This is a genomic window from Rhodanobacter denitrificans, assembly GCF_003335105.1.
In the GTDB taxonomy this organism is placed as follows: domain Bacteria; phylum Pseudomonadota; class Gammaproteobacteria; order Xanthomonadales; family Rhodanobacteraceae; genus Rhodanobacter; species Rhodanobacter denitrificans_A.
Genome location: NZ_QFWQ01000002.1, coordinates 55922 through 171264, shown reverse-complemented (window position 1 = coordinate 171264; position 115343 = coordinate 55922). Strand labels below are relative to the sequence as shown.

The 115343-nt window shown below is 68.6% G+C and carries 85 protein-coding genes and 1 tRNA gene (1 of these 86 cut by a window edge); 45 read left to right on the top strand and 41 right to left on the bottom strand.

Annotated features, from left to right (window positions below; all coding sequences use genetic code 11):
- The 3 genes from DEO45_RS01685 to pgmB all read right to left on the bottom strand — a co-directional run.
- On the bottom strand, window positions 1-23 hold the 5' portion of the coding sequence (locus DEO45_RS01685) for an MFS transporter (protein ID WP_223250743.1). Its footprint begins 1246 nt before the window's first position; only the first 23 of its 1269 coding nucleotides appear in the window; the start codon lies at window positions 21-23; the stop codon falls past the left edge of the window.
- 208 nt (window positions 24-231) lie between these two features.
- Window positions 232-2772, bottom strand: coding sequence for a TonB-dependent receptor (locus DEO45_RS01680; RefSeq protein ID WP_114340595.1), 2541 nt, complete (start codon window positions 2770-2772; stop codon window positions 232-234).
- Between the two features lie 76 nt (window positions 2773-2848).
- Window positions 2849-5830, bottom strand: a complete 2982-nt coding sequence (gene pgmB / locus DEO45_RS01675) for a beta-phosphoglucomutase (RefSeq protein ID WP_223250741.1) — start codon at window positions 5828-5830, stop codon at window positions 2849-2851.
- A gap of 351 nt (window positions 5831-6181) precedes the next feature.
- On the opposite strand from pgmB, the gene DEO45_RS01670 reads away from it, so the two are divergent.
- Window positions 6182-7186: a LacI family DNA-binding transcriptional regulator gene (locus tag DEO45_RS01670; RefSeq protein ID WP_114340593.1), complete on the top strand. Its 1005-nt coding sequence runs from the start codon at window positions 6182-6184 to the stop codon at window positions 7184-7186.
- Window positions 7187-7196: 10 nt separating this feature from the next.
- Here DEO45_RS01670 and DEO45_RS01665 read toward each other — a convergent pair whose 3' ends face one another.
- On the bottom strand, window positions 7197-8846 hold the full coding sequence (locus DEO45_RS01665; RefSeq protein ID WP_114340715.1) for a sensor histidine kinase: 1650 nt from the start codon (window positions 8844-8846) through the stop codon (window positions 7197-7199).
- Between the two features lie 306 nt (window positions 8847-9152).
- Between DEO45_RS01665 and sucC the strand changes: the two genes are divergently transcribed.
- The 3 genes from sucC to DEO45_RS01645 all read left to right on the top strand — a co-directional run bounded on the left by sucC (window position 9153) and on the right by DEO45_RS01645 (window position 13129).
- The gene (sucC, locus tag DEO45_RS01660) at window positions 9153-10313 is read left to right on the top strand and encodes an ADP-forming succinate--CoA ligase subunit beta (RefSeq protein ID WP_114340592.1); all 1161 of its coding nucleotides are present in this window, start codon (window positions 9153-9155) and stop codon (window positions 10311-10313) included.
- 14 nt (window positions 10314-10327) lie between these two features.
- Complete coding sequence (sucD, locus tag DEO45_RS01655; protein ID WP_114340591.1) at window positions 10328-11203, top strand: succinate--CoA ligase subunit alpha; 876 nt, start codon at window positions 10328-10330, stop codon at window positions 11201-11203.
- Between the two features lie 282 nt (window positions 11204-11485).
- Window positions 11486-13129 carry an NAD+ synthase gene (locus DEO45_RS01645; protein WP_114340589.1) on the top strand — a complete coding sequence of 548 codons (1644 nt, stop codon included), beginning with the start codon at window positions 11486-11488 and terminating at the stop codon, window positions 13127-13129.
- A gap of 157 nt (window positions 13130-13286) precedes the next feature.
- On the opposite strand, the gene DEO45_RS01640 is transcribed toward DEO45_RS01645, so the two are convergent.
- Window positions 13287-14153 (bottom strand): outer membrane protein assembly factor BamD, encoded by an 867-nt coding sequence (locus DEO45_RS01640; protein ID WP_114340588.1) that lies wholly within the window; start codon window positions 14151-14153, stop codon window positions 13287-13289.
- A gap of 71 nt (window positions 14154-14224) precedes the next feature.
- Here DEO45_RS01640 and rluD point away from each other — a divergent pair, with 71 nt between their 5' ends.
- The 3 genes from rluD (at window position 14225) to clpB (ending at window position 18734) form a co-directional block, all read left to right on the top strand.
- Window positions 14225-15199 (top strand): 23S rRNA pseudouridine(1911/1915/1917) synthase RluD, encoded by a 975-nt coding sequence (gene rluD, locus DEO45_RS01635; protein ID WP_114340587.1) that lies wholly within the window; start codon window positions 14225-14227, stop codon window positions 15197-15199.
- A 67-nt stretch (window positions 15200-15266) separates the two neighbouring features.
- Window positions 15267-16016, top strand: coding sequence for a peptidoglycan editing factor PgeF (gene pgeF / locus DEO45_RS01630; protein WP_114340586.1), 750 nt, complete (start codon window positions 15267-15269; stop codon window positions 16014-16016).
- Between the two features lie 126 nt (window positions 16017-16142).
- Window positions 16143-18734: an ATP-dependent chaperone ClpB gene (gene clpB, locus DEO45_RS01625; protein ID WP_114340585.1), complete on the top strand. Its 2592-nt coding sequence runs from the start codon at window positions 16143-16145 to the stop codon at window positions 18732-18734.
- 145 nt (window positions 18735-18879) lie between these two features.
- Here the strand turns inward: clpB and DEO45_RS01620 are convergent, their stop codons facing one another.
- Window positions 18880-21357, bottom strand: a complete 2478-nt coding sequence (locus tag DEO45_RS01620) for a TonB-dependent receptor plug domain-containing protein (protein WP_114340584.1) — start codon at window positions 21355-21357, stop codon at window positions 18880-18882.
- A 296-nt stretch (window positions 21358-21653) separates the two neighbouring features.
- On the opposite strand from DEO45_RS01620, the gene DEO45_RS01615 reads away from it, so the two are divergent.
- From DEO45_RS01615 to DEO45_RS01525, 19 genes are all read left to right on the top strand, one after another.
- Window positions 21654-21959: an FmdB family zinc ribbon protein gene (locus DEO45_RS01615; RefSeq protein ID WP_114340583.1), complete on the top strand. Its 306-nt coding sequence runs from the start codon at window positions 21654-21656 to the stop codon at window positions 21957-21959.
- A 141-nt stretch (window positions 21960-22100) separates the two neighbouring features.
- Window positions 22101-22676, top strand: coding sequence for a DUF3011 domain-containing protein (locus DEO45_RS01610; protein WP_223250740.1), 576 nt, complete (start codon window positions 22101-22103; stop codon window positions 22674-22676).
- A 120-nt stretch (window positions 22677-22796) separates the two neighbouring features.
- Window positions 22797-24569, top strand: coding sequence for an aspartate--tRNA ligase (aspS, locus tag DEO45_RS01605; protein ID WP_114340581.1), 1773 nt, complete (start codon window positions 22797-22799; stop codon window positions 24567-24569).
- Window positions 24570-24646: 77 nt separating this feature from the next.
- Entirely contained in the window at window positions 24647-25282 is a 636-nt protein-coding gene (locus DEO45_RS01600) for an alpha/beta hydrolase (RefSeq protein ID WP_114340580.1), read from the top strand.
- A gap of 98 nt (window positions 25283-25380) precedes the next feature.
- Entirely contained in the window at window positions 25381-26115 is a 735-nt protein-coding gene (locus DEO45_RS01595) for a YebC/PmpR family DNA-binding transcriptional regulator (RefSeq protein ID WP_114340579.1), read from the top strand.
- 34 nt (window positions 26116-26149) lie between these two features.
- Window positions 26150-26671, top strand: coding sequence for a crossover junction endodeoxyribonuclease RuvC (gene ruvC, locus DEO45_RS01590; RefSeq protein ID WP_114340578.1), 522 nt, complete (start codon window positions 26150-26152; stop codon window positions 26669-26671).
- Between the two features lie 25 nt (window positions 26672-26696).
- Window positions 26697-27293, top strand: coding sequence for a Holliday junction branch migration protein RuvA (gene ruvA, locus DEO45_RS01585; RefSeq protein ID WP_114340577.1), 597 nt, complete (start codon window positions 26697-26699; stop codon window positions 27291-27293).
- A gap of 2 nt (window positions 27294-27295) precedes the next feature.
- Window positions 27296-29197: a potassium transporter Kup gene (locus DEO45_RS01580; RefSeq protein WP_114340714.1), complete on the top strand. Its 1902-nt coding sequence runs from the start codon at window positions 27296-27298 to the stop codon at window positions 29195-29197.
- 213 nt (window positions 29198-29410) lie between these two features.
- Entirely contained in the window at window positions 29411-30460 is a 1050-nt protein-coding gene (gene ruvB / locus DEO45_RS01575; RefSeq protein ID WP_114340576.1) for a Holliday junction branch migration DNA helicase RuvB, read from the top strand.
- On the top strand, window positions 30453-30872 hold the full coding sequence (gene ybgC, locus DEO45_RS01570; protein ID WP_114340575.1) for a tol-pal system-associated acyl-CoA thioesterase: 420 nt from the start codon (window positions 30453-30455) through the stop codon (window positions 30870-30872). Before ruvB ends, ybgC begins: the two co-directional genes overlap by 8 nt.
- Before the next feature lie 36 nt (window positions 30873-30908).
- Entirely contained in the window at window positions 30909-31595 is a 687-nt protein-coding gene (gene tolQ / locus DEO45_RS01565; protein ID WP_114340574.1) for a protein TolQ, read from the top strand.
- Window positions 31596-31608: 13 nt separating this feature from the next.
- Entirely contained in the window at window positions 31609-32073 is a 465-nt protein-coding gene (gene tolR / locus DEO45_RS01560; RefSeq protein ID WP_114340573.1) for a protein TolR, read from the top strand.
- Window positions 32060-33004: a cell envelope integrity protein TolA gene (gene tolA / locus DEO45_RS01555; RefSeq protein WP_114340572.1), complete on the top strand. Its 945-nt coding sequence runs from the start codon at window positions 32060-32062 to the stop codon at window positions 33002-33004. Before tolR ends, tolA begins: the two co-directional genes overlap by 14 nt.
- Window positions 33004-34332, top strand: coding sequence for a Tol-Pal system beta propeller repeat protein TolB (gene tolB / locus DEO45_RS01550; RefSeq protein WP_189339657.1), 1329 nt, complete (start codon window positions 33004-33006; stop codon window positions 34330-34332). The genes tolA and tolB overlap by 1 nt, the downstream gene beginning before the upstream one ends.
- Window positions 34333-34582: 250 nt before the next feature.
- Complete coding sequence (gene pal, locus DEO45_RS01545; protein ID WP_068095267.1) at window positions 34583-35089, top strand: peptidoglycan-associated lipoprotein Pal; 507 nt, start codon at window positions 34583-34585, stop codon at window positions 35087-35089.
- Window positions 35089-35955 (top strand): tol-pal system protein YbgF, encoded by an 867-nt coding sequence (ybgF, locus tag DEO45_RS01540; RefSeq protein ID WP_223250739.1) that lies wholly within the window; start codon window positions 35089-35091, stop codon window positions 35953-35955. The genes pal and ybgF overlap by 1 nt, the downstream gene beginning before the upstream one ends.
- A gap of 12 nt (window positions 35956-35967) precedes the next feature.
- The gene (queE, locus tag DEO45_RS01535; protein ID WP_114340570.1) at window positions 35968-36660 is read left to right on the top strand and encodes a 7-carboxy-7-deazaguanine synthase QueE; all 693 of its coding nucleotides are present in this window, start codon (window positions 35968-35970) and stop codon (window positions 36658-36660) included.
- Window positions 36661-36819: 159 nt separating this feature from the next.
- The gene (gene queC, locus DEO45_RS01530; protein WP_114340569.1) at window positions 36820-37506 is read left to right on the top strand and encodes a 7-cyano-7-deazaguanine synthase QueC; all 687 of its coding nucleotides are present in this window, start codon (window positions 36820-36822) and stop codon (window positions 37504-37506) included.
- Between the two features lie 70 nt (window positions 37507-37576).
- Window positions 37577-37652 (top strand) — tRNA-Lys (locus tag DEO45_RS01525).
- Window positions 37653-37774: 122 nt separating this feature from the next.
- On the opposite strand, the gene DEO45_RS16770 is transcribed toward DEO45_RS01525, so the two are convergent.
- The 9 genes from DEO45_RS16770 to DEO45_RS01480 all read right to left on the bottom strand — a co-directional run bounded on the left by DEO45_RS16770 (window position 37775) and on the right by DEO45_RS01480 (window position 47726).
- Window positions 37775-41110 (bottom strand): pilus assembly protein, encoded by a 3336-nt coding sequence (locus DEO45_RS16770; RefSeq protein WP_114340568.1) that lies wholly within the window; start codon window positions 41108-41110, stop codon window positions 37775-37777.
- A gap of 30 nt (window positions 41111-41140) precedes the next feature.
- On the bottom strand, window positions 41141-41698 hold the full coding sequence (locus DEO45_RS01515; RefSeq protein WP_114340567.1) for a type IV pilus modification PilV family protein: 558 nt from the start codon (window positions 41696-41698) through the stop codon (window positions 41141-41143).
- Window positions 41698-42780, bottom strand: coding sequence for a PilW family protein (locus DEO45_RS01510; protein ID WP_114340566.1), 1083 nt, complete (start codon window positions 42778-42780; stop codon window positions 41698-41700). The genes DEO45_RS01515 and DEO45_RS01510 overlap by 1 nt, the downstream gene beginning before the upstream one ends.
- 26 nt (window positions 42781-42806) lie before the next feature.
- On the bottom strand, window positions 42807-43367 hold the full coding sequence (gene pilV, locus DEO45_RS01505) for a type IV pilus modification protein PilV (RefSeq protein ID WP_114340565.1): 561 nt from the start codon (window positions 43365-43367) through the stop codon (window positions 42807-42809).
- A complete protein-coding gene (locus DEO45_RS01500; protein WP_114340564.1) occupies window positions 43364-43837 on the bottom strand; it encodes a GspH/FimT family pseudopilin in 474 nt (157 codons plus the stop codon). The genes pilV and DEO45_RS01500 overlap by 4 nt, the downstream gene beginning before the upstream one ends.
- 3 nt (window positions 43838-43840) lie before the next feature.
- Entirely contained in the window at window positions 43841-44332 is a 492-nt protein-coding gene (locus DEO45_RS01495) for a type IV pilin protein (RefSeq protein ID WP_114340563.1), read from the bottom strand.
- Between the two features lie 334 nt (window positions 44333-44666).
- A complete protein-coding gene (locus DEO45_RS01490; protein ID WP_114340562.1) occupies window positions 44667-45383 on the bottom strand; it encodes a TVP38/TMEM64 family protein in 717 nt (238 codons plus the stop codon).
- A complete protein-coding gene (locus DEO45_RS01485; protein ID WP_114340561.1) occupies window positions 45380-45940 on the bottom strand; it encodes a nucleoside deaminase in 561 nt (186 codons plus the stop codon). The genes DEO45_RS01490 and DEO45_RS01485 overlap by 4 nt, the downstream gene beginning before the upstream one ends.
- Before the next feature lie 13 nt (window positions 45941-45953).
- Complete coding sequence (locus DEO45_RS01480) at window positions 45954-47726, bottom strand: glutamine--tRNA ligase/YqeY domain fusion protein (RefSeq protein WP_114340560.1); 1773 nt, start codon at window positions 47724-47726, stop codon at window positions 45954-45956.
- Window positions 47727-47834: 108 nt separating this feature from the next.
- Here DEO45_RS01480 and DEO45_RS01475 point away from each other — a divergent pair, with 108 nt between their 5' ends.
- Together DEO45_RS01475 and DEO45_RS01470 are read left to right on the top strand one after the other, a co-directional pair.
- The gene (locus tag DEO45_RS01475; RefSeq protein ID WP_114340559.1) at window positions 47835-48098 is read left to right on the top strand and encodes a DUF2007 domain-containing protein; all 264 of its coding nucleotides are present in this window, start codon (window positions 47835-47837) and stop codon (window positions 48096-48098) included.
- Window positions 48099-48139: 41 nt separating this feature from the next.
- The gene (locus tag DEO45_RS01470) at window positions 48140-48658 is read left to right on the top strand and encodes an adenine phosphoribosyltransferase (protein ID WP_114340558.1); all 519 of its coding nucleotides are present in this window, start codon (window positions 48140-48142) and stop codon (window positions 48656-48658) included.
- 22 nt (window positions 48659-48680) lie between these two features.
- Here DEO45_RS01470 and DEO45_RS01465 read toward each other — a convergent pair whose 3' ends face one another.
- The 5 genes from DEO45_RS01465 to DEO45_RS01445 all read right to left on the bottom strand — a co-directional run bounded on the left by DEO45_RS01465 (window position 48681) and on the right by DEO45_RS01445 (window position 53015).
- A complete protein-coding gene (locus tag DEO45_RS01465; RefSeq protein ID WP_223250737.1) occupies window positions 48681-49187 on the bottom strand; it encodes a hypothetical protein in 507 nt (168 codons plus the stop codon).
- Between the two features lie 95 nt (window positions 49188-49282).
- Entirely contained in the window at window positions 49283-49864 is a 582-nt protein-coding gene (locus tag DEO45_RS01460) for a DUF3501 family protein (RefSeq protein ID WP_114340556.1), read from the bottom strand.
- A gap of 156 nt (window positions 49865-50020) precedes the next feature.
- The gene (locus DEO45_RS01455; RefSeq protein ID WP_114340555.1) at window positions 50021-51364 is read right to left on the bottom strand and encodes a (Fe-S)-binding protein; all 1344 of its coding nucleotides are present in this window, start codon (window positions 51362-51364) and stop codon (window positions 50021-50023) included.
- A 137-nt stretch (window positions 51365-51501) separates the two neighbouring features.
- A complete protein-coding gene (locus tag DEO45_RS01450) occupies window positions 51502-51921 on the bottom strand; it encodes a rubrerythrin family protein (protein WP_114340554.1) in 420 nt (139 codons plus the stop codon).
- 128 nt (window positions 51922-52049) lie between these two features.
- On the bottom strand, window positions 52050-53015 hold the full coding sequence (locus tag DEO45_RS01445; protein WP_114340553.1) for a LysR substrate-binding domain-containing protein: 966 nt from the start codon (window positions 53013-53015) through the stop codon (window positions 52050-52052).
- Between the two features lie 319 nt (window positions 53016-53334).
- Between DEO45_RS01445 and DEO45_RS01440 the strand changes: the two genes are divergently transcribed.
- The 4 genes from DEO45_RS01440 to prmC all read left to right on the top strand — a co-directional run bounded on the left by DEO45_RS01440 (window position 53335) and on the right by prmC (window position 62542).
- Window positions 53335-56016 (top strand): M1 family metallopeptidase, encoded by a 2682-nt coding sequence (locus DEO45_RS01440; RefSeq protein WP_114340552.1) that lies wholly within the window; start codon window positions 53335-53337, stop codon window positions 56014-56016.
- A 184-nt stretch (window positions 56017-56200) separates the two neighbouring features.
- Window positions 56201-57388 (top strand): hypothetical protein, encoded by a 1188-nt coding sequence (locus DEO45_RS16415; protein ID WP_223250736.1) that lies wholly within the window; start codon window positions 56201-56203, stop codon window positions 57386-57388.
- A 191-nt stretch (window positions 57389-57579) separates the two neighbouring features.
- Window positions 57580-61722, top strand: coding sequence for a hypothetical protein (locus DEO45_RS01425; protein ID WP_114340549.1), 4143 nt, complete (start codon window positions 57580-57582; stop codon window positions 61720-61722).
- Window positions 61715-62542 carry a peptide chain release factor N(5)-glutamine methyltransferase gene (prmC, locus tag DEO45_RS01420; protein ID WP_114340548.1) on the top strand — a complete coding sequence of 276 codons (828 nt, stop codon included), beginning with the start codon at window positions 61715-61717 and terminating at the stop codon, window positions 62540-62542. The genes DEO45_RS01425 and prmC overlap by 8 nt, the downstream gene beginning before the upstream one ends.
- Before the next feature lie 24 nt (window positions 62543-62566).
- On the opposite strand, the gene dxs is transcribed toward prmC, so the two are convergent.
- The gene (gene dxs / locus DEO45_RS01415) at window positions 62567-64456 is read right to left on the bottom strand and encodes a 1-deoxy-D-xylulose-5-phosphate synthase (protein ID WP_114340547.1); all 1890 of its coding nucleotides are present in this window, start codon (window positions 64454-64456) and stop codon (window positions 62567-62569) included.
- Between the two features lie 103 nt (window positions 64457-64559).
- Window positions 64560-65171, bottom strand: coding sequence for an HNH endonuclease (locus DEO45_RS01410; protein WP_114340546.1), 612 nt, complete (start codon window positions 65169-65171; stop codon window positions 64560-64562).
- 240 nt (window positions 65172-65411) lie between these two features.
- Between DEO45_RS01410 and DEO45_RS01405 the strand changes: the two genes are divergently transcribed.
- A complete protein-coding gene (locus DEO45_RS01405; RefSeq protein ID WP_114340545.1) occupies window positions 65412-66191 on the top strand; it encodes a SapC family protein in 780 nt (259 codons plus the stop codon).
- 63 nt (window positions 66192-66254) lie between these two features.
- Here DEO45_RS01405 and DEO45_RS01400 read toward each other — a convergent pair whose 3' ends face one another.
- On the bottom strand, window positions 66255-66728 hold the full coding sequence (locus tag DEO45_RS01400) for a GNAT family N-acetyltransferase (RefSeq protein ID WP_114340544.1): 474 nt from the start codon (window positions 66726-66728) through the stop codon (window positions 66255-66257).
- Between the two features lie 145 nt (window positions 66729-66873).
- Here DEO45_RS01400 and DEO45_RS01395 point away from each other — a divergent pair, with 145 nt between their 5' ends.
- The gene (locus DEO45_RS01395; protein ID WP_114340543.1) at window positions 66874-68313 is read left to right on the top strand and encodes an RNB domain-containing ribonuclease; all 1440 of its coding nucleotides are present in this window, start codon (window positions 66874-66876) and stop codon (window positions 68311-68313) included.
- 95 nt (window positions 68314-68408) lie between these two features.
- Here DEO45_RS01395 and DEO45_RS01390 read toward each other — a convergent pair whose 3' ends face one another.
- Window positions 68409-69413, bottom strand: a complete 1005-nt coding sequence (locus DEO45_RS01390) for a DUF4105 domain-containing protein (RefSeq protein WP_114340542.1) — start codon at window positions 69411-69413, stop codon at window positions 68409-68411.
- Between the two features lie 119 nt (window positions 69414-69532).
- On the opposite strand from DEO45_RS01390, the gene DEO45_RS01385 reads away from it, so the two are divergent.
- Both DEO45_RS01385 and DEO45_RS01380 read left to right on the top strand, forming a co-directional pair.
- Complete coding sequence (locus tag DEO45_RS01385) at window positions 69533-71449, top strand: esterase/lipase family protein (protein ID WP_114340712.1); 1917 nt, start codon at window positions 69533-69535, stop codon at window positions 71447-71449.
- Between the two features lie 203 nt (window positions 71450-71652).
- On the top strand, window positions 71653-71892 hold the full coding sequence (locus DEO45_RS01380; protein WP_114340541.1) for a hypothetical protein: 240 nt from the start codon (window positions 71653-71655) through the stop codon (window positions 71890-71892).
- Between the two features lie 172 nt (window positions 71893-72064).
- Here DEO45_RS01380 and DEO45_RS01375 read toward each other — a convergent pair whose 3' ends face one another.
- The 4 genes from DEO45_RS01375 to DEO45_RS01360 all read right to left on the bottom strand — a co-directional run bounded on the left by DEO45_RS01375 (window position 72065) and on the right by DEO45_RS01360 (window position 76247).
- The gene (locus DEO45_RS01375) at window positions 72065-72838 is read right to left on the bottom strand and encodes a formyl transferase (protein ID WP_223250735.1); all 774 of its coding nucleotides are present in this window, start codon (window positions 72836-72838) and stop codon (window positions 72065-72067) included.
- On the bottom strand, window positions 72835-73806 hold the full coding sequence (locus tag DEO45_RS01370; protein WP_114340540.1) for a polysaccharide deacetylase family protein: 972 nt from the start codon (window positions 73804-73806) through the stop codon (window positions 72835-72837). The genes DEO45_RS01375 and DEO45_RS01370 overlap by 4 nt, the downstream gene beginning before the upstream one ends.
- Window positions 73807-73956: 150 nt before the next feature.
- Window positions 73957-75747: an acyl-CoA dehydrogenase C-terminal domain-containing protein gene (locus DEO45_RS01365; RefSeq protein ID WP_114340539.1), complete on the bottom strand. Its 1791-nt coding sequence runs from the start codon at window positions 75745-75747 to the stop codon at window positions 73957-73959.
- Between the two features lie 23 nt (window positions 75748-75770).
- Window positions 75771-76247, bottom strand: a complete 477-nt coding sequence (locus tag DEO45_RS01360) for a hypothetical protein (RefSeq protein ID WP_114340538.1) — start codon at window positions 76245-76247, stop codon at window positions 75771-75773.
- 302 nt (window positions 76248-76549) lie between these two features.
- Between DEO45_RS01360 and DEO45_RS01355 the strand changes: the two genes are divergently transcribed.
- Window positions 76550-77017, top strand: a complete 468-nt coding sequence (locus DEO45_RS01355; protein ID WP_114340537.1) for an SET domain-containing protein — start codon at window positions 76550-76552, stop codon at window positions 77015-77017.
- 19 nt (window positions 77018-77036) lie between these two features.
- On the opposite strand, the gene fusA is transcribed toward DEO45_RS01355, so the two are convergent.
- Window positions 77037-79076 (bottom strand): elongation factor G, encoded by a 2040-nt coding sequence (fusA, locus tag DEO45_RS01350; RefSeq protein WP_114340536.1) that lies wholly within the window; start codon window positions 79074-79076, stop codon window positions 77037-77039.
- A 245-nt stretch (window positions 79077-79321) separates the two neighbouring features.
- Here fusA and DEO45_RS01345 point away from each other — a divergent pair, with 245 nt between their 5' ends.
- Window positions 79322-80320 carry a hypothetical protein gene (locus tag DEO45_RS01345; protein ID WP_223250734.1) on the top strand — a complete coding sequence of 333 codons (999 nt, stop codon included), beginning with the start codon at window positions 79322-79324 and terminating at the stop codon, window positions 80318-80320.
- 42 nt (window positions 80321-80362) lie between these two features.
- Window positions 80363-82342: a hypothetical protein gene (locus tag DEO45_RS01340; RefSeq protein WP_223250733.1), complete on the top strand. Its 1980-nt coding sequence runs from the start codon at window positions 80363-80365 to the stop codon at window positions 82340-82342.
- Between the two features lie 207 nt (window positions 82343-82549).
- On the opposite strand, the gene DEO45_RS01335 is transcribed toward DEO45_RS01340, so the two are convergent.
- From DEO45_RS01335 to DEO45_RS01310, 6 genes are all read right to left on the bottom strand, one after another.
- Window positions 82550-83692 (bottom strand): carboxylate-amine ligase, encoded by a 1143-nt coding sequence (locus DEO45_RS01335; RefSeq protein WP_114340534.1) that lies wholly within the window; start codon window positions 83690-83692, stop codon window positions 82550-82552.
- Window positions 83693-83921: 229 nt separating this feature from the next.
- On the bottom strand, window positions 83922-86174 hold the full coding sequence (locus DEO45_RS01330; RefSeq protein ID WP_114340709.1) for a xanthine dehydrogenase family protein molybdopterin-binding subunit: 2253 nt from the start codon (window positions 86172-86174) through the stop codon (window positions 83922-83924).
- Window positions 86171-86707 (bottom strand): (2Fe-2S)-binding protein, encoded by a 537-nt coding sequence (locus tag DEO45_RS01325; RefSeq protein ID WP_114340533.1) that lies wholly within the window; start codon window positions 86705-86707, stop codon window positions 86171-86173. Before DEO45_RS01325 ends, DEO45_RS01330 begins: the two co-directional genes overlap by 4 nt.
- Before the next feature lie 52 nt (window positions 86708-86759).
- A complete protein-coding gene (locus DEO45_RS01320; RefSeq protein ID WP_114340532.1) occupies window positions 86760-88085 on the bottom strand; it encodes an APC family permease in 1326 nt (441 codons plus the stop codon).
- 74 nt (window positions 88086-88159) lie between these two features.
- Window positions 88160-89041, bottom strand: a complete 882-nt coding sequence (locus tag DEO45_RS01315; RefSeq protein ID WP_114340531.1) for a PhzF family phenazine biosynthesis protein — start codon at window positions 89039-89041, stop codon at window positions 88160-88162.
- Window positions 89042-89199: 158 nt separating this feature from the next.
- Entirely contained in the window at window positions 89200-91098 is a 1899-nt protein-coding gene (locus DEO45_RS01310; RefSeq protein WP_114340530.1) for a S53 family peptidase, read from the bottom strand.
- 425 nt (window positions 91099-91523) lie between these two features.
- Between DEO45_RS01310 and DEO45_RS01305 the strand changes: the two genes are divergently transcribed.
- The 5 genes from DEO45_RS01305 to DEO45_RS01285 all read left to right on the top strand — a co-directional run bounded on the left by DEO45_RS01305 (window position 91524) and on the right by DEO45_RS01285 (window position 99413).
- Complete coding sequence (locus DEO45_RS01305; protein WP_114340529.1) at window positions 91524-93041, top strand: fumarate hydratase; 1518 nt, start codon at window positions 91524-91526, stop codon at window positions 93039-93041.
- A gap of 172 nt (window positions 93042-93213) precedes the next feature.
- Window positions 93214-95829 (top strand): bifunctional aspartate kinase/diaminopimelate decarboxylase, encoded by a 2616-nt coding sequence (locus DEO45_RS01300; protein ID WP_262982178.1) that lies wholly within the window; start codon window positions 93214-93216, stop codon window positions 95827-95829.
- Between the two features lie 109 nt (window positions 95830-95938).
- On the top strand, window positions 95939-97303 hold the full coding sequence (gene murL / locus DEO45_RS01295; RefSeq protein ID WP_114340708.1) for a UDP-N-acetyl-alpha-D-muramoyl-L-alanyl-L-glutamate epimerase: 1365 nt from the start codon (window positions 95939-95941) through the stop codon (window positions 97301-97303).
- Window positions 97303-98676 (top strand): UDP-N-acetylmuramoyl-L-alanine--D-glutamate ligase, encoded by a 1374-nt coding sequence (gene murD, locus DEO45_RS01290; RefSeq protein WP_114340527.1) that lies wholly within the window; start codon window positions 97303-97305, stop codon window positions 98674-98676. Before murL ends, murD begins: the two co-directional genes overlap by 1 nt.
- A 161-nt stretch (window positions 98677-98837) precedes the next feature.
- Window positions 98838-99413, top strand: a complete 576-nt coding sequence (locus DEO45_RS01285; protein WP_114340526.1) for a class I SAM-dependent methyltransferase — start codon at window positions 98838-98840, stop codon at window positions 99411-99413.
- 31 nt (window positions 99414-99444) lie between these two features.
- Here the strand turns inward: DEO45_RS01285 and DEO45_RS01280 are convergent, their stop codons facing one another.
- The 6 genes from DEO45_RS01280 to DEO45_RS01255 all read right to left on the bottom strand — a co-directional run bounded on the left by DEO45_RS01280 (window position 99445) and on the right by DEO45_RS01255 (window position 110939).
- Complete coding sequence (locus DEO45_RS01280; RefSeq protein ID WP_114340707.1) at window positions 99445-99873, bottom strand: type II toxin-antitoxin system death-on-curing family toxin; 429 nt, start codon at window positions 99871-99873, stop codon at window positions 99445-99447.
- Window positions 99874-99882: 9 nt separating this feature from the next.
- The gene (locus DEO45_RS01275; RefSeq protein ID WP_114340525.1) at window positions 99883-100104 is read right to left on the bottom strand and encodes an AbrB/MazE/SpoVT family DNA-binding domain-containing protein; all 222 of its coding nucleotides are present in this window, start codon (window positions 100102-100104) and stop codon (window positions 99883-99885) included.
- A gap of 265 nt (window positions 100105-100369) precedes the next feature.
- Complete coding sequence (locus tag DEO45_RS01270) at window positions 100370-102421, bottom strand: M13 family metallopeptidase (protein ID WP_114340524.1); 2052 nt, start codon at window positions 102419-102421, stop codon at window positions 100370-100372.
- A 103-nt stretch (window positions 102422-102524) separates the two neighbouring features.
- Entirely contained in the window at window positions 102525-106277 is a 3753-nt protein-coding gene (locus tag DEO45_RS01265) for a translocation/assembly module TamB domain-containing protein (RefSeq protein ID WP_114340523.1), read from the bottom strand.
- A 158-nt stretch (window positions 106278-106435) separates the two neighbouring features.
- Window positions 106436-108199, bottom strand: a complete 1764-nt coding sequence (locus DEO45_RS01260; protein ID WP_114340522.1) for an autotransporter assembly complex protein TamA — start codon at window positions 108197-108199, stop codon at window positions 106436-106438.
- A 139-nt stretch (window positions 108200-108338) separates the two neighbouring features.
- Entirely contained in the window at window positions 108339-110939 is a 2601-nt protein-coding gene (locus DEO45_RS01255; protein WP_114340521.1) for a glycosyltransferase family 2 protein, read from the bottom strand.
- A 202-nt stretch (window positions 110940-111141) separates the two neighbouring features.
- Here DEO45_RS01255 and hrpA point away from each other — a divergent pair, with 202 nt between their 5' ends.
- On the top strand, window positions 111142-115188 hold the full coding sequence (hrpA, locus tag DEO45_RS01250) for an ATP-dependent RNA helicase HrpA (protein WP_114340520.1): 4047 nt from the start codon (window positions 111142-111144) through the stop codon (window positions 115186-115188).
- The last annotated feature ends 155 nt before the right edge of the window (window positions 115189-115343 follow it).

The following is a 115343-nucleotide window of genomic DNA, read 5'->3' as shown; positions in this document are numbered from 1 at the left end:
ACGATCATGCGGATTCGGTTCATGTCACCCCCGGCGGTACGACATCGGCATCAACAGGTTGCTGCAAAGGCCATCCCGGCCTCATCGACGCGCCAGCTCCGGCGCACGTGTTCGCCCTGTCCGTGGCCCGCATTGGCAGGGTGTCTCCGACACCCGCGCCAGGGGAAAACCGCGGTCCGGGCCGCTCTTGGGGGTACGGCCCGGACCGCGCGCCCTGCAATGATCGCAGGCTTAGAACAGGTACTTCACCGTCATGTTGACCTCGCGGCCTTCCATCGGGCGGGCGAGGATCACGCCATCGGTACCGGCGGCGGAGCCGAAGATGCGCGAGTTGCTCTCGGTCAGGCCCAGTTCGTTGGTCATGTTGGTGCCCTGCAGGCGGATCTGCCAGCTCTTCTGCACGTTGGCGACGACGCCGAAGTCCCAGGTGTCGTAGCTGCCCAGCTGCTGCAGGGCGGACTGGTCCTGGGTGTGCGGGCCGACGTGGGTGTAGGTCACGAAGGCGGTGATGTCGCCCCAGTCGAACGGCACGCGATAGCTCGGCGTGAGCATGTAGCGCACCTTCGGCTGGCGCTGCAGCTGCTTGTCGTTGATGCCGATGCACCGGGTGGCGCCGCTGGCGAGGTCGGTGTACAGGAAGCAGGAGTTGTTGTGCGTGTAGTGGCCGTCGAGGTAGTTGGCGACCACCTGCACCTTGAAGTTCTCGAACGGCGTGACCGCGCCGGCGAGGTTCACGCCCTTGGAGTCGGAGCCGTACAGCGCCTGCGCGCCGACCGGCACGCCCTGGCCGTTGGTGGGCTGGTAGGTCAGGCCGTTGAACTGGCGGTGGTACACGCTGATGTCGGCGTAGAACAGGTCGGACTGGTACTTGAAGCCGCCCTCGAAGTTCTGCACCTTCTGCAGCGGCGGGGTATTGCCGGTGGTGTTGCCGCGCAGCGCGTTGTCGAAGTCGCCGAAGTGCGCGCCCTTGTTGGCGCGGACATAGACGCTCATGTTGTCGGCCAGCTCGTAGTTCACGCCGACGGTCCACGACGGGTGGGTCTTGTCGTAGCGGGTTCTCGCGTAGGTGCCGTTGCACGTCGGCACGCTGTTGTCGTACAGCGTGTTCGGGTTGCCGTCGAGGTCGATGTTGGTGAGGTTGCAGACGTTGTTGGTGGCGTTCTCGTTCTCGATGCGGCCGGACGCGTCGATCAGCCACTTGCCGATGCGCCACACGTCGGACAGGTAGAACGCCTTGTTGGTGGCGCTGCCGTGCTGGGCGATGTTGTAGCCGCCGTAGTCGAGGAAGCCCTGGCCGTCGGTGAGGTACTTGGTCTGGCCGTTGTCGACGTAGCTGACCCGGATCGGCTGCGCGTTGGGCGCGTTGGTCATCAGCATCTGGTTGCCCAGCGCCCACTTGTCGTCCATGGTGTAGTGGGCGAGGTAGAGGCCGCCGGTGAGCGTGTTGCCCTCGAACAGCTCCTTGCTTAGGCGGAAGTCGTTGCTCATGTTCTTCAGGTGCTTGTGGATGTACCACCAGCCCTGGTGGATCACGCTCTGGTTCGGGTCGACCATGCCGCCGCCGTTCACGTAGCTGGCGGTGGCCGAGCCGGCGGGCAGGTTGAAGGCGCCCATGCTCGAGGTATTGGTGTACAGCATGTCGTTCATGCTGCCCGGGTTGTTGCCCGAGAACAGTGCGTTGGTGTCGACGTCGCCGCCGTCGAGCAGGAACTTGTCCGACAGGTTCCAGCCGTTGCCCAAGTCGTAGTCGAAGTTGCCGCCGAAGAAGCTGAACTTGGTGCCGCGGCCGTTGGCCAGGTTGGCGTCGGTGCCGCCGCCGGGGTAGCCGGGCAGGTGCACGTGCTGGATCGCCTTGCTGTAGTAGGTGTCGGTCAGCGGGTCGAAGCCGGGGTAGGCGCTGAACTGGTCGGTGCCGTGCTGGAGCAGCGGGACCGGCGTGATGAACTGGTTGCGGTCGTTGAGCTGGCGCGCGTACAGCGTCATGCTGCCGTTGTCGCTGTCATGGCTCAGCGTGGCGGTGAGCTGGCCGCCCTTGTCCGCGGCGAACTGCGGGTCGCGCACGCCGTCGGAGGTGCGCCAGAAGCCGCCGACGCTGCCGTACCAGTCCTTGGCGATCGGGAAGCCAAGGAAGCCGTCGACGCGGCGCAGGTTCTCGCTGCCGTAGGTGACGCCGACGCTGCCGCTGGGCACGTCGGTGCCGGTCTTCAGCATGAAGTTCGCGGTGGCGCCGATCTGGCCGTCGCCGAACACGACCGACGGGCCGCCCTGCAGGATTTCCACGCGCTCGACGGTGTCGTCGAGGCGGAAGATCGAGGTGGTCTCGAAGAACGACAGGGTGGGCATGCCGTACAGCGGCGAACCCATCAGCTGGGTCGAGAAGTAGGGCGCGTCGCCGCCGCCCGGGAAGCCGGCGATCTCGATGTTGGCGCCGGTCTGGCCGCCGGTGGATTCCGGCCACATGCCGGGCGAGATCTTCAGCAGGTCAGCCGTGCTCTTCGGGTTGGCCATCTTGATCTGTTCGGCCGTGGCGGTGGTGACCGAGTAGCTCGTATCGATCTTCTTCAGGCCGCCGGTGGCGGTGTTGCCGGTCACCACCACCTGCTCAAGGGTCTTCGCCTTGGCGGCGTCGGCCTTCTGTTGGGCGGCACTCTTTTTCGCCGGTGCCTGGGTAGCCTGTGCCGGCGTGGCGTCCTGGGCCATGGCTGTGCCGCAGAATAGGATGGCGGCTATCGCCACCGGAAGGCTTAGTCTGGACAGCTGCTTGGTCTTCATTTCCGTCACTCCCCACCAGTTGGATTGGATTGTTTTTGCCGCGCAACGCAGCGTGTCGGCTGCGCGGAATGGCCGCTCATCTGATGAAACGACTGATGTCGAACGCGGCAATGTTCGGCAGCAGCACATCCGCTCTGTCCAGCTCCTGCGCACGGCCGATGCCGACCGCCACCATGCCCGCCCCATGCAGGGCGGCGATGCCCGCCGCGGCGTCTTCCACGCCGAGGCATTCCTCCGGAGCCAGGCCCAGCCCGCTGGCCGCCGCCAGGAAGATCTCCGGGTCGGGCTTGGAGCGGGCGATGCGGCCGGCGTCGACCACGCAGTCGAACAGCGTGGCGATGCCCAGCCGGTCGAGCAGCTGCGGTGCGTTGCGGCTGGCCGAGGCCAGCGCGGTCTTCAGCCCGGCGCGGCGCACGGACTCCACCGCGGCGCGCGCGCCGGGCAGCAGGTCCTGCGGGCGGAGGCGCCCGATCAGCTCGACGTAGTGGGCGTTCTTGCGCGCCGCGAGCGCTTCCTTCTCCGCTTCGCTGTAGGAGCGCGGCGCCTGTTCCAGCAGGATGTCCAGCGAACCGCGGCGGTCTACGCCCTTCATGCGCCCGGCGGTGGCCTCGTCGAGCGGCGCGCCGATCTCGTCGGCCAGCTGCTGCCATGCCGCGCGATGCAGCACCGCGGTGTCGGCGAGCACGCCGTCGAGATCGAAGACCACCGCCTTCAGCGGCGGCAGCGGCGCGACAAAGCCCGCGCAGGGCAGGCGCAACGGTTGGCCGGCACGCAGGCGTTGCGGCAGGCCGTCGTGCAGGAAGGTGAGCGCGCTGCCTTCGGTGAGCGTGTACCGCACGCCGTCGCCGTCGACCTCCACGCGCAGATGCGCATCGTGCCAGCGCAGGCCGAAGCGGTAGCTTTTCCATGCCGCCGGCAGCCGCGGCGCCAGCGCCGGCAGGCCACCGTGCACGCGCAGGCCGCCGTAGCCCCAGGTCAGCGCCAACCAGCTGCCGGCCATCGCCGCCATGTGCAGGCCGTGCGCCGCGTTGCCGTGCAGGTCGTCCAGGTCGACCCGCAGGGTGTCGAGGAAATAATGGAATGCCTTGTCGGCATGGCCCACCTCGGCCGCGATCACCGCGAAGGTGGAGGCGGACAGGGTGGAGTCGTGCACGGTGACGCCTTCGTAGTAGTCGAAGTTGCGCCGCTTGGCGGCCACGTCGACCTGCTCGCCGGCCAGCATCAGGGCGAGCAGCGCGTCGGCCTGCTTGCACACCTGGTGGCGGTAGATGCTCAGCGGATGCATGCGCAGCAGCAGCGGGCGCTTGTCCGGCGTGGTGGCGAGCGCGGCGGGCAGCCGCGGCTTGTCGAGGAAGCCGTCGTCCTGCGGGAAGATGCCCAGTTCGGCATCCACCGGCAGGTACATCGCCTGCGCCGCGGCCCTCCACTGCGCCGGCTCGTCGGCCTCGAGGCCGATCCGTGCGGTCAGCGCGGCGTAGTCGGCCGGGTAGGTCAGTGCCATCCATTCGGCGGTGGCGGCCGCGTCGCGCAGGTGCCGCTGCGCCATGCGGTTGGTGTAGTGGTTGTTGTCGACCAGGGCGGAGTATTCGTCCGGGCCGGTGACCTCATGGATGCAGAACGCGCCGCCGCGGCGCGGATTGAAGTGGCCGATCTGCAGCCAGATCCGCGCCGTCTCGAAAATCATCTCGGCGCCGCCTTCGAGCAGGAACGCCTGATCGCCGCTGGCGTCGACGTAGAGGCGGACGGCCCACGCCACGGCGGCGTTGATGTGGTACTGCGCCGAGCCGCCCGGGAAGTACGCGGAGCATTCGTCGCCGCTGATCGTGCGCCAGGCGTACAGTGCGCCGCGCCGGTGGTCGAGCTCGCGTGCATGCCGGCGCGCGTGGTCCAGCGTGCGGTGGCGGTACACCAGCATGGCGCGCGCCAGCTCCGGCGCCAGGGTGACCAGCGCCGGCAGCATGAAGGCTTCGGCGTCCCAGAAGTAGTGGCCTTCGTAGCCCTCGCCGGTGAGCCCCTTGGCCGCGGTGCTGCTGCGGCCATCGCGGCTGCTGGACTGGAACAGGTGGAACAGGTTGAGGCGCAGCGCCTGCTCGGTCGCCGGGTCGCCGGCGATGGCCAGGTCGACCTGCGCCCAGAATCCTGCCAGCGCCTGCGTCTGCTGTTCGAGCAGGGCCGGGTAGCCGAGCGCGATCGCCGCGGCAAGGGTGGCCTCGGCCCGGGCGGGGAGAGCGTCGGCGGCGTCCGTGGCGAATGGCTCGGCAAAGGCGTAGGCGACGTACTTGTCCAGGCCGACGGCCTGGCCGGGTGCGAGCGTGCCGGTATAGGCCTGCATCACGCCATCGGCGGTCCGGCCGGCATCGCGGAAGACGAGGCCGGCGACCTGTTCGTGGCGTTGTACGCAAGCCAGCCGGATGCCGCTATGGGTGGTCTGCTGGCCGACCCAGGCTGAGGCCTCGTCCGCTTGCGCGGCCCAGGTGGAGAGGCCACCCGCGAGGCGGCTGCCGATACGTGGATCGTCGCCCTGGCCGGCGGCCTCGCGCCCACAGCCGATCGACGACTCCAGCGTGACCGGGCCGCGGTAGTCGATCGAACGCACGCGATAACGGATCGCCAGCAGCCCGGCCTGCGCCAGGCTGACGAGGCGCTCGGTCTCGATCTCCAGCGTGGCGCCTTGCGGCGAGCGCCAGCGCAGCCGCCGCCGGTAGCAGCCGTGGCGCAGGTCGAGGGTGCGCTCGAACTGCAGCCATTCGCCCTGGTCCAGCTGCACCGGCGTATCGCCCAGGCGCAGCCGGATGCGGGTGGCGTCGGCGACCGGGATGCGCGTGTCGGTATGGCGGGCGAAGCCGGGGAAACGCTCGTGGTATTCGATCGGGGTGCGTTCCCATACCCCGGACAGCAGGGTGGCCTGGCTGGCGCTGTCGGCTTCCTCCAGGTTGCCGCGCACGCCGAGCGTGCCATTGGCGAGGGCGAACAGGCTTTCGTCCTGAGCAAAGCCGGCCGGGTCGGTGCCATGACGGACCAGCAGCCACGGGTCGCCCACGGCCTGCCTTTCGGGCATCCGGGCATCCGGGCTCGCTGCTGCCGTCATCTGGTGATCCACGGTAAACCTCCCCTCTTCGCATGCATGGGCCGCCCGGCACCCGGCCGGAGGGAGCTTGGCATCAAATGTTATCGGTATCAAGATATCGATAACATTTGATGTTGCAGACTTGCCGGATGGTTCCGCGGTGAAGGAGAAGGGCATGGATACGTGCTTTTCGCTCGCATCGGTGCGCAGCGAGTCCGCGCGCGGGGCGAGCTTGCATCGGCAGGCCGAATGTCGACACACTGCTGGCGCCGGCAACGGCCATCGCTGCAGCCCGGCGGCGGCGCGGTACCGGCTCGGCCAGATCAACAGGGAAGCGGACAGTTGAGCAAGAAGGGCACGCGCAGGCACGCGTCGGGCGGCCCGACCATGGCCGACCTGGCGCAACTGGCCGGGGTATCCAAGATCACCGTCTCGCGGGCGCTGGGCGACAGCCCGCTGGTCAATCCGGAAACCCGCGAACGGATCCAGGCGCTGGCGCGCGAGCACGGCTACAAGCTCAACATCAGCGCGCGCAACCTACGCCTGCGCCGCAGCCATACCGTGGCGGTGATCGTGGAGATGAAGCCCTCCACCGACCGCACCATGTTCGATCCGTATCCGCTGGTGCTGCTGGGCGGTATCTCGCAGGAACTGACCGCGGCCGGCTACAGCGTGCTGCTGACCACCCGCCAGGGCGCCAGCGCGGCGGCGGTGCAGGCCGCGGACGGGCTGATCCTGCTGGGCCAGGGTGCGCACCAGGACGCGGTGCGCCGGTTCGACAAGCTGAACCTGCCGATGGTGGTGTGGGGCGCGCAGTCGGGCAGCGACACGCACGTGGTGGTGGGCAGCGACAACCGCCTTGGTGGCGCGGTGGTGGCGCGGCACTTCATTGCGCTGGGCCGGCACCGGCCGGTGTTCATCGGCAATCCCAGCCACCCGGAAATCTTCGAGCGCCTGAACGGCTTCATCGATGCGCTGGCGGTGCGCGGAATCAAGCCGCTGCTGATGCGGCGCGACGAGTTCACCGTGGACTCGGGCATGGATGCGGTGCACTCGCTGCACCAGCGCAAGGTCGGCTTCGACGCGATCTTCGCCTGCAACGACCTGCTCGCGATGGGCGCGATCCGCGCCACGCTGGACCTGGGGCGCTCGGTGCCGGCCGACGTGTCGGTGGTCGGCTATGACGACATGCCGCTCGGCGCCAGCTTCCTGCCGCCGTTGAGTTCGGTGCGGCAGGACTGGCAGGAAGGCGGCATGCTGCTGGCGCGCAAGGTGCTGGCGCTGATCGAGGGCGAACCGGCCAGCTCGGAATCCCTGCCGGTCAGCCTGATCGTGCGCTCGACCTGAGCGCCGGAGTTCAGTGCGCGGCGGCTTCGGCGGTCTCGGCGGGATCGGCCGGGCTGCGCGCCGGCGGCGTCAGCACCAGCCGGAAGCAGCTGCCGCCGCCGGCCACGCGCACGTACTCCAGCGCGGCCTGGTTGGCCTCGCTCATCTGCCGGGCCAGGTACAGGCCCAGGCCGGTGCCGTACTCGTGGGTGGTGTAGAACGGCTCGAAGATCTGCGCGGCCACCTTCGGCGCGATGCCGGGGCCGCGGTCGATCACCTCCATGATGGGCACGCCGTGCTCGCCCTGGCGGGTGACCACCATCACCCGCGCCGGTTCGCCGGGCAGGCGGCCGTAGCGCAGCGCGTTCTGCACCAGGTTCCACACCACCTGCTGCAACTGCTGCGGATCGGCCACCGCGGCCACCGGACTGCCGCTGCCGGCGATCGCGCGCAGCGAGTCGGCGCCGAGGTCGTTGCCCTGGCGGTATTCGTCGACGAAGTTCTGCGCCCAGTGGCCGAGGTCCAACGTCTCCGGGCGCGAGCGCTCGCGCCGCGACAGCTGCAGGATGTTCTCGATGATCTCGTTGAGCCGGATGCAGTGGTTGTTGATGATCTCGACCATGCGCTGGTCGGTGGCGTCCATGCTGCGCGATTCGGCAAGCAGCTGCGCCGAGTAGCGGATCGCCGCCAGCGGGTTGCGGATCTCGTGCGCGATCGAGGCGGACAGACGGCCCAGCGAGGTCAGCGTGAGTTCCTCGGCGCGGCGCGACAGCAGCGAGGTGTCGTCGAGGAAGATCAGTACGTGCGAGTCGTCGTTCGGCGCCAGCCGGGTGAACCGCGGCACCACCTCGGGCACGCCATCGGCGAGCTGGGTGGCGGTCTCGTCCAGCTTGCCCGAGGTCATCCAGTGATACAGCCGGCGCGAGAGCTCGGGGGCCAGCTGCCCGAGGTCGCGCTGGTCGGCGCCGGGGTTGCCCAGCAGCATCCAGGCCGACTCGTTGATCTGGTGGATGCGGTTGGCGTCGTCCACCAGCAGCACGCCGGTTTTCATGCGGCGGATGATCAGTTCGTTCACCTGGGCCAGGTTGGCGAGGTCGGTGCTGCGCTGCTCGGCCAGCGCCTCGGTGGCGCGCAGCTGCCGGCCCAGCACGTGGCACAGCGTGGTGGTGGCGAAGTAGGCGAGGCCGAACAGCGCGGCCTCGAGCAGGTCGCGGTCGCCGGGACTCTGGGCCGACTTGCTGAAGAAGGTGTGCCCGAGCATGCCCAGCGTGGCAAGCGCGGCGAAGAAGCTGGACAGCCGCAGCGGCAGGATCAGCGCGCCGGCGCTGAGGTTCACCGCCAGCATCATCGCGATGCCGATGCGCGCATCGTGCATGGCGACGATCGCCAGCACTGCGGCGGCGATGTCCACGGCCAGGCTCGAGGCCACCACCGCCCGCGCGTAGGGCATGCTGCGCCGGTTGAACAGCAGCATGACCAGCGCGAATACCAGGTACAGCATGGCCATGCCGCGGGCGAAGTCGGGCATCGCCAGCGCCGGCCAGCCGAGGCCCGGCGGGCTGAACGCCAGGCCGACGTAGACCAGCGCCTGCACCAGCCGGAACGCATTGAGGAACGACAGCTCGTGGCGGATCGCGGCGATACCCGCGCGCGCGCTGGCTGGAGAGGGTGTGCTGGACATCATGCCGCCTGTACTGGATGGATTTGGAGCGCCCCCGACGGTTCACGACGAGTATAGACGGGCCGGCCGGCCCCGTGCGGGCGGCCGAAAGCGCATGAAACCGCGGCATGCGGGCTGCCCGGCAGGCGACACTTTCCATCGGCGCCCGCTTCCGCGAAAATGGGCGGCCATGTTGCGCAGATTTTGCCGGTTGTGTGGCAGGCGCATGCATCCCGGCGGCGCGTTCATCCGCTGTCCGACCTTCTGACCCACGCTGCTGTGTCCGCGTGCGGCCGTCACCCGTTTCCCGTTCGCTCGAGGTATCGAATGAATTTCCACGAATACCAGGCCAAAGAACTGTTCGCGCAGTACGGCATCGCCGTGCCGCCGGGCAAGATCGCCAACTCCCCCGATGCCGCCGTCGATGCCGCCAAGGCGCTCGGCGGCACGCAATGGATGGTCAAGGCGCAGATCCATGCCGGCGGCCGCGGCAAGGCCGGCGGCGTGAAGTTCTGCAGGAGTTTTGACGACGTCCGCACCGCCGCCAAGGGCATGCTCGGCACGCGCATGGAGACCTACCAGTCGGCCGGCCGCGCGCTGCCGGTGAACCTGGTGCTGGTCACCGATGCCACCGACATCGCCAAGGAGCTGTACCTGTCGGTGCTGGTGGACCGCGATTCCAAGGCCGTCTCGTTCATCGCCTCCAAGCACGGCGGCGTGGACATCGAGCAGGTGGCCAAGGACACCCCCGAGGACATCCACACCGTGGTGGTGGACTTCGTCGAGGGCCTGCAGCCCTACCAGTGCCGCAACCTCGGCTTCGCGATGGACCTCAACCCGAAGCAGGTCAACCAACTGACGAAGATCATGCTGGGCCTGTACAAGCTGTTCAACGAGAAGGACCTCTCGCTGGTCGAGCTGAACCCGCTGGCGATCCTCGCCGACGGCAACCTCGCCGCGCTGGACGGCAAGGTGAACTCCGACGACAACGCCGAGTTCCGCCACGCCGACCTGGCCGCGATGCGTGACCTGACCCAGGAAGACGCCGCCGAGGCGGCCGCGCAGCAGAGCAACCTCAACTACGTGACGATGGACGGCAACATTGGCTGCATGGTCAACGGCGCCGGCCTGGCCATGGCCACCATGGACGTGATCAAGCTGGCGGGCGGCGAGCCGGCCAACTTCCTCGACGTGGGCGGCGGCGCCACCAAGGAGCGCGTCACCGAAGCGTTCAAGCTGATCACTTCCTCGGACAAGGTGCGTTGCATCCTGGTCAACATCTTCGGCGGCATCGTGCGCTGCGACATGATCGCCGAGGGCATCATTGCCGCGGTGAAGGAAGTGGGCCTGAAGATTCCGGTGGTGGTGCGCCTGCAGGGTACCAATGTCGATCAGGGCCGCGCGCTGCTGGCCAACTCCGGTCTGGCGATCACGCCGGCCGACGATCTCAACGACGCGGCGCAGAAAGCCGTGGCAGCCGCGAAGTGAGGAGCAACTAAACCATGTCCGTACTCGTCAACAAAAACACCAAGGTGATCGTGCAGGGCTTCACCGGCCAGCAGGGCACCTTCCACGCACAGCAGTGCCTCGACTACGGCACCCAGGTCGTCGGCGGCGTTACCCCGGGCAAGGGCGGCTCCGAGCACATCGGCCTGCCGGTATTCAATTCGGTCGATGAGGCCGTGCTGGAAACCGGCGCCGACGCGTCGGTGATCTTCGTGCCGCCGCCGTTCGCGGCCGACTCCATCCTGGAAGCGGTCGACGCGGGCATTCGCGTGATCGTGGCGATCACCGAGGGCATCCCGGTGCTGGACATGCTGCGCGTCAAGAACGTGCTGGCGCAGCATCCAGAAACCATCCTGATCGGGCCGAACTGCCCCGGCATCATCACCCCGGGCGAATGCAAGATCGGCATCATGCCCGGCCACATCCACAGCAAGGGCAAGGTCGGCGTGGTCTCGCGCTCCGGCACGCTGACCTATGAGGCGGTGTTCCAGACCACCAACGAAGGCCTCGGCCAGAGCACGGTGATCGGCATCGGTGGCGACCCGATCAACGGCCTGAACTTCATCGACTGCCTGAAGCTGTTCCAGGACGACCCGCAGACCGAAGGCATCATCATGGTCGGCGAGATCGGCGGCAGCGCCGAGGAGGACGCGGCCGAGTTCATCGGCGAGTACGTGACCAAGCCGATGGTGTCGTTCATCGCCGGCGCCTCGGCCCCGGCCGGCAAGCGCATGGGCCACGCCGGCGCGATCATCTCCGGCGGCAAGGGCACCGCCGCGGCGAAGTTCGCCGCGCTGGAGAAGGCCGGCGTCACCACGGTGAAATCGCCGGCCGACCTGGGCAAGACGCTCGCGAAGCTGATGAAAAAGTAATCGGTCGTTCCGACCGATACGATGAGGGCCGCAGCGATGCGGCCCTTTTCTTTGCCGCCGCCCCGCGCTCAAGCCCGCTGCGGGCTTCGCAGGCTCCGCCGGGCGGCGCGCGGCATTGCGGCGGTCACCGTCGACAGCGCGGTGGAACGGATCAACCAGTGCTGTGCCCTCTTGCTTGCGCTGGCGACGGTATTGCTGGTCCGGCGGATAGGCTGATGCCCCGGCGCGCACGGGTGCCTCGGGTATCATGGGAAGCTACCCCCGAAACACGGATTCGTCGGCATGCCCTCCCTACGCCTCGCGCTTGCGCAGTTCGATTTTCCGGTCGGCGCGGTGGCGCCGAATGCCGCGAAGGCTGGCGAACTGATCGCACGCGCGCGCAGTGGCGGCGCCGCGCTGGTGGCGTTTCCCGAGCTGACCCTGAGCGGCTACCCGCCGGAAGACCTGCTGTTGCGACCCAGCTTCCTGGCCGCCTGCGCCGGCGAGCTGGCCGCGCTGGCGACGACCACTCGCGGCATCGCCGCGCTGGTCGGCCATCCGCACGGCGAGGGCGCGGTGTTCAACGCGGCCAGCCTGCTGCGCGATGGCCGGGTGGAGTGCACCGCGCACAAGCAGGTGTTGCCGAACTATGGCGTATTCGACGACAAGCGCTATTTCCGCCCCGGCCACGAGTCGGCCACCGCGGTGGTCGACGGGGTGCGGGTGGGGTTCCTGATCTGTGAGGACGTGTGGCAGCCGGAGCCGGCCGCGCAGGCCGCGGCCGAGGGCGCGGAGCTGTTGCTGGTGATCAATGCCTCGCCGTGGGATGGCGCGAAGCAGGCCGAGCGCGAGGCAGTGCTGCAGGCGCGGGCGCGCGAAACCGGTTGCGCGCTCGTCTACCTCAACCTGGTCGGTGGCCAGGACGAGGTGGTCTACGACGGCGGCTCGCTGCTGGTGAACGGCGATGGCGCGGTCGCCGCGCGCGCGCCGGCCTTCGTCGATGCGCTGCTGTGGGCCGAATTCGATCCGGCCACGCGCACGCTGTCAGCGCAGGACTGGCCGGTCGTCGCCGACCCGGCACCCGAGGCGACGCTGTACGCCGCGCTGGTACGCGGCACCCGCGACTACATCGACAAGAACGGTTTCGGCGGCGTGCTGCTGGGGTTGTCCGGTGGCATCGACTCGGCGCTGACCCTGGCGCTGGCGGTCGATGCGCTCGGCGCCGGGCGCGTCACCGCGGTGATGATGCCTACCCGCTACACCTCGCAGCTGTCGCTGGACGGCGCGCGCGCCCAGGCGGAGCGGCTGGGCGTGGCCTACCACGTGATCCCGATCGAGGCGACCTATCAGGCCTTCATCGACGCGCTCACCCCGGCGTTCGCCGGCAAGAGTGCCGACACCACCGAGGAAAACCTGCAGTCGCGCATCCGCGGCACGATGTTGATGGCGCTGTCCAACAAGCATCGTCTGCTGCTGCTGGCGACCGGCAACAAGAGCGAAATGGCGGTGGGCTACGCCACGCTGTACGGCGACATGTGCGGCGCCTATGCGCCGCTGAAGGATGTCTACAAGACCGCGGTGTACCGGCTGGCGCGCTGGCGCAACGAGGCCGGGATGAGCAGCCGGGTGGCGGGTCGTCCCGAATCCCCCATCCCGACCGAAGTGATCGAACGCCCACCGTCGGCCGAATTGCGCGACAACCAGACCGACCAGGATTCACTGCCGCCGTACGACGAGCTGGACGCGATCCTCGAACGCTTCATCGAGCGCGAGCAGTCGCAGGCGGAGATTGTGGCGCAGGGCTTCCCGGCCGATGTGGTGCGCAGGGTGGTGCGGCTGGTGCTGCTGAACGAGTTCAAGCGGCGGCAGTCGGCGCCGGGACCGCGGGCGACCACCCGCGCGTTCGGCCGCGAGCGGCGTTATCCGATCACTTCCGGCTGGCATTGACCCTCGAAGTGAAGAGGCGCCGTGGCATCAGCGAAGCCGCACCCCATGCCACGTTCGCCCCACCCCCTTCGGGCGAGGGTTGGAGTTTGCGAAATCCCCATGAAAAAAGCCGGCGCGTGTGCGCCGGCTTTCCTGTGGTCGGATGGGTCGATGAAACTCAATGGTGCCCCGAGAACGGCACCATCTTGCGCAGCGTGGAGGGCGCGTGCGGCCACTTGGGATCGGTCAGGTAGGGGTGGTTCGGGTAGTTCAGTGCCAGCACCTGGCGGCTCTGGTCGGCCAGGGCCTTCTGGTCCAGCGCCAGGTAGTTGCGGGTGAGGATGGCCAGCGCGTCGCCGGTCTGCGGAGACTGCTGGTAGTGCTCGATCACGTACTGCGCGCGGTCGGCGGAGGCGATATAGGCCTTGTTGCGCAGGTAGAATTCGGCCACGTTGATCTCGTACTGGGCCAGCACGTTGCGCAGGTAGATCATGCGCTGGCGCGCATCCGCCGTGTAGGCGCTGTCCGGGAAGCGGCGCGACAACTCGGAGAAATCGTCGAACGACTGCAGGTTGTAGCCCTGGTCGCGGCGCGCGTTCCCGGTGGAACGGGGGATGTAGCGCTCCAGGAACGTGCTGGTGCGGTCGAAGTTGATCAGGCCGCGCAGGTAATAGGCATAATCGACGTGCTTGTTGGCCGGATACGTCTTGATGAAGCGGTTCACGGTCGACAGGGCATCATCCGGCTCGTTGTCCTTGTACTGCGAATAGGCCAGCTCGAGTTGCGCCTGTTCGTTGTAGTCGCCCGACGGGAAGCGCGCGATCAGGCGCTGGTAGGCCTTGGTGGCGGCGGCGTAGTCGGCATTTTCCAGCGAGTTGTGCGCATTGTTGTACAGCGCGTCCACCGGCATCGTGTCGATCGAGTCGCCTTTCGACTTGAACATCGAGCACGCACCGATCGATACGGCGAGCATGAGCACCACAAGCACTTTCAAGACAGGCAACGCGGACATCGGCAGCTTGGGCGGGTCGATCGTTGGGCGCATAAGGAAGGAATTCGGATGTTTGAGCGAAAAGGCATGATAGCCGAAACCGGCTGCCGGCCGCGGTGGGCGGCATGACCACGGTCCGGCACGAGGCGGAAGTCCCGCTGGGCGCGGCGGGACGCAGGTTCGACCAGGCTTTGGCCGAGATGTTCCCGGACTACTCGCGTTCGCGGCTCAGCGGCTGGATCAAGTCCGGCGCGGTGACCCTGGACGGCGTGCAGGCGCCACCGCGGCAGCTGCTGCGCGGCGGCGAGCGAGTGCGCCTGCAGGTGGAACTGGAAAACGAGGTGTCCAGCGCGCCGGAGGCCATCGAGTTGACCGTGGTGCACGAGGACGGGCACCTGCTGGTGCTGGACAAGCCGGCCGGGCTGGTGGTCCACCCCGGCGCCGGCAACCCCGCCGGCACCCTGCTCAACGCATTGCTGCACCACGATCCGAAGCTGGCCGAATTGCCGCGGGCGGGCATCGTGCACCGGCTGGACAAGGACACCTCCGGCCTGATGGTGGTGGCGCGCACCCTGCCGACGTACACCGCGCTGGTGGACCTGCTGTCGCGGCACGAGGTGGAGCGCCAGTACGAGGCGGTGGTACTGGGCACGCTGGTGGCCGGCGGCACGGTGGACGCGCCGATCGGGCGCAGCATGGGCGACCGCCTGCGCCAGGCGGTGCGCGACGAGGAGGACGGCAAGCGCGCCGTGACCCACTACCGCCTGCGCGAACGCTTCCGCGCCCACAGCCTGCTGCAGTGCCAGCTGGAAACCGGCCGCACCCACCAGATCCGCGTGCACCTCGCGCACATCGGCCACCCGCTGGTGGGTGACCCGTTGTACGGCGGCGGCCTGAAACTGCCGAAGGGCGCCACCGCGGAACTGGCTGCCACCCTGCGTGGCTTCCGCCGGCAGGCGCTGCATGCCGAGAAGCTGTCCTTCGTCCACCCGGCCACCGGCGAGGCGCTGTCGTTCGACGCGAAGCGGCCGGCCGACCAGCAGGCGCTGATCGAGGCGCTGCGCGCGGATCTGGCCGAGCACGGTTCGGACCACTACTGAGGCGGGAATCGGGGTGGCGGGTGTGCGATGCTTGCCGACTCCCCACCCCGCTAGCGACTCCCGGAAAATGACCGATACCTGGATTTTCCCCGACTGGCCGGCCCCGTCGCGGGTCCACGCGGCGGTCACTACCCGCCTGGGGCCGGGCATCTCGGCGCCGCCGTTCGACCGTTTCAATCTCGGCCTGCGCAGCGGCGACGACGCCGATGCTGTGCAGTCCAACCGCAGCGCGCTGCAGCAGGCGCTGCGCCTGCCATCGGCGCCGCGCTGGCTGCGCCAGGTGCACGGTACCGGCGTGGCCGAACTGGGGCCGCTGCCCAGCGCGGACGAGCCGCAGGCGGATGCGGCGGTGTCGCACATTCCCGGTACGGTACTGTCCATCCTCACGGCCGACTGCCTGCCGGTGCTGTTCTGCACCGCCGACGGCAGCGAGATCGGCGCCGCCCACGCGGGCTGGCGCGGGCTGGCCGCCGGCGTGCTGGAGGCCACCCTGACCCAACTGGAAACCCCGCCGGCGCGGCTGCTGGCCTGGCTGGGGCCGTGCATCGGCGCGGCTTCCTACGAGGTGGGCGAAGAGGTGCGCAGCGCCTTCCTGGCATCCGATGCCGGCGCCGCTGACTGCTTCGCGGCCACCCGTGCCGGACACTGGCTGTGCGACCTCGCCGCCCTGGCGCGGCGCCGGCTGCAGGCCGCCGGCATCCAGCGCATCCATGGCGGCGGTTTCGACACGCTGGCCGATGCGCGCTTCTACTCCTATCGCCGCGACGGTGCCCGCAGCGGCCGCTTCGCCAGCCTGATCTGGCTGGCCGACGGCTGAGCCACGGCCGGTCCTTGACGCGGCGTCGTCACGCCGTTTGCTTGAATCGCTCCCCGTTGTCCGCATTTAGCCGGACAGTGGCGGCATCGTCCGCCAGAAACTCTCACCTCTTGCGGGGGATTACTCATGCGGATGGACAAACTCACCTCGCGCTTCCAGCAGGCGCTGGCCGATGCGCAGTCGCTGGCCGTGGGGCGCGACCACAACATGCTCGAACCGGTGCACCTGATGGCGGCGCTGCTTGGCCAGCAGGGCGGCTCGACCGCGCCGCTGCTGACCCAGGCACAGGTCAACGTGCCGCTGCTGACCCAGCGCGTCAACGACCTGCTGGAGCGCCTGCCGAAGGTCAGCGGACAGGAAGGCAACATCAACCTTGGGAACGACCTCAACCGCCTGCTCAACCTCACCGACAAGCTGGCGCAGCAGCGCGGCGACCAGTTCATCGCCAGCGAGCTGTTCGTGCTGGCGGCGCTGGAGGACAAGGGCGAACTGGGCGCGGCGCTGAAGGCAGCCGGCGCGACCAAGCCGAACCTTGAGGCGGCGATCGAGAAACTGCGCGGCGGCGAGAAGGTGCAGAGCGAGAACGCCGAGGAGCAGCGCCAGGCGCTGGAGAAATACTGCATCGACCTCACCGCGCGCGCCGAGTCGGGCAAGCTCGATCCGGTGATCGGCCGCGACGAGGAGATCCGCCGCACCATCCAGGTGCTGCAGCGGCGCACCAAGAACAACCCGGTGCTGATCGGCGAGCCCGGCGTGGGCAAGACCGCGATCGTCGAGGGCCTGGCCCAGCGCATCATCAAGGGCGAGGTGCCCGAGGGCCTGCGCGACCGCCGCGTGCTGGCGCTGGACATGGGCGCGCTGATCGCCGGCGCGAAGTTCCGCGGCGAGTTCGAGGAGCGGCTGAAGGCGGTACTGAACGACCTGGCCAAGAACGAAGGCCAGATCATCCTGTTCATCGACGAGCTGCACACCATGGTCGGCGCCGGCAAGGCCGAGGGCGCGATGGACGCCGGCAACATGCTCAAGCCGGCGCTGGCGCGGGGCGAGCTGCACTGCATCGGCGCCACCACGCTGGACGAGTACCGCAAGTACATCGAGAAGGACGCCGCGCTGGAGCGCCGCTTCCAGAAGGTGTTCGTGGGCGAGCCTTCGGTGGAGGACACCATCGCGATCCTGCGCGGCCTGAAGGAGCGCTATGCCGTGCACCACGGCGTGGAGATCACCGATCCGGCGATCGTCGCCGCGGCCACGCTGTCGCACCGCTACATCGCCGACCGCCAGCTGCCGGACAAGGCGATCGACCTGATGGACGAGGCCGCCAGCCGCATCCGCATGGAGATCGACTCCAAACCGGAAGAGCTTGACCGGCTGGAGCGACGGCTGATCCAGCTGAAGATCCAGCGCGAGATGCTGAAAAAGGAAAAGGACAGCGAGTCGAAGCAGCGCCTGGCCGACCTGGAAACCGACATCGGCAAGCTGGAGCGCGAGTTCTCCGACTTGAACGAGATCTGGAAATCGGAGAAGGCCGCGCTGCAGGGCGCGACCAAGGTGAAGGAGCAGATCGAACAGGCGCGGCAGGAACTCGACGCTGCCCAGCGCCGGCAGGATTACGCCAAGATGAGCGAGATCCAGTACGGCAAGCTGCCTCAGCTCGAGAAGCAGCTGGCCGCAGCGCAGGCCGCCGAGACGCAGGATTTCAAGCTGGTGCAGACCAAGGTCACCGCCGAGGAGATCGCCGAGGTGGTCAGCCGCTGGACCGGCATCCCGGTCAGCAAGATGCTGGAAGGCGAACGCGACAAGCTGCTGCACATGGAAACGGAACTGCACAAGCGGGTGGTCGGCCAGGACGAGGCGGTCCACGCGGTGTCCGATGCGATCCGCCGTTCGCGTGCCGGGCTGTCCGATCCGAACCGGCCCAACGGCTCGTTCCTGTTCCTCGGCCCCACCGGCGTGGGCAAGACCGAGCTGTGCAAGGCGCTGGCCGAGTTCATGTTCGACACCACCGACGCGATGGTGCGCATCGACATGAGCGAGTTCATGGAGAAGCACTCGGTGAGCCGGCTGGTCGGCGCACCGCCGGGCTACGTCGGCTACGAGGAAGGCGGCTACCTCACCGAGGCGGTGCGCCGCCGCCCGTACAGCGTGATCCTGCTGGACGAGGTGGAGAAGGCGCACCCGGACGTGTTCAACATCCTGCTGCAGGTGCTCGACGACGGCCGCCTCACCGACGGCCAGGGCCGTACCGTGGATTTCCGCAACACGGTGATCGTGATGACCTCGAACCTCGGCTCGCAGATGATCCAGGACGCGGCCGACGGCAGCGGCGATGCGGAGGAGCAGTACACCCGGATGAAGGCGTCGGTGCTGGGCGTGGTGCAGGCGCACTTCCGCCCGGAGTTCATCAACCGGCTCGACGAGATCGTGGTGTTCCGCCCGCTGGACAAGACGCAGATCCGCGCGATCGCCCGCATCCAGCTGGCCTACCTGGAGCAACGCCTGGCCGAGCGCCAGCTGAAGATGTCGGTCAGCGACGACGCGCTGGCCCTGCTCGGCAACGTCGGCTTCGATCCGGTCTACGGGGCGCGGCCGCTCAAGCGGGCGATCCAGCAGCAGCTGGAAAACCCGCTGGCAAGGGAAATCCTCGAGGGTCGCTTCCAGTCCGGCGACACCGTCCAGGTCGCCGCCGAAGGCGGCCACCTGGTGTTCCGCAAGGGTTGAGGCAACGACAGCGCCGTCGGCGAAATTCGCCGATGAGGCGCGGCGCGGCGGAGAAAATATCGGTTCCGACCGTGGTCCGCCTGGCGATGCCCGCAAAAAGAAGCCCCGGCATGGCCGGGGCTTCGGGGTCTTGCAGTGCAGCCGCTTACCAGCGATAGGCCACCTTGCCGTAGACGTAGGCACCGTTGTAGCCGAACGGCGAGAAAGTGGAGTACGGCAAGGTGCCGTGGTTGTTGTTGTTGGCGATGTTCTTGTCGGGGTGGGTGTTCAGCACGTTGTCCGCACCCAGCGTGAAGGTCCAGCCCTGCCAGCGGTAGTTGCCCGCCAGGTCGAGGATCCACTTGGGGGTGAAGGTCTGGTCGACGATGCCCAGCGCCGGGTTGTAGCTGGCCAGGCTGCTCACGTAGCTGGTGTAGCGCCCGTAGCGGGTGAGCGTGCCGACGAAGCCCCAGTTGCCGATGTCGTACTGCTCGCCGAGGATCAGCTTGCTGCGCGGCGAGGAGTTGGCCAGGTAGCCCTTGATGTCCTGGCGGTTGAGGCGTGTGAAGCTGACGCCGAGGTTGCCGAGCACCGCGGGGTTGGGTTTGACGCTGGTGACCTTGTTCTGGTTGTAGTTCGCGCTCAGCGTCGTGGTCAGGGTACCGGCGCTGCCCAGGTCGGCGAGGTAGGTGCCCACGAAGTCGACGCCGCGGGTGCGCGTGTTGGCGGCATTGGTGAAGTAGCTGATGCTGCTGTAGTCGAGGTTGCCGATGCCGTTGGCCGCCAGGTAGCTGACCACCGACGGGGTGGTGGTGGAGATGGCGCCCGACAGCGCGATGCGGTTGCGGATGTTGATCTGGTACAGGTCCAGGCTCAGGTTCAGCGCGTCGGTCGGGTTCCACACCGCGCCCAGGGTGAAGTTCTTCGACTTCTCCGGCTTCAGCGCTTCGGCGCCCAGCAGGGTGGCGATCGGGCTGCCCACCGGCACCAGGCCGCGGTTGTAGATGCCGGCGGGGAGGCCGGGCAGGGCACCGGCGCCGTAGAACAGCGACGAGATCTGCGAGAAGTACTCCTGCCCCAGCGACGGCGCACGGAAGCCGGTGGAGGCGCTGCCACGCAGGGCGAAGCGGTCGGTGAAGTCGTAGCGCGCGGACAACGCGCCGGACGTGGTGCTGCCGAAGTCGGAGTAGTCCTCGTGGCGCACCGCCAGCGAGGTGCCGAGCTTGTCGGTGAGGTTGGTCTCGAAGTCGAGGTATTCGGCCACGTCGTGGCGTGCGGCGTTCACCGCATTGGCGGGCTGCCAGCCGGCGAAGCCCTGCGCGCCGCCGGACTTGCCCGAGGTGCCCACGTACCAGGAAGGCAGGTCGCCCGCCACGATGCTGTAGGTCTGGCGCAGGTACTCGGTGCCGAAGGCCACCGTGAGGGGGTTGGGCAGCCAGGCGGGACGGAAATCCTTGGCGACGTCGATGTCGAAGGATTGCTGGGTGGCTTTCAGGATGCCGTCGCGGAACGTGGTCGGCGTGGTGCCGAAGTCGTGCAGGTAGGCGTAGTTCAGGCTGTTGAACGTCTCGTAGCGGACGCGGTTGCCGCCGTAGTTGCCGCTGACGTCCCAGCGCCAGCCGTCGACCGTGCCGCGCAGGCCTGCCACCAGCGATGCATCCCTGGAGTCCGCGTTTTCCAGCGGCAGGAACCCGTTGGGGTAGACGCCGGCGATGAGCGGGTTGTTCGGCGTCGGCGCGTTGATGCCATAGCGGAAGAACGCGGGCGAGGTGCTGTTGCGCTTGCCGAAATGGCCGAAGGTGTAGAACTCCACGTCGGGGGTAATGGCGTACTGCGCATTGAGCAGCAGGTTGTTGCTGTGCACCGAGGGATCGCCCTGGCGGAAATTGACGCCGAGCGCCGCCCATGCCGGCGAGCGGTTGTCCGGGCCGGCGCGGTTGGTGTGGTCCTCGTTGCCGCTTTCCAGCGCGAAGCGCAGCCAGCCGCGGTCGCCGCTCAGCGGAATGCCGAAGTTGGCCGAACCCTGCCACTGGCGACCGTCGCCGGCCGAATACTGGCCGCCGCTCACCTCCACGTCGCCGCCGGCGGCGCCCTTCTTGAGGATGACGTTGATCACGCCGGCGATGGCGTCGGAGCCGTACTGCGCCGAGGCGCCATCACGCAGCACCTCGATGTGGTCGATGGCCGAGAGCGGGATCGTATTGAGATCCACCGGCTGCGAGCCGCGGCCGATCACGCCGTTGTTGAGCAGGATGGCGCCCGGGTGCCAGCGCTTGCCGTTGACCAGCACCAGCACCTGGTCGGGGGAGAGGCCGCGCAGCTGCGCGGGGCGCTGGGTATCGGCGGTATCGGCGGCCGCGGGGCGCGGGAAGTTCAGCGAAGGGATGATGCGCGCCAGTGCGGTCGGCAGGTCGGTGGTGCCGGTCTGCTGAAGAACCTTGGCCGAGACCACGTCGATCGGCGTCAGCGAGCTGCTTTCGGTGCGGCTGTCGGAACGGGTGCCGGTGACGATCACCGTGCTGAGGTTCTTGGCCTTGGCCGGCGCGGGTTGGGCGGCCTCCTGCGCGGCGACATTGCCGGCCAGGGCCAGCATCACCGCAGCGGGAAGCCATGCCAGGACGGTCGGGCTGGAACGATTGCTCATGTGAACTCTCCGGATTCAGTGACTGCTGCGGCGCAGCAATTGCTGCAGACTAGTGGCGCGGCCTTTCTCCGTCAATAGACGTATAGACGTCCAATTGACGAATCGTCGAAAGCGCCCTTCCTGGACGCGCATGAAGGTTTCGCATGGACTGGCGACCGCCCGTGTTTGCCCCCGTCCACAGGCTACTACTGCGCCAAGGCACGCCACCATGCGCCGTCGGACACGTTGAAATCCGCACGGACACCCCGATAATGCCCTGTTGCCGGCCCACGACGGCCGGCGTGTCCGGAGTTTCCATGCCCATCTACGAATTCGAATGCGGCAGTTGCGGCCATCGCTTCGACCGCCTGCAGAAGTTGTCCGATACCGATCCCGCCGTGTGTCCCGCCTGCGATGCCCCCCACTTGCGGCGAATGGTCAGCGCGCCGTCGTTCCGACTGGCCGGCAGCGGCTGGTACGAAACCGATTTCAAGAAGAACGGCGAGAAGAAGCACAACCTCGCCGGCGACGGCGGCCAGTCCGGCGGCACCCCCACGGCAGCTCCGGCGCCCGCCCCGGCCGCCTCGCCTGCGCCCGGCGGCTCCGGGGACAGCGCCAGCTGAACCGGTGGAGCGCCCGGCCGGTTCCCCCATTTCGACGCGGGATATGCTGATCCCGAAGATGCCGGCAGTGGTGCCGGGTCCGGCGGGGATCGAGGAGGCGGGGCGATGGGCGCAATCGGCGGATGGGCGGGTGGAATCATCGTGGCTGGACTCGTGGGCGGCCTGCTCGGGGTCGCGCCGCCGGTTCGGGCGCAGTCGGACGCGCCAGTGCGTTGCGTGAGCAGCGATGGCCATTACTCGCGCTGCGCGGTGCCGTGGCCATACGTCGAGCTGTACAAGCAGGAGTCGAAAGCCGACTGCATCCGCGGCCAGAGCTGGGGCATGGATGGCTATACCCTGTGGGTCGATCGCGGTTGCCGGGGGCTGTTCGGCCCGGCCGACCGCGGCGGTTATGGCGATCGCTACGACAACCGCAATGGCGGTCGTTACGACGACGATGACCGCGATGGCGGTCGTGATCGCGACCGTGATTACGGAGATGAGGGCGGCTGGCGGCCCGGTCCCGGCTGGAATCGCCGGATCGATCTGCAGTGCGACAGCAACAAGAAGAAGTACCAGATGTGCCAGGTCGACGTGGGCCGCAACGGCAGCGTGCGGCTGGGGCGGCAGCTCTCCGATGCCCGCTGCACCGAGGGCTACAGCTGGGGCTGGAACCGCGCCGGCGTGTGGGTGGCGCATGGCTGTCGCGGCGAGTTCCTGGTCGACCGGCGCTGGTAGGCCTGGATCCGGGACGGTCCGCGGCAGCGCCGCGCCGGCCCGCCATGCCGTGCTGCGGTGGTAAACTTCGCAGCCTTTTCCACGCCTGAAGTCGCCGCGGCGACGCCGGAGTTCCAACGCATGCGCACGCATTACTGCGGCCTCATCGATGAGTCGCTGATCGGCCGTACCGTCACCCTGTGCGGCTGGGTCAACAAGATCCGCCTGCAGGCCCATGTGGCGTTCGTCGATCTGCGCGACCACGAGGGACTGGCCCAGGTGGTGGTCGAGCGCGACAACGCCGCCGCGTTCGTGGTTGCCGGCGAGATCGGCAACGAGTACTGCCTGCGCGTCACCGGTACGATCCGCCCGCGGGTGTCGGTCAACGACAAGTTGAAGACCGGCACCGTCGAGCTGCTGGCCGACACCGTCGAGGTGCTCAATGCCGCGAAGGACCTGCCGTTCGCGTTGCACGAGAACCCGAACGAGGACCTGCGGATGACCTACCGCTACCTCGACCTGCGCCGCCCGGAAATGCAGGCGATGATGAGGAAGCGCATCCGGCTGGTGCAGGCGTTGCGCCGCTACCTCGACGCGCGCGGCTTCCAGGATGTCGAGACGCCGATCCTGACCAAGGCCACGCCCGAGGGCGCGCGCGACTACCTGGTGCCCAGCCGCGTGCATCCGGGCCATTTCTACGCGCTGCCGCAGTCGCCGCAGCTGTTCAAGCAGATCCTGATGGTGGCCGGCTTCGACCGCTACTACCAGATCGCACGCTGCTTCCGCGACGAGGACCTGCGCGCCGACCGCCAGCCGGAGTTCACCCAGCTCGACCTGGAGTTCGCCTTCGTCGAAGAGAAGGACGTGCAGGATTTCGTGGAGGAGCTGATCCGCCACGTGTTCAGGGAAGTGCAGGGCGTCGAGCTCAATGCCGCGTTCCCGCGCATGACCTGGGCCGAGGCGATGCGCCGCTTCGGTTCGGACAAGCCCGACCTGCGCATCGCGCTGGAGCTGGTCGACGTGGCCGACGTGCTGAAGCACGTCGAGTTCAAGGTGTTCGCCGAGCCGGCCAACGATGCGGCCGGCCGCGTCGCCGCGCTGCGCGTGCCCGGCGGCAGCACGCTGTCGCGCAAGGACATCGACGGCCTGGCGGAATACGCCGCGCGCTACGGCGCGAAGGGGCTGGCCTGGCTCAAGGTCGAGGATCTGGCCAAGGGGCGCGAGGGGATCAATTCGCCGGTGGCGAAGTTCCTCGACGACGCGGCGCTGGACGGCGTGCTGAAAGCCACCGCCGCACAGACCGGCGACATCGTGTTCTTCGGTGCCGGTGCGTGGAAAACCGTCACCGACTTCATGGGCGCGCTGCGGCTGAAGGTAGGCAAGGACCGCGGCCTGGTCGAGGACAGCTGGAAGCCGCTATGGGTCACCGATTTCCCGATGTTCGAGTACGACGCCGAGGAACAGCGCTTCGTGGCCCTGCATCATCCGTTCACGGCGCCGAAGGTGGATGACGCCGCCCAGCTGCGCGCCGATCCGCACAACGCGGTGAGCCGCGGCTACGACATGGTGTTGAACGGCAACGAGATCGGCGGCGGCTCGATCCGCATCCACCGGCCGGAGATGCAGAGCACGGTGTTCGAGCTGCTCGGCATCGGCGCCGAGGAGGCCGAGATGAAGTTCGGCTTCCTGCTGAAGGCGCTGAAATTCGGCGCGCCGCCGCACGGCGGCCTGGCGTTCGGCATCGACCGCATCGCCGCCTTGATGGCCGGCACCGAATCGATCCGCGACGTGATCGCGTTCCCCAAGACCACCAGCGCGCAGGACCTGATGACCGATGCGCCGTCGCCGATCGCCGCGGTGCAGCTGAAGGAGCTGCACGTGCAGGTGCTGGATGGCGCGGCGGCGGGCACCTGAGCCTGCCGCGTCGCCCGGGCGATGCCGTGCCGGGCGCGCATGTCGTTTCCCTTGCCACCCGTCGGATGTGATCCGCCATGTCTGACCATGTGATCCTGCTGCACGGCCTGTGGATGCGCGGCTTCGCGTTGTCCATGCTGCACCGTCGGCTGATGGAGGCGGGCTTTCGCGTGCATCGCTTCGACTACCTCAGCGTGGCGGCCACCCAGCAGCGCATCCTGGACCGGTTGCAGGCGCGGATGGCCGCGCTGGCGGGGGCGGCCGATGCCGTGCACCTGGTCGGGCACAGCCTCGGTGGCCTGCTCGCGCTGCGCGTCTGCCTCGATGGCGCAGCGCCGCCCGGACGCATCGTGTGCCTCGGTTCGCCGCTGAAGGGGAGTGCCGCCGCGCGCGGGTTCGCCGCGTGGGGGCGAGGCGGCGAAGTGTTGCTGGGGCACAACCGCGAGCTGCTGGAGCAGGGTTTCGAACGCTGGGACGGCAGCCGCGAGGTCGGCATGATCGCCGGCCGCCTGCCGCTGGGCCTGGGCGCGGTGCTGGGCCATCTCGAGGGCGAGCACGATGGCACCGTGGCGGTGGCGGAAACCCGCCTGCCGGGCCTGACCGACCATTGCGTGGTGGAGGTCAGCCATACCGGCCTGCTGTTTTCGCCGGAGGTGGCCCGCCGGGCGGCGGAATTCCTGCGCCACGGCCGGTTTCCGCCTGCCGTGGTCTGAGGCGTCTTGTCGCGGCACGGCGGGGTGCGGCGGCCGGCACGGTGGCGGAATTCGGGTAAAATCGCCGGCTTGTCCAATCGCTGCGTGCAGGAATCGCCATGGGTAGAGGCCCGTCCATCGAAGGTCGCAAGAACGCCGAAGACGCCAAGCGCGCCAAGGTGTTCACCAAGCTGATCCGCGAGATCACGGTGGCCACCCGCGCCGGCGTCGCCGACCCGGCGGGCAACCCGCGCCTGCGCGCGGCGGTGGACAAGGCGCTGTCGGCGAACATGACCAAGGACACCATCGAGCGGGCGATCAAGCGCGGCTCCGGCGCCGATGGCGGCGCCGACATGCAGGAGCTGCGCTACGAGGGTTACGGCCCTGCCGGTACTGCGCTGATCATCGAATGCTTCACCGACAACCCCACCCGCACCGTCGCCGACGTGCGCCATGCGCTGGCCAAGCACGGCGGCAACCTCGGCACCTCCGGCTCGGTGGCGTTCCAGTTCACCCGTTGCGGCGAACTGGTGTTCGCCACCGGCGGTGACGCGGCAGCCGAGGAAAAGGTGCTCGAAGCGGCGCTGGAAGCCGGTGCCGACGACGTGCTCAACGAGCATGGCGAGAGCATCGTGCTGTGCTCGCCGGAGAACTTCGAGACGGTGCAGCAGGCGCTGATCGACGCCCACTTGGCCGCGCAGCACGCCGGCGTGGTGATGCGTCCGAACAACCGCGTCGAGGTGCCCGCCGAGGCGCTGGAGTCGCTGCTGGACCTGCTCGAGCGGCTCGATGCGCTGGACGACGTGAGCGAGGTGTCGCACAACGCCTTGCTGCCCTCCGAGGCCGTCGAGTAAGCCGCGGGCCGCGTGCCTTCGCATCGAACCCGTAATGACCCGCATCATCGGCATCGACCCCGGTAGCCAGCGCACCGGCGTGGGGATCATCGACGTGGACGGCGCGGGCAAGCTCGTCCACGTGTTCCACGGCGCGCTGGCGGTGGCCGGCGAGGCCTCGTTCCCATTGCGCCTGAAACGCATCTTTGACGAACTGTGTGACATCATCGCGACCCACCAGCCGGCCGAGTGCGGAATCGAGCGCGTATTCATGGCGCGCAATCCGGATTCGGCGCTGAAGCTCGGGCAGGCGCGTGGCGCCGCCATCTGCGCGGTGGTCAGTCAGGGGATCGTGGTGCACGAATACGCGGCAACCGAAGTGAAGCAGTCCGTGGTCGGCAGCGGCCGCGGCGACAAGGCCCAGGTACAGCACATGATCGGCGTGCTGCTCGGCCTGAAGGGGCCGCTGCAGGCCGATGCCGCCGACGCGCTGGCGGTAGCGGTGACCCATGCGCATACCCGCGCCAGCCTGGCCCGCGTCGGCATACCGCGCACGGCCTGGAGGCGTCGCCGATGATGATGAAGACAAGGGGATACCGCCGGTGATCGGACGCTTGCGCGGCATCCTGATAAGCAAGCAGCCGCCGTCGCTGCTGGTCGAAGTAGGCGGCGTCGGCTACGAAGTCGAGGCGCCGATGTCGACGATCTACGACCTGCCCGGCATCGGCAAGGAAGTGGTCCTGCTCACCCATCACGCGGTGAAGGAAGACAGCGTCGCGCTGTACGGCTTCCTGCACGAGAGCGAGCGCACGCTGTTCCGCAACCTGCTCAAGGTCAGCGGGATCGGCGCGAAGATCGCGCTGGCGGTGCTGTCGGGTGTTTCCACCGAGCACTTCGCGCGGCTGGTGCAGGCCGGCGACGTGGTCGCGCTGACCAAGATCCCCGGCATCGGCAAGAAGACCGCCGAGCGCATCGTGGTGGAGTTGCGCGACCGCGTGGACGGCCTGTCCGGCATGCCGGGCGCCGCGCCGCGTGCGGCTGGTGCGCCGCTGGACGCCGCCGGCGAAGCCGCCGTGGCGTTGCAGCAGCTGGGCTACAAGCCGGCCGAGGTGGCCCGGCTGGTGCAGAAGGTTGCTGCCGATGGCGACGGCGCCGAGGCCATCATCCGCAAGGCGCTGCGCGCCGCGCTCGGAGCTTGATCGTGAGCCATCAGACTGTTCAATGCCTCAGCCCCGCGGAGAACCGGCGTCGATTGCGGGCGCTGGCGCTCGGTGCGATCGGCGTGGTGTTCGGCGACATCGGCACCAGTCCGCTGTACACCATGAAGGAAACCCTGGGCACGCACGGCATGACGCCGACGCCGTCGGCGGTGCTGGGCGTGCTGTCGCTGGTGTTCTGGGCGCTCATCGTGGTGGTGTCGCTGAAATACGTCACCTTCGTGATGCGCGCGGACAACAAGGGCGAGGGCGGCATCATGGCGCTGATGGCGCTGGCGCAGCGCTCGATGAGCGGCTCGGCACGCGCGCGCTGGGTGCTGGCCGGCTTCGGCATCTTCGGCGCCGCGCTGTTCTACGGCGACGGCGTGATCACCCCGGCGATTTCGGTGCTTGGCGCGGTCGAGGGCCTCGGCGTCGCGGCGCCGGGGCTGGACAAGTACGTGGTGTGGATCGCGCTGGCGATCCTGCTGGTCATGTTCGCCGTGCAGCGGCATGGCACGCACAGCGTAGGGAGGGCCTTCGCCCCGGTGATGGCGCTGTGGTTCGTGGTGCTGGCGGTGCTCGGCGTGCGCCAGATCATCACCAATCCGCAGGTGCTGTCCGCGGTCAACCCGTTGCACGCAATACGCTTCTTCATCAACCACGGCAACACCTCGTTCATTGCGCTTGGCGGCGTGGTGCTGGCGCTGACCGGCGCCGAGGCGCTGTACGCCGACATGGGCCACTTCGGCAAGAAACCCATCCGGGTGGCCTGGTTCGGCTTCGTGCTGCCGGCGCTGCTGCTGAACTACTTCGGCCAGGGCGCGTTGCTGCTGGGCAATCCGCGCGCGATCGACAGCCCGTTCTACCTGATGGTGCCCGAGTCGCTGCTGTACCCGATGATCGTGCTTGCCGCCGCCGCCGCGGTGATCGCATCGCAGGCGGTGATCTCCGGCGCATTCTCGATGACCCGCGAGGCGATGACGCTGGGCTACTCGCCGCGGCTGGCGGTGGTGCACACCTCGCGCGAGATGTCCGGGCAGATCTTCGTGCCGTGGGTCAACCGCATGCTGATGGTGCTGGTGATCGTGGCGGTGCTCGGCTTCCGCAGCTCCGACAACCTGGGCGCGGCCTACGGCATCGCGGTGACCGGCACGATGACCGTGACCACGGCGCTGGCACTGGTGGTGGCGCGCAAGCGCTGGCACTGGAGCTGGTTCACGGTGGTGCTGGTCGGCGTGCTGTTCCTGATCATCGACCTGTCGTTCTTCGGCGCCAACCTGCTGAAGGTGGCGCACGGCGGCTGGTTCCCGCTGGTGCTGGGCGTGGTGCTGTTCAGCGTGATGACCACCTGGCGCCGCGGCCGCGAACTGGTGATGCGCGAGATCAAGCAGGGCGGCCTGGCGCTGGCGCCGTTCATCGAGAACATCGCCGAGCACCCGCCGCTGCGCGTGCCGGGCACGGCGATCTTCCTCACCGCGAACCAGCACGCCGTGCCGCATGCGCTGCTGCACAACCTCAAGCACAACAAGGTGCTGCACGAGCGCAACGTGTTGCTGACGGTGGAGACGCTGGAAACCCCGGTGGCCGAGGTCCATGAGCGCATCGAGATCACCCCGATGGGCGGCAACTTCTTCGGACTGGAGCTGCGCTTCGGTTTCGCCGAGGATCCGAACATCCCGCTGGCGCTGACCCAGTGTTCGCGCGAGGGCCTCGGCTTCGACATGATGGATACCACTTTCTTCCTGTCGCGCGAGACCATCGTGGCCGATGCCCGCCGCCCCGGCATGGCGCTGTGGCGCGACAAGCTGTTCGCATTCATGGCACGCAACGCGCTGCCGGCCACCGCGTTCTTCCAGATTCCCGGTAACCGGCTGATCGAGCTGGGCGCGCAGGTGGAGATCTGATCCGCGCAGCGGATCAGATCTCCACCGCGGCCCACGGATGGGCCGCACGCAGGCCGATCGCGGACGCGATCGGCCTGCGCAGCCACGGTCGGGTGCAGCCCGACCGTGGCGAGCCAAAGAAGTGCAGGAAAGCACTTCCTTGGCTCATGGAGCGGCTGCTCCTGCTCCTGATTTCCACTCCATTTCACCTACGCAAGCCGCCATAATGCCGGCATGATCGACCACCGCATCATCACCGCCGCCGCCCAGCTCGACGACGAGGCGCTGGAAGCCACCATCCGGCCGAAGCGGCTGGCCGAGTACCTGGGCCAGCAGGCGGTGCGCGAGCAGCTGTCGATCTACATCGAGGCCGCCCGGAAACGGGGCGGGGCGCTGGACCACGTGCTGGTGTTCGGCCCGCCGGGTCTGGGCAAGACCACGCTCAGCCATGTGATCGCGAACGAGCTGGGCGTCAACCTGCGCTCCACCTCCGGCCCGGTGCTGGAGCGCGCCGGCGACCTGGCCGCGCTGCTGACCAACCTGGAGGCGAACGATGTGCTGTTCGTCGACGAGATCCATCGCCTGTCGCCGCTGGTCGAGGAGGTGCTGTACCCGGCGATGGAGGATTTCCAGATCGACATCATGATCGGCGAGGGCCCGGCCGCGCGCTCGATCAAGCTGGACCTGCCGCCGTTCACCCTGATCGGCGCCACCACCCGCGCCGGCATGCTCACCGCACCGCTGCGCGACCGCTTCGGCATCGTGCAGCGGCTGGAGTTCTATACCGCCGACGAGCTCACCGCGATCGTGCGCCGCGCCGCGCGCATCCTGGGCATCGTCTGCGCGCCGGAAGGGGCGCAGGAGATCGCCCGCCGCTCGCGCGGTACGCCGCGCATCGCCAACCGCCTGCTGCGCCGGGTGCGCGACTACGCCGAGGTACGCGCCGGCGGCGAGATCACCCTGGCCGCGGCGCAGGCCGCGCTGGACATGCTGAAGATCGACCCGCAGGGTTTCGACGAACTGGACCGGCGCCTGCTCGGCCTGATCATCGAGAACTTCGACGGCGGCCCGGTCGGGGTGGAGTCGCTGGCCGCCGCGCTGAGCGAGGACCGCGGCACGCTGGAGGACGTGGTCGAGCCGTACCTGATCCAGCAGGGCTACCTGATTCGCACCGCCCGCGGCCGCATGGTCAGCGCCAGGGGCTGGCGCCACCTCGGACTGACCCCGCCGCCGCGGCAGGCGCAGCCCGCCGACCTGTTCGACGCCGGAACCGACGATGCCTGAGCTCGCCCCGAAACCGCCCTTCCGCTGGAAAGTGCGGGTCTACTGGGAAGACACCGACGCCGGCGGGGTGGTCTATCACGCCGGCTACCTGCGCTTCATGGAGCGCGCCCGCAGCGAGTGGATGCGCGCGCTCGGCGTCGACCAGATGGCGTTCAAGCAGGCCACCGGGCTGGCCTTCATGGTGCGCGACATGCACATCGACTTCCTCAAGCCCGCCCTGCTGGATGATGAACTGTCGGTAACGGTCGAAGTCAAAGAACAGCGCGCAGCCAGTATCCTGTTCACCCAGACGATCACGAAGAACGACGGCAGCTGCCTGATCCGCGCCAGCGTGCGGGTGGCCTGCGTCGATCTTCAGCGCATGCGTCCGGCGCTGATTCCGGCCGATCTGATCCTGCAACACGCACCTTAAGACAACCCAAGCCGACTGGCGGAGAACCTGCAAGCAATGAACGGTGGACTGAACATTTTCACGCTGATCGCGGATTCGAGCCTGCCGGTGAAACTGGTGCTGCTGGTGCTGCTGGTGTTCTCGTTCCTGTCCTGGGTGATCATCATCCGCAAGTATTCGCAGACCAAGGCGGCGATGGAGAACGCCGAGGAGTTCGAGGAGCGCTTCTGGTCGGGCGGCGACCTGGCCCAGCTGTTCCGCGAGGTCAGCAACCGCAACGGCGGCACCGGCGGCATCGAGAACATCTTCGAGTCGGGCTTCCGCGAATTCGCCCGCCAGCGGCAACGCAAGACGCACGATCCGCGCAGCGCGATCGAGGGCTCCGAGCGCGCCATGCAGGTGGCCGGCACGCGCGAGATCGGCCTGCTCGAGCGCAACCTGGAGTTCCTCGCCAACGTCGGCTCGATCAGCCCGTACGTGGGCCTGTTCGGCACCGTGTGGGGCATCATGGGTGCGTTCCAGGGCCTGGGGGAGATGAAGGATGTAACCATCGCGGTGGTCGCGCCGCACATCTCCGAGGCACTGATCGCCACCGCGATGGGCCTGTTCGCGGCGATCCCGGCGCAGTGGGCGTACAACCGCTACGCCACCAAGGTCGAGCGCATCGCCTCGCGCTACGACGTGTTCCAGGAAGAATTCTCCTCGGTGCTGCAGCGGCAGATCCAGACCGACGACGTCGCCTGAGCGGAGAGCAGCCATGCGAACCTCCGGGCGCCAGCGGCGCTACAAGCTCAAATCCGAAATTAACGTGGTGCCGTACATCGACGTGATGCTGGTGCTGCTGATCATCTTCATGGTCACCACGCCGATGATGAACTCCAGCGTCGACGTGCAGCTGCCGCAGGCCAATGCCAAGTCGCTGCAGCAGAAGAAGGACCCGGTGCTGGTCTCGGTGCTGCAGGATGGCCAGCTCTACCTGACCCTGAGCGGGGCGAAGAAGGAACTGGTCGACGAGGATGCGCTCAAGCTCAAGGTGGGCGCCTTCGTGCGCGAGAATCCCGAGGTCAGCGTGCTGGTCGGCGGCGACGAGCGGGGCAGCTACGGCGGCGTGTTCAAGGTGCTGGCCGACCTGCAGCAGGCCGGCGTGGCCAAGGTCGGCCTGATGGGCCAGCCGGGCGAACCGGCTGGCCAGGGCAAGAGCACCTCCGATGGACGAAAGTAAGGCGACGCCGAGGGCGGTCGTACTTTCCGCCATCCTGCACATCGGCATCGTGGGGTTCCTGTTCCTCGCGGTGCTGCCGTGCTCGACCTACGAGAACGTGTTCAACGCGCTGCATCTGCCGGCGTGGATGAACCCGATCACCTGCTCGAAACCGCTGGAATTGCAGGGGCAGGTCATCGAGGCCACCCTGATCGGCCCCACCGGCAGCCCGCCGCCGAAGGCGGTGAAGGTCAAGCCGGTACCCGATTCGACGCCGCCGCCACCGACGGTGCCGCCGCCGACGCCGCCCAAGATCGAGGCGCCGGAGGTGAAGACCCTGCCGCCGCCGCCCAAGCAGCCGGACCTCAAGGACCAGGAGCGGGTGGTGGAGGAAGCTGCGCTGAAGGCCGAGGAAGCGAAGCAGCTGCAGGAGGAAAAGCAGCGCCAGCGTCAGGCGGAGCTGGATGCGCAGGCGGTCAAGCAGAAGCAGGAAAAGCAGAAACAGATCGACGACCTGCTGGCGAAGATGGATGCGGCGGCGCAGCAGACGCGCAAGCTCGACAGCAAGGCCAGGCAGGCCAAGCAGCAGTTGGAGGATCTGAAGAACGCCCAGGACAACGGTGCCCCCGACCTGCCCAATGCGGCGCAGCGCCAGACCGGCAACAACAGCCAGAACAGCAACCTCGCCGACGAATATGCAGCGGCCATTCAGAATGCGGTCACGCCGAACTGGTTAAGGCCGGATAACATACCGACTGTTCCGTGCCAGGTTCACATCGTGCAGTCGCCCGGTGGCGACGTCATGAGCGCCACCGTCGACTCCAGTTGCCCGTACGACGACGCCGGCCGGCGTTCGGTCGAAAATGCGGTATTGCGCACCAAGACCTTGCCGTACAAGGGTTTCGAAAGCGTGTTCCAGCGCAACCTCACCTTCACTTTCAGGCCGCAATGATCAAGACCATGCGCAAATTCAGCTCAAGCCTTGTCGTCATCCTGCTGGCCGCGGTGGCGTTGTTCGCCGGCCCGGCCACCGCCCAGTCCCTGAACGTCGACATCGTCGGTGGCGTCAAGACCGCCACCCCGATCGTGGTGGTGCCGTTCGCGCAGGCCGGCGGCGCGCCGCTGTCGACCGACGTCGCCGAAGTGATGCGCAACGATTTCAACCGCTCCGGCAAATTCCGTTCGCTGGCCAAGAGCGATATCGTGGAGTTTCCGTCCAAGGGTTCGGACATCAAGTTCGCCACCTGGCGCCTGCTGAAGCAGGACTACATCGTGGTCGGCAACGTCACCGAGGCCGGCAACGGCATGGTGCAGGTCGAGTACGAACTGTGGGACGTCAACAAGCAGCAGAGCCTGCTGCACCAGCAGATGCCGCCGGCGCCGGCGGGCGACCTGCGTGGCGTGGCGCACCAGATTGCGGACATCATCTACCAGAAGATCACCGGCGTGCGGGGCGCGTTCTGGACGCGTATCGCGTACATCACCGCGGTGGGCCTGGGCAACCACACCACCTATTCGCTGATCGTGGCCGATTCCGATGGCTACAACCCGCAGGTGGTGGCCCGTTCGAAGGAGTCGCTGCTGACGCCGGCGTGGTCGCCGGACGGCCGCAAGCTCGCCTACGTTTCGTTCGAGAGCGGCAATTCGTCGATCTACGTGCAGGACATCACCACCGGCTCGCGCCAGCTGGTGGAATCCCATCCCCGGGGCATCAACGGTGCGCCCGCGTGGTCGCCGGACGGCAGCAAGCTGGCGGTGGCGCTGTCCTACGTCGGCAACCTGGAGCTGTTCGTGCTGGACCTGGCCAGCCGCCACGAGACCCGGCTGACCAACAGCCTGTCGATCGACACCGAGCCGGTCTGGGCGCCCGACGGCAAGAGCATCTATTTCACCTCCGACCGTTCCGGCCGGCCGCAGATCTACCAGGTTTCGGCCAGCGGCGGTACGCCGCAGCGGATCAGCTTCCAGGGGCAGAGCAACCTGAACGCCGACGTGAGCTACGACGGCAAGCAGATCGCCATGGTGCAGGGCAACGGGAACGTGTATCGTATTGCCATCATGGATCGCAGCCTGGGTGACCAGGTGCGGTTCCTCTCGCCGGGCCCGATCGACGAGTCCCCGAGTTTTGCACCGAATGCCAGCATGCTGCTGTACGCCGCTACCGAAGGACGTCGCGGCGTGCTGTATGCCGTATCGGCTGACGGCATGGTTCGCCAGCGCCTCGTACTTTCCGACGGCGACGTGCGCGAACCGGCCTGGGGACCATACCGGCAACGCTGATTTTCCAGGCTGCTGCACGAAAGTGCGGCAGCCCGATGCCCAGGGAGTGGGCCCGAACGGTGCCGCGAGGCGCGTTTCGGTTTCCGGTTATGACGCTTTGCCGCGTCGAAAGCCAGTCAGGGCGACCGTGCAGAGTCACGCACTATCGACCTTTCAAGTGTCAAAATAACAGCCGGTTAACCGGCGACAGCTGTCCCGTTATCCCCGATCGTCATCGTTAGTCGGAACTCAACCCGTAAGGAACGTCACCATGAATAAGACCGTTCGCGTCGCCCTGGTTGCCCTGCTCTGCGTAGGCGCGGCCGCTTGCTCCAAGAAGCAGGAAGTCAAACCGCAGCCGGCTCCGGAGCAGACCGCCCCGACCCAGGCTCCCGTCTCTGACGGCAAGTACACCCCCGCCGACCTCGACACCGATGCCTGCCTGCGTCAGCGCGTCGTGTACTTCGACTTCGACAAGACCGAGATCAAGCCGGAGTTCCAGCAGATCATGGCGTGCCACGCCAAGTACCTGCGCGATCGCCCGACCTCGCACATCCGTCTGGAAGGCAACGCCGACGAGCGCGGCTCGCGCGAGTACAACCTGGGCCTCGGCGAGCGTCGCGGCAACGCCGTCTCCGAAGCGCTGCAGGGCAATGGCGGCCAGGCCAGCCAGCTGGAAGTGATCAGCTATGGCAAGGAAAAACCGGTGTGCCGTGAGCACAACGAGGATTGCTGGAGCAAGAACCGCCGCGTCGAGATCGTCTACACGGCGCAGTAATGATGAAGCGACTGGCTAAGAGCTTTGCAGCCAGGTTCAGCATGGCGGGCGCGGTCGCGTCCGCCATGCTGTTCGCGTTCCCGGCATTCGCGCAGGACTCGCGGCTGAGCCTCGCCGATCGCGTCGCGCGGCTGGAACAGCAGGCACAGAACAAGGACCAGTCCGGTACCGGCATGGTCAACCAGATGCAGCAGTTGCAGGCACAGGTGCAGCAGTTGCAGGGACAGATCGAGGAACTGCAGCACCAGTTGCAGACGCTCGAGGACAAGAACAAGGCCCAGTACACCGATCTCGACGCCCGGCTGGGGCGCATCGAGAGCGCTGGTGCTGGAGCCGCTGCAGCGGCAGGCGGCAACCCGCAGGCCCAGGCGGCGGCCAAGCCGGCTGCTGCGGCGGGCAATGCCGCCGCCGGCAATGCGGCAGCAGGCCAGGCGGCTTCGGCGGGTGGCAATCCGGGTGCCGGCGCGGCCGACCCCGCGGCGGCCCAGGCGGCCTACGACGTGGCCTTCAAGGCGATCCGCGCGGGCAACTACGTCGAGGCGTCGCGTGAGTTCCGCAGCTTCATCCAGCAATACCCGAACCACGCGCTGGCGCCGAACGCCCTTTACTGGCTTGGCGAATCCTATTACGCCACCACCAACTACCCGGTCGCGCTGGAATCGTTCCAGCGGCTGCTCAGCCAGTTTCCGCAGAGCGAGAAGGCGCCCGATGCGCTGCTCAAGGTCGGCTACAGCCAGCTCGAGCTGAAGCAGACCGCAGCGGCCAGGGCCACGCTGACCCAGGTCGCCGCCAAGTATCCCGGCACCAAGGTGGCCAGCCTGGCCCAGGAACGCTTGCAGCGCCTGCAGCTGCAGTCGGGCAACTGAGCGGCAGCGGGTATGAGCGGCCATGACGCGCGCGAGGCGTCCGGTACGCCTGCGGCGGCGGTCGCCGAGCGCCTGCGCATCACCGAGATCTTCCACTCGATCCAGGGCGAGGCCGATGCGATCGGCTGGCGCACCGTGTTCGTGCGCCTCACCGGTTGTCCGTTGCGCTGCGTCTGGTGCGATACCGAATATTCGTTCTACGGCGGCAACTGGCATGCGATCGACGACATCCTCGCCGAGGTCGCCACGCACGGCGCGAAGCACGTCTGCGTGACCGGCGGCGAGCCGCTGGCGCAGAAGCGCTGCCTGATCCTGCTGCGCAAGTTGTGTGACGCCGGCTACGAGGTGTCGCTCGAAACCTCCGGCGCGCTGGATGTCTCCGCGGTCGATCCCCGCGTGCGCAAGGTGCTGGACCTGAAGGCGCCGGATTCGGGCGAGAGCGGCCGCAACCTGTGGTCGAACCTCGACCACCTGCTGCCGCACGACCAGATCAAGATCGTCATCGCCAGCCGCGCCGACTACGAGTGGGCTCGCGCGATGCTGGCCGAGCATGCGCTGGCGGATCGCTGCATGGTGCTGTTCTCGCCGGTACACGGCGCGGTAGAGCCGCGTGACCTGGCCGAGTGGATCATCGCCGACAAGCTGCCCGTGCGGTTCCAGTTGCAATTGCACAAGTTGCTGTGGAACGACGCGCGAGGGAAATAAGCGAGAAGTGAGTGGAGAGGAGTGAGAAGTGAGAGGGTACAGCGCGCTTCCCACTCATTTCTCACTCCTCTCCACTCACTCCTGTTTTACGCGCCGCGGCCTGTGTCGCCGGCGGCGCCTTCCGGCCGGTGACCGGCCGTACCCGTTTGGATGCAAGCCATGTCTGACCATTCTTCCCGCAAGGCCGTCGTACTCGTCTCCGGCGGCATGGATTCGGCCGTCACCATCGCGCTGGCGCGCGAACAGGGTTATCAGGTGCACGCGCTGAGCGTGGCCTACGGCCAGCGCCACCGCTCCGAGCTGGACGCATCCGACCGCGTGACGAGGATGCTCGGCGCGGTCGAGCACAAGACCGTCGGCGTCGACCTGCGCAGCATCGGCGGTTCCGCGCTGACCGCCGACATCGACGTGCCGCTGGACGCCGCTGAAAGTGGCAACATCCCGGTGACCTACGTACCGGCGCGCAACACCATCATGCTGTCGATCGCGCTGGGCTGGGCCGAGGTGCTCGGCTCCAGCGACATCTGGTGCGGCGTCAACGCGGTCGACTACTCGGGCTACCCGGATTGCCGCCCCGCCTTCATCGAGGCCTTCGAGAAACTCGCCAACGTCGCCACCAAGGCCGGCGTGGAAGGCGCCGGCATCCGCATCCATGCACCGCTGATGCGCATGAGCAAGGCCGACATTGCGCGCGAGGGTCAGCGCCTGGGCGTTGATTTCTCGGCCACGGTAAGCTGCTACCAGGCCGACGACGACGGCCGCGCCTGCGGCCATTGCGATGCCTGCCGGCTGCGCGCGCAAGGTTTCCGCGAGGCGGGTCTGGACGATCCCACGCGTTACGCCTGAAGGGCCGGCACGCTTGCTTGTGCCGCTGCTGCCCAGCCCGTAAAATTGTCCGCTTGAGTTTTGCAATGACGGGTCGTTAGCTCAGTTGGTAGAGCAGTAGACTTTTAATCTATTGGTCCCGGGTTCGAGTCCCGGACGACCCACCAGTTTCGGAGCGCCCCCTGGGCGCTTTTTTTTGGTCCTTCGCGGCATATCTGGCGAGGAGCATCCAAAAAAAACGGCTGCCGGGATTGCCGGCAGCCGCAGGGAGCCTTGCCTTGCCGAACGATTACTTCAGGCCTTCGGTGAACCAGTAGGTGCGCTTGCGCTTGCCGGTGTTGGGCGGAGTGACCTTCTGGGCACCCAGCGCCGAGGTGTTGTTGCCGCCACCCGTTCCGGTCTGGTTGCCGCCGCCGATCAGGACCGGGGTATATACGCCGCTGCCGGGGGTGACTTCGACCAGGCCGAATACCGGCGAGGGCGGCAGGCCGCCACCGTCGAAGACGATGTAGCCGTTGCTGTTCTGGCCCGCGCCGGTCAGGAAGTTGATCGCGTAACCGCGCGCGATGCCCAGGTTCGGGTAGCACATGCTGGGATTCAGCTTCGGATCGGCCGGGGTGTTGGTGCCGAAGTACGTGTAGCCGGCCACGGTCAGCGGCGCGTTTACCGCCTTCTCGCCCGAGTGGGTCAGGGTGACATAGAACCCCGACGTGGTGCTGGTGGAGGAGTAGGGCGCGGTTGCTCCGGAGGCGGCACCGGTTTCGTCGGTGAGCATGGATTGGGTGATCGTGGTCCAGCCGCTGGCCACGCTGGTGCCGGTGTTGGTGTCCTTCAGCATGTAGAAGCGATTGACCACGCAGGAGGATGCGTTCGACGCCAGGGGATGCTCGCGGTCGCCGCTGGCCGCCACCACTGCGTCGAAGCTGGTGGTCGGCGTGACATCGGGTGGGTAGAAGAACTTGCGGGCGCCAATAGGGTTGGTCGCGCAGGCGCTGCCGGTGCCGGTGCCGGTGGTGCTCAGGCTGGCAAGCTTGGTTACCTTCCAGTTGGCGGGAGAGGTGTCGTCGACATCGACGCGCCAGATGTTGCCGCCCAGATCGCCGGTGTAGAGGCGGTCGGTATAGCCGTCGCCGTTGCGATCAAGCAGGGTGATGTCGGACGGGATCGCATAGGTCATGCCGGGTACCGCAGCCGTGCAGCCGGACGGGCAGGCGCTCCACACCTTGCTGCCATCGAAGGCATCCAGCACCACGATCGCGCGGCCCATGGTGTCGGCGGCGGCCACCGGATCCGTATCCTCGGCGGGGTCATAGCCGCCGCCCATGACGACCACCGGGATGGGATTGCCGCTGAGATCGGTGTGGCCCTTGACCAGGGCCAGCTTGGGCTGCGACCAGGTCTGGCCGAGTTCGGGGATGTCGGCGTTGGTCTTGCTCCACAGGAATGTCGGCGGCTTGGTCGGGTCGCTCACGTCGAACGCGTAGATCAGCCGGCCGCCACGGCGTGCCGTGACGTAGATGTAGGTCTTCGGACTCGCGGCGTTGCGCAGGTCCTGGTAGACCGTGGTGGTGCCGTCGAAGAAGTAGGGCTTGCCACTACCGCTGGCGGAGCCGAGTGTCAGCAACGGGCTGTTGTTGTACAGGCGTTGGAACCTGCTGAAGAAATCAGGGGCGACGAACGACCACAGTTCGCCGCCGGGGCGCACCAGGCGCCCGCTGGCCATCGTGATGACGCCCGGGGCGGTCGCATCCTTGTTGCCGTTGACGGCACGGAAGAAGCCGTCGTTGGAGCCGTAGAACGCCACGATGCCGATGGAACCGCCGTAGTTGACGACCGCCGGCCGCGAATGCAGCACGTCGCCGTGAAGGGAGGGACGCACGGTGACTGGGCTGCCCGGTCCGGCCGGACTCTCGGCGCCGGTGCCGGTATTGTTGTCCGTGCCGCGGACCCAGTTGATCAGGTTGGTGGTGGTGGGGGTCGTGGTCGAAGTGGTGCCAAACAGGGTATTGCCGCCCAGGGTGGTGGCATCGAACGTGGGCAACGCTGTGCCGGAGGCGGCGCTGGGGCAGCCGCCCACGCTGGTGCAGGTGTAGATCACCCGCGTCGACTGGTCGGTGAGGTAGTCTGCGCGTGCCATTTCGGCGACGCCGCCCTTGTCGACAATCTGGCCGTCGGGAGCATCGAAGGCGCCGCCGGCGCCGGTCGGGTGGTTGACCCAGAAACCGCTGGCGGGCCAGCTGGGGACGATGGTGCTGGTGTAGCCGCCGGCGGTGACGGTGAACGGGCCGTTGCGCGTCCCGACACCGGTTCCGGTGTAGGTCTGCTGGTCGGCCGTCCAGAAGCTGAGCGCGGTGGGCGAAATGAAGCCGGTACCGGCGTTGCTGATCGCGGGGTTGCCCAGCGAATCGTCCAGCACCACGTTGTTGTTGCTGTCGAAGCCGAGCTGGTACTGCTTGAGGTTGCCTGCCCAGCGCGGCGCGGCGGTGGCATCCGGGCGGAACATGCCGACGTAGACCTGGTTGAGCGAGGTGCCCTGGGCGTTCACGCTGACCGGCAGGCTCACCGAGGCGAACACGCTGTTGGTCGCCTGCACTTCGGTCAGGATTGCGTTCAGCGCCGCGATCAGGCCGCTCACGTCGCCTGACCTGACGTAGAAGTACTTGCCGCCGCCGTTCGCGGCCATGCTCTTGATCAGGTTGATGTGGTCAACGCATTTCTGCTGCGTGGCCTCGCAACCATTCGAAACGGCGACGGTGTAGGTGATGATGTTCTGCGAATTGTGCTCGACCGAGGCGGGGATGCCGGACAGGTCGGAGTTGTACATGAACTTCGCCCATTCGTCGCCCCAGTTCTGCTGGTCGCCGGCGGGATTCAGCAGGATCATCGGCGGCGACATGGGCTTGGTGCTGGCGGGGACGCCCATGGCCGTGGCCAGGGTCGATTGCGCCAGCGTGACGCTGTTGGCCGTCTTGGGCGCGTTGCTGCCGCTCACATTGGCCAGGTAGATGATGAAGTTCTTCTGACAGGTGCTGCTGATCGGCGTGGTGTACTTGGTTCCGGACAGGCCGGTGGTACCGGTGAAGAAAGCCCAGGCCTCCTCCATCGATTCATCGAGATTGTTCGAGTTGGTGCTGACGGCCGCCGTGCCCGGGCCGGTTCCGCCGCCGGGCGTGCCAGCGATCACGCTCTGGAAGGTGGTGGCGTGCGGAGTGTCCAGCAAAGGCAGGGGACCGGGCGGGGTCGGCACGGGATTCGGGTAGAAGAACAACCCGCCATTGGCCCCGTTGAACATCATCAGGCCCATGTTGACCTGGCCGTTCAGCGCGCTGGTAGGTGCCCCGATGGAACCGATCATGTTGTAGAGCGCGCACGCTTCGAAGTCATGTGCCTTGGGATTGGAGGCAATCCAGGAGGGGCAGTTGCTGCCGGGGGCTATCGTGGTGGCCGAGTTGCCGTTCGCCGCGTTGTCCATGATCAGCAGCACGTTCGGCTGCCCGCCATTGATCGCGTTGCCGGTGTACAGGTCGATGTCCTCGCCGCTGGCCAGGCTTGGCAGCGTCAGCGCCGCGGCGATCAGGGCGAAGATGCGCAACCGGCGGTTCAGGTTAGAGCGTGCGTGTGACATGGCGGCTACTCCGCGGGGACGGATGCGAGGTTAATAGGGGCAGGGCGTGCCGATCGGAACCTGGACGGAGGCGCCCTGGTGCACGGTGACCGCGACGGCGGTGTTGTTCGGATCGGCGACGCTGGACTGGATGTCCCAATCCGTTGCGGAGCACATCGAGGGTGCCGTCGGGGGCGGGGCTACCGAGGAAGACGGACCGGGCAGGATCAGGTTGCCGTTGGGATTGTTGGGCACCTTGCAGACGTCGCCCAGCGGCAGCGATGCATTGGGAATCACCTTGCTGTCGAGGCAGGCGGGAGGCGCGACCTGGGCAGTGAAATCCGTGATGCCGTCGCCGTTGACGTCGACCGCCACGGGGGTGATGGCGGTGATCGGCACGCGGATGAACGGCTGGCTCATCACCTGCTCGATGCCCTGTTGCGCCACGGTGCCGGCTTCCAGCCGGTACTGCTGGTTGGCGGCGACCTTGGTGTTGATCATGCTCGAGCTGACCATGGAAATGGCGAAGAGCATGAAGATGACCAGGAAGATCAGCGTCATCACCAGGGTGAAGCCACGCTGCGAGGCGCGGGACGGCGAGGTCTTCATTACTGGTTCTCCCGCACGCCGCCGGTGTTCCAGACACGTGCCACGGTGCCGTAGACGTGCCGCTTGTAGTGGTCGCCGTAGGGTCCGTTCACCGCGGCGCGACCCAAGTCGTAGGTGCGGGTGTCCGTCCAGCTGGCGGTGTTGTCGAGGTTGCGCGAAAGCAGGTTGACGCGGACGGCGGTGACATTGGCCCAGTTGGCAGTGGCCGACGCGGTCCATGCGTAGGAGGCGGCTGCCACCGCGGTGGCGCAGGCCGGTGGTACGGCGCTGGTGTCGGACGGGTTGTCGACGTAGCAGTCCGGCGAGCCGTTGTTGTCGACATCGATACCGTAGCTGTAGTGCACGTCCTCGATGCCGGTGACCAGCGAGGAGACCTGGATCGCGCCGTTCACGAACTCGGCCATCTTCAGCGTCGGCGTGGTATCGGCGCCAGTGCCGCTGCATACGTCGCAGGTGGCCACGTAGTAGCTGCGCTCGACGTACTTGCGCAGTTCGGCGGAGGTGCTGGTGCTGCAGGTGCCCCCGGCAACGGCTGCCTTGTTGTGCAGCGTGAAGGCACTGGCGGTGTTGCTGTAGACCAACGACACGCTGTCGGTCTCGCAACCGGAACGCTGCAGGTAGTACTCGGTGCCGCTGGGCGTAGCGGTGACGCTGCCCGAGGCATAGCTCACGGTGAGGACTTCGGCGCCCGCCCGCATGTTCGGAAGGGTGGTCGCCAGGCACGAAGGAACGGTGGCGGCCAGCGCTGGCCCGTAGACCGGGAGCGGAACGGTGAGCGTCGGAGTCGTGCTGAACCCCATCGAGGCGGGCGCCGCGGCGCAGGGATCTGACAGGGCATAGCCAGAGGTGGCCAGCGTTGGGCTGGTGCGCCCGTAGAAGCCGGCCATCTCGATGTCGCGCGTGATGGACTGCAGGGCGAAGCGGCCGTTCTCGACCTGCTCGGAGGTCTTGTTGAACTCCGTGCGCGCCTTGCTGGTGGAGACGTACAGCGAGCTGAGGCCGGCCAGCAGCGCCAGGCCAATGGCGACGGCGATCATCAGCTCGATCAGGGACATGCCTGCCTGCTGGCGGGCATGCGACATGGGCTGGCCGTGGGCGCGAGGAGTCATCATGTCGTCGTGAGGTTGGCGATCTGGATCTGGACGCTGATCACGCGTCGAAGGTTGTTGTCGCCGATCGGTGTCTTCCCGCATGTCAGCTTCGGCTTGGCGGTAGCCATCAGGCCCTGCCAGGCGACGCTGACGCGATAGACCGGGTAGTTGGGGTCGAAGGGGACAACCTGGTCGATGCAGCCCACGGCGCCGATCATGGCGCCGACCTTGGAGCTGCCGGAAACCTCGCGGGAACCGAGCAGCGCGCTTTGCCACGCCGCGAGGTCGGCGTTGGCGGTGGCGGACTGGACGGCCGTACCCAGGGCGCAGACGGGCAGGGGTGGGGTGGCCGTATTGAGTCCACTGGCGCCGTTCGAATAGCACGAGGCCACCTGGCGGTTGGCATTGATGCGCGAGGCCATGTCCTGCACCAGGGTCAATGCCTGCACCCGCTGGTACGACTCCATCTCGCTGCGCGTGGATTTCGCCATCAGGGTGACGGTGCCGAGCAGGGCGATGGCCGCGATGACCAGCGACACCAGCGCCTCGATCAACATCATGCCGGTCTGGTTCTTCATGGGCAGGTGACCTTGGTGGACTCGACGCGGCCGGTGGCGCCCACGGTGACGTTGAGGCAGAGCGGCTGCGAGCCGGTCTTGTTGATCGGCGCGATCGCGAACGTAGCCCCCGTGGTGGTCATCCGGCCGTTGCCGTCGAAGCTGAAGCTTCCGCCGGAGGGCGTGATCACGATATTGCCGAGGGCGGGCTGCTTGCGGATGGTCGCGGCCGGGGTGTTCTGGCTGACTACCCAGCCCCGGCTCCAGTCGGTCGCGCTGGTGGCCGTCACGTCGACCGTGGCGTTGCGCTTGATCGCCTCGCTGCGCGCCAGCGCCACCGAGGAGACGATATCCATCGAGGCGTTCTTGACGCTCTGCGACTGCAGGAACGGCCGCATCGAGGGAATGGCGATCATCAGCAGCACGGCGAAGATGGCCAGGGTGACCAGCATCTCGACCAGCGTGAAGCCGCGGCTACGCGATGTGCGCATGGCTCATTTCCAGCAGTTCGCGGCACCGCCGCTGGCAAGCTTGCTGCCGTCGCCGTTGAGGGTGAGCGTGGCGCAGGCCGTGTCGCGGACCTGGGTACCTTGCGGCGTGGCGGTGACGGTGTAGCTCGGCGGCGTGCCGCCCGAGGCGGAACTCGCGGTGGCCACCATCACGACGTTGTAGTTGGGCGATACCGTGTTCGGCACGGTGTAGCCGAGCGTACTCAGGTTGCCGGCGAACTGTCGGGAATCGACCATGTAGCGCTCCTGTGCGCCGGCGATTTCCTGCATGACGCTCTCGGCCGCCGAGCGGTTGGAGCGCAGGGTGTATTGGAAATAGCTGGGCACCGCGATGGCGGCAAGGATGGCAATCACCGCCACCGTGATCATCAGCTCGATCAGGGTGAAGCCGTGCGAGAGAGAGACGGGTTGCGCCCGGCGCAAGTACGTGCGCGGCGGTGGCGTGAACCGTCGATCGGTGTGGATCGAACCTGGCATATTCCCCCCTAGGGTTGCCGGCATTGTGTGGGTTGACCGACAAGCCTGTCCGTGTGCTGCATCACGGGCTAACGCCATGCCCTGACGGGAATATGGGTTGTTCCCCCGGCAATGTCAATTTGACGATCCGGCGATATTTGACGGGGTTGGAGGCCTTTGCGCACGAACTTTCGAGTTGCCCCGGGAGGTGGTCTGGCGACGCCCCGGCGGCAGCGCTCGGGATAGCGCCGCGGTTTGCGCCGGTTGCTAGTCGCACGTAAATTTCAGCGCCCGCAGGAGTGTCGAGGCGTCCGGGTGCGCATGGCATGGCGGTCGCCCGGAGGTGGCACGGCATTCAGTCGATGCGCCGGGTTCCCCGTCGATGGCGCCGGGTGAGGCGCTCGATCAATAGCGGCAGCAGCGCAAGCAGGGCGATCGCGCCCAGCGGCAGCAGTATCTCGCGGCGCAGGAACAGGTCCGGGCCAAAGCTGCTGGCGTGGCTCATGGCGTCGCCGAGGCCGGCGCCGATCGAGGTTTCGAAGATCAGCGAGACGGTGCCGCCGAGCCAGCTGGCGCCGAGGAACAGCCACAGCGGGCAGCGCAGCCAGGCCAGGCAGACGGTGACCAGGCCGAACGGCGCCACCGGCACGAAGCGCAGGAACAGGGTGTAGCTCACCGGGTGGCGTTCGAAGCCATGGTGCAGTTTCGCCGCGATGGTCGGCGGGCGGCGACTGCCGGCGCCGAAGGCGTAACGGCTGGCCAGGTACAGCACCAGCGAGCCCAGGGTCAGGCCGAACGAGGAACACACGGTGGCGTCGACCACGCCGAAGGCGAAGCCGCCGGCCAGGATCACCACGATGGTGCCGGGGATCCCGGTGGCCACGGTCAGCGTCAGCAAGCCGATGAAGGCCAGCCGGGTCAGCCACGGGTGGCTGGCGATCTGCGCGTGCAGTTCGGCCTGGTGCGTCACCAGCTGGTGCGGGCTGAGCTTGTCGAGCGAACCGGAGGCGAACAGCACGATGCCGGCCAGCACCAGCAGGATCAGCGGCAGCGCGGCGCGCCAGCGGCTCAATACGGTGTGCCGGTGGTGCCGTAGGCGGCCAGCACGCTGCACGCCTGCTCGCGCAGGATGTCGCGGCGGACCTCAATGTTGCGGCGCTGCAGTTCGCCGACCCAGTCGGCCGGCAGCGGACCTTCGTCGAACTCGGTGAGCTCCTCGACGTCTTCCGCCCGCGCGCCGATCAGTAGCTCGTCGATACCCGCCCACACGGTGGCGCCATAGCACTGGCAACACGGCTGCGCGCTGGTGGCAAGCACGTAATGGCCGCCATCCTCGTTCAGCCGGTGCCGGCTCAGGCGCTGCTGCGCAATCATGATCACCATCATCTCGGCATGCGCGACCGAGCAGCTCTGCGGCAGCACGCGGTTGACGCCGACGGCGACCAGCCGGCCACTGTGATTGTTGAACACAGCGGCGCCGAATGGGCCGCCACCGCCGCGATCCACGTTGTGCCGCGACAGCTCGATCGCCAGCCCTACGCGCTCCTCGTCGCTGTGGTAGCGCCGGTTGGTGTCGGCGACGTCGCCGATCCACGGCGGTAGGGTGAGATGGATTTGCAGCGGCAGCATGCCTTCGCTCCGTCTACTGGCCGGCCGGCCTGGCCCAGACGTCGCGCAGGGTCACCGTGCGGTTGAACACCGGGGCGTCGGCGCGGTGGTCGACGCGGTCGGCGACGAAGTAGCCGAGCCGCTCGAACTGGAAGCGCTGCTCCGGCTCGACGCGGGCGGCGGCCGGTTCCAGCCATGCCCGCACCACGCGCTTGGCCTCGGGGTTGACGTGGTCGAGCCAGCTCTTGCCGTCCTCCTCGCTGTCCGGCGCGGGCACGCTGAACAGGCGGTCGTACAGACGCACTTCGGCGGACACCGCGTGCGTCGCACTGACCCAGTGGATGGTGCCCTTCACCTTGCGGTCGGCACCGGGCAGGCCATGGCGGGTATCCGGGTCGAGCGTGCAGTGCAGCTCGGTGACGTTGCCGCTGGCGTCCTTGACGATCTGCCCGCACTTCACGATACCGACGCCGCGCAGGCGCACTTCGCCTTCCGGCTTCAGCCGGTGGAAACCCTTCGGCGGCACTTCGGCGAAGTCATCGCGCTCGATCCACACCTCGCGCGCGAACGGTACCTCGCGCGTGCCGAAGCTTTCGTCCTTCGGGTGGTTCGGGAAGCTCAGCGTTTCCTCGTGACCCTCGGGCAGGTTGGTGATCACCAGCTTCAGCGGGTCGAGTACGGCCATCCGGCGCGCCGCGGTGGCGTCCAGATCCTCGCGGATGCAGTTCTCCAGCACGGCGTAGTCGATCACGCTGTTCTGCTTGGAGACGCCCACGCGTTCGATCAGCAGGCGCAGGCCGGCCGGGGTGAAGCCGCGCCGGCGCAGGCCGCGCAGGGTATTCATGCGCGGGTCGTCCCAGCCGTCCACGTGGCCTTCGCCGACCAGCTGCGCCAGCTTGCGCTTGCTGGTTATGCAGTAGGAAAGGTTCAGCCGCGAGAACTCGATCTGCCGAGGCTTGGCCGGTTTCGCTTCCAGGCCCGCGGCGACCACCGATTGCCACAGTTCCGGATGGTTCGGCAGGTCCACCTTGTCCACGCACCAGTCGTACAGCGGGCGGTGGTCCTCGAACTCCAGCGTGCACAGCGAGTGGGTGATGCCTTCCATCGCGTCGGACAGCGCGTGCGCGAAGTCGTACATCGGGTAGATCGGCCACGCATCGCCGGTGTTCTGGTGGGCGACCTTGCGGATGCGGTACAGCGCCGGGTCACGCAGGTTGATGTTGCCAGAGGCCATGTCGATCTTCGCGCGCAGCGTCTTGCTGCCGTCGGCGAACTCGCCGGCGCGCATGCGGCGGAACAGGTCGAGGTTTTCCTCCACGCTGCGCTCGCGGTACGGCGAGTGGCGGCCCGGCTCGGTCAGCGTGCCGCGGTAGGCGCGCATCTCCTCGGCGCTGAGGTCGTCCACGTAGGCCACGCCGTCCCCGATCAGCTTGAGCGCGGCGCGGTAGAACACGTCGAAGTAGTCCGAGGCGTGGCGCAGCTCGTGCCAGTCGTAGCCGAGCCAGCGCACGTCGTCCTTGATGCCCTGCACGAACTCGGGGTCTTCCCTGCCCGGGTTGGTGTCATCCAGGCGCAGGTTGCACCAGCCGTTGAACTCCTTCGCGATGCCGAAGCTCAGGCAGATCGCCTTGGCGTGGCCGATGTGCAGGTAGCCGTTCGGCTCCGGCGGGAAGCGGGTATGGATCGCCTTGTGCCTGCCCGCGGCGAGGTCGTCACGCACGATCTGCCGGATGAAGTCCTGAGGGGGTGCCGCCTGGGGCATGGCAGCCGTCGGGGCGGCAGATGCGGCGGGGTGGTCGGTCGGCATCGGCTCGGACTCGCGAATCAAGAGGTGGAAATGCACAAGTTTACCTTGTCGCCGCCACGGCCGCCGGAAGCCTTGCCCCGCGTGCCGTGGCGGGTTAGCGTGCGGGACATGCACGCCGTCTACCGCGCCGGGAACCTGTTCGATGCCCATCTGGTCAAGGATGCGCTGGAGGCGGGCGGCATCCCGGCGTTCATCGCCGGCGAGTACCTCACCGGCGGGGTCGGCCAGTTGCCGGCGATGGATTACATCGCGGTGATGGTGCCCGAATCGAGCCTGGCCGAGGCCGGCGGCATCGTGCGCGAGGTCGAGGCCCGGCTGGCGATCGACGAGGTCGGCGATCTGCCCGACGATCCGTGTCCCGCGCCCTGCTGAGAAGTGCCGGTCCCCGCGGTTGCCCAATCCGAGGAAAACCGATGCAGGATTTCACCGCACTGATCCGCGCCGTGGCGGATTTCCCTACACCCGGCGTGATGTTCCGCGACGTCACCCCGCTGCTCGCCGATGCCGGCGCCTTCGCCCGCTGCATCGACGCGCTGGCCGAGCCGTGGCAGGGCCGCGGCGTGCAGGCGGTGTGCGGGATCGAGGCGCGCGGCTTCATCTTCGGCGCCGCGCTGGCGCAGAAGCTGCACGCCGGTTTCGTGCCGCTGCGCAAGCCAGGCAAGCTGCCGCCGCCGGTGGTGACGGTGGACTACCAGCTGGAATACGGCAGCGACCGGCTGCAGGCGCAGGCCGGCGCGATCGGGCCGGGCGAGCGTGCCCTGCTGGTCGACGACGTGCTGGCCACCGGCGGCACGCTGGCGGCGGCCGCGGCCCTGGTCGGCAAGCTGGGTGCCGAACTGCTCGGCGCCAGCGTGGTGATCGAGCTGCCTGCGCTGCAGGGACGCGTCCGCTGGCAGGGTGGCGCGCCGCTGTACAGCCTGCTGCGTTGCTGAGGCGGCAGGCCGCCCCCCGTCGTCACGGCGCGGAAATGTCGACACGCTCCACATAGACCAGCTCGCATGCGCCGGCGCCGGTGTCGTCGCGGGTCAGCGAAGTGTTCCAGTGCCAGCCGTCGGCACGGCTGGCGTCGACCAGGAACCCTTCGATGTGCACCAGCTGGCCCTGGCGCACCTGTTCGAGTTCGCGTTTCACGTCATCGTCGGCGGGAATCATGTGCATGTTGGCGCTGGAGGTCTCGATCTCGCGGCGCGGAATCGGGAATGCCTTGACCTGCCAGTAATAGAAGCGATCGGACTGGGTGATCTCGATCTTCGCCAGCACCGCGCTGTCGGACATGCGGCCCCAGCCGAGCGCGAGATCCTCGGGGATCAGCTCGGCATCGGCACCTCGGGAATAATCCTTGCGCGACAGCACGCGGGCGGTGATGTCGAAGTGCGCGCGGGTGGTGAGCGTGACGTCGCCGCGCTGCAGTTTCGCGCCGTCGTCGAGATCGACCTGTTCGGGGGCGTCGGGTGCGAGCACGCCGGGCGGCGGATGCAGCGGCCGGTGGCGCCACCACGAGACGCCGCCCCACAGCACCAGCAGCAGGACGGCCGTGAGCAGGAGTTTGCGCGCGCTCAGGCGAAGTCCGCCGCCAGGCTATGGCGCTGGCCGGGCGTCAGCGCCACCTCGACCGGCAGCGCCGGCAGCGTCGAGGCCAGCGTGACCGCGGCGCCGGCGCGCCAGTCCGCGATCATCGCCGCATCGAGTTCGAAGCGCAGGAAATGTACCGCGGAGGTCTTCTCGTCATTGCTGCGTTCCATGTCCTCGTCGGCGACCGCAACGACCGCGGCGCGGCCGTGCACGGTCAGCGCGATCGCGTGCTCGATATGGCGCAGGCGCACCAGCTCGCGCTTGCGCTGTTCGACGTCGGGGTATTCGATCAGCATGGTGGCCTTGAGGTTGCTGCCGTCGGGGACCAGCGGATTGTAGGCGTCCAGTTCGTCCTGGATGCCGGCGGCCTCGAAGATGCGCTCGATGCGCAGCATCTCCTGCACCTGGTACTGGATGCTCAGGCGGTCCTCGAAGATCAGCGTGAGGTGCTCGCCCAGGTGCACCGTGCGCTGCTGCTTGTGCGCCATCACGCGGGCGCGGGAGTCGGCGCGCTGCTGCGCGTAGGCTTCGAGGGAGAGCAGGTCGGCGCGGGTCAGCACGTTCATGGCGTGTCCAGGGTGGTATTTGCATGGCGCCATGAGTGCACACACAGTCTCGCTCTGACGTCATTCCCGCGAAAGCGGGAATCCATTCTTTCCCGCGGCACAAAGGCAACATGGATTCCCGCTTTCGCGGGAATGACGGCAACAGATACGGGTTTCTCAGACACCGTAAGCCTTGCGCAGCAGGCTGAGCGGATGTTCCGCCGCCGGCTGGTCGCCCAGGCCGTGGGCGATGTGGCCGCCGGCCATCGGGCAGTCGCTGCTGAAGTGGTCGGGCTCGGCCTGCTGCACGCGGTTCTCCACCGGCTTCGCCAGCTTGCGCGAAAGCGCATAGGTCTTGTGCTTCACGCCGTAGGTGCCGTCGTGGCCGGAGCAGCGCTCGATGGTGGTGATCTCGGTGTCCGGCACCAGTTGCAGGATCTCGCGCGTCTTCGGGCCGATCTTCTGCACACGCTGGTGGCAGGGCACCTGCCAGGCCACCTTGCCCAGCGAAGCCTTGAAGTCGGTCTGCAGCAGGCCGGCCCTGTGCCGTTCGGCGAGGTATTCGAACGGGTCGAAGAAGCGCTCGCGGACCAGCGCTACCTCGGGATCATCCGGGAACATCAGCGGCAGTTCCTGCTTGAACATCAGCACGCAGGACGGGATGGCCGCGGTGAAGTCCCAGCCTTCGCGTGCCATCTTCGCCAGCACCGGGATGTTGCGCTCCTTGTACCTCGTCACCGTCTTGAGGTCGCCCAGCTCCAGCTTGGGCATGCCGCAGCAGCTTTCCTGCTCGACCAGCCGGGTCGGGATCGCGTTGTGCGCCAGCACGGCGGCAAGGTCCTCGACCACGCCGGGCGCGGAGTGGTCGCAATAGCAGGTGGCGAACAGCGCGAGCCTGCCGCGGGTGCGGCCCGCGGGCACCGCTTCGCCGCGGCCGTCGAGGTCGCGCAGGCGCTTGCGCGCGGTCGGCGCGAAGTACTCGGGCACGCGCGCCTTCGCGTCGACGCCCATGGTCTTTTCCAGCAGCTGGCGCGCGGCCGGGTTGCGGTTGGCGGCATTGACCACCTGCACCACCACCGGGATCGAGGCGAGCTTGCCCACGGTGCGCGTGCTGGACAGGATCTTCGACGACAGCGGCGCGCCGTCACGCGCGAACGCCACCGCCTTGGCGCGCAGCATCAAATGCGGGAAATCCACGTTCCATGGGTGCGGCGGCGTGTACGGGCATTTGGTCTGGTAGCAGAGGTCGCACAGGTAGCACTGCTCGGTGACCTTCGGGTAGTCGGCCTTGTCGACGCCGTCGACCTCCATCGTCGCGGAGGCGTCGACCAGGTCGAACAGGGTGGGGAAGGCATGGCACAGGCTGACGCAACGACGGCAGCCGTGGCAGATGTTGAACACGCGCTCCATTTCCGCTTCCAGCGCCGCAGCGTCCCAGAAAGCGGGCTCGTGCTGGCCCAGCGGATGGCGCGTGGGCGCGTCGAGGTTGCCTTCGCGCGTTTCGTGGATGGTGTCGGCCATGGTGTGTCCTGATCCGGGCGGCTCAATCGACCACCGTCATCCCCGCGCAAGCGGGGATCCAGTGTCTTTCACCTTACCGGGCGCTACCGGAGTCGCTGGATTCCCGCTTGCGCGGGAATGACGGATTCAGCGGCTTCTCAGGCCATGTCGCCCAGCGCCTTGGTGAAGCGGTTCGCGTGCGAGCGCTCGGCCTTGGCCAGCGTCTCGAACCAGTCGGCGATCTCGTCGAAGCCTTCCTCGCGCGCGGCCTTGGCCATGCCCGGGTACATGTCGGTGTATTCGTGGGTTTCGCCGGCGATGGCGCTCTTCAGGTTCAGCTGGGTGCCGCCGAACGGCAGGCCGGTGGCGGGGTCGCCCACCGCCTCGAGGTATTCCAGGTGACCGTGGGCGTGGCCGGTCTCGCCTTCGGCGGTGGAACGGAACACCGCGGAAACGTCGTTGTAGCCCTCGACGTCGGCCTTGCCGGCGAAGTACAGGTAGCGGCGGTTGGCCATCGACTCGCCGGCGAAGGCGTCTTTCAGGTTCTGCTCGGTCTTGGAGCCTTTCAGGTTGCTCATGACATCACCTCGTGGCGTTGGGCTGGGAGGGGTTGCAAGTGCGGCCTTCACGGTCGTGACCGGCCGAGCCTAGCGCGCGGCGGGCCTGCGATGAAATTGATTGTCTGGATCGGGCGGATAGCCCGCGGCTATCGGCGCGCCGGCTTGCGCGCGGGCGGAGCGGGCGGCAGGGTGGGCGTGGCGGCCGTGTGCGGATTCAGCAGGTCGGCCGGCAACTGCCGGAACACCGCCGCCAGTCGCTTCAGGAAGCCGGCCATCGCCGAGCTCTTGCGCCAGACCATGGCGATGCGCCGGCTCGGCGGCTGGCCCCTGAACTCGATCAGGTGCAGGTTCGCCACCGGCGCCACCGGCGGCTTCACCGCGGTGACCGGCAGCAGGGTGATGCCCACGTTCGCCGCCACCATCTGCCGCAGCGTCTCCAGGCTGGTGGCGCGGAAGCCGCTGCGCTCGACGGCGCCGGCGAGATGGCACACTTCCAGCGCCTGGTCGCGCAGGCAGTGGCCATCTTCCAGCAACAGCAGGTTCTGGTTGGACAGGTCGGCCAGTTTCAGCTGGCCCTGCCTGTGCGCCAGCGGGTGGGCTTCCGACACGGCCAGCAGAAAGGGTTCTTCGAACAGGAACTCGCTGTGCAGGCTGTCCTCGTGCAGCGGCAGGGCGAGGATGCCGGCGTCCAGCTTGCCCTCGCGCAGCAGGCGCAGCACCGTCTCGGTCTTTTCCTCGACCAACAGCAACTCCAGCTTCGGAAATGCCTGGCGCACCAGCGGCAGCGCATGCGGCAGCAGGTACGGCCCCAAGGTGGGGAAGATGCCCAGCCGCACCGTGCCGGATTCCGGATCGAGCGTGCGCCGGGCCACGCTGCGGATCTGCTCGACCCCGTTGAGCACGTCGCGCGCGCGGATGGCGATGTCGCGGCCAACCTCGGTCAGCAGCACCTTGCGCGGCGTGCGCTCGACCAGCGGCACGCCCAGTTCCTCCTCCAGCTTCTTGATCTGGGTGGAAAGGGTGGGCTGGCTGACGAAGCAGGCGTCCGCGGCGCGGCCGAAGTGCCGGTGTTCGGCCAGGGCCACCAGGTACTGGAGATCGCGCAGGTTCATGGATCGTCCCGGCTGGGCAATAGCCATACGCTATGACACGGATGGTAACAATCAATTGGAGCAATGCAAGCGGGCCGCCTATCCTGTGCCACGTTGCGCTCGTGATACCCCGCGCGTCGGAGTTGCCCTCCCTCTCCCCCGCAGGCGCGCGGGCTTCCCCGGCCGGCGATGAAGTCCGCTTCATCGCCGGTTTTTTTCTGGTTTTTTCGCAAGCGACCCCGGGGCCACGCCGGCTGTGCGGAGGGCATGTCTTCTGGCACTGGGTCGGAAGTCATGCCGGCTCTAGCTTGGGATTTTTCCCCACGCCAGAGAAACCTTCATGCGCCGACTCGCCCGTCCCCTCCTGCTCACCGCGCTGGCCGCCTGCTGCGGAGCCGCGTTCGCCGCCACCGCCGACCAGGTGCCGCAGGGGCGGCTGCCCGGTTGGGCCGTGCCGCAGTCGTACCAGCTGGCGTTCAAGGTCGATCCGGCGCAGCAGGATTTCTCCGGCACCACCACGATCAGGGTGAAGCTGGGCCAGGCCTCCGACCACCTCTGGCTGGACGGCGCGTCGCTTACGGTGTCGAAGGTGACCGTCACCGACGCCGCCGGCAACGCGCACGCCGGCAAGTACGTCGCCGCAGACCCGAAGGCCGGCGTGGCGCGGGTGGATTTCGGCAGCACGCTGAAGCCGCAGAATCTCACCGTGAAGTTCGAGTACACCGCGCCGCTCAACCAGCAGTTGCAGGGCCTGTACAAGGTCACCGCGAAGGGCCAGCCGTATGCAATGACGCAGATGGAGCCGATCAGTGCGCGCTTCGCCTTCCCCGGTTTCGACGAGCCGGGCTTCAAGACCCCGTTCGACATCTCCATCACCGTGCCCGAGCACGAGAACGTGGTGGCGAATACCAGGCAGGTGAAGGAGCAGCCGGCCGGCAAGGGCTGGAAAACCGTGACCTTCGCGCAGACGCTGCCGCTGCCGACCTACCTGGTCGCGTTCGCGGTCGGTCCGTGGGACATCGTCGACGGCCCGGACATCTCGCCCGACGCCTACCGCGCCGAGCCGCTCAAGCTGCGCGGCATCGCCGCCAAGGGCGAAGGGCATCGCATGCAGCATGTGCTCTCCGAGACGCCGAGCATCATCCATGCGCTGGAAAACTACTACGGCTTCGGCTACCCGTTCGGCAAGCTCGACCTGCTGGCGGCGCCGGACTTCGAGGCCGGTGCGATGGAGAACCCGGGCCTGGTGACGTTCCGCGACTGGCTGCTTCTGCTCGACAAGGATTCACCCGCGCGCAACGTGCGCGGTTCGTTCAACGTCAACGCGCACGAGCTGGCGCACCAATGGACCGGCGACACGGTCACCACCGAGTGGTGGAACGACATCTGGCTCAACGAGGCTTTCGCCACCTGGATGCAGCAGAAGGTCACCATGCAGGTGCACCCGGAATACCGCGCCGACCTCGACCGCGTGCGCGGCGCGCAGGGCGCGATGAGCAACGACAGCCTGACCAGCGCGCGCAGCATCCGCCAGCCGATCACCGGCAACGGCGACATCATGACCGCGTTCGACGGCATCACCTACCAGAAGGGCGCCAGCGTCATCGGCATGTTCGAGAACTACGTGGGCGAGAAGACCTACCAGAAGGGCATGCGCGCCTACATCCAGAAACAGAAGTTCGGCAATGCGACCGCCGACGACCTGGTTTCCGCGATCGCCGCCGCGGCCGGCAAGGGCGACGCGTTCAAGCACGCATTCAAGAGCTTCCTCGACCAGTCCGGCGTGCCCTACGTGGCGACCAGGCTCGAACAGAAGGATGGCAAGACCGTGCTGCAGCTGAGCCAGAGCCGCTACCTGCCGGTCGGCAGCAGTGGCGACCCGCAGCGTATCTGGGGCGTGCCGGTATGCGTGCGCTACGGCACCAGCAGTGGCAGCAAGATCGCCTGCGAGATGCTCGACAAGACCAGCGGTTCGATGGTGCTGCACGGCGCCAGCAACCCGACCTGGGTGATGCCGAACGCGAACGCCAGCGGCTACTACCGCTTCAGCCTCGACAAGGCCGGGCTCGACAGCCTGATCAAGCAGGTCGGCAAGCTCGGCGACGCCGAGCAGCTGGCCTATGCCGATGCGATCAACGCCAGCTTCCGCCGCGGCGACCTGGACGCGGGCCAGGTGCTGGCCGCGCTGCAGCCGCTGACTGGCTCGAAGATCCGCGAAGTGGCGCTCGCGCCGTTGGGCATGGTCGGCGGCCTCTACCAGCGCATTGCCGTCACCGATGCCCAGCGCGCGCATCTGGCCGCGTGGGCGAAGGCCGCCTACCTGCCGCGGCTGGAGCAGTTGGACTACCAGCGCAAGGCGGGTGAATCCGAGGATGCCGCCCTGATGCGCAGCAGCCTGGCCAGCTCGCTGGCATTCGACTTCAAGCTGCCGGAAGTGCGCGCTGCGTTGCTCAAGCAGGGCGAGGCGGCGCTCAAGCCGAAGGCGGATGGCCATCTGGACCTCGCTGCCGCCGACCCGGATCTGCTCGGCGACGCGCTGGGAGTGGCGGCGCAGGAGCACGGCAAGAGCGCGGTCGATGCGCTGATCGCCGAACTGCCGAAGACCAGCGACCCGGCCCTACGCAACGGCATCCTCGGTGGACTCGCCAGCGTGGAGGATCCGGCGCTGGCCGAACAGGTGCGCGACTTCGCGCTGACCAAGCCGGTGAAGGTCGGCGAGATGGCCATGCTGCTGCGCGGCGGCCGCGATACGCTGGCCCAGCGCGACGCGATGTGGTCGTGGTTCACCGCGCACTACGCGCAGATCCTGGAGCGCACCGGCAGCTTCTCCGGCGGCCGCCTGCCGTCGATGGCCGCAGGTGGCGGCTGCTCCGGCGCCGAGTACGACCGCCTGCAGGCATTCTTCAAGACCCACGAGAAGGATGCCGCCGGTATCGGCCGCGGCCTGGCGCAAACCGGCGAATCGATCCAGCTGTGCAGCGCGCTGAAGGCGAAGCAGGACCCCGCAGCGATCCTGCGCTGAGCGGGCCCGGAAGTCCGGTAGAAAGCCCCGCCACGGCGGGGCTTTTTGCTGCGCGGAAAAACCTCGCGGGCGATTGCGCCGGAACGGGAATTCCGGCTCTGCGTCCGCATTTCGGCAATACGGCCGGCGTAGGATGGCCGGCACGACGCGCGTCGCCGCTGGCGCATAAAGGCAGGGGAGATTGATGATCGAGTTGGAAATCCAGGGGCTCTCGGAACAACGGGAGGGTCTGCTGGTGGAGGTCGGGCGACTGGTCCTCGACAACGGTTTCGTCCTGCTGCGCCAGCGACTGGTCCAAGACGACCATGGCATTCTGCTGACCATGGTCGTGCAAGGTCCGTCACGCAAGAGGCGGCCGCTCGAGGCCGTGATGGATGGCTATCAGCGCTTCATCAGCGTGAAGGTCTTTCCCTTCGTCGAGGGCGAGTCGAGGCCGCATTTCGCCGCCTCGCCCCCGATCGCCGGCAACACGCCGCCGCGGGCACCTGCGCCTGCACGCATTCCGCCGGTCGCGACGCCGGCTGCAGCAGCCGGTGTGGCACCCGCCGCGGCGCGGCCGGTGGCGCCGGTCGCGAGCGTGGCGCCGGGGGCCGTCGATGCCGCGCCGACCGTTCCCGCGAGGAAAGCACCGGAATCGCCCGGCGACCGGGTCATCAGCCGGCGCCAGCCGGCGCCCAGACCCGCGTCGACACCGACAGCGGCACCGACACCGACACCGACACCGACACCGACACCGACACCGACACCCAAATCGGTTCCGGCGCCTCCTCCGCCTGCAGCGCGTGTGGCGCCGGCAGCCGGCGACACAGCACCGGTCGTGCCGCCGGCGGTGGAGCCGGAGCTGTACGAGGCGCTGCTGGTCCGGCGGCCAGCGAAGCCTGCGTCGGCGAAACCCGCGCCCGAGCCGTTCGTCGAAGTGGTCGCGCTGGAGGCGGAGGTGCCCGCGGTCGAGCAGGCCTTGGCCGATCTGGCGAACGAATATCCGCGAATCATGCCGCGCCTGCAGGCGCTGGAGCGCGCCGTCGCCGCCGGTGCACGCGAATCCTCGCTGCGTCTGGCCGGGCAGCGCGTCGGCGCCTGGCTGTCCGAGCGCGAATACGCACTGGATACCGGGCTGGATCTGGACGCGGCGTTCGATGCCATCGGCGTGCCGGCGCTGCATGCGTTTGTCGAGGTCGAGCGGCGCGACGGCCAACTGCACCTGCTGCACAGCCCCTTGTGCGCCCAGCACGGGCGCTCCGGCTGCAGCTTTTTCAGCGGTTTCCTGGAAGGCCTGCTGGGGCCGGCCATCGCGCCGCGCGAATTGTGGATCTTTCCCGTCTGCTGCCGCAGCTACGGGGCGGACGAATGCGTGTTCGCGATTTCCGGATGAGTGCGGCTGCGGGGCCTTCGCGCGAAGGCTTTCGCCATGGCCACCCACGCACAACCCCTTGTTCCGCCTGCTGCGTTGGATCGGTGACCGCTGCCGGCCTGCCGCCGGACCGTTGCCGGCAGCAGGCCCGGCTGTGCACCTGCGAAGTTCCACCTACACTGTGCCGGCCGCATGGCACAGGGGAGAAACGCATGCTTGCTCGGATACTCGGACTGCTGGGTCTGTGGTTGCTGCTGGCGGCGCCGCTGCCGGCGCAGGAGGTGCCGCCGCCGCTGCGCGACTGGCAGGGCTGGGTACTGCACGACGTGCCGCAGCACGATTGCCCACTCCTCGCCACCCAGGCGCCGAACGTGGGCAACCGCCAGTGTGCTTGGCCCGGCCGCCTGCTGCTCGATGCCGGCAAGGATGGTGGCCGCTTCAGCCTGGACGTGCGCGTGGACGCGCCGAGCTGGGTGGCGCTGCCCGGCGATGCACGCAACTGGCCGCAGCAGGTCAGCGCGAACAGCCAGCCGGCCACCGTGCTGCAGCGGGGCGATCAGCCGATGCTGTGGCTGGCGCCCGGCGACTACCAGCTGCGCGGCACGTTGCCGTGGACGACGCGTCCGGCGCGCCTGCGCGTGCCTGCGGCGATCGGCCTGGTGGTGTTGAACGTGGATGGCGCGGCGGTGACGCGCATCGAGCGCAACGGCGAGCAGCTCACCCTGGGCGAGGCTGCCGCCGCGCAGCGCGCCGCCGACGCGCTGGCGCTTCGCGTATATCGCCGGCTGGCCGACGGCCTGCCGGCCACGCTCACGACGCAGCTGCAGTTCAACGTCACCGGCAGCGCGCGCGAGCAGTTGCTCGGCCCGGCGCTGCCCGATGGTTTCGTGGCCACCGCCTTGTCCGGCGAGCTGCCCGCGCGGCTGGAGAGCGACGGCCGGCTGCGCGTGCAGCTGCGTCCGGGCCAGTGGACGGTCACGCTGGAAGCGCGCAGCGTGGCACCGCTGGCCAGGGTGGTTCTGAAACTTCCGGCAGCGCCGTGGCCGCGGCAGGAGATCTGGAGTTACGCCGACGATCCCGCGCTGCGCAACACCCGGGTGGAAGGGCACGCCACCGACGCGGCGCAGGCCGGCGTGCCGGACGAGTGGCGCGAGCTGCCGGCGTTCGTGCTGGACGACGGCGCGGGCCTGGCGATCGGGCAGGGCACGCGCGGCGACGAAGGCGGCAAGGGCGACCAGCTGCATCTGCAGCGCCAGCTGTGGCTGGATTTCGACGGCGGCGGGCTCAGTGTGGCCGACCACCTCAGCGGCGAGCTGCGACATCACCAGCGCCTCGAGGTCGCGGCGCCGTGGCGGTTGCAGCGGGCCAGCCACGGCGGCGAGCCGCTGCTGGTCAGCAACGGCGGGGACGGGCGCAGCGGTGTCGAATTGCGCGGACAGCAGCTCGATCTCGACGCTGGCCTGCGCCTGCCCACGCACAGCGGCGCGATTCCCAGTGCCGGCTGGCAGCTGCCGCTGGAAAGCATCGATGCCACCTTGCACCTGCCCTACGGCTACCGCCTGCTCGGCGCGACCGGCGTGGACCGCTCGCCCGATTCGTGGGTGGCGCAGTGGAGCCTGCTCGACCTGTTCGTGGTGGCGCTGATCGCGCTGCTGGCCGGCCGCCTGCTCGGCTGGCCGTGGGCGTTGCTGGCCGCCGGCTACCTGGCGCTGGCGCAGCACGAGCACGCTGCGCCGCTGTGGACGCTGGCGGCGACGCTGGCGCTGGCCCTGCTGCTGCGCGCGTTGCCGGAAGGGCGACTGCGCGCGGCGGCGCGCGCGGTGGCGGTGGCGGTCTTCGCGCTGGCGGTGCTGTGGACGCTGCCGTTCGCGGCGGCGCAGTTGCAGTACGCGCTGCATCCGCAGCTGGAAGGCGGAAGCCAGAGCCGGATTGTTTCGGTGGGTTATGCCGAGCAGGCAGCACAGGAAGAGGTTTATGCGAAGGCGCGGATGAAGCAGTCGGCGCCGGCGCCTGCACCCATGGCGCCGCCATCGGTCGCCGAAGTTTCCGCCGATGCGGCGATGCCGCCGCCACCACCGGCACCTGCGATGGCGACGCGAAACGGTTCGAGCTTGTCGCTGGAAGCCGTCACCGTCACAGGGTCAACCGTGCAGAACCTGAGCAGCGTATCGACCCTTGCCGGCAGCACCGTCGACAGCCGCAGCCCGACCCAGGCCGGCGCCGGTACGCCGCACTGGGACCAGGGCAACGACTACCGGCTCGGCTGGTCCGGCCCGGTGACCGCGCAGCAGGATACGCACCTGGTGATCGCGCCGGCCTGGCTGGTGCGGCTGTTGCGGGTGCTCATGGTGGGCTTGCTGGCGTTGCTGCTGGCGAAGCTGGTGCCGTTGCTGCTGACGCCGCTGCGCGGCCGCTGGCGCGGCGGCAGCGCGGTGGGCGCCGCCTTGCTGGCCATCGCTTTGCTGCCCGCCGGCCTGCATGCGCAGAGCCTGCCCGACCAGGAACTGCTGAACCAGCTGCGCAACCGGCTGACCGAGGCGCCAAAGTGCGCACCGGCCTGCGCCGCCGTGGCGCAGGCGCAACTGCAGGCGAGCGGTGACACGCTGGACGTGGAACTCGAAGCGCACATAGGCGCGACGGTCGCGCTGCCGCTGCCGCAGGCCGGCGAGGCGCTGCAGTTGCTCGACGTCGGCGTGGACGGCCGCGCCAACGCAGCGCTGAGCCGCCGTGGCGACCAGTTGCTGCTGCGGCTGGAGCGCGGAGTGCATCGGGTCGGCTTGCACTACCGCATCGGCGCGGCCGACAGCGCCAACCTGCGCTTCGCGCTGCGGCCGCAGCGCATCGCGTTCAGCGGCCAGGGCTGGTCGCTGGCCGGGGTCGACGACGGCCGCCCGCTGGGCGACAGCATCGCCCTGCAGCGCCTGCGCACGGCCAGCGACGGCAAGGACCTGCCGCCCGCCCAGAGTTTTCCGCCCTATGTGCGGCTGACCCGCCGCCTGCAACTGGGCGTGGACTGGACGGTCGAGAACACGGTCGAACGGATCGCCCCGCAGGATGGAGGCTTCAGCATCACGCTGCCGCTGCTGCCCGGCGAGCATCCGCTGGGTGATGGCGTGCAGGTGAAGGACGGCCGCATCGGCATCACCTTCAATGCGAACAGCGACGAGGTGAGCTGGATCAGTCGGCTCGACCACGCGGCGACGCTGGCGCTGGAGGCACCGACGCTGGGCGAGCGGGCCGAGGTGTGGGAAGTCCACGCCGCGCCGATGTGGCACGTCGATGCGAAGGGTGTGCCGACCAGCGCCAGCGACGAGGGGCTGCTGTACCAGCCGCTGCCCGGCGAGCGCCTGCAGCTGGCCTTCAGCCAGCCGGTCGCGATCGCCGGCAACAGCCTCGCGTTCGACGGCGTGCAGGTGAGCAGCCGCGCCGGCGAGCGTGCCACCGAAACTACGCTGGGCCTGCGCGCGCGCAGCACCCGCGGCGGCGAACACGCCATCGGTCTGCCGGCCGGCGCCGAGCTGCTGGACGCGATGCGCGACGGCGAGCCGGTCAACCTGGCCGTGCGTGACGGCAGGCTCAGCCTGCCGCTGCTGCCGGGCGAACACGGCTACACGCTGCGCCTGCGCGAGCCGCATGGAGTCGCCGCACGCACGCGCACGCCGCTGTTCGCGCTGCACGCGCCGGTGGCGAACATCGACCTCGCGCTGCAGTTGCCGCAGGATCGCTGGGTGCTGTGGACGTGGGGGCCGACCACCGGGCCGGCGGTGCTGTACTGGTCGCAACTGGTGGTGCTGCTGCTCGCCGCGTGGTTGCTCGCGCGCCATGCGCCCACGCCGCTGCGCTTCCGCCACTGGCTGCTGCTGGGACTGGGCTTCTCCGCATTCGCGTGGAGCGCCTATGCGCTGGTGGTGGCTTGGCTGATCCTGCTCGGCCTGCGCGCGCGCGGCACGCCGTCGGAGCAGCTGGGCAGCACGAAGTTCAACCTGATGCAGCTGGGCCTCGCGCTGCTCACCGTGCTGGCGCTGGCGGTACTGATCGGCGCGGTGCCGAAGGGCCTGCTCGGCCTGCCGGACATGCACGTGGCCGGCAACGCCTCTCATGCGTGGGACCTGCACTGGTTCGCCGACCAGAGCGCCGGTGCGCTGCCCGGCGCCGGCGTGTTCAGCGTGTCGCTGTGGGTCTACAAGCTGGCCATGCTGGCGTGGGCGCTGTGGCTGGCGAACGCGCTGATCGGCTGGCTGCGCTGGGCGTTCGAGGCGTGGACGCATGGCGGCTACTGGCGCAGGCGCGCGCCGAAGCCGGGCGCGACGCCGCCGCAGTTGCCGCCATCGACGAGCGAGCCGCCGCATGCCTGATGTCCGCCATCTGCTGGCTGCGGCCAGCGCGCGGCTCGGCGAGCGCACCGATGCCGAGCTGCTGCTGTTGCACGTATTGCGGCAGCCGCGCAGCTGGCTGTTCGCGCACGCCGACGATGAGCCGGATACGGATGCCCAGACGGCTTTCTCGTCGCTGGTCGAACGCCGCGCCGCGGGCGAACCGGTGGCCTACCTCACCGGTCGGCGCGGCTTCTGGTCGCTGGAACTGGAAGTGAGTCCGGCCACGCTGATCCCCCGCCCGGAAACCGAGTTGCTGGTGGAACTGGCGCTGCAACGCCTGCCATCCGATGCTGCCTGCCGCGCGGCCGACCTCGGCACCGGCAGCGGCGCGATCGCGCTGGCGATTGCATGCGAACGTCCGCTTGCCCGGGTGGTCGCCACCGACGCCAGCGCCGCCGCGCTCGCCGTCGCCCGCCGCAACGCGCAACGCCACACCATCGGCAACGTCAGCTTCGTGCATGGCGACTGGCTGGTCCCGCTGGCCGACGAGCGTTTCGACCTGATCGTCTCCAACCCCCCATACATCGAAGCCGCCGACCCGCACCTGGCGCAGGGCGACCTGCGCTTCGAGCCCGCCAGCGCGCTGGCCTCCGGCCCCGATGGTCTCGACGACATCCGCCGCATCGTGCCCGACGCCCATGCCCACCTGCACCCAGACGGCTGGCTGTTGTTCGAACACGGCTGGAACCAGGGCGCAGCAGTGAGGGCGCTGCTCGCCGAGGCCGGCTATGCCGACGTTTTCAGCGCGCAGGACCTGGAACAACGCGATCGCGTTTCCGGCGGCCGCAGGAGCGTGTAGGAGCCTGGTGGCGGGGCGGCAGGATCAGCCCGCGTTGGCCACGACGGCGGCCAGTTGCGGAAAGCGCGCGCGGATCGCGTGGCGGATGCCGGGCAGGTCGAGTCCGGCCATGCTCAGCACTTCCTCGCGGCTGCCGTGTTCCAGATAGACGTCCGGCAGGCCCAGGTGCAGGATCGGCAGGGTGATGCCGTGCGCGGCCAGGCATTCGGCTACGGCGGAGCCGGCGCCGCCGGCGATCGCGTTGTCTTCCAGCGTGACGAAGGCGTCGTGGGTCTTCGCCAGTTCCACGATCAGCGCCTCGTCCAGCGGCTTCACGAAGCGCATGTTGACCAGGGTGGCGTCGAGCTCGGCGGCGATCGTGGCGGCCGGTGCCAGCATCGCGCCGAAGCTGAGCAGGGCCACGCCGTGGCCGCGCCGGCGCAATTCGGCCTTGCCGATCGGCAGCGTGTCGAGCTGCTGGTGGATCGCGGCGCCGGGGCCGGTACCGCGCGGGTAGCGGATGGCGGCGGGGCCGCGGTGGTGGAAGCCGGTGCTCAGCATCATGCGGCATTCGTTCTCGTCGGCCGGCGCCATGATGACCATGTTCGGCAGGCAGCGCAGGTAGGTCAGGTCGAAGCTGCCCGAATGGGTGGCGCCGTCCGGCCCGACCACGCCGGCGCGGTCGATCGCGAAGGTGACGTCGAGGTTCTGCAGCGCCACGTCATGGATCGCCTGGTCATAGGCGCGCTGCAGGAAGGTGGAGTAGATCGCCACCACCGGCTTGGCGCCTTCGCAGGCCATGCCGGCGGCCAGCGTCACCGCATGCTGTTCGGCGATCGCCACGTCGAAGTAGCGCCCGGGATACTCCTTCGAGAAACGCACCAGGCCGGAACCCTCGCGCATCGCCGGGGTGATCCCGAGCAGGCGCCCGTCGGCGGCAGCCTGGTCGCACAGCCAGTCGCTGAAGATGTCGGTGTAGGTGGGCCGGGCCGGCGCGGCCTTCTTCACCACGCCCGCCTGCGGGTCGAACGGGCCCACCGCGTGGTACTCGATCTGCTCCTGCTCGGCCGGGGCGTAGCCCTTGCCCTTGGTGGTGATCACGTGCAGCAGCTGCGGGCCGGGCAGGTTCTTCACCGTGCGCAGTGCCTGCAGCAGCTGCGGAATGTTGTGGCCGTCGATCGGGCCGGTGTAGTGGAAACCCAGTTCCTCGAACAGCGTGGAGGGCACGAACATGCCCTTGGCGTGTTCTTCCCAGCGCTTGAACCAGCGCCCGGCGAAGGACTGCTTCGGGATCGCCCGCTTGGCCCGCTCGCGCACCGCATTGAGCCGCCGGCTGGCCATCGCGCGCGCCATCATCTTGGTCAGCGCACCGACGTTCTCGCTGATCGACATGCCGTTGTCGTTGAACACCACCAGCATGTCCGGCTCGACGTCGCCGCCGTGGTTGAGTGCCTCGAACGCCATGCCGGCGGTCATCGCGCCGTCGCCGATCACCGCCACCACCTTGCGCGGGTCACCCTTGCGCTGCGCCGCGATCGCCATGCCGAGCGCGGCCGAGATCGAAGTGGACGAATGGCCGACGCCGAAGGTGTCGTACTCGCTTTCCTCGCGCCGCGGGAACGGCGCCAGGCCGTCCTTCTTCTTGATCGTGGTGATGCGGTCGCGGCGGCCGGTGAGGATCTTGTGCGGGTAGCACTGGTGGCCGACATCCCACACCAGGCGGTCGTGCGGGGTGTCGAATTCGTGGTGCAGCGCCACGGTCAGTTCCACCACGCCCAGGCCCGCGCCGAAATGGCCGCCGGAGCTGGCCACCGCCTCGATCAGGTACTGGCGCAGCTCGTCGGCAACGGCGGGAAGCTCCTCGTCCGGCACGCGGCGCAGGTCGGCCGGCGTCTCGATCGGTGCCAGATGGGGGTAGCGGGAAAGGTCGTTCATCTGCCTATTGTTGGCCCAGTGCGGGGCCGGGGCAAGGGTGGGCAGGTGAACGGAGCGTGGCAGCGCGCGGGCGGAACCGTGTCGTGCGCGCCGCCGGCTGGATTCAGGCCGCCACCGGCACGTTCATCGAACGGCGGTCGCGCGGCAGCCGGCTCACCAGGAATTCCATCTGGTCGGCCAGGATGTTGCGGTTGGACAGGATCAGGTGCTCCACCCAGCTCGGCCGGTACGGCACCGCCAGCAGCGGCATGTCGGCTTCCTGCGGGGTACGGTTGCTCTTCTTCAGGTTGCAGGCGAGGCAGGCGCTGACCACGTTCTCCCACTCGTCCCGGCCGCGCTTGGAGATCGGCAGCACGTGGTCGCGGGTCAGCTCGGCGCGGGTGAAGTGGTCGCCGCAGTACAGGCAGATGTGGCGGTCGCGCGCGAACAAGGCGGTGTTGGTCAGGGCCGGGGCAGGGTCGATCGCGTGTTCGCGGCAGTGGCCGGTGCTTGCGATGATCGGGTGCAGGTGCATCCGGCTTTGCGTGCCGAGCAGCCGGTTGTGGCCGCCGTGCACGGTGAGGCAGGGGTCGCCGAGCGTCCAGGCGACGGCGTCACGGACATAGAGGCACACCGCCTCCTGCCAGCTGATCCAGTCGAGGATGCGGCCGGCGGCGTCCAGCGACAACACGCGGGTCGCGTTGAGGTCGGCCCGACTTGGCACTTCCATCAGCATGTAAATCGTCCTTCAGCCAGGGCTTCGAAAGAGCGTTTCGGCAATGCGGGAATGCTTGTCTGGGGCCAGCATAGAACAATTCCGTTGCAATTCGCATGCAGATGGGGCAGGGCGTCGCGGACGGGCAGTCGCCGCCGCCGGCGGGCGCTGATATGATCGGCAGTCAACACAGATCCGACGCCGGGTTTGGTAGGGGCGCTCCGGTGGTGACCCGGCACGGCGGCGGCAGAGGTAGACAACGTGGCTGAAGTCCTTTTCTACGAGCGTCCGGTGCCGCTCAATCGCAACGATCACAAAAACCTGCGCATGAAGGCCGTGCCGAACGTGAAGTTCGCGATGAACGCGCATTCGGTGCCGCTGACCGGCGTGGAGTTCGGCATCGCCGCGCGCGACCTGCTGATCCTGTTCGCCGGCACCGGCGTGGCCGACGCCGGCCCGATCGCGCTGCTCGGCCTGCGCCAGAACGAGAACCTGTACGTCGACGCGAACGGCCAGTGGGCGCCGGATACCTACATCCCGGCCTTCGTGCGGCGCTATCCGTTCGTGCTGGCCGAGAAGCCGGCCGGGCAGGACGGTGACGATTTCACCGTGTTCCTCGACGAGCAGTACGAAGGCTTCAGCGACAGCGAAGGCCAGCGCCTGTTCCAGGAAGACGGCACTGACAGCGAGCTGCTGACGAACGCCGTGGGTTTCCTCGGCGAGTTCCAGCAGAACGTGGCGCGCACCAAGTGGTTCATGGAACAGCTGGTCAAGCACGACCTGCTTGAGGCGCGCAATGTCCAGCTGCAGAAGGAAGGCAAGGACGGCCAGCAGGGCCGCTCGATCAACCTCAACGGCCTGTTCGTGATCAACGAGCAGAAGCTGCGCGAGCTGGACGAGAAGACCACCCAGGAGTTCCTGCGCGAAGGCGTGCTCGGCTGGGTCTACGCCCACCTGCTGTCGCTGACCAACATCGACCGCCTGGCCCGTCGCCTCGACGTGCGCGAGGAGGCCGAGGCGGCTGCCGGCGCGACGAACTGACCGCGCGGCTACCACCCGTCCACAACGAAAAAGCCGCCTCCGGGCGGCTTTTTCGTTGTGGCTTCAGCGTACCGGCTTGGCCAGCCGCAGCAGGTCGGTGGCGTAGCCGCTTGCTTCGTACAGCGCGCGGGCGCGCTCGTTGCCGGGGAACACCGCCAGCGTCACCAGCTGGCATTGATGCTCGCGCGCCCACGCTTCGGCGTGCGCCAGCAGCGCCCGCCCGACGCCGTCGCCTTCCCGGTGCGGCGCCACCGCCAGGTCGGAGATGTGGCAATTGCTGCGTCCGGTGAAGAAATCCGCGGTGCGCTGCAGGTGGATGAAACCGACCCGTTCGCCGTCCGCGTCCTCCGCCACGAACAGGAAGCTGTTCGCCGGCTGGTCCTCGAGGTGCCGCAGCAGGTCCTTGCGGATGCCTTCCACGCACTCGTGCCGTCGCCGCCATGGCGGCAGGGTGAAATCCACGAAACGCGAGGTCAGCGAGAGGATGAAATCGTCGTCGTCCTCGGCCAGGCGGATCAGCAGCGTCGTGTCGGTCATCGGATCGGGCGGAGACTGGATGGTGACGCCGCTGTTTCTACACCTTGCGCGCCCACTTCGGTAGCCCTGCCCGGCACGTGTATATTCCGGACGGTGCGAGGGGCGCGCTCCGGCCCGGCTTGCCGACCGCCAGCGAGGATCATCCATGTCGACCACCCGCCGCCTGCACATCCAGCCCGCCGGCAACGCCGTGATCGCGCAGGGCATGCGCGACATCCAGACCGAGCTGAAGCTGCCGATGGCGTTCCCGCCGGAGGTCGAGGCCGCGGCGGCGAAGGCCGCGGCGAATCCGCGCCTGCCGGAACTGGACCGGAGCGACATCGCGCTGGTCACCATCGACCCGGCCGGCTCGATGGACCTGGACCAGGCGTTGCACGTCGAGCGCACCGACGGCGGCTACCGCGTGCATTACGCGATCGCCGACGTCGCCGCGTTCGTCAGCCCCGGCGATCCGCTCGACCTCGAGGCGCATCGCCGCGGCGAGACGCTGTACGGCGCGGATGCCCGGATACCGTTGCACCCGAAGGTCTTGTCCGAAGGCGCCGCCTCGCTGCTGCCCGGGCAACTGCGCCCGGCGCTGCTGTGGACGATGGAGCTGGACCCTTCCGGCGAAGGCGTCGCCGTCGACGTGCGGCGCGCGCGGGTGACCAGCCGCGCGCGGCTGGACTACGCCGGCGTGCAGCAGCGCATCGACGCCGGCACGGCCGAGCCGATGTGGGCGGTGCTGCGCGAGATCGGCGAGCTGCGCCGCAAGCGCGAGCAGTCGCGCGGCGGCGTCAGCCTGCCGCTGCCGGAGCAGGAGGTCAGCGTGGTCGACGACCGCTGGGTGCTGGCGTTCCGCGCGCGGTTGCCGCTGGAGGACTGGAACGAGCAGATCTCGCTGCTGACCGGGATGGCCGCGGCGTACCTGATGGTGCAGGCGAAGGTGGGCCTGCTGCGCACCCTGCCGCCGCCCGATCCGCACGCGATCGAGCACCTGCGCGTCACCGCGCGGGTACTTGGCATCGACTGGCCGCCCGGGCTGGATTACCCGGGATTCATCCGTTCGCTGGATCCCTCGAAGGATCTCCACGTGGCGATGCTGACCGCCTGCACCAGCCTGTTGCGCGGGGCCGGCTACGCGGCGTTCGACGGCACGCTGCCGGCGCAATCGACGCACTCGGCACTGGCCGCGCAGTACACCCACGCCACGGCGCCGCTGCGCCGGCTGGTCGACCGCTACACCGGCGAGGTCTGCGTGGCGCTGTGCGCGAAGCAGTCGGTGCCGGACTGGGCGCTGGCCGCGTTGCCGGGCCTGCCGGCCACCATGCAGGCTTCCGGCCACCGTGCGAGCCAGTACGAACGGGCGGTGCTGAACCTGGCCGAAGCCGCCGTGCTGGCGCCGCGCGTGGGCGAGGTGTTCGAGGGGGCGATCGTCGAGGTCGCCCACGACGATCCCGACAAGGGTACGGTGATCGTGCGCGACCCGGCGATCGAGGCCGGCGTCTCGGGCACGTCCGGCCTGCCACTCGGCGCCGACGTCAAGGTGACCCTGGTCGAGGCCGATCCGGCCACGCGGGTGACCCGCTTCGCGCTGGCGGGCTGAGGGCCGCGACGTAGCGTACGGGCGCGGTGTCACGGCGATCCGTCCGTGTGGCCCTCCGGCGTCGATGCGAGGTGCCGCCCACGTGGAGGAAGCTCTCAGCCGCCGGCACGGATCGCGCGGGAGAAGTCGTCGGCCCCCGCCGCCGTGTTTCGCGCCCGTTCGGTGATGCGGCCGCGGCGGCGCAGCTCGTCGGGCGGCACGTTGCGATCCACCGCACCCACGTCGTGCAGGTAGTCCGGCAGGTAGCCGGTCAGCAGCAGGCGGATGTCCCACGGCAGTCCGGGCTCGATCTGTCGGGCCATGCGGTAGACGATCGTGGTGCAGTTCGAGGTGATCGTGTTGTAGAACGCCGGCCTGCCGGCGAGCGTGTTCGCCGCCTGCACATAGGAGAGGAACAGCGCACGCATGGCCGCCTTGTCCATGCGCAGCGGATACAGGTAATCGTCCTCGCCGCGCACGTTGGTGCGCACGCGGATGATGTCGTGTTCGTCGGCGGCCACCAGCACCGTCTCGAACTGCTTGAAGAAGCCGCCGATCGGCGAATACTGCTCGCCGCGCTGCCGTCGGATCTCCACCGAGAAGACCACGCGGCTGCCGTCGTCGAAGCCGAACGAGATCATCGCGTGGGCGATCGCCCGGCTGCCCCAGTACGACAGCACCGCGTCGGCCGAGGCGAGGTGGTCCAGGTCGTAGTGGCGGGTTTCCCAGCGCGCGTCGTAGTCGTCGTCGCTGCGCCAGTCGAAGTCGCGCACGTTGTCGAGGGTGACTTCGCTGCCGCTCACCGTGCCGGTGAACTGTCGCGCGACGTCGTCGGCCCAGACCCGCATGCCGGACGGCGAGATGCTCGCCCACCACAGCAGCAGCAGCGCGTACATCGCCGCGTAGGCGCCCAGCGGAAGCCAGCTGCGGCGGACGATGGCGAATGCGGCCAGGGCGATCACGGCAAGCGCCCACAGCGTGCCGCCGAGCGTGCGCACGGTCGCGTTGCCGGGCAGCTGGTACCACAGCGCCATGGCGCCCCATGCACCGGAGACGAAGCTGGCGAGCCACACCACCGCGAAGAGTGCCGCCCTGCCGATCACCCCGTGCTTCCTGGTCATCTCGTTTCCGGGCATTTGTCCATGCCGCAAGCCTGCAGCTTTGCCTGCGGCGTGACAATGCCGGGCTCCCGAGGCGGCGGCTACAATCCCCGCACCGCCAGGCTCGGGACAAGATGCCGATGGGACCGCTGCAGATGAAGGCCGGAACCTGCGCCTGGGCAGCGCGCTGCATCGCCATCATCGGGCTGCTCGGCCTCGACGCCTGCGCGATGGTCGGGGTGAGCCACGTCAACACCAACGATTACGTGAGCCAGCGGCGTGCCGACGTGATCGTTGCCAACCGGCTGAGCGATCGCACCGTGCAGTCGCTCAACGTGGTGGCGCTGACGGCCGACAATTGCCAGCGCGAATTCACCGCCTGCACGGACACCGTCGCCCGTTCGACGGGACTGACCGACGAACAGCGGCTCTCGGCACTGGCCGAGCTGTGGCTGGGCAGGGCGCTCAAGGCGGAGCGATCGCGGCGCGACGCGGCGATGGGCGATCCGACGCTGGATGCTTACCTGCAATCCGCGCGCTACGCCTATGCGTATCTCTTCTACACCGTGCGTTCGCCCGCCGAGCGCGCGTTCGAATTGCGCCAGGTGCAGGTGACGTGGTTCTACAACCTGGCCGTGCAGCGCGCGATGAGTCGCTTCTTCCTGGAACTGCCGCGGCTGGATCCGGGCTGGACGCAGACCACGCTGGCCGGCTGGAGCGTACTTCGCCCGCAGAGCGACGTGCGCCTGGCGGGCGGCACGCGCGTGCCGGTGGAGCTGATCCCCGCGGGGAACCTGCGCTTCGAAGGCCTGCGCAATGTCTACCGGCGCGACGGCTTCGGTTCCGACTTCGTGGCCGTTGCGCCGAGGGAGACGGCCGATGCCGCCGTGCCATGGCGCGAACCCGATTACGTCCCGATCACCGGCGCGCTGGTGTTCGCGGGCAGCACGCTGGACCAGGTGCTGGCGACCCGGCAGGTGCGCCTGCTGGTGCGCGACCCGTATCACGACGACACCGTCGCGGTGGGTGGTCGGGTGGTGCCGCTGGGCGCGAATTTCACCGCACCCTACGGCGTGTGGCTGGCGCGTTCGGGCTTCGCCAGCCAGTCGATCCGCTCGCTGCTGGGCCGCGAGGGCGGCATCAAGACGCCGCGCGTACTGCTGATGCAGCCCTACGATCCCGACCGGCTCACGGTGGTGATGCTGCACGGCCTGGCCAGCAGCCCTGAAGCGTGGATCAACGTGGCCAACGAGGTGATGGGCGACGAGAAACTGCGCCGCAACTACCAGGTATGGGAGGTCTACTACCCGACCAACCTGCCGGTGGCGGTGAACCTGGCCAACATCCGCAAGGCGCTGGACGCCACGTTGAAGCACTACGACCCGTCCGGCCAGGCGCGCGCCTCGAACAACATGGTGCTGATCGGCCACAGCATGGGTGGCTTGATCGCGCGCCTGCTGGTGTCCTCCAGCGGCGAGCGGCTGTGGAGCGTGCTGCCGGTGCGCGCGAACCTGCCGGCGGCGAAACGCCAGCGGTTGCGCCAGCGCCTGGCCCCATACCTGCAATTCACCCCGATGCCGCAGGTGACCCGTGCGGTGTTCCTGGCCGCGCCGCATCGCGGCACGCCGTACGCCCAGCACCGCCTCGCGCGCTGGATCGGCAACCTGATCCGGCTGCCGGTCGCCGTGCTGCAGGAAATGGGCGAAATCGCCGAGCTGCTGAAATCCGGCGATTCCAGCGAAGGTCCGTCGCTGCACGTGTCCAACAGCATCGACAACCTCAGCGACACCGATCCGTTCATCGTCGCCGCAGCGAACCTGCCGATCTCGCCGCAGGTGCACTACCACACCATCGTTGGCGTGTATGAATCGAAAGGCGCGCTGCAGGACAGCAGCGACGGCGTGGTGCCGTACCGCAGCGCGCACCTGGACGGCGCCGACTCCGAGCTGGCCATCCCGTCGTGGCACAGCGTGCCGGAAACGCCCGCGGCGATCCTGGAGCTGCGCCGGATCCTGCGGCTGCAACTGGCCGCGACGAAGGGCGGCCCGGGTCATTGACCCGGCATGCCGCTCCGCTCCCCCGGATCAAAAGCGGACGCCCTTCCAGCCGCCCTCTGCGGTCAGCAAGACGCCCGCGGCTTCAGTCGCCCGCCGGCGGGCAACGCGATGAAACTGGCCTCGTCGGCCGCGTGGTATGGGCGCTGCGTGGTATTCCCGGGCGAAATCGCCGATGTTGGCAAGCCTATTGCTTTATCGATCGCATGAATGAACTCGCCTACGACATCAACTATCTGACCGATTCCGAATCAGCCGAGCCCGTGGCCCCGTTGCGGGTGGCGAGCACGACCCCGGCCGCGGTGGCGCCCTCACCGGCAAACGTCGCCGGCGCGCAGGAAGCGCTGGCGCGGGAACTGTTGCAGGCGGCCGCTACCCATGAGGCATTGATCCAGCAGTATCTGCGGTTCAGTGGCGGCCCTTCCCAGGGCGCTTTCTCGCAGTAACGCGCCGGACAACTGTCGCTCTTGAAGAAAAGCTGACGCATTGCGGCACGTTTGCTGACGCGGGCCGACGCCGGGCGCCCCACATCGATCCTTACGCCCGGGAAAGGCCCGGGGCATCGGCCACATATCGGAAAGGCGGGCCTGCACGCCCTGGCCGCGCTGCGGGCCGACTCTATTTGACCGACTTCGAGAACCGATACCTGAGGTACTGGCCGAGGGTGGGGTGATACCAGAGCCTGGAGGGGCCGACCCCGTCGCGATGGATGAGGGTACCGTCGACCACGTCGTGCAAGGCCTGCTTCATCAGCGGGATGGCAGCGGCCAGCTGGTGCAGCGGATAGGTATTGAAGCCGTCGCCGCTCCCGACGTGGATCCGTTGCTGATACAGCACGCCGCCGGTGTCCACCCCGGTGTCCACCAGGTGCACGGTGACGCCGCAGTTTTCGGCATCGTCGTGGACCAGCGCCCAGTAGCCGCCGTGCACTCCGCGGTAACGCGGGGTGATGCCGACGTGGGTGTTGATGAAGGGGCGGTCGATGCACTCGATCACGGCACGCGAAATGATCCGGGTGCCGTTCACCACGACCGCATCGATGTCGAGCTTCCCGAGCAGCCGCCGCACAGCCGCGGCGTTGACGCTGTGCACCCGATGGGTGATGGCGGCCGGCGGCGGGTCCGCCTGCAGCCCGTAGCGGAGGATCAGCTCGTCCATGCGACGGCGCTGGAATCGCACCAGCAGGCGGTTGAACGCGATGAAGGCAAGCTGGCCGATGACCGTGGGCCAACCCAGCTGGCGCACCCGGTACCGGAGCATGCCCCGGGCCGACGGCTTGCGCTCCACCACCACGGCGAGGATCTGCACCTCGCCGGCCAGCGCGTTGTACATGAACCAGGACGACGGCCCGTCGCCGCACAGCATGGCGATGCGTGGGGGCCGTCCGCTCATCGTGCGGCCAACTCGTCGGCGAGTTCGGCCATGCCCAGCGAGCGCATGCCGTCATCGCGGCGCAGGCGTTCGAACTCCTCGATCACCTGCTCAAGGAAGCGCATGTTCCGGTCGGTGTCGACGCCGAAATTGTGCGGGTGCCACCACAGATGGAAGATTTCATGGTGCCGGGCGGCGTGGCGCATGGCACGCCTGATGCGGCGCAGCCGCAGGCCGTCCAGCCAGGCCAGGCGCCGGTCGTGGGGGCGCAGGAAACGGCTGGCCGGAAAGTTGAACGGGGATGCGCCGGCGCGGCTCTCCAGTGTGTAGGTGTGGTGGCCGCTGAGATTGATGTAGCTGTCCAGCAGGCGGCCCATGCGGCGCACGGTGTTCTGTCCGACGTTGTCGGTCGCGGCGTACAGCCAGCCGTGCTCGTTGCCGCGATAGGCGGTGATGCCATGTTCCGCCAGTATCGCCAGATAGTCGGGGTGCCACTGGTTGCGGGGAAACACCAGGCTGCGCAGGGTGAGGCCCCGTGTCGCTGCCATGCGGAGGGCGGCGGCGAGGTCGGCGCTGAACGTCGCGGCTGTCTGCCCCGCTTCCCGGCAGTAATAGTGCGAGTAGGTATGGGTCGCTATCTCCTGGTGCGGCGTCGCGGTGATCAGGTCGATCAGGGCGGGCGCGAAGTGGTAGCGCTCGGCGATATCCGTGGACTGTTCCAGGTAGCGGTATGGGCAGAGCGCGCGGTTGTCGTAGCCCGGCCGTGCGGACGGCGCCGCCGACAGGGCCTCGTCGCGGTCGTGGCAAAACAGGAAACCCACGGTCGCCCAGGTGACGTGGATCCGATGTTGCTCGAACAGGCCGAGCATGCGGGGAATGGCCTGCCGGGCGCCATCCAGCCGCTCGCGATAAGCATCGAGGCTGCGCTTGTCGCGCACGCCCCAGTAAAGCTCGAAGTCGATGGATATCGTGAACGCGCCGGTGTTCATGCCATCCCCAGGCTGCCTTCCTACCCACCCGATCGTAACAGCTTGCGATGAATGCCAGCGTGGTGTGGCGGCGGGGGAGGCTTGCCGCCCGCGCGCCAGCAAGAAAGCCCAGGTCGGCCGGGCTTTCTTGCTGGCGTAGCCGGCGAGGCCTCAGGCGATTTCGGGCAGGGTCTTCACCCCGGCCTCGATCGCCGCCTTGTGCACCAGGGTGCGCGGCAGGATGCGGGCGAAGTAGAACGCGGCAGTGTCGCGCTTGGCCTGCTTGAACGCGGCCGATTGCGTGCCGGCTTCGGCGGCGGCCACGCTGCGCACCCACAGGTAGGCGAGGGTGACATAGCCGGAGTAGTAGAGGTAGTCGGTGGCCGCGGCGCCGAGTTCCTCCGGGTTGGCCTGCGTGCGCTGGGCCAGGCTCACGGTGAGGTCGCTCCATTCCTTCGTGGCGACGGCCAGCGGGCCGATAAGACCGCGCAGTGATTCGTCGGCGCTGTGCTGCTGGCAGAACGCGCTGATCTCCTGCAGGAAGTGTTTCGCGCCCACGCCCTGCAGCTGGAGGATCTTTCGGCCCAGCAGGTCGGCGGCCTGGATGCCGGTGGTGCCCTCGTACAGGGTGATGATGCGGGCGTCGCGGACGAACTGCTCCATGCCGTTCTCGGCGATGTAGCCGTGGCCGCCGTAGATCTGCAGCGCTTCCTTGGTGCACTCCTGCGCCAGCTCGGTGGTCATGCCCTTGGCGATCGGGATCAGGAAGGCGACCAGTTCGCCGGCCTTCTGCCGCGCGGCCTCGTCCGTTGCGCGATGTTCGATGTCAGTCTGCAGCGCGGTGTACAGCACCAGCGCGCGCGAGCCTTCGACGAAGGCGCGCTGGGTCAGCAGCATGCGGCGCACGTCCGGCTGCACCAGCAGGTTGTCGGCCGGCTTGTCGGGGAACTTCGGGCCGGACAGCGAACGCGACTGCAGCCGCTCGCGCGCGTAGTTGAGGCTGTTTTGCAGTGCGCGCTCGGCCAGCGCCAGGCCCTGCACGCCGACCGACAGGCGCGCCGCGTTCATCATGGTGAACATCGCGGCGAGGCCCTTGTGCGGCTTGCCGATCAGGTAGCCCTCGGCGCCGTCGAAGTTCATCACGCAGGTGGAGCAGGCGTGGATGCCCATCTTGTGCTCGATCGCGCCGGCGGCCACGGTGTTGCGCGCGCCCGGCGAACCGTCCGCGTCGAGCTTGAACTTGGGCACGATGAACATCGAGATGCCGCGGCTGCCTTCCGGTGCGTCGGGCAGGCGCGCCAGCACCAGGTGCACGATGTTTTCGGCGAGGTCGTGTTCGCCGGCGCTGATGAATATCTTGGTGCCGCTGATCTTGTAGACCGCGTGGCCGTCGGCATCCGCCGCGGCCGGCTCGGCGCGGGTCTTCAGCAGGCCGAGGTCGGAGCCGGCCTGCGGCTCGGTCAGGCACATGGTGCCGGTCCAGCGGCCGGCGACGATCGGCTTCATGAAGCGCTCGCGCTGCCACTCCTCGCCGTGCAGTTCCATCGCGTGGGTGGCGCCCTCGGACAGCAGCGGGTACAGGCTCCAGGCCAGGTTGCCGGACTGGAAGATCTCGGTGGTGGCGGTGCCGAGCACGCCGGGGAGGGCCTGGCCGCCGTAGGCCTCGGGGTTGGTCAGGCCGGTCCAGCCGCCTTCGGCGAAGGCCTTGAACGCCTCCTTGAAACCCTTCGGCGTGGTCACCGTCTGGGTGGCCTTGTCGAAGTGGCAGCCTTCCGCGTCGGCAGGCGCATTGGTCGGCGCCAGCAACTGCTCGCTCAAGCGCCCGGCTTCCTCCAGCACCGCGTCGAGCAGGTCGCGGCTGTGCGCCTCGCCGCCCTGCAGCGCGGTGAGGGTGCGCTCCGCGCCGAGGACGTCGAACAGGGCGAAACGCAGGTCGTCGAGGGGGGCCTTGTAGATGGTCATGGCGATTCCTTGGATGAAAGGGGTCAGCGGTAGGTGCCGGGAATGCCCGGCACCGGCGAGATCCAGTTGTTGCCGCTGAAGTCGAATTCGCGCGGCTTCGATTCCTGCTCGGGCCTGGCGCTGATGCTGCCGCTGACGCGGTAGGCCAGCGAACCGGCGCTGCCCTTGGCGGCGGTGGTCTGCAGCGCCTGGGTCATCGCGGCGGTGGGCAGCACGTCGAGCCGGATCACATCGCCGGCGAGCTCGGGGATGTCGCGCTCGAAGGTGGCACGCAGCCGCACCGGCACCAGTTCGGCGACCTGCAGCAGGCCGTCCAGCGACCTGAAATCCATCTCGCCGTAGCTGTTGTTCTGGATGCGCAGGGTCAGCTGCCACTGGCCGCCCGGCAGCACGGTCAGTTGCTGGATGCTCACGTTGGGCGGGTACACGCTCTTCTTCGCCGGGCCACAGGCGGCCAGGCCCAGCAACAGGACGGGGATGATCCAGCGCAACAGGCGCATCGCGATTCTCCAAACGATCGTTTGAATACCGATTCTAACCATGATTGGGGGTACCGGCGCCAGTACGAGGGCGACAACTGCCCGCGCCGGTGGAAACCCCGGGCCTTCCCTGCGGCTGGAGCGACCCCTCAGGTTGTCCGAAACGCTTCATCGGGATGGCGAAGTGCGCGAGCAGTCCGCGCGATGGCGCAACACGGATGGGGCATCGTGCGCGCCGGAAGATCCTGGCCATCACGAGGTTTCGCCGTCATCTGCAAACAGGCATCATCGGCGTTTCCTCTCCGCCCGCAGGGTTCCATCGCATGTCACGACGTTTTGTTGCGCGCCGCTCGCCAATCCACGGCAACGGCGTGTTCGCCACCGCCCCGATCGGGAAGGGCGAGGAGATCATCGAGTACAAGGGCAAGTTGATGAGTCACGCGCAGGCCGACGACCTGTACGGCGACGGCGGCGAGACCGGCCACACCTTCCTGTTCACGCTCAACGACGACTACATCATCGACGCCAACCAGGGCGGCAACAGCGCACGCTGGATCAACCACAGCTGCGCGCCGAACTGCCGTGCGCTGGTCGAGGAAAGCGCCAGCGGCGACCCGCGCAGGGACCGGGTGCTGATCGAGGCGATCCGCAACATCAAGCCCGGCGAGGAGCTCACCTACGACTACGGCATCGTGCTCGACGTGCCGCACACCGCACGCCTGAAGAAGCTGTGGGTATGCCTGTGCGGCTCGCCGAAGTGCACCGGCACCCTGCTCAAGCCGAAGCGTTGAAGCCTGCCGGCGGGAAGACTCAATCCTCCTCCACGTGCGGCTTCCACGCCTCGCCGAGCTGCTTCTGCACGGCGGGCGGCACCGCTTCGTAGTGGCTGAGGTCGAGGCTGTAGCGGCCGCGGCCGCCGGTCATCGCCTTCAGTTCGGTGGGGTAGTCGGTCAGTTCGGCCAGGGGCGCCTGCGCCTTGATCACCAGCTCGCCGCCGCGCTGGGTGTCGGTGCCCAGGATGCGCGCGCGCTTGCCGGCCAGGCCGCCGGTGACGTCGCCCACGCTGTTCTCGGGGATCGCCACCTCGACGTTGACGATCGGCTCCAGCACGATCGGCCGCGCCTTGCCGACCGCGTCGAGGAAGGCCTTCTTGCCGGCGCTGACGAAGGCGACCTCCTTCGAGTCGACCGGGTGGTACTTGCCGTCATACACGGTCACGCGCAGGTCCTGCAGCGGATAGCCGGCGACCGCGCCGTGCTCCATCGCCTGGCGCACGCCTTTCTCGATCGCCGGCAGGAACTGGCCCGGGATCACGCCGCCCTTCACCGCGTCGACGAACTCGAAGCCGGCGCCGCGCTCGAGTGGCTCGATGCGCAGGAAGACCTCGCCGAACTGGCCGGCGCCACCGGTCTGTTTCTTGTGTCGGTGGTGGCCGTCCGCATGGGCGGCGATGGTTTCGCGGTAGGCGATCCGCGGCGGTTGCGCCTCCACCTCGACGCCGTAGCGCTCGCGCATGCGTTCCAGCATCACCTTCAGGTGCAGGTCGGACAAGCCGCGCACCACCGTCTCGTTGAGCTCCTTGTGGTGCTCGACGCGGAAGCACGGGTCTTCCTCCGCCAGCCGTGCCAGCGCGTTGGAGAGTTTCTGCTCCTGGCCCTTGTGCCGCGGCACCAGCGCCAGGCCGAACATCGGCGCGGGAAAGGCCGGCGGCGCCAGCGCGATGCGGTCCTCGTCGTGCGAGTCGTGCAGCACCGCGTCGAAGTGGATCTCCTCCACCTTCGCCACCGCGGCGATGTCGCCGGGGATCGCCGCCTCGATTTCCACATGCCCCTTGCCCTGCGGGCTCAGCAGATGGCCGACCTTGAACGGCTTGCGGCCGTCGTCGACCAGCAACTGGCTGTCGCGGCGGATCGTGCCCTGCCACACGCGGAACACGCCCAGCTTGCCCACGAATGGATCGTTGACGATCTTGAACACGTCGGCGATCACATGAGCTGCGGGGTCGGCGCCGACTTTCAGCGGCGTGCCGTCGCCGCGCACGAACGGCGGCGGGTTGCCCTCGGCCGGGTTCGGCAGCAGCCGCGCCGCCACGTCCAGCAGCTCGGCCAGGCCCGCGCCGGTGCGTGCGCTGACGAAGCAGATCGGCACCAGGTGGCCCTCGCGCAGGCACTGCTCGAACGCGTCGTGCAGCTGCTGCGGCGTCAGCGCGCCTTCGCCGGCGTCCAGGTAGCGGTCCATCACCGTCTCGTCGACCTCGACCACCTGGTCGAGGATGCGCTGGTGCGCCTCGGCCAGCGAGGAAAAATCGGTGACGCCGTCGGCGTGGAAGAAGCAGTCCAGCACGCGGCTTCCGCGCCCGGCCGGCAGGTTCACCGGCAGGCATTCGCCGCCGAATTCCTCGCGCAGCGCATCCACCAGCGCGGCCAGGTGGGCGCCGTCGTAGTCGATCTTGTTGATCACCAGCATGCGTGCCAGGCCGCGCGCCTTCGCATGCATCATCATGCGGCGGGTGCCGTGTTCGATGCCGTTGACCGCATTGACCACCACCGCCACCGTCTCCACCGCGGCCAGCGCCGACAGCGTGCCGCCGCGGAAATCGGCGTAGCCGGCGGTGTCGATCAGGTTGATGTGGCAGCCGGCGTGGCCGAGGCTGGCGATGCAGCTGTCGATGGAGTGCGCGCGCGCCTTCTCCTGGCTGTCGCTGTCCGATACCGTGTTACCGCGCTCGATCGAGCCCATCGCCTGGATCGCACCGCCGGCGTGCAGCAGCGCTTCGAACAGCGTGGTCTTGCCCACGCCGGCGTGCCCGGCGAGCGCGATGTTGCGGATGCTTTCCGTGGAATACGTCACGATGCGACCCTCCCATGCAGGGCACGGCCTCGTGGCATGAACGGCGCCGCACGAGGCCGCGCGTTGGCGGCTGACGATGGCGGGCCGTCATGGTCGTCCTTCACGCGTGCAGGGCGAGGGCGGTCATGGCGGAGAGACGGCGCGTGGCGCCGTCCGCGTAGCCTTGAGCCAACCGCCGGCACGGTCAAGTTGCAGTGCGGGGAACCGGCGCGGCGGCGCGGCGGTCTACGGAGCAACGCGGCAGGTTGCCGGGCCAGTGCCCGGCGTCCCAGCCGTACCGCCACCCGCGAGCCACCGCCATCGCCCATCCACAGCGTGTCCCCCAGCAGCAGAACTCGCCCGGCCCGGACCCGGCGGGGGAATCGGCTCGTGGCCTGACTCCGCTGGAAGCGGCGGAGCGTGCGCTGCTGCGCCGGCGACGTTGGCGCGAACCGGCGCGCGAATACCGATGGCACGGGCCGGCCCTGCTGGTGGCGCTGCTGCTGCATGCGCTGTTCGCGCTGGTGGTGTGGCAGCAGATGCGTCCGCGCCTGCCGCCCGCGCCGCATGCATCGCGGGAGGAAGCGCTGGAGGTGCGTTTCATCACCAGCACGCCGCCAGCCGCTGCGCTGCTGCCGCCCGCACCCTCCGCACCGTCGCGACCGCGTACCCCACCGCGGCACGAGCCGCCGGCGCAGAACGCAATGGCGCTGGAGTTGCCCGCGCCGCCGGCCGCATCGCGCCTCTACGACAAGCAGGGCCAGCCGCTGCTGCCCGCGCCGACCGCCAGTGCGCCGGCGCCGGACTACGTGTCGAACCTGCCGCGCGACGACGCGCGGATCATGCAGCACCGCAGTCCGGTCGAATACCGGGCCACGCGCTTCGACAAGGACTGGGGCGGCGGCAACGCGTTCGACAGCGCATTGCAGAAGCTGGTCGACAAGACCACGGTGAAGCAGACCATCCGCCTGCCGCGTGGCGTGCGCATCCACTGCGCCGTCTCGCTGGCGATGCTGGCCGGCGGCTGCGGCGGCGAGCCGCCGCCACCACCCTCGGCGAAAGACGGCGACGAGCGCCTCAGCATGGCGCCGGCCGCGCCGCTGGACGGCGCGGCGCACCTGCCGCCGAAGCCGGACGAGGCGGCCTGCATCGCGATGTATCGCGCGGGCAAGCCGCTGGCCTGGGGCTGCCCGGTCGACACGCCCAATCGCGCGGTCGATGCCGAACTGCGCGAACGCGCCGCGGGAGCCGCGCGCGACCACTGAGCGTCATGCCGGGGCCTACCCGCGCCCGCTACACTCGCGCGCATGCCCCTGCCACCCCCGGACCAACCTGACGCCGGCCGCTCAGCCAATCCCGCGCGGGTGATGCTGAACTCGCCGCTGGCTGCGGCGACCCGGGCACGGGTCTACCACCAGCGCACACGACCGCGCCCGCGCGAGCTGGGCCTGCGCCTGTTAGGCGTCTTCGGTGCGTTGCTGGTGCACCTGCTGTTCCTGTTCGGCTTCGTGCTCGGCCCCGCGTTCCAGCTGGCGCCGCCGCCGCCATCGAAGCAGCAGTTCCTGCAGGTGCGTCTGGTCGAGCCGCCGGAACCGCCGCCACCGCCGCCGGTGCGCGGCACTCCGCCGAAGGAGCGCGGACCGCGCCACCAGGGTCACGCCAGCCGGCCCGTGCCGAGCCGCGAACCCGACGCCAACGCGCAGGCCGTGGCCACCGAGCAACCGGCCGCGACGGCCACGCCGATGATCGCCGCCGTGGCGAAACCGAAGGCGCCAGCGCCGAAACCAGCGGCCGCACCGAAGCCTCTGGCAAGCCTGCTGCAACCGGCGCCCACGCCCGAGCTGCAGCCGGTGCCGCTGGCCGGCGAGCCGCCGGCGGTGACCCTGCCGACGCCGGCCCTGCAGCCGCCGGTGCCGCCGAAATACCAGCCCGAGTCGGTGCGCAGGCCGCAACTGGAAGGCAACCGCGCGATGCCGCCACCGCCATCGCTGGCATTGCCGGAACTGCCCGCGCAGGCCGCGCCGCCGATCGCCGTCTCCAGCATCGCGCTGAATGCCGAGGTACCCAGATCCACTGCGCCCGCCAGCGTGACGCCGGCCCGTGCCGAGCTGCCGGCGGCGCCGCCGGTGCCCGAATTGCAGCCGGTGCCGCTGCCGGCGCAGGCCGAGCCGAGGGTGAACCTGCAGGCGCAGCTGAGTGTGCCCGCGCCCACCGTGCCGAACGAGAAGCCGCAAGTGCAGGCGCCGGCGATCGAAGTGGCCGAAGCCGAACTCGCGGCGGTGCCGCTGGCGCCCGCGGCAGCGGAGAAAATCCAGCCGCAGGTGGCGAACGAGAAGGTCAAGGTGTCGGAAGCCGCGCGCGAAACAGCCATCCGGCCGTCCAGCGCGCGGCCGCAGCTGAGCGCGCCGGCCACCGTCGCCGAGACCGTACCGGCCGAGGCGGCGGCCGCCTCTCATGCTGCCGCCGCCGCGCCGCCGGCGGAACAGGCCACGCCGCAGCCGGCCGAGGCTGGCCAGGGCCGCGACGTCAGTCGCGCGCCAGAGGCCAGCGCGCAAGGCAGCGACTTCGCCACGCCCGGCGCCAACTCGGCAGCGCCGGCCGAGAATCGCACCGGAGTGGCCAGCCGCACCGGCGCGAACGCCGCGTCGTCCGCATCGACGCCCGGTCATGGCAGCCAGCCGCAGTCGGGCCAGCCCGGCGACAACCAGCCCGGCGCGACGCAGGGCGAGCGGCAAGGTGGGCAGCAGAGCGGACAGCAGGGCGAGCCGGGTAGCTACGTGCAGCTGAAGCCGCGCGGCGACACCGAGATCATGCGCCACAGTGCGCCGAACATCGGCTACCAGCCCACCCGCTTCGAGCAGGACTGGACGCCCGAAGGCGAAAGCTCGATCGACACCGCGCTGCACCGCGCGGTGGACAAGACCAAGCTCAGCCACACCTTCCACCTGCCGCGCGGCGTCCGAGTGAAATGCACGGTGATGCCGCTGCTGCCGATCGCACTGTTCGGCTGCGACAATCCGGACCCGCCCGCCAGGCCGGTCGCCCCGAAAGTCTACGATCGCCTGCACCTGGCGCCGGCCAACCCGCCGGCATCGCCCGCGTCCGTGGCCGCCCGCGGGGCGCCCGCACCGGTGGTCAGGTTCGACAACGCCGCCGAGTGCGCCACCGCGCGCATCGCCGGCGGGCCCCCGCCACCCGGCTGCGAAGGCATCGTGCTGCCGGTGGAACCGGCCGCGCCGGCGCCATCGTCCAGCTCCTGGGTGCCGGCGAGCGACCAGTTCCACTGAGCGGCACGCCGCGGCCACGCTCGCCCCCGGTCCAGAGGATCCGGTGCGCACATCATGCGTGCGCCGAGGTGCCATGCCGGCACTGCCGTCCTGCAGCAAGCTCGTTGGAACGATGGCGCAGCTCGCGCAGTGGATCGCGGAATCGGACAAGGCGATGGTGTTCCAGGCACGCGGCCCGGCATCCCGGGTTTCCGCTTTTCGCTCCGTTCAATCCGAAACGGAAATGCTGGCTTCGACCAGCCAGTCGATCACGCCGCGGAGTGCATCCGTGTTGCCTGATCCTCCATTCCGCAGGTTGTGATAGAGCGCCAATTGCTGCTGCGCGCTCGTCCCGCGGGCGACGATCTTGCCGAGATGCCGCAGGGATTCCTCACAATCCAGGTCATGCGCATCTTCTGAAACCAGTTCGATGGCGGCGTCCAGCACGTGGACGCACTCGACCACCTCGCCGGTAGGTTCATCGATGAAATCCGCGGCCGGGCCGAAGCGTTTTGCGCGCCAGCGATTCTCGTCGATGATCCGGCGGGTCAGTGCGGTGCGTGCCAGACCGAGTTCGGGGCGGCGCACATGGGCACGCACCAGGCAGCGAAACAGTGCGGCCAGCGCGAGAGCATCCTCGATGTGCGTGCAGGCGTCGGCGATGCGCAGTTCGAGCGTGGGGTAGCGATGCGCAGGGCGGATGGCCCACCACAGGAAGCTCGCGTCCTTGATGGCGCCAGCGCGTATCAGCAGTTCGCAGAAGACCCGGTATTCGGCTTCGTCGGCGAAGAAGTCGGGTATCCCGGAGCGCGGCCATTCGTCGTAGGCGGACTGGCGATAGCTGAGCAGGCCCGTGTGGCGGCGGTTCCAGAAGGGCGACGACGTCGACAGCGCGAGGAACAATGGCAGCCAGGGCATCAGGCGATTCATCAGGGCAACGCGATCGACGTTTGCCGGGGGCGCAACGTGCACGTGCAACCCGCACAACAGGTTCCGGCGACCGACCATCTGAAAATCATCGATGATCCGGGCATAGCGTGATTTGTCCGTCTGCGTCTGCCGATGCCAGGCGCTGAGCGGATGCGTGCCTGCCGCGACGAGCCGCAAGCCGGCGGTTTCGGCAAGCTCGGCAACGCCGCGGCGCAGCCGTGTCATCTGCGCGCGCGCCATGGCCATGTGGTCGAACACGGGCGAGCTGACCTCGACCTGGGACTGCAGCAGTTCGCTGCCGACGCAAGTCCCGAAGCGTTGCCGGCACTCCTTCAGGAACGCCTTGGGCACGCGCGATGGAGTGCCGCGCGTACCGGGACTGACCAGGAAGAATTCCTCCTCCAATCCGAACGTATAGGCGCTGGAAGGCTCTGCGGCCATCGGGAGCTCCGGCGTAATCGCCAGCCCAGCATCACGCAGCGCGAATGAGGATTCCGTTAGGCAGCGCCCGCGCTGGCGGCTGCGGCGCGATGGCTGCCGGCTCGGTCGACGATGCTCTTTCGGTACGCCACCTGGTGCCTGAAGAGCGCCGGCGCGTTCGACGGGAACATGCGTACCGTGTCGCTCGGATTCCCGACCTGCCAGCAACCTTGGGCCGGTCGGGCGCTATTCACAGCAGCCGCAGCAACTCCTTCATCAGCGGCAGCCGGCGCACGCGCACGGCGCTGGCGCGGAATACCGCATTGGCCAGCGCGGGGGCGGCGGTGGGCATGGCGAGGAAGCTGGCGCCGGCCGGTGCGCGATCGTCGGCGACGGTGATCACCTCGACGTCGTTCGGCAGCTGCGCCATGCTGGCCAGCGGGTAGTCCTTGTAGCTGCGCTGCTGCACCTGTCCGCCCTTGATGGTGATCGCGGCGTTCAGCGCGATGGACAGCGCGTCCAGCGTGGCGCCGGCCACCTGGCCCTGCAGGCCCAGCGGGTTGATCACGCGGCCGACGTCGACGGCGCAGACGACGCGCTGGATCACCAGCTTCTCGCCCTGCATCGCCGCCTCGATCGCGTGCGCCACGTAGGCGCCGTCGATGTGCCAGCAGGCGATGCCGAGGCCGTTGACGGTGCGCAGCCAGTTCTTCCATTCGATGCGGTCGGCGACCAGCCCGAGCACGTTGGCGAGGCGGCCGGTGTCCAGCGTGGCGCCGCCCTCCAGCGGCAGCTGGCGCGGCGTGCCGAGGAAGCGCAGGCGCGTCTTCAGCGGATCCTCGCGCAGCTGGTGGGCGATCTCATCGATGAAGCTTTCCGCGGCGAATGCGTTGCTGAGGTGCGGCATGCCGCGCATCGGGCCGCGTGGGGTCGCCGACTCCAGCGCGTACCAGTCGCTGCGGTAGTTCGGCACCAGCGGGGCCGGCAACGGGTCGGCCTGCAGCTCGGAGGTCCACAGGCGGTCGGCCGACACACCGCGACCGGTCAGCGCGGACGCGCTGGCCATGCGCTGGTGCCAAGCCAGCAGCTGGCGCTTGCGGTCGATGATGGCGCTGATCTGGTGCACGCTGCCGCCGCGGTAGCAGTCGTGGCCGAAGTCCTGCTCGCGCGTCCACAGCACGCGCACCGGCCTGTTGGCGGCCTTGGCCAGCATTACCGCTTCGGCGACGTAGTCGTGGTCCAGCCGGCGGCCGTAGCCACCGCCGACGCGCGGCACGCGGATGTCGATCTGCTCTGGAGCGAGGCCGGTCAGCCGCTGCACCACGGTCCAGGCCAGCTGCGGCGCCTGGGTCGGCACGACCAGGCTGGCGCGGTCCTTGTCCAGCCGCACCAGGCAGTTCATCGGTTCGGCGGTGGCGTGTGCCAGCCACGGCTGCACGTAGGTGGCGTCGAGACGCTGCGCGGCCTTGCGGCGGGCGGTGTCGACGTCGCCGGTGTTGCGTACGCGCGTGGTGGGGGCCGCCTTGCCGGCGAGCAGGGCGAGGGCCTGCTGCTCCAGCGCCGCACTGTTTTCGCCACCGCTGGCACCGGGTTTCCATTCGAGCTTGAGCTTGTCGCGGCCCTGCAGCGCGGCCCAGGTGTCCTCGGCCAGCACCGCCACGGCCGGGGCGAGTACCGTGCTGCCCAGCGGCTGACCGGGTTCGGGCTTGAGCTGGACGACCTTCAGCACGCCCTTCACGGCGAGCGTGTCTGTGGTGTCGATATGCGTCAGCGTGCCGTCCGGCCACGGGCAGTGCGCCAGCACGGCGACCAGCGCGTCGCCGTAGTGGTGGTCGATGGCGTAGCGGGTCTGGCCGGTGACGATCGCGCGGGCGTCGGCGTCGCCGGCGTTCTGGCCGATCAGGCGGTAGGCGGCGGGCTCCTTCAGCGGCGGCGGGCTGGTCGGGAGTGCGATCTTGCTGGCCTCCGCGGCCAGGCTGCCGTAGCTGAAGCGGCGGCCGTCCGGCGCCACCACGTAGCCGTTGTTGCAGCGCAGCCGGTTGGCGGGTACGCCGATCCGGCGCGCGGCCGCCTGCAGCAGCAGCCAGCGCGCCGCCGCGCCGGCCTGGCGCAGGTCGTGCCAGGCGGCGGGGATCGAGCCGCCGGTGCCGCCGACCTGGCGACCGTAGACCCAGCGCGGCTTGCCGTTGTCGTTGTCCACGCCGAGGCCGAGCGGAATCACGCTGACGTTGTTCCAGTCGGCGTCGAGTTCGTCGGCGATGATCCGCGGCAGCGAGGTGGCGACGCCGGTCCCGGTATCCGGATCGCGCGCGCCGATCAGCACCTTGCCGTCCACGTCGATGCGCACGTAGGGGCCGAGCCCATGGATCTCGTCGCCGAGCAGGGCCGGCGGCAGCGGCGGGTCGGCGGCCTCGGCGAGGCGGATGCCCACGACCAGCGCGCCGGCGCCCCCGGCCAGCACCTGCAGGAAGCGACGGCGCGAAAGACGGATGCCGTGGCTCATGGCAGGGCCGCCTTGCCGGCGGCGGCGCGCTTGATCGCGCGGCGCACGCGGGTCTGGCAGCCGCAGCGGCACAGGTTCGGCAGCTGGTCGATGTCGGCGTCGCCGGGATGGGGCTTGCGCCGCAGCAGATCGACGCCGGCGATCAGCCAGCCGGGCGTGCAGTAGCCGCAGCCGATCGCGTCTTCGTCGATGAACGCCTGCTGCAGCGGATGCAGGGTGCCATCGGCGGCGGCCAGGCCTTCCACCGTGACCACCGCCTTGCCGGCCAGCGCGGCGATCGGCTGCGTGATCGCGGAAACCGCGTTGCCGTCGAGCAGCACCAGGTCGGCGCCGTTCTCGCCGTATTCGCTGCCGTACTTGGTGCCGGTGAGCCGCAGCACGTCACGCAGGTACCACAGCAGCGGCATCTGCGGGTCGCCGGTGTGGCGATAGTGCTCGCCGTTGACCTGCAGGTCGATGCCGTCGCGGATCTTCTCCGGCACGATACCGCTCTCCTGGCCGGTCGGCAGAACCTGGGCTTGCACGGGCACCATCCATCATCTCCCTCGGAACGTATCGGCACATTGTGGCATTGCCGCTGGCCGCTTAGGGGCGTGCGCGGCTGAACAGGCGGCGCCAGACCAGGTACACCGGCGCACCGGCGGCCATGATCAGCAGGCCGATGCCGGTGTTGCGCGGGTGGTCGTGCAGCGACATCACCACCACCAGCGCCACCGCGGCGATGAACAGCAGCGGCAGCCACGGGTAGCCGGGCACGCGGAAGCCGCCGGCGGCGCCGTCGTGGCGGCGGTACCAGAACAGCGTGCCCACGCCGACCGCGCAGGCCAGCCAGTCGCCGAAGGTGGCGTAATCCAGCAGCTGGCCGTAGCTGCCTGACAGCGCCAGCACGATCGCCCAGCCGGTCAGCAACAGCAGCGCGGTGTTCGGCGTGCGCCAGCGCGGGTGCAGCCGCGCCACCGCGCGGAAGAACAGGCCGTCCTCGCCCATCACCTGCAGCACGCGGGCGCCGGCGACCAGGGTGATGTTGCAGAAGCCGAGGGTGGAGATCGCCACGCCCAGCGCCATCAGCTTCGCGCCCACCGGGCCGAGCACCTGCTGCATCACGTCCGCCGCCGGCGCGTTGCTGGCGGCCAGGCCGGCGTGGCCGAGCACGGCCAGGTAGGCCACGTTGACCAGCGCGTAGGCGCCGATCACCAGCAGCATGCCCAGGGTCAGCGCGCGCGGCAGCGTGCGTTGCGGGTCGCGTACCTCGCCGGCCAGGTTGTTGAGGTAGGTGAAGCCGGAATAGGCGAACAGCACCGGCAGCGCCGCGCCGAGGAAGCCGACGCCCTCGCGCGCCGGGTCGACGGCCAGCACCTGGCCGTGGCCCGCGCCGGCGAGGAGCAGCCCGCACGTCACCAGCGCCGCCACCGCCAGCAGCTTGAGCAGGGCGAACAGGTTCTGGATCTGCGCACCGAGGCGGATGCCGAACAGGTTGATGCCGCTGACGAAGACCAGCGCTCCCACCGTCAGCGGCTGTGCCCAGGCCGGCGTGAGGCCGAACAGGGCCGAGGCGTAGCGGGCGAAGATCGTCGCCACCGCCGCGGTGGAGCCGGAATAGATCACCAGCAGCATGGTCCAGCCGAACAGGAAGCCGGCCAGCGGTCCGAATGCCTCGCGCAGGTAGACGTAGCTGCCCCCGGCGTGTGGTCGGCGCGCGCCGAGTTCGGCGTAGCACAACGCGCCGACCAGGGTGAGCAAGCCCGCGGCCACCCACATCAGCAGCAGCGCCAGCCCCGATTCGGTGCGCTGCGCCACGATGCCGGGGTTGAGGAAGATGCCGCCGCCGATGACGCCACCGACCACGATCAGGGCGGCATCCCAGGGACGCAGGCTGCGCACGTAGGTCTCGGCGGCAGGGGAGGGCGGCATGGCTTCGGTCGGCGGAAAGGACGCGACAGCATGGCGGCCGGCGGCGTGCCCGGCAAGGCCGCAGCTGCAGGGGATCAGGGCAGTTGCAGTTCGCCGCGCACGCCGATCGCGCAGGCGCCGCCGATCGTGATGGCGCCGCTGGCCGGGTCGCGGGCGACTTCCACCACCCCGTCGCAGCCGACCTCTCGGCCCTGGCTGGCGCGGTAGCGCAGGCCGTAGCCGTCGCGCTCGCCGCGCTCGCCCAGCCAGGCCATGATCGCCGCGTTGGCGCTGCCGGTAACCGGATCTTCCGGAATGCCATCGGCGGGGCAGAACGCGCGTACCGCCATCGCCGCATCGCCGGCATGCTCGCGGCCGAATACGCCGATGCCGACGGCCTGCTGCTGCAGGCACAGCGCGGCGACGGCGGCCAGGTCCGGCTGCAGGCCGCGCACCGCGGCGGCCTCGCCCAGGTTGGCCAGGATCCAGTGCGGACCGTTGTCGACGTGGCAGGCCTCGCTGGCTGCCAGCTCGACGCGCAGGGCCCGGGCGAGCGCGGCGTGCAGCGCGGCGTCTGCCGCGGCGATCCGCGCCGGCGGTGCCTGCACATGGATGAGCCGTTGCGGCCCGTTGCCGCTCACCTGCACCGGCAGCAGCCCCGCTGCGCATTCCTGGACCAGTGCGGCGTTGCCGGTGGCGACCAGTCCGGCCTCGATCGCCGCATAGGCGCTGCCGACGCTGGGATGGCCGGCGAACGGCAGTTCCTGCCGCGGCGTGAAGATGCGCACGCGGTAATCCGCCGCGCTGCTGGTTGGCGGCAGCAGGAAGGTGGTTTCGGAAAGGTTGGTCCAGCGCGCGAAGGCCTGCATCGTGGCGTCGTCGAGGCCGTCGCCGTCGACCACGACGGCCAGCGGGTTGCCCCGCAACAGCTTGTCGGAGAATACGTCGAGCTGGATGAAGCGGCGGCTGCGGGGCATGGCGGTTTCCGGTCGGGCAACCGCTTGACGATTGCACCGGCGGACGCGCCCGGCAAGTGGCCGGCCTGCGCGTGCGGTGCGGTCGACGCAAAGCCGCGAAAGCGGAAAGCCGGCGCCCGGCGGCGTCGGCTTTCCGTGCAGCCCGCCCACAGCGGCGGTCAGAACACGCCGAGGAACACGGCCAGGTTGCTCACGTTGAGCGTGCCGATGCCGGCGCCCGGCTCGTACCCGTTCGTGCCGGCGTAGAACCAGTTGTCGCCCGCGCGGATGTCATTGAAGGCCGAGAAGGGGCCGTAGCCGAAGATGTTCTGCAGCGCGTAGACCTGCGGATTCCAGAAGCCGACGCGGCCGTGGCTCGACTGCGTCAGCAGGGCGCTGATGCCGTTGAGCTGCGGTGCGACGAAGCTGGTGCCGCCGATGAACGTCAGCAGGCCCGGGCCGTCCAGCGACGAAACCAGGCTGTAGCCGGTCTCCGGGTCGGCGTTGAGCGAAACGTCGGGCTCGTTGCGGCCGCGGTAGTTTGGCGCCAGCATGTAGCGGATGCCGAGCGCCGGGAACAGCAGGGTCTGGTTCTTCTCGCTCCGGCGGATGCCGCCGGTGGACGCCTGGTAGCGCGGCAGCTGCCAGAACACGCTCACGCCGCCGCCCCCGCCGACCGAGAACACGGCATCGGTGATGTCCACGCCGAAATGGGTTCGGAAATAGCTGGCGATGTAATCCCAGCCCCAGACGCTTTCCTGGGTGAGCGACGCCGCCGGGCCACCGTGGAAGCTGTAGGAGAACGGCACCGTGGTACCGCCTGCGCTGGTGATGAACGGGTCCGCGGCGGGAGCGTCGACGCTGAGCGGTGGCGGCACGGGGTCGCTGGGCAGGCCGCCGAGCGAGCGTACCGTGTCGTAGGCGCCGGAGTCGCCCGAGGCGGCGAACATCGAGATGCCCTGCGCCGCCGCCTCCAGGAACACCTGGTGGAACGCGCGCAGTTCGCCGGTGAAGTTGACGCCGCCGTTGAGCTGGGGGAAGTAGAAGATCTCCGGCGCACCCCAGCTCACCGACAGGCTGTCGACCTTGTTGTCGGACACCGCCCGGTCGAACACGTCGAAGAAGCCGGCGTCGGTGTTCGGCGCGTCGTACACGATGATGTCCGCCCACGGCGCCAGGCCGCCGGACTGCTCGACGTCGAGCGATGTCTCGCCCGAGCCGGCCGGCCCGCTGAGCGGTCCGCCGCCGTCCACGTGCACCTGGGTGATGCGGTTCGGTTTCACGGCCAGGCCGATCGCACTCCAGTAGGCGTACGCGTCCGCGGGGATGAAGTCGGCCAGGGTGGCGATGCCGACGGTCGAGCCCTTGCCGTTCACCCCGGCCGCGTACAGCGGGTTGATGTTGTAGCGGTTGGCCACGTCGCCCACGGTGAATTCGCCGACCGTGCAGGTGGCGGTGGGATCGCCGGTGCAGGTCTTGGCGGGTGCGGCATTCCTGGCCAGCGCGTTGGCGCCCTGTTGCGGCGGGAGGATCGCGCTGACCCGATGCGAGCGGTAGCGCGCCTCGTTGCTCAGGCCCGAGGCCACCACCAGCGTGCCGGCCAGTGCGACGGGAACGGTGGGTGTTGCGTTCGGCCGATGGAAAGTCGAGCCGTCGCTGGCGCGGTAGTCGTGGATGGAAGTGTGGAAGGCCGTGTTGAACTGGCTGATCGTGCCGCTGACCTTGATGGCCAGGTGGTTCGGCAGAAGTTCGATTTCGGTGAGCCCCTGCCGCTTGAGGAAGGCCCGGACTGCGGTGATCTCGCCGGCGGTAGCACCATAGCGGTCCGCAAACTGCGCGGTGGACAGGAAGCGGTGGAACGAGGGACTGCCGCGGGTGACGGTGCCGTAGACGAAGTTTTCCAGGGCATCCTGATTGTGCAGGCCGAGCACCAGCGTGACGCTTACCGTCTGGCCCGGATTGCTTGCCCCGAGATCGGCGGGGGGCGAACCCCCGGCCGCGAAACCGGCGGTGCTGAAGCCGCAAAGCAGCAGCGCCACCGAGGCCGCGAGCGACGTGCGATGGAATGTCTTGAGCATGTGATTGTCTCCAAGGGTAGAGACGGTCGCCGCTGGCGGGCGCTGGCATCAGTGCTTGACGTCACGTCTCGTGGCAGGCCGCAGGCCATGGGTCGAGTCGATCCCCAACATCCAGTCGCGGCCCCTGAAGACCACCCGCGCTGGTCCAGCGAGCCTAGACCCGCAGGGCGTGCCGGGGAAGTGCCTGGCCGTGCGAAACATTTTGCGAACTCCGGTGACGCCCCGGACCCCGGGCCGCCGGCGCCGGCAGCCGCCATCGGGGAGCGGGAACTGCGCTGCGGGATCACCGCACCCATGGCCGGGCGAGCGCGCGGCGCTCTCGGGCGGCGGGGCGATTTGCGGCACAATAAGAGGGTTGCGCGCCGTGAACAGCCGTTCGCCGGTGCCCAGGTTTCCCCGAATCGAAGCTGCCCACCCGAACCCCCATGACCACCATCAAGCAAGCAGACCTGATCCAGTCCGTCGCCGACGCGCTGCAGTACATCAGCTACTACCACCCGGTCGACTACATCAAGAGCCTCGCCGCCGCGTACGAGCGCGAGGAATCGCCCGCCGCGAAGGATGCGATGGCGCAGATCCTGATCAACTCGCGGATGGCCGCCGAGGGCCACCGGCCGCTGTGCCAGGACACCGGCATCGTCACCGTGTTCCTCAAGGTCGGCATGAACGTGCGCTGGGACGACGCCACCATGTCGCTGGAGGACATGGCCAACGAAGGCGTGCGCCGCGCGTACATGGATCCGGACAACAAGCTGCGCGCCAGCGTGCTGGCCGACCCGGCCGGCAAGCGCATCAACACGAAGGACAACACGCCGTCAGTGGTCAACATGACCATCGTGCCGGGCGACACGGTCGAGGTGATCGTGGCGGCCAAGGGCGGCGGTTCCGAGGCGAAGTCGAAGTTCGCCATGCTCAATCCCTCCGACTCGATCGTCGACTGGGTGCTGAAGACCGTGCCCACCATGGGCGCTGGCTGGTGCCCGCCGGGCATGCTGGGCATCGGCATCGGCGGCACCGCCGAGAAGGCGATGCTGATGGCGAAGGAAGCGCTGATGGAGTCGATCGACATCCAGGAACTGATCGCGCGCGGCCCGGCCAACCGCGCCGAGGAACTGCGCATCGAGTTGTTCGACAAGGTCAACGCGCTCGGCATCGGCGCACAGGGCCTGGGCGGCCTCACCACCGTGCTCGACGTGAAGGTGAAGGATTTCCCCACCCACGCGGCGAACCTGCCGGTGGCGCTGATCCCGAACTGCGCCGCCACCCGCCACGCCCACTTCGTGCTGGACGGCAGCGGCCCGGTGAGGCTCGATCCGCCGTCGCTGGAAGACTGGCCGAAGCTCACCTACGACGCCTCGAAAGGTCGCCGGGTGAACCTCGACACGGTGACCCGGGACGACGTCGCCGGCTGGAAGCCGGGCGAGACCCTGCTCCTCAGCGGCAAGCTGCTCACCGGCCGCGACGCCGCGCACAAGCGCATGGTCGAGATGCTCAACAAGGGCGAGCCGCTGCCGGTGGACTTCAACGGCCGCTTCATCTACTACGTCGGTCCGGTCGACCCGGTGCGCGAGGAGGTGGTCGGCCCGGCCGGTCCCACCACCGCCACCCGCATGGACAAGTTCACCGAACAGGTGCTGGCGCAGACCGGCCTGCTCGGCATGGTCGGCAAGGCCGAGCGCGGTCCCGCCGCGATCGAGGCGATCAGGAAGCACCGCTCGGTGTACCTGATGGCCGTGGGCGGCGCGGCATACCTCGTCTCCAAGGCGATCAAGGCTTCGCGCGTGGTCGGCTTCGCCGACCTCGGCATGGAGGCGATCTACGAGTTCACCGTCGAGGACATGCCGGTGACCGTGGCGGTCGATTCGGGCGGCAGCTCGGTGCACCAGACCGGTCCGCGCGAATGGCAGGCCCGTATCGGCAAGATCCCCGTGGTGGTCGCGTAAGGCCATACATCATGTTTCCTTCTCCCCCGCGGGGGAGAGGGCGTTGTCGTCGCTTCCGTGCTTCGCCGCATTTGGCCATCCAAACGCTGCGATCTCATCCCCGGTTGCATTCCGTCTGCTGCGGCGCAACACTGGCGGAATTGTTTTCCCAACCACGCCATCGAAGGTACCCGTGAACCCGCAAAGCCTCGCGTCGCTTCCTGCCGACGCCCCCTGGATCGTGATGAAGTTCGGCGGCACCAGTGTCGCCACGCTTCCCCGCTGGCAGAACATCCGCGAACTGGTCGCCAGCCGCCGTGCTGAAGGCGCGCGCGTGCTGGTGGTGGTTTCCGCGCTGACCGGCATCACCGACGCGCTGAAACAGCTGTGCGGCGAGGGCGAGCAGGACAAACGCAAGGCGGCGGCCGGCGCGATCGCGCAACGTCACTACGACCTGCTCGAGCACATGCAGCTGGCGCTGCCGGACACGCTCGGCTCGCGCCTGTCCGATTTGGCCGGGCTGGCCGCCAACGGCCCGGCACCGCGCGGCGAACTGGCCTGGCAGGCGCAGGTACAGGCGCACGGCGAACTGATGTCCAGCGCGCTCGGCGCCGCCTTCCTCAGCCACAGCGGGTTGCCCACGCAATGGCTGGACGCGCGCGAATGCCTGGCGGCGGTCGCGTTGCCGAACCAGAACGAGCGCACCCGCCTGCTGTCGGCGATGGTCGAGGCGAAGCCCGATCCTGCGCTGAACGCGCGCCTGGCTGCGCTGGGCGAGGTGTTCATCACCCAGGGCTTCATCGCGCGCGAGCAGCATGGCCGCACCGTACTGCTCGGCCGCGGCGGCTCGGACACCTCGGCCGCGTACTTCGGCGCGCTGCTGAAGGCGCAGCGGGTGGAGATCTGGACCGACGTGGCCGGTATGTTCACCGCCAACCCGCGCCAGGTGCCGGGCGCGCGCCTGCTGCAGCGGCTGGATTACGAGGAAGCGCAGGAAATCGCCTCCACCGGCGCCAAGGTGCTGCATCCGCGCTGCCTGTCGCCGCTGCGCGACCCGCGCGTGCCGCTCCTGATCAAGGACACCAACCGGCCCGAACTGGACGGCACGGTGATCGGCCCCGAGGTGCGGGCGCACGCGCCCAGCGTGAAGGCGATCAGCGCGCGCAAGGGCATCACCCTGGTCTCGATGGAATCGGTGGGCATGTGGCAGCAGGTCGGCTTCCTCGCCGACGTGTTCGCCCAGTTCAAGCAGCACGGCCTGTCGGTGGACCTGATCGGTTCGGCCGAGACCAACGTCACCGTGTCGCTCGACCCCACCGAGAACCTGCTCGATTCCGACGCGATCGCCGCGCTCGCCAGCGACCTGGCCAAGGTGTGCCGGGTCAAGGTGATCGCGCCGTGCGCGGCGATCACCCTGGTCGGCCGCGGCATGCGCTCGCTGCTGCACACGCTGTCCGGCGTGCTGGCCGAGTTCGGCCAGCTGCGCGTGCACCTGATCACGCAGTCGTCGAACAACCTCAACCTCACCTTCGTGGTGGACGAGGAGGTGGTCGACAAGCTGCTGCCGCACCTGCACGACCTGCTGATCGCCGCCGGCGCGCTGCGCACCGACGAGAGCGCGCTGTTCGGGCCGAGCTGGCAGGCGCTGTACGGCGGCGGCGAGGCGCCCGACGCGGCGCCGGCATGGTGGCGCGGGCCGCAGCGGCAGCGCCTGCTGGAGCTGGCCGCCGAGGCCACGCCGCGCTACGTCTACCACCTGCCCACGGTGCGCCAGCAGGCGCGCGAGCTGAAGTCGCTGGCAGCGGTGGACCGGCTGCATTACGCGGTGAAGGCGAACACGCACCCGGCGATCCTCGCGACGCTGGCCGCCGAAGGTTTCGCGTTCGAGTGCGTCTCGCCCGGCGAGCTGGAGGCGGTCGCCGCGATCGTGCCGGAATCGGTGCCGCTGCTGTTCACGCCGAACTTCGCGCCGCGCCGGGATTACGTGTCCGCGCTCGCCACCCGCGCCACCGTCACGCTCGATGCGATGTATCCGCTGGAGCGCTGGGGCGAGCTGTTCCGCGGCCATGAGATCGTGCTGCGGGTGGACCTGGGACGCGGCCTGGGTCATCACGAAAAGGTGCGCACCGGCGGCAGCGGCAGCAAGTTCGGCCTGCCGCTGGACCAGTTGTCCACCTTCCTGCAACTGGCCGACGCGCATGGCGTGACCGTGCGCGGCCTGCACGCGCACCTGGGCTCGGGCGTGCTCGATGCCGCCCACTGGGGCGAGGTGTATGCACAGCTGTCCAGCCTCGCCGAGCGCATCGGCAGCGTGGCCTTCCTCAACATCGGCGGCGGCCTCGGCGTGCCCTCGCACCCGGGCGAGGTGCGGCTCGACGTGGCCGAACTCGACCGCGTGCTGCGCGAGGTCAAGGCGGCCTATCCGCACTACCAGCTGTGGATGGAGCCGGGCCGCTACCTGGTGGCCGACGCCGGCGTGCTGCTGGCGCGCGCGACCCAGCAGAAGGGCAAGGGCGCGTTCCGCTACCTCGGCATCGACACCGGCATGAACAGCCTGATCCGCCCGGCGCTGTACGACGCCTGGCACGAGATCATCAACCTGTCGCGGCTCGACGAACCGGCCACCGCGCTGTACCAGGTGGTCGGCCCGATCTGCGAGAGCGGCGACGTGCTCGGCACCGACCGGCGGCTGCCCGAGGCGCAGGAGGACGACGTGATCCTGATCGCCCAGGCCGGCGCCTATGGCAAGGTCATGTCTTCGCACTACAACCTGCGCGACGAGGCCGACGAGGTGGTGATCGACGCCTGACCCGGAGTGCGCGTGTCCAGTCCCTTGGCCGCCGAAAGCCATCGAACCGGCATCGCCCGAAGCTAGAATCAGCCCGTTCGCCCCGGCGATGCGGGCGATGGAGAAAGATGTGAGCAACACGATCCAACCGCGCCTCACCAGGGTCTTCCGCTTCGTGCGCTGCAGCTACGCCGATGGCGTGGCCGAGCTGGCGTACGCGTTCGACGATGGCGAGGAACTGGTCGAGCGGATCCGCTTTCCGCACGCGCCGGCGGTGCCGGCCGCGCGCGCGACGGCGTTCGATGCCGCCCTGAAGCTGCTGCACCTGGTCGCCGGCGTCAGCTACTACAAAGCTGGCGTGCCGCCGCGGATCGAGCTGGCCGATGGCCCGCTCGACGATGCCACCGCCGAGCTGCTGGACCAGCTGTACCTGCATGGCCTGGCCGAGTTCGCCTATCGCAACGGGCTGGACCTGCGCGGGCGGATTGCGTTCCCGCGTGTTGGCTCGGGAACGAAAGCGGCCGGTTCGCATGGCGGCGTGGCGCCTGCGCTGGATCTGCCGAAGCGCACCCTGGTGCCGATCGGCGGCGGCAAGGACTCGCTGGTGGCGGTGGAGGCGATCAAATCCATCGGCGACGAGGCGACCGCGGTGTGGGTGGGCAATTCCGCGCTGATTGCGGCCTGTGCCGAACGCACCGGCCTGCCTACCTTGAACATCCAGCGCGAACTGGCGCCGGGCCTGTTCGAGCTGAACCGGCTCGGTGCGTGGAACGGCCACATCCCGGTCACCGCGGTGAACTCGGCGATCCTCGCCGTGGCGGCGGTCGTGTACGGCTACGATTCGATCGCCTTTGCCAACGAACGCTCCGCCTCCGCCGCCACGCTGGAGTACGAGGGCCAGCAGGTGAACCACCAGTGGAGCAAGAGCCTCGCTTTCGAGACCTTGCTTGGCGACTGGCTGCACACCCACGTGGCCGCCGACCTCGACTACTGCTCGTTGCTGCGGCCGTATTCGGAATTGGCGATCACCCGCGCGTTCGCGAAGCTGACGCCGTACTTCGACGTGTTCTCCAGCTGCAATCGCAACTTCAGGCTGCTCGGCCCGAAGCCGGTGGACCGCTGGTGCGGACAGTGCCCGAAATGCCACTTCGTGTTCCTGGCGCTGGCGCCGTTCCTGCCCAAGCCGCGACTGCTGGCGATCTTCGGCCGCAACCTGCTCGACGATGAAACGCAGGCTGCCGGTTTCGACGCGCTGCTGGAATACCAGGACCACAAGCCGTTCGAATGCGTGGGCGAGGGCGCCGAGGCGCGCGCCGCGATGTACGCGCTGAGCCAGCGGCCGGAATGGCAGGAAGACGCACTGGTCGAACGCTTCCGCAGCGAGATCCTGACGCAGCTCGACGTCGCGCAACTGGCGCTGGAGCCGTGGCTGGAACCGTCGCCCGAACACCGCGTGCCGGCGCGCCTGCAGGCGGCGCTGGCGGCGATCGGTTGATGCGCTTCGCTGACCTGGCTCGTCGCCGCGTGGCGATCTGGGGTTTCGGACGCGAAGGCCACGCGGTCATCAAGGCCCTGCGCGTGCGGTTGCCGGCGCAGTCGTTGACCTTGTTCTGCGGTGCGGCCGAGGTAGAGGCCGCGCGCGCATTCGATGCCGCGCTCGAGGTTGTCGCCGGTGAACCGGATGCAGCGACACTGGGCCGGTTCGACGTGGTGGTGAAATCGCCCGGGATCTCTGCATACAAGCCGGCACTACTGGCCGCACAGGCGCAAGGCACGCGGTTCACCTCCGGCACCGCACTGTGGTTCGCGGAGAATCCGCAGGCGCGCGTGATCGCCGTCACCGGCACCAAGGGCAAGAGCACCACCAGCGCGCTGCTGGCACACGTGGCACGCGCGCTCGGCGTGCGCACCGCGCTGGCCGGCAACATCGGCCTGCCGCTGCTGGAACTGCTCGACCAGCGTGCCGAACTGTGGGTGATCGAGCTGTCCAGCTTCCAGACCGGCGAAGCAGGAGCGCTGGAACTGGGCGTGGTCACCAGCCTGTACGAGGAACACCTGGACTGGCACGGCTCGCGCGAGCGTTATGTGGCCGACAAGCTGAAGCTGGCCGATGCCGCGCGCACGCTGCTGGTCAACGGCCAGCAACCGGGCCTGCTGGAACGCACCGCCGCGCATCCGCATCGCCTCGTGTTCGGCACGCCGGAAGGCTGGCATGTCCGCGATGGGTTCATCCGCCGCGGTGTGCGGGAGGTTTTCCTGATCGAGCAGTTGGCGGCGCCGGGCCTGCACAATGCACTCAATGCCTGTGCCGCGCTGGCCGCGCTGGAGGCGATCGGCATGGACGCACTGGCCGCCGCACCGGTACTGGCCAGCTTCCGCCCGCTGCCGCACCGCCTGCAACCGCTGGGTGAACGCGACGGCTGGTATTGGGTCAACGACTCGATCAGCACTACGCCGCTGGCCACACTGGCGGCCCTGGAAAGCCTGCACGGCCGCACGGTGACCGTGCTGGTCGGCGGCCACGACCGCGGACTGGACTGGACACCGTTCGTCGAGGCGATGCGCGCCACACCGGCGCACGCGATCGTCTGCATGGGCGCCAACGGTGCACGCATCGAGGCGGCGCTGCGCGTGGCGGGAGTTGCTTGTCCGGTCTTGCTGGTGAGCGATCTCGCGAATGCGGTCGAGGCCGCCAGGGCGCGCACGCCCGAGCATGGCGTGATTTTGCTGTCGCCCGGTGCGCCCAGTTTCGATCAGTTCAAGGACTATGCGGAGCGTGGGCGCCGGTTCGGTGTGCTGGCCGGTTTTGATGCGGCTGGCGTTTCCGGCATCGACGGGCTTGGTATCGAGGGAGCTCGGCACGACTGAGGCCCGTGTGCAGCCTGTTCGCCAGCGGCGTCACGGAGTTGCGTCTGATTGGGAGCCCGGGAAACTTCCCAAGGCGTCAAGGTGGGAAAGGTGCAGGTGGGAAAGGTGCCAGGGACCATTTCCGGCCTGTCGCCATCGAACACCAATCAAGCGGAGGCCACATGAAGATCCGTGAAAGCGGCATGCCCGATGAGGCCCAATGGAACAGCTTCTTCGACTGCGAGGCAGTCATCGGGAAGCTGCTGGGCGCCACGGGAGTGCAGGGCGATGTCGTCGAGTTTGGCTGCGGCTATGGCTCCTTCACGCTGCCTGCTGCGCGGCGCACGAGCGGACTGGTTACCGCGCTGGATATCGAGCCAGGGATGATCGCCATCGTGCGCGAGAAGGCCGCGAGCCTCGGGCTGCACAACATCCGGGCCGAGTTGAGGGATTTCGTCGCGGATGGCGCGGGCGTGGATGCCGGTTCGCAGACGCATGCGATGATTTTCAACCTGCTGCACCTGGCGCAGCCTGTGGAATTGCTGCGGGAAGGCCGCCGGACCCTGCAGGGCGGCGGGGTGCTTTCGGTGATGCATTGGCGCAGTGACATCCCTACCCCGCGCGGGCCGCCGCTGGCGATGCGCCCGACACCGGAGCAGTGCCGGCAATGGATGGCCGATGCCGGGTTCCGTGACATCGAATCCGCCGACCTGCAGGATGGTTGCCCGTTCCATTTCGGCCTGATCGGCCGGCGCTGATACGCGACGTGGAACGGTGCTTCGACCGGCTTCAGCGCGCGTAGCGCGCACGCGGCTCGTTCACGCGCTTTTTGGCGTCGAGCTTGATGTGTTCGCGCAACCAGGCGGCGAACTCGGCTTCGGACAGGCTGCCTTCGGCGAGGGCGATCATGGTGACGTACTTGTCTTCGTCGCCGGCGACAAGGTCGGCACCGTTGAGCGCGAGGAAGACGCGGTAGCAGACGTGCGCTGTGCGCTTGTTGCCGTCGACGAAGGGGTGGTTGCGGGCCAGTCCGAAGGCGAGGCTGGCGGCAAGGTCGGCAAGATCCGGCGGCGGATCGCCGTACGCATGCGATTGTTGGGGACGCGCAAGCGCTGAATCCAGCAGGTTATCGTCGCGCACGCCGATGCCGCCGCCATGTTCCGCCAGCTGGCGCTCGTGGATGGCGATGGCGAGCGGCCTTTCGATCCAGATGATCATGGCCACCAGCTACTGCGCCAGCTTGCGCAGGACGTTGCGATCCTTGCGCATGACTTCTTCGGCCACTTCCATCTGCCTGGCCAGGGTGGGGTCGTAGGTGGTGAGGCGTATGCCGTCGGGGGTTTCCAGCGCGAACAGTTCGTCGCCTTTCTCCAGCCGCAGGCGGGCCAGCAGTTCGCGCGGCAGGATGACGCCGGCGGAGTTGCCGATGGTGGTGATCTTCAGCTTCATGGCGGTCTCGGAATTGTTATAACGTATGTTATACATTCGCGATGATCTTGGTGCAACTCATTGATGTTGTGGGTGCTGCTCGGCTGCCGCTGGAGTCGGCCGGGGAAACGGGAGGAAAAACATGTAGCCGAGCGCTTGCGCAACGGGCGGCCAGGAAGAAATAGGTCCGGTCTCCGGCGAAGCCGCCTGTTGCCGCAATCGTCCGCGCTCCACGCAAAAGGGCCGCACTTGCATGCGGCCCTTTGTTTTCAGCGGGGGAAAACGCCTACCAGATCTTCACTCGATCCTTGGGCGCCAGGTACAGCTTCTCGCCCGGCTTCACCTCGAACGCGGGATACCATGGGTCGAGGTTGCGCACGGTCTGCGCGCGGAAGTCGCCGGGAGCGTGCACGTCGGTGGCGAGGCGCTGGCGCAGGGCGGCGTCGCGGATCTTGCCGCGCCAGGCCTGGCCGAAGGCGAGGAAGAAGCGCTGGTCGCCGGTGAGGCCGTCGATCACCGGGGCCGGCTTGCCGCCGAGCGACTTTTGATACGCGAGGTAGGCGATGGTGAGGCCGGAAACGTCGGCGATGTTCTCGCCCAGGGTCTGCTCGCCGTTGACGTGCAGGCCGGGCAGCGCCTCGTACTGGTCGAACTGTTTCGCCAGTTGCTGGCCAGCGGCCTTGAAGTGGGCCAGGTCCTCCGGCGTCCACCAGTTCGCCAGGCGACCTTCGGCGTCGAACTCCGCGCCCATGTTGTCGAAGCTGTGGCTGATCTCGTGGCCGATCACCGAGCCGATCGCACCGTAGTTGGCGGCGGCATCGGCATGCGGGTCGAAGAACGGCGGCTGCAGGATCGCGGCGGGGAAGTTCAGCGCGTTCTGCAGCGGCAGGTTTACCGCGTTGACGGTCTGCGGGGTCATCCACCATTCGCCCTTGTCGACACTCTGGCCGAGCTTGGCGCGCTGGTGTTCGTACTCGAATTTTTCCGCGCGCAAGTGGTTGCCCAGTGCGTCGTCGGCATGGATCTGCAATGAGCCGTAGTCGCGCCAGCTGTCCGGGTAGCCCACGCCGACGCGCAAGGTGGCGAGCTTCGCCTTGGCTTTTTCGCGCGTGGCCGGGGTCATCCAGCTCAGGGTGTCGATGCGGTCGTTGAAGGCGGCGATCAGGTTCTTCACCAGCTGCTCGATTTCCGCCTTCGACGACGCCGGGAAGTAGTGCTTGACGTAGAGCTGGCCTACCGCGTCGCCGAGGTCGCCGCTGGTGGCGCCGACCGCGCGCTTCCAGCGCGGCTGCTGCTGGGGCGTGCCCTGCAGGGTGCGGCCGTAGAAGTCGAAGCTGAGGTCGGCATAGGCCTTCGGCAGCAGGCCGGCGCTCTGGTTGATGGTGTGGAAGAGCAGCAGGTCCTTCCACGCCTGCAGCGGCTCGCTGGCGACCAGTGCCGACAGGCCGGTCACCGCGTTCGGTTGCCAGGTGTCGATCTGCTGCTGTCCGTCCAGGCCGGCCGCCTTGAAGTAGCTGGCCCAGTCGAGGCCCGGCGCCTTCCGCGCGAAGTCGGCCATGCGCCAGAGGTTGTTGGCCTTGTGGATATCCTGGCTGTCGAGCAGGTCCGTCTGCGCCTTCGCGATCTTCGTCTCCAGGTCGAGGACGGTTCTTGCCTTGGCCGCCGCGTCGGCGACGCCGGCCTGTTCCAGCAGGGCGCCGATGTAGGTCAGGTACTTGCCGCGCGTCGCCAGCATGTGGGGGTCGCTGGACAGGTAGTAGTCGCGGCTGGGCATGCCCAGGCCGCCCTGCAGCAGGTAGGCGATGTTGCGCGAGGGATCTTCCAGCCCCTGAGTCACGAACAGGCCGAACAGGTTCTGGGTGTGGAAATGGGTGGCGTTGACCGGGTCGACGTCGGCGCGCAGGCGGCTGCCCAGCACGCGTGCGAGATCCCCGCGCGAGCCGATCGCGTCGATCTGCGCCAGCTCCGGCTTGAGCGGCGCGAGGCCATGCTGCTCGATGGTGGCGGTGTCCATCCAGGCGGTGTAGTAGTCGGCGATCCTGCGCGCGTTGCTGCCGGCGGGCGGCTGGCCGGCACTGGCGTTGCGGATCAGCTCGGCAGTGTTCTTCTCGGCCTGTTCGAACACCTTGAGGAAGGTGCCGGTGCTGGAGCGGTCGGCGGGAATATGCGCCGTCTTCAGCCATTGGCCGTTGGCGTAGCGGAAGAAGTCGTCGCCGGGCTTCACGCCGTGGTCGATCCCGGCCAGGTCGATGCCCGAAGGCCGGCTGGCCGGCGTCGCCGCCCATGCCGCCGGACTGCACAGGATCGCCGTCGCCAGTATCCATCGCATGCGCTGCATGGTCGCTCCTCCACCCGTGTAAAGCGCCCACGATAGTGCGCCACGGCAACCTTGTGTGCATGACCTATGGACTAGGCCAACAGGCGATTGCCGAGCGTGCCGGCTATTTTTCGATGCGGTAGTTGAGGCTGGCGCGGCCGAATTCGGTGGCCTGCTGCGCCTCGAAGTTCCAGCGCCGGCTGAGGCGGTAGCGCAGGGTGATCACCTCGCCCGGCTCGAACAGGCCCACGCCATAGCTTAGGTACAGCCGCGGCGACAGGTACTTGCCCACGGTGAACGCGGAGTTGCCGCCCAGTGCCGCGTTGCTGGAGACGCCGATGTCGTCGATGCCCAGCTTCGCGCCGACGCTCCTGGCCAGCAGGTTGCCGGCGGCCGAGCCTAGCGCCTGCGCGGCGGCGCTGACCATGTCGCCTTCGCCGCTTTTCACCTGCGACAGCGGCTTGCCGGTGATCAGGTAGGACAGTGCGTCGGACTGCTCCATCACCGGATTGGAGAATACGGTGAGGATCGGCCGTTGCGCGGTGCCGGAAACCAGCAGGCCCACTTCCTGGCCTTCGTCGATGGTGGCGTTCGGGTTGAGCTTGCGCACGGCGCGGAGGTTCAGCCCCGGGTTGTCGATCGGCGTGCTGGCGAACAGCAGCTGGCCACGCTGGATCTGCAGGTTCTGGCCGTACGCCTTGTAGATGCCGTCGACGGTCAGCTGGCCCTGGCCGGTGGTGGCGCGATCGGGGCGTTCGAGCACGGTGAGCACGCCACCGACGCGGCCATCCAGGCCCATGCCGACGACGTGGGTCTTGCCGCCGAGATCGACCTTGACCAGGGCGCTTATCGGCAGTTTGCTGGCGGCTTCCTGCTGCTGTTTTTCGTCGACCACCACCACGTCCGGCGAAGCCTTGGCGGTGCCGGCACCGGACAGTTTTTCCGCGTTGATGTCGGCGCTGTCGATGCCGAGCGCGCCGCCGATGTCGATGCCCCTGGCGTCCTGCTGCACTGTCAGGTCGGGCGAAACCACCACTCGGGCGGCGGGGATGTCGGCGGCGGTGAACTGGCTGCCCTTGAGCGTGAGGCGGGTTTGCGCGCTGGCGCCGAGGCCGGCGTTGCCGTCGATGGCGAGCGTGCCGACACCCGATTTCACCTGGCCGCGGATCAGGAACTGCCGCGCATCGGCGGTGCTCACCGTGAGCTGGCCTTCGCCCAGCTTGAGTCCGGCCGAAGGTACTTCGGCTGCGAAACCGCGCACTTCGGCCTGACCGGTGACTGCGGGTTGCCTGAGTGTGCCGGCGAAACGGAAATTGCCGTCGACGGCACCCTTGACGTTGGCCACCTCGCCGCTCAACAGCTCGATGAAGGCGAGGTTGTTCAGGTGCAGGGCGAGCTGGCCGCCCAGCGCCTGCTGCGCGCCGGTGAGGGTGACCTGGCCGTCGATGCGGCCGCCATCGTCGAGACCGCCATGCAGCTCGATGCGCTGGCTGGCCGGCGCGAAGTCGGCGGTCAGCTGCAAGCGGTCGTAGCGCAGCAAGGGCTTGTCGGCACGATCGGTGTAGCTGACGCTGCCTCGCGCGGAGCCGATCGACGCGGTGCCGCCGAGCGCGCCGGCGGCACTGCGGCGGATCTTGCCGCTGCCTTCGATGACGCCGTCGGCGCGTATCGGCAGGTCGGCATTGCCGCTGGCATTCAGCAGCAGCGCCAACGGCAGTGCCTGCAGCCGGTAGCTGGCGTCGAGGTTGCCGGGCCTGTCCCGTTTCGCGGCCACGCAGAGCTGCGGTTCGCCGGCCGTCAGGCACAGCTCGGACAGGCTCATCGCGCCGTTGGTGTAACTGAGCTGCGCGGACTGCCGCAGGCGCCAGCCAGGCATGCCCTGCGGTTCCAGGTCGAGCGTGGAGAGCGTGCCGTTCCACGCCGATCCCTTCAGTGCGCCGTGCAGCGCAAGCCTGCCGGAAAGCTGGCTGCCGCGGGCCTCGACATCGAGTCGATGGTCGCCTTGGCTGCCTTCGGCGAGCAGGTCGAACTGCTGGAACTGCAGGCCCTGCAGGTGCGTGCCACGGGTCCGCAGATCCAGCTTGCCGGCCGGATGGCTGATGTCGGGGATGCCAACGATCAGTTGCAGCGCGTCCACCTTCTGCTGGCGCCAGGCCAGTGCCCTCCCGCGCAGCTGGCCGTTGACGCTGAGCCTGGGCATTTTGCCGCGGATGTTGAAATGGCTGTCCAGGCGGCCACCTCCATCCGGCAACCAGTCGCCCAGCGAGGCGGTCGCCAGTTGCAGGTCGGCATCGTTGCTGGCGCCGGGGCGGGCCACCAGCTTCACCGTGCTGCCGCCGGAGGCGAGATCGAGCTGGCCGTCGATCACCTCGTTGGGTGACAGGTGCAGCTTGCCGCGGCCGCCGACTGTGCGCTCGCGCAGCTTGCCGGACAACTGGCGGATTTCCAGCATGGCATCGGTACCGTGCGTGTCGTCCATGGGCAGGCTGCCGTTGCTGGCGATGGCGAAATCCAGCGCGCCGTTCCAGCCGGCGAACAACTGGCCAGGGTCGAACTTGTCGGCGGTGGCCTCGGCGTGCCACGCCAGGGTCGGCTGCAGGGTCAGCGTGCCGTGGGCCTGCAGGCCGCCCTGCGGCTGCTTCAGCGCCAGCGTGTGCAGGGTAACCCGCTGTGGGGTGCCGTCGAGGTTCAGCGCCAGCTGCGCCGGCTTGCCGGGCGGGCCGATCGCGACGTCGCCTTCGGCGTGGTACTGGTCGGCACTGCCGCTGGCCTTGAGCGCGCCGTGGCTGGCCAGCGCCTGGCCGGCCAGTGCCGCCGGCAGCAGCAGGTCGTTCCAGCGGATGTCGAGTTGCGCGCTGAGGGGTCCGGCGGCGAGCTGCACGGTGCCACTGGCTTCCAGGCTGCCCTTGACCTGCGGCGAGCCGAGCTTGAGCTGCTGCAGGCTCAGCGTATGGAAGTCGTGGCTGAACTGCGCGCGCAGCGGCTGCAGCAGCAATTGGTAGTCGTTGAGGTCGAGCCTGCCGTCGAGCGTGCCGCCGTAACGATCGCCGTGACCTTGCACGGCGATGGCCAGGACCTTCAGCGAGCTGTCGCCGAGCAGCGGCTTCGGATCGAAGCGCGGCGCATCGAGCTGACCGGTCCAGGCGTAGTCGCCGGATTGCACCAGGTCCACTTGCAGTCGTGCGACGGCCGGCGCGGTAAGTTGGAGGTCGAGCCGGGCCCGCTCGCCATCGCTGTGCGCATCGAGGTCGCCGGCGTAACCGGTGTCGCCGATTCTCCAGGCGAAGGCGGCCTTGCCGTTGCCCTGGTAACGCGCCCCGATCGCCAGCCTGCCGTCGAGGCTGGCGTGGCCGTCAGGCGCCCGCAGCACGAGTTGGCGCAGTTCGATGCCGCGATCGGTCCAGCTTCCGGCGAGATCGAGCCGGCTGGAGGCGAACAACGGCTGGCCGCCCCGCGTCACTTTCACCGTGCCCACCCGCGCGCGGTCGAGGATCAGTTCGACCGGCGGTTGCAGCGAGAGGCCGCTGGTACTGGAGGCGGCGGCCGGCTGCGGGAGGGCCACGTCCACACCATCGACATTGAGTGCGAGCACGTGCACGCGCTTGGCCAGCAGCGACCAGAAGCGCAGGTCCAGGCGCGCCTTGGCCACGGTCGCCACGGTGCCCTTGCCGTCGTCGTAGCGTATGCCGGCCAGCTCCAGCGGACCGACCAGACGCCCATGCGCCTGCTGCACCTGCAGCGCGCCGCCGGTGGCAGCCTGTGCCCGCGCCAGCGCGAAGCGCAGCCCGGAACCGGTGCCGAGCAGCCACCACAGCGCGGCCGCCACGAGCAGCAGCAGCGCGGCTGACGCGATGGCGATGCGCCTGAGCCACTTCATGAATCCGATGCCTTCCTTTTTTTCTCGGTCATTGCGTTTTCTGCCTTTCGGGACACCGCTTTTTGCTCAATGTTGCCAAAGGGCAGTCCTGCCCTCTTGCGGCTCGCCTCGTCCGATCCATCCGTGGATCGCCCCGAGCCGCCGCCTGCGGCGACTGCTCACAGATCCGGTCCGATCACCAAGTGCAGCCGGATGCCGTGCGCGCGATCGTCGTGGATCGGCGTGCCGAGGTCGACGCGGATCATGCCCACCGGCGAGCGCCAGCGCAGGCCCAGTCCGGCGCCGATCTTCGGCCGGTAGTCGGTGCCGCTGAACGCATTGCCGGCATCGACGAACGCGGCCATGCCCCAGTTGCGCGTGAAGTAGTGTTCGACCTCGCTGCTGGCGACCAGCAGATGGTGGCCGCCGATCACGCGGTCGGCGCTGTTGCGAGGGCCGATCGACTGGTAGCCGTAGCCACGCACCGAGCGGTCCCCGCCGGCGAAGAAGCGAAGCTGCGGCGGCAGCGCGGCGAAGTCGTCGGTCCAGGTCACGCCGGCGCTGCCGCGCAGGATCAGCCGGTTGCGCCGGCCGAACGCGCGGATCCACTTCGCGTCGGCGGTCAGTTCGCTGAAGCTGGCGTCGGACAGCAGGCTGCCGGCGGTGCTGCGCGCGGCCACGCTGAGCAGCCAGCCGCGGCTCACGAAGTCGGGGTTGTCGGCCTGCTTGCGCGTCAGCGCGGCCTCGCCGAACACCAGCGTGCTGTGGCCGTGCTCGATGCCGGGCGCGTTGTCCGGTTCGCCGCCGCGCTTGCCCACGGTGAACGTGCCGGACAGTGCATGCACGCCCAGGGTACGGGTCCAGCCATGCCACTGGCGGGTCTCGTTGCCGACCAGCTCCAGCGTGCGCGATTGCGAGGTGGCGGTGTTGGCGTCGCGGAAGTTCGCGCCGACGTTGTAGCTGCGCTGGTTGTCGCCGGGCATCGGGATCGAGTACAGCGTGGACAGCGTCTTCAGTTTCTGCGCCACCACCAGTTCGTTCTTCCACTTGTGCCCGCGCCGGTTCACCCAGCGCCGCTCCACCCCGCCGCGCATGCCGAAGCCGGTGTCGGTGCCGATGAACGGGCCGCCGGTGTAGATCGTGCGCTTGGCCGGCGCCAGCTGTACGGTGACGTCGACCACGCCGTCCTTCGCCTTGTCCACGTCCGGCTGCACGTTGACCACCGCGAAGTAATCGGCGCCGTTCAGCGCCTGCTGGAGTTCCAGCAACTGGTTCTGCGAGAAGTAGTCGCCGGACTTGAACGGCACGTAGCGGTCGAGGAAACCGTCCTTGAACTGCGAGCCGTCGAAGTGCACCTGGCCATAGCGGTATCGCGGGCCGGCCTGCCACGCCAGCTTGATCGCTGCGCTGTGGCTGGCGCGGGTGACTTCGACCCGATGGGTGAGCAGGCGGGCGTCGAGGAAGCCGTTGGCGGTGAGCTGGGCGCTGAGCGCGTCGCGTGCCGCGTCGTAGGCGCCGTGGTCCAGCGGCTTGTCCTTGAGTCGTTCGATCGCGCGTTTTGCGCGGCGGATCGGGGCCAGCCCGGCCGCCTCCTGGTCCAGCATCACGTCGACGGAAGTGACCTTGACCGGCTCGCCCGGCTGCACGTGCAGGGTCACCTGCCAGTCCTTGCCGACCTGCTGCAGATTGCCGGTGACCGTGGCGTCGTAGTAGCCGTATGGTTCCAGGGCCGAGCTCGCCTGGCCGGGCGCCCGCTCGTACAGGCGCCGCACCTGCGCGGCGCTGACTTCGCGGGTGGCGTATTGCGACAACTCCACGCCCGCGATCGCCGCCGCCTTCAGCGGGTCCGCGACGCCATCCACCACCAGTTGCACGCCGGCATGCGCCTGGGGTGCGGACAGCAGCAGAAACAGCAGGCTCAGGCCTCGGGGGAAGCGGCGCATGCGTGGGGTCCGTCCTCGGATCGTTTTCTGGTTCGAGGCAGAGCTTAACCAGCCCGGTGTTGGCTCCGTATGAAGCCGGCTGGATCGGCGGGCAGCGGGATCAGCATGACGCGTGCGCGCCGCCGATGCGGCCGCCGCATCAGCCCGCCTTGTCGCCGGCCCTGTGCGCGATCCATGCGCCGACCACCGCGGACACGTACGGAATCGACTGCGCGGCGAGGATGAACATCCACAGGGTGCCTTCGATGTAGCGCGTGCCGTAGCCCAGCGCCATGCCGACGATGCACAGCGCCAGCGCGATCGCCATCAGCAATTCCTCGCGTACCGGCGCGAACGCGGCGAAGTTGCTCCCGCCCAGGCGCCGGCTCTTGGCGGTGACCACGAACGAGGTCTTCTGGCGGGTCAGACCGTGCAGGATGCCGCGGGCGATGGCGTGGCTGAGACCCATGCTGGCCAGCGAGGCCATCAGCGTGTCGTACCAGCCGCACGGCACGCGGGCGCGGTACAGCACGATGCCGAAGATCGCCTTGGCGAAGAAGAAGCCGATCACCGGGATCAGGAACAGCTGCATCGGCAAGCTGAAGTACTGCGGGTAGGCGACCATGCCGGCGGTCCAGAACAGCGCCATCAGGGTGAAGACGAGATGCAGCGCATCGGCGAACCAGCTGAACCAGCCGGTGAGGAAGTGGAAGCGCTGGCCGGCGCTGAGCGGACCCTTCTGCGTCATCCAGTTCCAGCGGCCCTTGAGGATCTGCATGGCGCCGAACGCCCAGCGATAGCGCTGGCTCTTGTACGCCTTGAAGTCGGCGGGGGTGAGGCCCTTGCCCATCAGCTCGTCGACGTAGACCAGTTCGTAGCCGGCGTGCATCAGGCGCAGGCCGAGTTCCGCGTCCTCGCAGATGGTCCACTCGGACCAGCCGCCGGTGCCTTCCAGCGCGCTGCGCCGGACCATCGTCATGGTGCCGTGCTGGATGATCGCGTTGCGCTCGTTGCGGTGGTGCATGCCGATGCGGAAGAAGCCGTCGTATTCCCACGCGGTCATACGGCGGAAGCGGTTGTGCTCGAACTCGCGGTGCGCCTGCGGGCACTGCACCACGGCCACCTTCGGGTCGTGGAAGTAGCCGGTGAGGGTGGCCAGCCAGTCGGCCCGCACCTCGTAGTCGGCGTCGATCACCGCCACCACGTCGGCCTCGGGCGCGGTCTCCCTCAGGCCGAAGTTCAGCGCGCCCGCCTTGAAGCCAGGCCACGGCGCCAGGTGGAAGAAGCGGAAGCGCTTGCCCAGCTTCTCGCAGTATTCCTGCACCGGCTGCCACACCGCCGGGTCCTTGGTGTTGTTGTCGATCACCAGCACTTCGAAGTTCGCGTAGTCCAGCGCGGCCAGCGAATCGAGCGTGACGATCACCATCTCCGGTGGCTCGTTGTAGCAGGCCAGGTGGATCGACACGAACGGCTGCTTCCCGGGCGGGTCGGGCTTCAGCATGCCGGCGTGGCGGACCCATTCGCGCCGCCACAGCACCTCGGTGAACTCGAAGCCGTTGATCAGTAGGATGGCGAGGATGGCGATCTGCGCGGGGAACAGCAGCACCAGCATCGTCCAGTCCACCCAGCTCAGGTAGAAGTTGAACGGCAGCGTGGCCGACCACACGATCAGGCCGCAGGCGAGCTGGATCAGCGCGGCGAAGAAGAACCGCCCCATCAGCTTGAAGCGGCTGAAGCGCCGTGCGAAGAAGATCATCGGCAGCAGCGCCAGCAGGCTCGCCGCCAGCGCCTTCCACGGCCAGCCGGTGTCCTCGGTGACCGGGCCGGTCAGCGGGAACTTCAGCTGGCGGTCGGCGTTGAACATGCCCCAGTACGCGCCGGTGCGGCCCTCGCCGAGGTTCTCCTTCCACGGCTGGTCGAATGCTTCCAGCAGGTAGTAGTCGATGTGCGTGGCCTTGGCCACGTTCATCCAGTCGCGGATGAAGATCGCCTCGTTGGAGATCGAGGGGTCGGCATATTCGTGGCGGTCGCCGTTGGACGGCCAGCCGATCTCGCCGACCACCACGGGCTTGTCCGGGTAATGCTGGCGGATCGATTCGTAGGCGCCCAGCGCGGCGGGCACGGCGTCCTTCCGCGCGATGCCGTTCCAGAACGGGAACAGGTGGATGGTGATGAAGTCCACGTGCTGCACCAGCTCGGGATACTTCAGCCAGATGTAGTCCGGCTCGGCGATCGACACCGGCTGGTGCACGGCCGCGCGCACCCGGTCCAGGTACAGCATCATCTGCTCGGGCGGGAGGTCGTTGCGGAACAGCACCTCGTTGCCGACGATGACGCGGTCGATGGTGTCGGGGTAGGCGCGCGCCTTGGCGATCAGCAGCTCGATCTCGCGCTCGTTGTTGTCCAGCCGCTTGTCGATCTCGGCGCCGGCCATCACCTTCAGGCCTTCCTTCTGCGCCAGCCGGTACAGCTGCGGGTTCTGCTGCATCGTGTAGGTGCGCACCCGGTCGCTGTACTTGTGCAGCAGCTTCAGGTCGGCGGCGATCTCGTCGCTGCTTGGATAATCCTGCTTGAACGGGCTCTGGTAGCGCTGGAACACCGACAGCGAGAAACCGCCGATCCTGCCGTGCCAGTCGTCCGGCCCGTGCGGCAGGTTGCCGTACCACCACAGCCCGATATTCATCGCGGCCACGACCAGTGCGAGCACGATCGCGACGAGTAGCGGATACCGGTTGTGGTGGTTTGCTGCGGTGGCGCTCAAAAAAGTCCCCGAGGGAAGCCTGTGCAACAGGCGGTAGAGCCGCCAGAGCTTACCGAATGTGGGGCTGGCGGCCAATCGGCCGGCATGGCGGCGGTCAGCGCCAGGTCAGGCCGGCGGCGGTTGGAAGGCGCCTTGGGCAGCCGCAGCCGATAGCCGGGGCTGTCAGGTCAGAGGGTCGCCAGCGGCTATCATGTGCGGTCCGATGAACGACACCCACCCGACCGCCAACGATTCCACCGCCGATCCCGGCCTGCGCGAGCTGCGTCGGCAGCTGGACGCGGTGTCCAGCCGCGACTTCGGTCGCCTGCTGGGGCGCTGGCGCGGCCTGTCGCGGCGACCCGACGAAGGCAAGCTGGCGGCGTTGCGCGCGGATATCGAGCGTTCCGCGGCCAGGCGCGCTGCGCGGCAGGCCGCCAAGCCGCCGATCCGGCTGGACGAGTCGCTGCCGATCGCCGCACGTGGCGAGGACATCGTCAGGCTGATCCGCGAGCACCAGGTGGTGGTGATCGCCGGCGAGACCGGCTCGGGCAAGACCACCCAATTGCCCAAGCTGTGCCTGGCCGCAGGCTGCGGCGAGGCGGGCATGATCGGCTGCACCCAGCCGCGCCGGCTGGCCGCGCGCTCGGTGGCGCGCCGCGTCGCGGAGGAACTGGGCACGCCGCTGGGCGACCTCGTGGGTTTCCAGGTGCGTTTCAACGACCAGGTGTCCGAACGCAGCCTGGTCAAGTTCATGACCGACGGCATCCTGCTGGCCGAGAGCCAAGGCGACCCGTGGCTCTCTGCGTACGACACCATCATCATCGACGAGGCGCACGAGCGCAGCCTCAACATCGACTTCCTGCTCGGCTACCTGAAGCGGCTGGCGGCGAGGCGGCCGGAGCTGAAGATCATCGTCACCTCGGCGACGATCGACACGGCACGCTTCGCCGAGCATTTCGACGGCGCGCCGGTGGTCGAGGTGGAAGGGCGCGCGTACCCGGTGGAGCTGCGCTGGCGCTCGCTGGACGAGATCGCCGCGCGGCAGGGTCGCGGCAAGGACATGCAGCAGGGCAGCGCCGAACACATCGCCACGGTGCTCGACGAGATCAGTCACGACGACCCGCGCGGCGACGTGCTGGTGTTCCTGCCCGGCGAGCGCGAGATCCGCGATGCGCACCAGCTGCTGTCGCGCCGGCAGTACCGCGAGACCGAGATCCTGCCGCTGTACGCACGGCTTTCCGCCGGTGACCAGGATCGCGTGTTCAAGCCTGGCGTGAAGCGCCGCGTGGTGCTGGCGACCAACGTCGCCGAGACCTCGCTCACCGTGCCGCGCATCCGCTACGTGATCGACACCGGCACCGCGCGGGTGAAGCGCTACAGCCAGCGCAGCCAGCTCGAACGGCTGCATGTCGAACCGATCTCGCAGGCGGCGGCCGACCAGCGCAAGGGCCGCTGCGGCCGCGTGGGGCCAGGCATCTGCTACCGCCTGTACGAGGAGGCCGATTTCGCCGGCCGCGCCGCGTTCACCGATCCCGAACTGCTGCGCTCGTCGCTGGCCAACGTGATCCTGCGCATGCTGGCGCTGAAGCTGGGCGAGGTGGACGAGTTCCCGTTCCTGGAATCGCCCGACCCGCGCGTGGTCGCCGACGGCTTCCGCCGGCTCACCGAGATCTCCGCGATCGACGAGGCGCGCAAGCTCACCGCGATCGGCCGTACCCTGGCGAAGTTGCCGATCGACGTGCAGCTGGCGCGCATGCTGGTCGAGAGCGAGAAGCTGCATGCCCTGCGCGAGCTGCTCACCATCGTCGCCTTCCTCAGCATCCAGGACCCGCGCGAGCGTCCCGGCGACGCACGCCAGCACGCCGACGCCGCGCACGCGCTGTTCGCCGATCCGAAATCCGACTTCGTCGGCGTGCTGAACCTGTGGCAGGCCTATCACGACGCGCACGAGGAACTGACCCAGTCGAAACTGCGCGACTGGTGCACGCGGCACTTCCTCAGCTTCATGCGCATGCGCGAATGGCGCGAGCTGCACCGGCAGTTGCTGCTGGTGGTGGGGGAGCTGGGCTGGAAGCTGGATGGTCAGTCGCATGAAGCGCCGATTGCCGCACGCCCTGCTGCTCCCCCGGCGAGCGAAGGAAGTCCTCGTGGGGCAGGCAGGAGAGGGGGTGAGAGCCATGATGATCGTCTTTACGAATCGGTCCATCGCTCCCTGCTGGCCGGCCTGCCCACCCAGGTCGGCCGCAAGGACGAGAAGGGTGTCTACCTCGGCACGCGCGAACGCAAGTTCCAGGTGTTCCCCGGCTCGGCACAGGCGAAGACGCCGCCGAACTGGATCTTCTCCGCGCAGATCCTCGACGTCGGCGGCCGCGTGTGGGGCATGATGAATGCGCGCGTCGAACCGTCGTGGATCGAGCAGCAGGCCGCGCACCTGCTGCGCACGAGTTGTCGTGATGCGCACTGGTCGAGCAAGCGCGGCTGCGTGGTGGCCTACGAGCAGGTCAGCCTGTTCGGCCTGGTGCTGGTGGAGAAACGGCCGGTCACGTTCCAGCAACAGGATCCTGCACAGGCGCACGCGATCTTCCTGCGTGAGGCGCTGGTGCGCGGCGACATCGACAGCAAGATCGATTTCGTGCGCGCGAACCAGCGTGTGCTGGAGGAGGCGTTCGGCATCGAGGCGAAGCAGCGTCGCGAAGGCTTGATCCGGCATGAGGACGATCTGGTCGCGTTCTTTGAAGGCAAGCTGCCCGAGGAGATCGCCAGCAGTCGCGCGCTGGACGCGTGGTACCGCAAGGCGCGCCCGGTCGAGCAGGCGGCGCTGCGCTGGTCGCTGGACGACGTGATGGCCGGCGGCGCCGGGCTCGATGCGAAAGCGTTTCCCGCGACACTGGATATCCCGCCGCAACGCTACAAACTCGAATACCGCTTCGTCCCTGGCGACGAAGCCGACGGCGTCACCCTGCACCTGCCGCTGGCGATGTTGAACGCGCTGCCGGCCGCCCGCTGCGAGTGGCTGGTACCCGGCCTGCTCGCCGACAAGGTGGCCGAACTGATCCGCGGCCTGCCGAAAGCGCTGCGGCGCAACTTCGTGCCTGCGCCGGATTTCGCGCGTGCCTTCGTCGAAGCCGAGTTGCCGCGCGACGAACCGTTGGCGAAGGCGCTGGCGACGTTCCTGAAGCGCACCACCGGCGTCGACATTGCCGCGGGCGACTTCGCTGTCGTCGAGCTGCCGCCGCACCTTCTGATGCGCTACCGCCTGCACGACGAACGTGGCAGGACGCTGGCGAGCGGTCGCGACCTCGCCGTGTTTCGCGGGCAGTGGGAAGGGCAGGCGCGCGAGGCGTTCTCGCGCAAGACCGACATCGAGCTGACCCGCGAGGACGTGACCAGCTGGGATTTCGAGGAGATTCCCGCGCAGGTACGTTCCGACGGCGGCCTCACCGCGTTCCCCGCGCTGGTCGACCTGGGCGAGACGGTGGCATTGCGCGTGTTCGAGCGCAGCGACGAGGCGCGCGCGGCGCACCGGCAAGGCGTGGTGCGGCTGCTGCGCAACGCGCTGGCCAGCGAAGCGAAGCAGGCGCGCCGGCGCCTGCCGATCAGCAATGCGCTGGCCTTGAAGTACGCGCCGCTGGCCATGGATGGCCGAGTGCCGCGGGCGCAGGATGCGCAGGAGCGGCCGCTGGGTGGCGTGGAGGGCTTGCGCGAAGACCTGCTCGAAGGCGGCTTCGCCGACCTGCTGAAGCGCCACGAGCTGGACGTGCGCACCGGCGGTACGTTCGAGACGCTGCGCACGCAGTGCGCGCGCGAGCTGTTCGGCGCCGGCGTCGAGCGGCTGAAACTGGCCGAACCCGTGATCGAGGCGCAGGCCGAACTCAAGCCATGGCTGCAGCCGCCGCTGCTGGGCTTTGCCCGCGCCAGCTACGACGACCTGCGCGAACAGTTCGACGCGCTGCTCACGCCCGGCTTCCTGCGCGAGTTGCCGCCGTCGCGACTGGTGCATTACCCGCGTTACCTGAAGGCGATGCGCCTGCGCGCCGAGCGGTTGCGGCAGGATCCGGCGAAAGATCAGCAGCGCATGCTGCAGGTGCTGCCATATTGGCGCGCGTACCTGCAGCACCGGGCCGCCGGTGCCGATCCGGCCGCCCTGGCCGAGTTGCGCTGGCTGATCGAGGAATGGCGCGTGTCGCTGTTCGCGCAGGAACTGAAGACCGCCGAACCGGTATCGGCCAAGCGGCTGGCGAAGGCGCTGGCGGCCATCGACCTGGCGTGACTTGCGCCGGTGCCGCCGGGGCAAGCTGGCGCCGGCAGCTTGAACGGCGCGCTGGCGGCGCTATCGGCAGGTCGGGAATCGAGCCGTGCCGGCGCCGTTCCGCTGCATGTCCGGCCACGCCTCCAGCGGGGCCTTGACGGCGACCGGCTGGCCGA

Excerpts from the sequence above, each read along its gene's own strand:
- DEO45_RS01680 (WP_114340595.1), bottom strand. The coding sequence starts at position 2,772 with ATGAAGACCAAGCAGCTGTCCAGACTAAGCCTTCCGGTGGCGATAGCC.
- pgmB (WP_223250741.1), bottom strand. The coding sequence starts at position 5,830 with ATGCCCGAAAGGCAGGCCGTGGGCGACCCGTGGCTGCTGGTCCGTCAT.
- DEO45_RS01665 (WP_114340715.1), bottom strand. The coding sequence starts at position 8,846 with ATGTCCAGCACACCCTCTCCAGCCAGCGCGCGCGCGGGTATCGCCGCG.
- sucC (WP_114340592.1), top strand. The coding sequence starts at position 9,153 with ATGAATTTCCACGAATACCAGGCCAAAGAACTGTTCGCGCAGTACGGC.
- sucD (WP_114340591.1), top strand. The coding sequence starts at position 10,328 with ATGTCCGTACTCGTCAACAAAAACACCAAGGTGATCGTGCAGGGCTTC.
- DEO45_RS01645 (WP_114340589.1), top strand. The coding sequence starts at position 11,486 with ATGCCCTCCCTACGCCTCGCGCTTGCGCAGTTCGATTTTCCGGTCGGC.
- DEO45_RS01640 (WP_114340588.1), bottom strand. The coding sequence starts at position 14,153 with ATGCGCCCAACGATCGACCCGCCCAAGCTGCCGATGTCCGCGTTGCCT.
- rluD (WP_114340587.1), top strand. The coding sequence starts at position 14,225 with ATGACCACGGTCCGGCACGAGGCGGAAGTCCCGCTGGGCGCGGCGGGA.
- pgeF (WP_114340586.1), top strand. The coding sequence starts at position 15,267 with ATGACCGATACCTGGATTTTCCCCGACTGGCCGGCCCCGTCGCGGGTC.
- clpB (WP_114340585.1), top strand. The coding sequence starts at position 16,143 with ATGCGGATGGACAAACTCACCTCGCGCTTCCAGCAGGCGCTGGCCGAT.
- DEO45_RS01620 (WP_114340584.1), bottom strand. The coding sequence starts at position 21,357 with ATGAGCAATCGTTCCAGCCCGACCGTCCTGGCATGGCTTCCCGCTGCG.
- DEO45_RS01615 (WP_114340583.1), top strand. The coding sequence starts at position 21,654 with ATGCCCATCTACGAATTCGAATGCGGCAGTTGCGGCCATCGCTTCGAC.
- aspS (WP_114340581.1), top strand. The coding sequence starts at position 22,797 with ATGCGCACGCATTACTGCGGCCTCATCGATGAGTCGCTGATCGGCCGT.
- DEO45_RS01600 (WP_114340580.1), top strand. The coding sequence starts at position 24,647 with ATGTCTGACCATGTGATCCTGCTGCACGGCCTGTGGATGCGCGGCTTC.
- DEO45_RS01595 (WP_114340579.1), top strand. The coding sequence starts at position 25,381 with ATGGGTAGAGGCCCGTCCATCGAAGGTCGCAAGAACGCCGAAGACGCC.
- ruvC (WP_114340578.1), top strand. The coding sequence starts at position 26,150 with ATGACCCGCATCATCGGCATCGACCCCGGTAGCCAGCGCACCGGCGTG.
- ruvB (WP_114340576.1), top strand. The coding sequence starts at position 29,411 with ATGATCGACCACCGCATCATCACCGCCGCCGCCCAGCTCGACGACGAG.
- ybgC (WP_114340575.1), top strand. The coding sequence starts at position 30,453 with ATGCCTGAGCTCGCCCCGAAACCGCCCTTCCGCTGGAAAGTGCGGGTC.
- tolQ (WP_114340574.1), top strand. The coding sequence starts at position 30,909 with ATGAACGGTGGACTGAACATTTTCACGCTGATCGCGGATTCGAGCCTG.
- tolR (WP_114340573.1), top strand. The coding sequence starts at position 31,609 with ATGCGAACCTCCGGGCGCCAGCGGCGCTACAAGCTCAAATCCGAAATT.
- tolA (WP_114340572.1), top strand. The coding sequence starts at position 32,060 with ATGGACGAAAGTAAGGCGACGCCGAGGGCGGTCGTACTTTCCGCCATC.
- pal (WP_068095267.1), top strand. The coding sequence starts at position 34,583 with ATGAATAAGACCGTTCGCGTCGCCCTGGTTGCCCTGCTCTGCGTAGGC.
- ybgF (WP_223250739.1), top strand. The coding sequence starts at position 35,089 with ATGATGAAGCGACTGGCTAAGAGCTTTGCAGCCAGGTTCAGCATGGCG.
- queE (WP_114340570.1), top strand. The coding sequence starts at position 35,968 with ATGAGCGGCCATGACGCGCGCGAGGCGTCCGGTACGCCTGCGGCGGCG.
- queC (WP_114340569.1), top strand. The coding sequence starts at position 36,820 with ATGTCTGACCATTCTTCCCGCAAGGCCGTCGTACTCGTCTCCGGCGGC.
- DEO45_RS16770 (WP_114340568.1), bottom strand. The coding sequence starts at position 41,110 with ATGTCACACGCACGCTCTAACCTGAACCGCCGGTTGCGCATCTTCGCC.
- DEO45_RS01515 (WP_114340567.1), bottom strand. The coding sequence starts at position 41,698 with ATGAAGACCTCGCCGTCCCGCGCCTCGCAGCGTGGCTTCACCCTGGTG.
- DEO45_RS01510 (WP_114340566.1), bottom strand. The coding sequence starts at position 42,780 with ATGTCGCATGCCCGCCAGCAGGCAGGCATGTCCCTGATCGAGCTGATG.
- pilV (WP_114340565.1), bottom strand. The coding sequence starts at position 43,367 with ATGAAGAACCAGACCGGCATGATGTTGATCGAGGCGCTGGTGTCGCTG.
- DEO45_RS01500 (WP_114340564.1), bottom strand. The coding sequence starts at position 43,837 with ATGCGCACATCGCGTAGCCGCGGCTTCACGCTGGTCGAGATGCTGGTC.
- DEO45_RS01495 (WP_114340563.1), bottom strand. The coding sequence starts at position 44,332 with ATGCCAGGTTCGATCCACACCGATCGACGGTTCACGCCACCGCCGCGC.
- DEO45_RS01485 (WP_114340561.1), bottom strand. The coding sequence starts at position 45,940 with ATGCTGCCGCTGCAAATCCATCTCACCCTACCGCCGTGGATCGGCGAC.
- DEO45_RS01480 (WP_114340560.1), bottom strand. The coding sequence starts at position 47,726 with ATGCCGACCGACCACCCCGCCGCATCTGCCGCCCCGACGGCTGCCATG.
- DEO45_RS01475 (WP_114340559.1), top strand. The coding sequence starts at position 47,835 with ATGCACGCCGTCTACCGCGCCGGGAACCTGTTCGATGCCCATCTGGTC.
- DEO45_RS01470 (WP_114340558.1), top strand. The coding sequence starts at position 48,140 with ATGCAGGATTTCACCGCACTGATCCGCGCCGTGGCGGATTTCCCTACA.
- DEO45_RS01460 (WP_114340556.1), bottom strand. The coding sequence starts at position 49,864 with ATGAACGTGCTGACCCGCGCCGACCTGCTCTCCCTCGAAGCCTACGCG.
- DEO45_RS01455 (WP_114340555.1), bottom strand. The coding sequence starts at position 51,364 with ATGGCCGACACCATCCACGAAACGCGCGAAGGCAACCTCGACGCGCCC.
- DEO45_RS01450 (WP_114340554.1), bottom strand. The coding sequence starts at position 51,921 with ATGAGCAACCTGAAAGGCTCCAAGACCGAGCAGAACCTGAAAGACGCC.
- DEO45_RS01445 (WP_114340553.1), bottom strand. The coding sequence starts at position 53,015 with ATGAACCTGCGCGATCTCCAGTACCTGGTGGCCCTGGCCGAACACCGG.
- DEO45_RS01440 (WP_114340552.1), top strand. The coding sequence starts at position 53,335 with ATGCGCCGACTCGCCCGTCCCCTCCTGCTCACCGCGCTGGCCGCCTGC.
- DEO45_RS16415 (WP_223250736.1), top strand. The coding sequence starts at position 56,201 with ATGATCGAGTTGGAAATCCAGGGGCTCTCGGAACAACGGGAGGGTCTG.
- DEO45_RS01425 (WP_114340549.1), top strand. The coding sequence starts at position 57,580 with ATGCTTGCTCGGATACTCGGACTGCTGGGTCTGTGGTTGCTGCTGGCG.
- prmC (WP_114340548.1), top strand. The coding sequence starts at position 61,715 with ATGCCTGATGTCCGCCATCTGCTGGCTGCGGCCAGCGCGCGGCTCGGC.
- dxs (WP_114340547.1), bottom strand. The coding sequence starts at position 64,456 with ATGAACGACCTTTCCCGCTACCCCCATCTGGCACCGATCGAGACGCCG.
- DEO45_RS01410 (WP_114340546.1), bottom strand. The coding sequence starts at position 65,171 with ATGCTGATGGAAGTGCCAAGTCGGGCCGACCTCAACGCGACCCGCGTG.
- DEO45_RS01400 (WP_114340544.1), bottom strand. The coding sequence starts at position 66,728 with ATGACCGACACGACGCTGCTGATCCGCCTGGCCGAGGACGACGACGAT.
- DEO45_RS01395 (WP_114340543.1), top strand. The coding sequence starts at position 66,874 with ATGTCGACCACCCGCCGCCTGCACATCCAGCCCGCCGGCAACGCCGTG.
- DEO45_RS01390 (WP_114340542.1), bottom strand. The coding sequence starts at position 69,413 with ATGACCAGGAAGCACGGGGTGATCGGCAGGGCGGCACTCTTCGCGGTG.
- DEO45_RS01385 (WP_114340712.1), top strand. The coding sequence starts at position 69,533 with ATGGGACCGCTGCAGATGAAGGCCGGAACCTGCGCCTGGGCAGCGCGC.
- DEO45_RS01380 (WP_114340541.1), top strand. The coding sequence starts at position 71,653 with ATGAATGAACTCGCCTACGACATCAACTATCTGACCGATTCCGAATCA.
- DEO45_RS01375 (WP_223250735.1), bottom strand. The coding sequence starts at position 72,838 with ATGAGCGGACGGCCCCCACGCATCGCCATGCTGTGCGGCGACGGGCCG.
- DEO45_RS01370 (WP_114340540.1), bottom strand. The coding sequence starts at position 73,806 with ATGAACACCGGCGCGTTCACGATATCCATCGACTTCGAGCTTTACTGG.
- DEO45_RS01365 (WP_114340539.1), bottom strand. The coding sequence starts at position 75,747 with ATGACCATCTACAAGGCCCCCCTCGACGACCTGCGTTTCGCCCTGTTC.
- DEO45_RS01360 (WP_114340538.1), bottom strand. The coding sequence starts at position 76,247 with ATGCGCCTGTTGCGCTGGATCATCCCCGTCCTGTTGCTGGGCCTGGCC.
- DEO45_RS01355 (WP_114340537.1), top strand. The coding sequence starts at position 76,550 with ATGTCACGACGTTTTGTTGCGCGCCGCTCGCCAATCCACGGCAACGGC.
- DEO45_RS01340 (WP_223250733.1), top strand. The coding sequence starts at position 80,363 with ATGCCCCTGCCACCCCCGGACCAACCTGACGCCGGCCGCTCAGCCAAT.
- DEO45_RS01335 (WP_114340534.1), bottom strand. The coding sequence starts at position 83,692 with ATGGCCGCAGAGCCTTCCAGCGCCTATACGTTCGGATTGGAGGAGGAA.
- DEO45_RS01330 (WP_114340709.1), bottom strand. The coding sequence starts at position 86,174 with ATGAGCCACGGCATCCGTCTTTCGCGCCGTCGCTTCCTGCAGGTGCTG.
- DEO45_RS01325 (WP_114340533.1), bottom strand. The coding sequence starts at position 86,707 with ATGGTGCCCGTGCAAGCCCAGGTTCTGCCGACCGGCCAGGAGAGCGGT.
- DEO45_RS01320 (WP_114340532.1), bottom strand. The coding sequence starts at position 88,085 with ATGCCGCCCTCCCCTGCCGCCGAGACCTACGTGCGCAGCCTGCGTCCC.
- DEO45_RS01315 (WP_114340531.1), bottom strand. The coding sequence starts at position 89,041 with ATGCCCCGCAGCCGCCGCTTCATCCAGCTCGACGTATTCTCCGACAAG.
- DEO45_RS01310 (WP_114340530.1), bottom strand. The coding sequence starts at position 91,098 with ATGCTCAAGACATTCCATCGCACGTCGCTCGCGGCCTCGGTGGCGCTG.
- DEO45_RS01305 (WP_114340529.1), top strand. The coding sequence starts at position 91,524 with ATGACCACCATCAAGCAAGCAGACCTGATCCAGTCCGTCGCCGACGCG.
- murD (WP_114340527.1), top strand. The coding sequence starts at position 97,303 with ATGCGCTTCGCTGACCTGGCTCGTCGCCGCGTGGCGATCTGGGGTTTC.
- DEO45_RS01285 (WP_114340526.1), top strand. The coding sequence starts at position 98,838 with ATGAAGATCCGTGAAAGCGGCATGCCCGATGAGGCCCAATGGAACAGC.
- DEO45_RS01280 (WP_114340707.1), bottom strand. The coding sequence starts at position 99,873 with ATGATCATCTGGATCGAAAGGCCGCTCGCCATCGCCATCCACGAGCGC.
- DEO45_RS01275 (WP_114340525.1), bottom strand. The coding sequence starts at position 100,104 with ATGAAGCTGAAGATCACCACCATCGGCAACTCCGCCGGCGTCATCCTG.
- DEO45_RS01270 (WP_114340524.1), bottom strand. The coding sequence starts at position 102,421 with ATGCAGCGCATGCGATGGATACTGGCGACGGCGATCCTGTGCAGTCCG.
- DEO45_RS01265 (WP_114340523.1), bottom strand. The coding sequence starts at position 106,277 with ATGAAGTGGCTCAGGCGCATCGCCATCGCGTCAGCCGCGCTGCTGCTG.
- DEO45_RS01260 (WP_114340522.1), bottom strand. The coding sequence starts at position 108,199 with ATGCGCCGCTTCCCCCGAGGCCTGAGCCTGCTGTTTCTGCTGCTGTCC.
- hrpA (WP_114340520.1), top strand. The coding sequence starts at position 111,142 with ATGAACGACACCCACCCGACCGCCAACGATTCCACCGCCGATCCCGGC.